Annotated in this window: 112 protein-coding genes (1 of these 112 running past the window's edge); 51 read left to right on the top strand and 61 right to left on the bottom strand. The window is 60.0% G+C overall.

Features of this window, described 5'->3' with window-relative positions; all coding sequences use genetic code 11:
- Together glyS and glyQ are read right to left on the bottom strand one after the other, a co-directional pair.
- Positions 1–1,552, bottom strand: partial view of a glycine--tRNA ligase subunit beta gene (gene glyS / locus AACY19_RS23205; RefSeq protein ID WP_339453936.1) — the 5' portion only. The gene continues 503 nt to the left of window position 1, outside the view; 1,552 of the gene's 2,055 nt are visible here — the first part of the coding sequence; the start codon lies at positions 1,550–1,552; its stop codon lies beyond the left edge, outside the window.
- Positions 1,549–2,502, bottom strand: coding sequence for a glycine--tRNA ligase subunit alpha (gene glyQ, locus AACY19_RS23200; protein WP_003187265.1), 954 nt, complete (start codon positions 2,500–2,502; stop codon positions 1,549–1,551). The genes glyS and glyQ overlap by 4 nt, the downstream gene beginning before the upstream one ends.
- 81 nt (positions 2,503–2,583) lie before the next feature.
- Between glyQ and AACY19_RS23195 the strand changes: the two genes are divergently transcribed.
- The 3 genes from AACY19_RS23195 to AACY19_RS23185 all read left to right on the top strand — a co-directional run bounded on the left by AACY19_RS23195 (position 2,584) and on the right by AACY19_RS23185 (position 4,382).
- Positions 2,584–3,141, top strand: coding sequence for a DNA-3-methyladenine glycosylase I (locus AACY19_RS23195; protein WP_339453935.1), 558 nt, complete (start codon positions 2,584–2,586; stop codon positions 3,139–3,141).
- A 40-nt stretch (positions 3,142–3,181) separates the two neighbouring features.
- Positions 3,182–4,069, top strand: coding sequence for a lysophospholipid acyltransferase (locus AACY19_RS23190; RefSeq protein ID WP_339453934.1), 888 nt, complete (start codon positions 3,182–3,184; stop codon positions 4,067–4,069).
- A 73-nt stretch (positions 4,070–4,142) separates the two neighbouring features.
- A complete protein-coding gene (locus tag AACY19_RS23185) occupies positions 4,143–4,382 on the top strand; it encodes a PilZ domain-containing protein (RefSeq protein ID WP_105704752.1) in 240 nt (79 codons plus the stop codon).
- Between the two features lies 1 nt (position 4,383).
- Here AACY19_RS23185 and AACY19_RS23180 read toward each other — a convergent pair whose 3' ends face one another.
- From AACY19_RS23180 to def, 5 genes are all read right to left on the bottom strand, one after another.
- A complete protein-coding gene (locus AACY19_RS23180; RefSeq protein WP_339453933.1) occupies positions 4,384–4,698 on the bottom strand; it encodes a tetratricopeptide repeat protein in 315 nt (104 codons plus the stop codon).
- A gap of 151 nt (positions 4,699–4,849) precedes the next feature.
- Positions 4,850–6,226, bottom strand: coding sequence for a Trk system potassium transporter TrkA (trkA, locus tag AACY19_RS23175; RefSeq protein ID WP_339453932.1), 1,377 nt, complete (start codon positions 6,224–6,226; stop codon positions 4,850–4,852).
- A 22-nt stretch (positions 6,227–6,248) separates the two neighbouring features.
- Positions 6,249–7,559 carry a 16S rRNA (cytosine(967)-C(5))-methyltransferase RsmB gene (rsmB, locus tag AACY19_RS23170; RefSeq protein WP_339453931.1) on the bottom strand — a complete coding sequence of 437 codons (1,311 nt, stop codon included), beginning with the start codon at positions 7,557–7,559 and terminating at the stop codon, positions 6,249–6,251.
- Positions 7,556–8,515 carry a methionyl-tRNA formyltransferase gene (gene fmt / locus AACY19_RS23165; RefSeq protein WP_339453930.1) on the bottom strand — a complete coding sequence of 320 codons (960 nt, stop codon included), beginning with the start codon at positions 8,513–8,515 and terminating at the stop codon, positions 7,556–7,558. The genes rsmB and fmt overlap by 4 nt, the downstream gene beginning before the upstream one ends.
- A gap of 57 nt (positions 8,516–8,572) precedes the next feature.
- Positions 8,573–9,079, bottom strand: a complete 507-nt coding sequence (gene def, locus AACY19_RS23160; protein WP_122855361.1) for a peptide deformylase — start codon at positions 9,077–9,079, stop codon at positions 8,573–8,575.
- 160 nt (positions 9,080–9,239) lie between these two features.
- On the opposite strand from def, the gene AACY19_RS23155 reads away from it, so the two are divergent.
- The 3 genes from AACY19_RS23155 to AACY19_RS23145 all read left to right on the top strand — a co-directional run bounded on the left by AACY19_RS23155 (position 9,240) and on the right by AACY19_RS23145 (position 12,075).
- Positions 9,240–10,265, top strand: coding sequence for a LysM peptidoglycan-binding domain-containing protein (locus tag AACY19_RS23155; protein WP_339453929.1), 1,026 nt, complete (start codon positions 9,240–9,242; stop codon positions 10,263–10,265).
- An 80-nt stretch (positions 10,266–10,345) separates the two neighbouring features.
- Positions 10,346–11,446: a DNA-processing protein DprA gene (gene dprA / locus AACY19_RS23150; RefSeq protein WP_339453928.1), complete on the top strand. Its 1,101-nt coding sequence runs from the start codon at positions 10,346–10,348 to the stop codon at positions 11,444–11,446.
- A 71-nt stretch (positions 11,447–11,517) separates the two neighbouring features.
- A complete protein-coding gene (locus AACY19_RS23145) occupies positions 11,518–12,075 on the top strand; it encodes an L-threonylcarbamoyladenylate synthase (protein ID WP_339453927.1) in 558 nt (185 codons plus the stop codon).
- 112 nt (positions 12,076–12,187) lie between these two features.
- Here AACY19_RS23145 and AACY19_RS23140 read toward each other — a convergent pair whose 3' ends face one another.
- Positions 12,188–13,165 (bottom strand): quinone oxidoreductase family protein, encoded by a 978-nt coding sequence (locus AACY19_RS23140; protein ID WP_339453926.1) that lies wholly within the window; start codon positions 13,163–13,165, stop codon positions 12,188–12,190.
- Positions 13,166–13,314: 149 nt separating this feature from the next.
- Between AACY19_RS23140 and hemF the strand changes: the two genes are divergently transcribed.
- A complete protein-coding gene (gene hemF, locus AACY19_RS23135; RefSeq protein WP_339453925.1) occupies positions 13,315–14,229 on the top strand; it encodes an oxygen-dependent coproporphyrinogen oxidase in 915 nt (304 codons plus the stop codon).
- 9 nt (positions 14,230–14,238) lie between these two features.
- Positions 14,239–15,060, top strand: coding sequence for a shikimate dehydrogenase (aroE, locus tag AACY19_RS23130; RefSeq protein WP_339453924.1), 822 nt, complete (start codon positions 14,239–14,241; stop codon positions 15,058–15,060).
- Positions 15,061–15,176: 116 nt separating this feature from the next.
- Here aroE and AACY19_RS23125 read toward each other — a convergent pair whose 3' ends face one another.
- From AACY19_RS23125 to betC, 3 genes are all read right to left on the bottom strand, one after another.
- Positions 15,177–16,745, bottom strand: a complete 1,569-nt coding sequence (locus AACY19_RS23125) for a SulP family inorganic anion transporter (protein ID WP_339453923.1) — start codon at positions 16,743–16,745, stop codon at positions 15,177–15,179.
- A 170-nt stretch (positions 16,746–16,915) separates the two neighbouring features.
- A complete protein-coding gene (choX, locus tag AACY19_RS23120) occupies positions 16,916–17,836 on the bottom strand; it encodes a choline ABC transporter substrate-binding protein (RefSeq protein ID WP_339453922.1) in 921 nt (306 codons plus the stop codon).
- Between the two features lie 16 nt (positions 17,837–17,852).
- Positions 17,853–19,367 (bottom strand): choline-sulfatase, encoded by a 1,515-nt coding sequence (gene betC / locus AACY19_RS23115; protein ID WP_339453921.1) that lies wholly within the window; start codon positions 19,365–19,367, stop codon positions 17,853–17,855.
- Between the two features lie 114 nt (positions 19,368–19,481).
- Between betC and AACY19_RS23110 the strand changes: the two genes are divergently transcribed.
- A complete protein-coding gene (locus AACY19_RS23110; RefSeq protein WP_339453920.1) occupies positions 19,482–20,432 on the top strand; it encodes a choline sulfate utilization transcriptional regulator in 951 nt (316 codons plus the stop codon).
- A gap of 5 nt (positions 20,433–20,437) precedes the next feature.
- Here the strand turns inward: AACY19_RS23110 and AACY19_RS23105 are convergent, their stop codons facing one another.
- Positions 20,438–21,103, bottom strand: coding sequence for an NAD(P)-dependent oxidoreductase (locus tag AACY19_RS23105; RefSeq protein ID WP_339453919.1), 666 nt, complete (start codon positions 21,101–21,103; stop codon positions 20,438–20,440).
- Positions 21,104–21,185: 82 nt separating this feature from the next.
- Between AACY19_RS23105 and AACY19_RS23100 the strand changes: the two genes are divergently transcribed.
- The 3 genes from AACY19_RS23100 (at position 21,186) to AACY19_RS23090 (ending at position 23,990) form a co-directional block, all read left to right on the top strand.
- Complete coding sequence (locus tag AACY19_RS23100) at positions 21,186–21,512, top strand: DOPA 4,5-dioxygenase family protein (protein ID WP_339453918.1); 327 nt, start codon at positions 21,186–21,188, stop codon at positions 21,510–21,512.
- Positions 21,513–21,829: 317 nt separating this feature from the next.
- On the top strand, positions 21,830–23,137 hold the full coding sequence (locus AACY19_RS23095) for a CitMHS family transporter (RefSeq protein ID WP_339453917.1): 1,308 nt from the start codon (positions 21,830–21,832) through the stop codon (positions 23,135–23,137).
- Between the two features lie 85 nt (positions 23,138–23,222).
- Positions 23,223–23,990 carry a TerC family protein gene (locus AACY19_RS23090; protein WP_339453916.1) on the top strand — a complete coding sequence of 256 codons (768 nt, stop codon included), beginning with the start codon at positions 23,223–23,225 and terminating at the stop codon, positions 23,988–23,990.
- Positions 23,991–24,122: 132 nt separating this feature from the next.
- On the opposite strand, the gene AACY19_RS23085 is transcribed toward AACY19_RS23090, so the two are convergent.
- Positions 24,123–24,488 (bottom strand): DUF6124 family protein, encoded by a 366-nt coding sequence (locus tag AACY19_RS23085; protein WP_339453915.1) that lies wholly within the window; start codon positions 24,486–24,488, stop codon positions 24,123–24,125.
- 577 nt (positions 24,489–25,065) lie between these two features.
- Between AACY19_RS23085 and AACY19_RS23080 the strand changes: the two genes are divergently transcribed.
- From AACY19_RS23080 to AACY19_RS23020, 13 genes are all read left to right on the top strand, one after another.
- Positions 25,066–25,563 (top strand): PAAR domain-containing protein, encoded by a 498-nt coding sequence (locus AACY19_RS23080; protein ID WP_339453914.1) that lies wholly within the window; start codon positions 25,066–25,068, stop codon positions 25,561–25,563.
- A 16-nt stretch (positions 25,564–25,579) separates the two neighbouring features.
- The gene (locus tag AACY19_RS23075; RefSeq protein ID WP_339453913.1) at positions 25,580–26,737 is read left to right on the top strand and encodes a DUF2515 family protein; all 1,158 of its coding nucleotides are present in this window, start codon (positions 25,580–25,582) and stop codon (positions 26,735–26,737) included.
- A complete protein-coding gene (locus AACY19_RS23070) occupies positions 26,737–27,369 on the top strand; it encodes a hypothetical protein (protein ID WP_339453912.1) in 633 nt (210 codons plus the stop codon). Before AACY19_RS23075 ends, AACY19_RS23070 begins: the two co-directional genes overlap by 1 nt.
- On the top strand, positions 27,366–28,007 hold the full coding sequence (locus AACY19_RS23065; protein WP_339453911.1) for a hypothetical protein: 642 nt from the start codon (positions 27,366–27,368) through the stop codon (positions 28,005–28,007). Before AACY19_RS23070 ends, AACY19_RS23065 begins: the two co-directional genes overlap by 4 nt.
- Entirely contained in the window at positions 27,985–28,686 is a 702-nt protein-coding gene (locus AACY19_RS23060) for a hypothetical protein (protein WP_339453910.1), read from the top strand. The genes AACY19_RS23065 and AACY19_RS23060 overlap by 23 nt, the downstream gene beginning before the upstream one ends.
- Complete coding sequence (locus tag AACY19_RS23055) at positions 28,683–29,324, top strand: hypothetical protein (RefSeq protein ID WP_339453909.1); 642 nt, start codon at positions 28,683–28,685, stop codon at positions 29,322–29,324. The genes AACY19_RS23060 and AACY19_RS23055 overlap by 4 nt, the downstream gene beginning before the upstream one ends.
- A 302-nt stretch (positions 29,325–29,626) precedes the next feature.
- Positions 29,627–31,285: a Na/Pi cotransporter family protein gene (locus AACY19_RS23050; RefSeq protein ID WP_339453908.1), complete on the top strand. Its 1,659-nt coding sequence runs from the start codon at positions 29,627–29,629 to the stop codon at positions 31,283–31,285.
- A 171-nt stretch (positions 31,286–31,456) separates the two neighbouring features.
- Entirely contained in the window at positions 31,457–32,848 is a 1,392-nt protein-coding gene (locus AACY19_RS23045; RefSeq protein ID WP_339453907.1) for a M16 family metallopeptidase, read from the top strand.
- A 104-nt stretch (positions 32,849–32,952) separates the two neighbouring features.
- Complete coding sequence (locus AACY19_RS23040; RefSeq protein WP_339453906.1) at positions 32,953–33,981, top strand: DUF5924 family protein; 1,029 nt, start codon at positions 32,953–32,955, stop codon at positions 33,979–33,981.
- 54 nt (positions 33,982–34,035) lie between these two features.
- Positions 34,036–35,184: an ABC transporter permease gene (locus AACY19_RS23035; protein WP_339453905.1), complete on the top strand. Its 1,149-nt coding sequence runs from the start codon at positions 34,036–34,038 to the stop codon at positions 35,182–35,184.
- Entirely contained in the window at positions 35,181–35,984 is an 804-nt protein-coding gene (locus tag AACY19_RS23030; RefSeq protein ID WP_038364958.1) for an ABC transporter ATP-binding protein, read from the top strand. Before AACY19_RS23035 ends, AACY19_RS23030 begins: the two co-directional genes overlap by 4 nt.
- 1 nt (position 35,985) lies before the next feature.
- Entirely contained in the window at positions 35,986–36,924 is a 939-nt protein-coding gene (locus AACY19_RS23025; protein WP_339453904.1) for an MlaD family protein, read from the top strand.
- Positions 36,921–37,544 carry an ABC-type transport auxiliary lipoprotein family protein gene (locus tag AACY19_RS23020; protein ID WP_339453903.1) on the top strand — a complete coding sequence of 208 codons (624 nt, stop codon included), beginning with the start codon at positions 36,921–36,923 and terminating at the stop codon, positions 37,542–37,544. Before AACY19_RS23025 ends, AACY19_RS23020 begins: the two co-directional genes overlap by 4 nt.
- Before the next feature lie 57 nt (positions 37,545–37,601).
- Here AACY19_RS23020 and AACY19_RS23015 read toward each other — a convergent pair whose 3' ends face one another.
- The 5 genes from AACY19_RS23015 to AACY19_RS22995 all read right to left on the bottom strand — a co-directional run bounded on the left by AACY19_RS23015 (position 37,602) and on the right by AACY19_RS22995 (position 42,071).
- Positions 37,602–38,831, bottom strand: a complete 1,230-nt coding sequence (locus tag AACY19_RS23015) for a nucleoside recognition domain-containing protein (RefSeq protein ID WP_339453902.1) — start codon at positions 38,829–38,831, stop codon at positions 37,602–37,604.
- 216 nt (positions 38,832–39,047) lie between these two features.
- Positions 39,048–40,379: a glutamate/aspartate:proton symporter GltP gene (gene gltP / locus AACY19_RS23010; RefSeq protein WP_339453901.1), complete on the bottom strand. Its 1,332-nt coding sequence runs from the start codon at positions 40,377–40,379 to the stop codon at positions 39,048–39,050.
- 702 nt (positions 40,380–41,081) lie between these two features.
- Positions 41,082–41,546, bottom strand: coding sequence for an inhibitor of vertebrate lysozyme family protein (locus AACY19_RS23005; RefSeq protein ID WP_339453900.1), 465 nt, complete (start codon positions 41,544–41,546; stop codon positions 41,082–41,084).
- 2 nt (positions 41,547–41,548) lie between these two features.
- Positions 41,549–41,713 (bottom strand): DUF1328 domain-containing protein, encoded by a 165-nt coding sequence (locus tag AACY19_RS23000; RefSeq protein WP_003177151.1) that lies wholly within the window; start codon positions 41,711–41,713, stop codon positions 41,549–41,551.
- A gap of 73 nt (positions 41,714–41,786) precedes the next feature.
- Complete coding sequence (locus AACY19_RS22995; protein WP_339453899.1) at positions 41,787–42,071, bottom strand: hypothetical protein; 285 nt, start codon at positions 42,069–42,071, stop codon at positions 41,787–41,789.
- A gap of 432 nt (positions 42,072–42,503) precedes the next feature.
- Here AACY19_RS22995 and algB point away from each other — a divergent pair, with 432 nt between their 5' ends.
- Together algB and AACY19_RS22985 are read left to right on the top strand one after the other, a co-directional pair.
- Positions 42,504–43,850: a sigma-54-dependent response regulator transcription factor AlgB gene (gene algB, locus AACY19_RS22990; RefSeq protein ID WP_025112294.1), complete on the top strand. Its 1,347-nt coding sequence runs from the start codon at positions 42,504–42,506 to the stop codon at positions 43,848–43,850.
- A gap of 10 nt (positions 43,851–43,860) precedes the next feature.
- Positions 43,861–45,651, top strand: a complete 1,791-nt coding sequence (locus AACY19_RS22985) for an ATP-binding protein (RefSeq protein WP_339453898.1) — start codon at positions 43,861–43,863, stop codon at positions 45,649–45,651.
- Here AACY19_RS22985 and AACY19_RS22980 read toward each other — a convergent pair.
- The 7 genes from AACY19_RS22980 to AACY19_RS22950 all read right to left on the bottom strand — a co-directional run bounded on the left by AACY19_RS22980 (position 45,648) and on the right by AACY19_RS22950 (position 52,957).
- Positions 45,648–47,264, bottom strand: a complete 1,617-nt coding sequence (locus tag AACY19_RS22980) for an EAL domain-containing protein (RefSeq protein ID WP_339453897.1) — start codon at positions 47,262–47,264, stop codon at positions 45,648–45,650. The genes AACY19_RS22985 and AACY19_RS22980 overlap by 4 nt on opposite strands.
- Positions 47,265–47,337: 73 nt before the next feature.
- On the bottom strand, positions 47,338–48,120 hold the full coding sequence (locus AACY19_RS22975; RefSeq protein ID WP_339453896.1) for an N-acetylmuramoyl-L-alanine amidase: 783 nt from the start codon (positions 48,118–48,120) through the stop codon (positions 47,338–47,340).
- A 101-nt stretch (positions 48,121–48,221) separates the two neighbouring features.
- The gene (locus AACY19_RS22970; RefSeq protein ID WP_339453895.1) at positions 48,222–50,291 is read right to left on the bottom strand and encodes a GGDEF domain-containing protein; all 2,070 of its coding nucleotides are present in this window, start codon (positions 50,289–50,291) and stop codon (positions 48,222–48,224) included.
- The gene (locus AACY19_RS22965; RefSeq protein WP_339453894.1) at positions 50,288–51,166 is read right to left on the bottom strand and encodes an endonuclease/exonuclease/phosphatase family protein; all 879 of its coding nucleotides are present in this window, start codon (positions 51,164–51,166) and stop codon (positions 50,288–50,290) included. Before AACY19_RS22965 ends, AACY19_RS22970 begins: the two co-directional genes overlap by 4 nt.
- Positions 51,167–51,180: 14 nt before the next feature.
- The gene (locus AACY19_RS22960) at positions 51,181–51,822 is read right to left on the bottom strand and encodes a thiol:disulfide interchange protein DsbA/DsbL (RefSeq protein WP_339453893.1); all 642 of its coding nucleotides are present in this window, start codon (positions 51,820–51,822) and stop codon (positions 51,181–51,183) included.
- Between the two features lie 189 nt (positions 51,823–52,011).
- Positions 52,012–52,623 carry a c-type cytochrome gene (locus AACY19_RS22955; RefSeq protein ID WP_339453892.1) on the bottom strand — a complete coding sequence of 204 codons (612 nt, stop codon included), beginning with the start codon at positions 52,621–52,623 and terminating at the stop codon, positions 52,012–52,014.
- Positions 52,624–52,666: 43 nt separating this feature from the next.
- Positions 52,667–52,957, bottom strand: coding sequence for a c-type cytochrome (locus AACY19_RS22950; protein ID WP_339453891.1), 291 nt, complete (start codon positions 52,955–52,957; stop codon positions 52,667–52,669).
- Between the two features lie 191 nt (positions 52,958–53,148).
- On the opposite strand from AACY19_RS22950, the gene yihA reads away from it, so the two are divergent.
- A complete protein-coding gene (gene yihA / locus AACY19_RS22945) occupies positions 53,149–53,790 on the top strand; it encodes a ribosome biogenesis GTP-binding protein YihA/YsxC (RefSeq protein ID WP_339453890.1) in 642 nt (213 codons plus the stop codon).
- A 420-nt stretch (positions 53,791–54,210) separates the two neighbouring features.
- Here the strand turns inward: yihA and polA are convergent, their stop codons facing one another.
- Positions 54,211–57,015, bottom strand: coding sequence for a DNA polymerase I (gene polA / locus AACY19_RS22940; RefSeq protein WP_339453889.1), 2,805 nt, complete (start codon positions 57,013–57,015; stop codon positions 54,211–54,213).
- A gap of 74 nt (positions 57,016–57,089) precedes the next feature.
- Between polA and AACY19_RS22935 the strand changes: the two genes are divergently transcribed.
- Entirely contained in the window at positions 57,090–57,380 is a 291-nt protein-coding gene (locus AACY19_RS22935) for a DUF2782 domain-containing protein (RefSeq protein ID WP_339453888.1), read from the top strand.
- A gap of 54 nt (positions 57,381–57,434) precedes the next feature.
- Complete coding sequence (locus tag AACY19_RS22930) at positions 57,435–58,388, top strand: homoserine kinase (RefSeq protein WP_339453887.1); 954 nt, start codon at positions 57,435–57,437, stop codon at positions 58,386–58,388.
- Positions 58,389–58,479: 91 nt separating this feature from the next.
- Here the strand turns inward: AACY19_RS22930 and znuA are convergent, their stop codons facing one another.
- The gene (gene znuA / locus AACY19_RS22925) at positions 58,480–59,400 is read right to left on the bottom strand and encodes a zinc ABC transporter substrate-binding protein ZnuA (protein WP_339453886.1); all 921 of its coding nucleotides are present in this window, start codon (positions 59,398–59,400) and stop codon (positions 58,480–58,482) included.
- A gap of 66 nt (positions 59,401–59,466) precedes the next feature.
- Here znuA and AACY19_RS22920 point away from each other — a divergent pair, with 66 nt between their 5' ends.
- Genes AACY19_RS22920 through AACY19_RS22905 form a run of 4 tightly spaced genes read left to right on the top strand, consistent with a single transcriptional unit; the run spans position 59,467 to position 62,266 of the window.
- Positions 59,467–59,949 carry a Fur family transcriptional regulator gene (locus tag AACY19_RS22920; RefSeq protein WP_007911760.1) on the top strand — a complete coding sequence of 161 codons (483 nt, stop codon included), beginning with the start codon at positions 59,467–59,469 and terminating at the stop codon, positions 59,947–59,949.
- Entirely contained in the window at positions 59,949–60,734 is a 786-nt protein-coding gene (gene znuC / locus AACY19_RS22915) for a zinc ABC transporter ATP-binding protein ZnuC (RefSeq protein ID WP_339453885.1), read from the top strand. The genes AACY19_RS22920 and znuC overlap by 1 nt, the downstream gene beginning before the upstream one ends.
- Positions 60,727–61,515, top strand: a complete 789-nt coding sequence (gene znuB / locus AACY19_RS22910; protein ID WP_339453884.1) for a zinc ABC transporter permease subunit ZnuB — start codon at positions 60,727–60,729, stop codon at positions 61,513–61,515. Before znuC ends, znuB begins: the two co-directional genes overlap by 8 nt.
- A gap of 37 nt (positions 61,516–61,552) precedes the next feature.
- Positions 61,553–62,266 (top strand): PA5502 family lipoprotein, encoded by a 714-nt coding sequence (locus tag AACY19_RS22905; RefSeq protein WP_339453883.1) that lies wholly within the window; start codon positions 61,553–61,555, stop codon positions 62,264–62,266.
- A gap of 104 nt (positions 62,267–62,370) precedes the next feature.
- Here the strand turns inward: AACY19_RS22905 and katE are convergent, their stop codons facing one another.
- Positions 62,371–64,512 (bottom strand): catalase HPII, encoded by a 2,142-nt coding sequence (katE, locus tag AACY19_RS22900; protein WP_339453959.1) that lies wholly within the window; start codon positions 64,510–64,512, stop codon positions 62,371–62,373.
- 260 nt (positions 64,513–64,772) lie between these two features.
- Here katE and AACY19_RS22895 point away from each other — a divergent pair, with 260 nt between their 5' ends.
- The 3 genes from AACY19_RS22895 (at position 64,773) to AACY19_RS22885 (ending at position 67,304) form a co-directional block, all read left to right on the top strand.
- The gene (locus AACY19_RS22895; RefSeq protein ID WP_339453882.1) at positions 64,773–65,780 is read left to right on the top strand and encodes a methionine ABC transporter ATP-binding protein; all 1,008 of its coding nucleotides are present in this window, start codon (positions 64,773–64,775) and stop codon (positions 65,778–65,780) included.
- Entirely contained in the window at positions 65,780–66,454 is a 675-nt protein-coding gene (locus AACY19_RS22890; RefSeq protein ID WP_339453881.1) for a methionine ABC transporter permease, read from the top strand. Before AACY19_RS22895 ends, AACY19_RS22890 begins: the two co-directional genes overlap by 1 nt.
- A 79-nt stretch (positions 66,455–66,533) precedes the next feature.
- The gene (locus AACY19_RS22885; RefSeq protein ID WP_339453880.1) at positions 66,534–67,304 is read left to right on the top strand and encodes a MetQ/NlpA family ABC transporter substrate-binding protein; all 771 of its coding nucleotides are present in this window, start codon (positions 66,534–66,536) and stop codon (positions 67,302–67,304) included.
- Between the two features lie 265 nt (positions 67,305–67,569).
- Here the strand turns inward: AACY19_RS22885 and AACY19_RS22880 are convergent, their stop codons facing one another.
- The 5 genes from AACY19_RS22880 to AACY19_RS22860 are packed head-to-tail and all read right to left on the bottom strand — an operon-like array spanning position 67,570 to position 71,478.
- The gene (locus tag AACY19_RS22880) at positions 67,570–68,205 is read right to left on the bottom strand and encodes an SCO family protein (protein WP_339453879.1); all 636 of its coding nucleotides are present in this window, start codon (positions 68,203–68,205) and stop codon (positions 67,570–67,572) included.
- Positions 68,202–69,101, bottom strand: a complete 900-nt coding sequence (gene cyoE, locus AACY19_RS22875) for a heme o synthase (RefSeq protein ID WP_339453878.1) — start codon at positions 69,099–69,101, stop codon at positions 68,202–68,204. The genes AACY19_RS22880 and cyoE overlap by 4 nt, the downstream gene beginning before the upstream one ends.
- Positions 69,089–70,168 (bottom strand): COX15/CtaA family protein, encoded by a 1,080-nt coding sequence (locus AACY19_RS22870; protein ID WP_339453877.1) that lies wholly within the window; start codon positions 70,166–70,168, stop codon positions 69,089–69,091. Before AACY19_RS22870 ends, cyoE begins: the two co-directional genes overlap by 13 nt.
- 10 nt (positions 70,169–70,178) lie before the next feature.
- Positions 70,179–70,772, bottom strand: coding sequence for a hypothetical protein (locus tag AACY19_RS22865; RefSeq protein WP_339453876.1), 594 nt, complete (start codon positions 70,770–70,772; stop codon positions 70,179–70,181).
- A complete protein-coding gene (locus AACY19_RS22860; protein ID WP_339453875.1) occupies positions 70,738–71,478 on the bottom strand; it encodes an SURF1 family protein in 741 nt (246 codons plus the stop codon). Before AACY19_RS22860 ends, AACY19_RS22865 begins: the two co-directional genes overlap by 35 nt.
- Before the next feature lie 70 nt (positions 71,479–71,548).
- Between AACY19_RS22860 and AACY19_RS22855 the strand changes: the two genes are divergently transcribed.
- Complete coding sequence (locus AACY19_RS22855; RefSeq protein WP_339453874.1) at positions 71,549–71,752, top strand: twin transmembrane helix small protein; 204 nt, start codon at positions 71,549–71,551, stop codon at positions 71,750–71,752.
- Positions 71,753–71,793: 41 nt separating this feature from the next.
- Here AACY19_RS22855 and AACY19_RS22850 read toward each other — a convergent pair whose 3' ends face one another.
- The 4 genes from AACY19_RS22850 to coxB form a co-directional block, all read right to left on the bottom strand.
- The gene (locus AACY19_RS22850) at positions 71,794–72,681 is read right to left on the bottom strand and encodes a cytochrome c oxidase subunit 3 (RefSeq protein ID WP_339453873.1); all 888 of its coding nucleotides are present in this window, start codon (positions 72,679–72,681) and stop codon (positions 71,794–71,796) included.
- Between the two features lie 25 nt (positions 72,682–72,706).
- On the bottom strand, positions 72,707–73,258 hold the full coding sequence (locus tag AACY19_RS22845) for a cytochrome c oxidase assembly protein (protein ID WP_339453872.1): 552 nt from the start codon (positions 73,256–73,258) through the stop codon (positions 72,707–72,709).
- A 126-nt stretch (positions 73,259–73,384) separates the two neighbouring features.
- Positions 73,385–74,971 carry a cytochrome c oxidase subunit I gene (gene ctaD, locus AACY19_RS22840; protein ID WP_339453871.1) on the bottom strand — a complete coding sequence of 529 codons (1,587 nt, stop codon included), beginning with the start codon at positions 74,969–74,971 and terminating at the stop codon, positions 73,385–73,387.
- An 82-nt stretch (positions 74,972–75,053) separates the two neighbouring features.
- On the bottom strand, positions 75,054–76,181 hold the full coding sequence (coxB, locus tag AACY19_RS22835; protein ID WP_339453870.1) for a cytochrome c oxidase subunit II: 1,128 nt from the start codon (positions 76,179–76,181) through the stop codon (positions 75,054–75,056).
- A gap of 369 nt (positions 76,182–76,550) precedes the next feature.
- Here coxB and AACY19_RS22830 point away from each other — a divergent pair, with 369 nt between their 5' ends.
- Positions 76,551–77,201 carry a hypothetical protein gene (locus AACY19_RS22830; RefSeq protein WP_339453869.1) on the top strand — a complete coding sequence of 217 codons (651 nt, stop codon included), beginning with the start codon at positions 76,551–76,553 and terminating at the stop codon, positions 77,199–77,201.
- A 135-nt stretch (positions 77,202–77,336) separates the two neighbouring features.
- Here AACY19_RS22830 and AACY19_RS22825 read toward each other — a convergent pair whose 3' ends face one another.
- The 6 genes from AACY19_RS22825 to AACY19_RS22800 form a co-directional block, all read right to left on the bottom strand.
- Complete coding sequence (locus AACY19_RS22825) at positions 77,337–78,863, bottom strand: SulP family inorganic anion transporter (RefSeq protein WP_339453868.1); 1,527 nt, start codon at positions 78,861–78,863, stop codon at positions 77,337–77,339.
- A gap of 90 nt (positions 78,864–78,953) precedes the next feature.
- Positions 78,954–79,682: a carbonic anhydrase gene (locus AACY19_RS22820; protein WP_103306457.1), complete on the bottom strand. Its 729-nt coding sequence runs from the start codon at positions 79,680–79,682 to the stop codon at positions 78,954–78,956.
- A gap of 238 nt (positions 79,683–79,920) precedes the next feature.
- Entirely contained in the window at positions 79,921–80,979 is a 1,059-nt protein-coding gene (locus tag AACY19_RS22815) for a PA0069 family radical SAM protein (protein WP_339453867.1), read from the bottom strand.
- Positions 80,980–81,053: 74 nt separating this feature from the next.
- Positions 81,054–82,355 carry a c-type cytochrome gene (locus AACY19_RS22810; RefSeq protein WP_339453866.1) on the bottom strand — a complete coding sequence of 434 codons (1,302 nt, stop codon included), beginning with the start codon at positions 82,353–82,355 and terminating at the stop codon, positions 81,054–81,056.
- Between the two features lie 12 nt (positions 82,356–82,367).
- Positions 82,368–84,152, bottom strand: coding sequence for a GMC family oxidoreductase (locus AACY19_RS22805; RefSeq protein WP_339453865.1), 1,785 nt, complete (start codon positions 84,150–84,152; stop codon positions 82,368–82,370).
- 2 nt (positions 84,153–84,154) lie between these two features.
- Complete coding sequence (locus tag AACY19_RS22800) at positions 84,155–84,901, bottom strand: gluconate 2-dehydrogenase subunit 3 family protein (protein ID WP_339453864.1); 747 nt, start codon at positions 84,899–84,901, stop codon at positions 84,155–84,157.
- A 308-nt stretch (positions 84,902–85,209) separates the two neighbouring features.
- Between AACY19_RS22800 and AACY19_RS22795 the strand changes: the two genes are divergently transcribed.
- Positions 85,210–85,854 (top strand): dual specificity protein phosphatase family protein, encoded by a 645-nt coding sequence (locus AACY19_RS22795; RefSeq protein WP_339453863.1) that lies wholly within the window; start codon positions 85,210–85,212, stop codon positions 85,852–85,854.
- Between the two features lie 45 nt (positions 85,855–85,899).
- Here AACY19_RS22795 and AACY19_RS22790 read toward each other — a convergent pair whose 3' ends face one another.
- Together AACY19_RS22790 and prlC are read right to left on the bottom strand one after the other, a co-directional pair.
- Positions 85,900–86,187, bottom strand: a complete 288-nt coding sequence (locus AACY19_RS22790; protein WP_077575217.1) for a YheV family putative zinc ribbon protein — start codon at positions 86,185–86,187, stop codon at positions 85,900–85,902.
- Positions 86,184–88,235 carry an oligopeptidase A gene (prlC, locus tag AACY19_RS22785; RefSeq protein ID WP_339453862.1) on the bottom strand — a complete coding sequence of 684 codons (2,052 nt, stop codon included), beginning with the start codon at positions 88,233–88,235 and terminating at the stop codon, positions 86,184–86,186. Before prlC ends, AACY19_RS22790 begins: the two co-directional genes overlap by 4 nt.
- An 88-nt stretch (positions 88,236–88,323) precedes the next feature.
- On the opposite strand from prlC, the gene AACY19_RS22780 reads away from it, so the two are divergent.
- Both AACY19_RS22780 and AACY19_RS22775 read left to right on the top strand, forming a co-directional pair.
- Complete coding sequence (locus AACY19_RS22780) at positions 88,324–88,869, top strand: gamma carbonic anhydrase family protein (protein ID WP_339453861.1); 546 nt, start codon at positions 88,324–88,326, stop codon at positions 88,867–88,869.
- Between the two features lie 29 nt (positions 88,870–88,898).
- Positions 88,899–89,549 (top strand): HAD family hydrolase, encoded by a 651-nt coding sequence (locus AACY19_RS22775; protein ID WP_339453860.1) that lies wholly within the window; start codon positions 88,899–88,901, stop codon positions 89,547–89,549.
- A 110-nt stretch (positions 89,550–89,659) separates the two neighbouring features.
- Here the strand turns inward: AACY19_RS22775 and AACY19_RS22770 are convergent, their stop codons facing one another.
- The gene (locus AACY19_RS22770; RefSeq protein ID WP_339453859.1) at positions 89,660–90,736 is read right to left on the bottom strand and encodes an aminopeptidase; all 1,077 of its coding nucleotides are present in this window, start codon (positions 90,734–90,736) and stop codon (positions 89,660–89,662) included.
- Between the two features lie 60 nt (positions 90,737–90,796).
- Here AACY19_RS22770 and AACY19_RS22765 point away from each other — a divergent pair, with 60 nt between their 5' ends.
- Together AACY19_RS22765 and AACY19_RS22760 are read left to right on the top strand one after the other, a co-directional pair.
- Positions 90,797–91,219: a PA0061/PA0062 family lipoprotein gene (locus tag AACY19_RS22765; RefSeq protein ID WP_339453858.1), complete on the top strand. Its 423-nt coding sequence runs from the start codon at positions 90,797–90,799 to the stop codon at positions 91,217–91,219.
- 40 nt (positions 91,220–91,259) lie between these two features.
- Positions 91,260–91,679 (top strand): PA0061/PA0062 family lipoprotein, encoded by a 420-nt coding sequence (locus AACY19_RS22760; protein ID WP_339453857.1) that lies wholly within the window; start codon positions 91,260–91,262, stop codon positions 91,677–91,679.
- Positions 91,680–91,685: 6 nt separating this feature from the next.
- Here AACY19_RS22760 and AACY19_RS22755 read toward each other — a convergent pair whose 3' ends face one another.
- Both AACY19_RS22755 and AACY19_RS22750 read right to left on the bottom strand, forming a co-directional pair.
- On the bottom strand, positions 91,686–91,925 hold the full coding sequence (locus AACY19_RS22755) for a DUF1161 domain-containing protein (protein WP_339453856.1): 240 nt from the start codon (positions 91,923–91,925) through the stop codon (positions 91,686–91,688).
- Positions 91,926–92,147: 222 nt separating this feature from the next.
- Complete coding sequence (locus tag AACY19_RS22750) at positions 92,148–92,579, bottom strand: OsmC family protein (protein ID WP_034152273.1); 432 nt, start codon at positions 92,577–92,579, stop codon at positions 92,148–92,150.
- 241 nt (positions 92,580–92,820) lie between these two features.
- Here AACY19_RS22750 and AACY19_RS22745 point away from each other — a divergent pair, with 241 nt between their 5' ends.
- Positions 92,821–93,822, top strand: coding sequence for an LLM class flavin-dependent oxidoreductase (locus AACY19_RS22745; RefSeq protein ID WP_339453855.1), 1,002 nt, complete (start codon positions 92,821–92,823; stop codon positions 93,820–93,822).
- Positions 93,823–93,894: 72 nt separating this feature from the next.
- Here AACY19_RS22745 and AACY19_RS22740 read toward each other — a convergent pair whose 3' ends face one another.
- Both AACY19_RS22740 and AACY19_RS22735 read right to left on the bottom strand, forming a co-directional pair.
- Positions 93,895–94,116 (bottom strand): DUF1161 domain-containing protein, encoded by a 222-nt coding sequence (locus tag AACY19_RS22740; protein WP_339453854.1) that lies wholly within the window; start codon positions 94,114–94,116, stop codon positions 93,895–93,897.
- Between the two features lie 128 nt (positions 94,117–94,244).
- The gene (locus AACY19_RS22735) at positions 94,245–94,460 is read right to left on the bottom strand and encodes a dodecin (RefSeq protein WP_016985551.1); all 216 of its coding nucleotides are present in this window, start codon (positions 94,458–94,460) and stop codon (positions 94,245–94,247) included.
- 157 nt (positions 94,461–94,617) lie between these two features.
- Between AACY19_RS22735 and AACY19_RS22730 the strand changes: the two genes are divergently transcribed.
- Positions 94,618–94,944: a DUF883 family protein gene (locus AACY19_RS22730; protein WP_007911686.1), complete on the top strand. Its 327-nt coding sequence runs from the start codon at positions 94,618–94,620 to the stop codon at positions 94,942–94,944.
- Here AACY19_RS22730 and AACY19_RS22725 read toward each other — a convergent pair.
- On the bottom strand, positions 94,917–95,834 hold the full coding sequence (locus AACY19_RS22725; protein ID WP_339453853.1) for a LysR family transcriptional regulator: 918 nt from the start codon (positions 95,832–95,834) through the stop codon (positions 94,917–94,919). The two genes, AACY19_RS22730 and AACY19_RS22725, sit on opposite strands and share 28 nt — an antisense overlap.
- 122 nt (positions 95,835–95,956) lie before the next feature.
- Between AACY19_RS22725 and trpB the strand changes: the two genes are divergently transcribed.
- The 3 genes from trpB (at position 95,957) to AACY19_RS22710 (ending at position 98,579) form a co-directional block, all read left to right on the top strand.
- Positions 95,957–97,189 (top strand): tryptophan synthase subunit beta, encoded by a 1,233-nt coding sequence (gene trpB / locus AACY19_RS22720; protein ID WP_339453852.1) that lies wholly within the window; start codon positions 95,957–95,959, stop codon positions 97,187–97,189.
- Positions 97,189–98,001 (top strand): tryptophan synthase subunit alpha, encoded by an 813-nt coding sequence (gene trpA / locus AACY19_RS22715; protein ID WP_339453851.1) that lies wholly within the window; start codon positions 97,189–97,191, stop codon positions 97,999–98,001. The genes trpB and trpA overlap by 1 nt, the downstream gene beginning before the upstream one ends.
- A 122-nt stretch (positions 98,002–98,123) precedes the next feature.
- Positions 98,124–98,579: an anti-virulence regulator CigR family protein gene (locus tag AACY19_RS22710; RefSeq protein WP_339453850.1), complete on the top strand. Its 456-nt coding sequence runs from the start codon at positions 98,124–98,126 to the stop codon at positions 98,577–98,579.
- Between the two features lie 47 nt (positions 98,580–98,626).
- On the opposite strand, the gene AACY19_RS22705 is transcribed toward AACY19_RS22710, so the two are convergent.
- The 10 genes from AACY19_RS22705 to AACY19_RS22660 form a co-directional block, all read right to left on the bottom strand.
- Positions 98,627–100,588 (bottom strand): DUF7844 domain-containing protein, encoded by a 1,962-nt coding sequence (locus AACY19_RS22705; RefSeq protein WP_339453849.1) that lies wholly within the window; start codon positions 100,586–100,588, stop codon positions 98,627–98,629.
- Complete coding sequence (locus tag AACY19_RS22700) at positions 100,585–100,905, bottom strand: DUF2388 domain-containing protein (RefSeq protein ID WP_339453848.1); 321 nt, start codon at positions 100,903–100,905, stop codon at positions 100,585–100,587. The genes AACY19_RS22705 and AACY19_RS22700 overlap by 4 nt, the downstream gene beginning before the upstream one ends.
- Before the next feature lie 27 nt (positions 100,906–100,932).
- A complete protein-coding gene (locus tag AACY19_RS22695) occupies positions 100,933–101,241 on the bottom strand; it encodes a DUF2388 domain-containing protein (protein ID WP_339453847.1) in 309 nt (102 codons plus the stop codon).
- Positions 101,242–101,348: 107 nt separating this feature from the next.
- Entirely contained in the window at positions 101,349–101,666 is a 318-nt protein-coding gene (locus AACY19_RS22690; RefSeq protein ID WP_007911658.1) for a DUF2388 domain-containing protein, read from the bottom strand.
- Between the two features lie 365 nt (positions 101,667–102,031).
- Positions 102,032–102,247 (bottom strand): DUF1127 domain-containing protein, encoded by a 216-nt coding sequence (locus tag AACY19_RS22685; protein ID WP_007911656.1) that lies wholly within the window; start codon positions 102,245–102,247, stop codon positions 102,032–102,034.
- Positions 102,248–102,558: 311 nt separating this feature from the next.
- Positions 102,559–104,052 (bottom strand): acetyl-CoA hydrolase/transferase family protein, encoded by a 1,494-nt coding sequence (locus AACY19_RS22680; RefSeq protein WP_339453846.1) that lies wholly within the window; start codon positions 104,050–104,052, stop codon positions 102,559–102,561.
- Positions 104,053–104,266: 214 nt separating this feature from the next.
- On the bottom strand, positions 104,267–105,700 hold the full coding sequence (locus AACY19_RS22675) for an NAD(P)(+) transhydrogenase (Re/Si-specific) subunit beta (RefSeq protein WP_339453845.1): 1,434 nt from the start codon (positions 105,698–105,700) through the stop codon (positions 104,267–104,269).
- On the bottom strand, positions 105,700–106,020 hold the full coding sequence (locus tag AACY19_RS22670) for an NAD(P) transhydrogenase subunit alpha (protein WP_003187417.1): 321 nt from the start codon (positions 106,018–106,020) through the stop codon (positions 105,700–105,702). Before AACY19_RS22670 ends, AACY19_RS22675 begins: the two co-directional genes overlap by 1 nt.
- Positions 106,021–106,035: 15 nt before the next feature.
- Entirely contained in the window at positions 106,036–107,157 is a 1,122-nt protein-coding gene (locus AACY19_RS22665; protein WP_339453844.1) for a Re/Si-specific NAD(P)(+) transhydrogenase subunit alpha, read from the bottom strand.
- Positions 107,158–107,591: 434 nt separating this feature from the next.
- Complete coding sequence (locus AACY19_RS22660; protein ID WP_339453843.1) at positions 107,592–108,491, bottom strand: LysR family transcriptional regulator; 900 nt, start codon at positions 108,489–108,491, stop codon at positions 107,592–107,594.
- Positions 108,492–108,649: 158 nt separating this feature from the next.
- On the opposite strand from AACY19_RS22660, the gene AACY19_RS22655 reads away from it, so the two are divergent.
- Positions 108,650–109,831, top strand: coding sequence for an acyl-CoA dehydrogenase (locus tag AACY19_RS22655; protein WP_039757058.1), 1,182 nt, complete (start codon positions 108,650–108,652; stop codon positions 109,829–109,831).
- Between the two features lie 13 nt (positions 109,832–109,844).
- Complete coding sequence (locus tag AACY19_RS22650; RefSeq protein ID WP_339453842.1) at positions 109,845–111,065, top strand: CaiB/BaiF CoA transferase family protein; 1,221 nt, start codon at positions 109,845–109,847, stop codon at positions 111,063–111,065.
- Positions 111,066–111,377 lie beyond the last annotated feature (312 nt).

Here is a 111,377-nt window from a genome sequence, read left to right as displayed (position 1 = left end):
CTTCGTTGAGCCCGGCAGCCTTGACCTTGGCACCGAATGCACTCACCGCGAAGGCGACGGCGTCGTTCAGGTCGAGGTCGAGCTTCTTCTCGATCAGGATACGCAGCACGCCCAGGGCGGCACGGCGCAGGGCATACGGGTCTTTGCTGCCGGTTGGCAGCATGCCGATACCGAAAATACCGACCAGGGTGTCGAGCTTGTCAGCGATCGCAACGGCTGCACCGGTCAGGGTCGCCGGCAGTTCAGCACCGGCGCCGCGTGGCATGTACTGCTCGTTCAGCGCCAGCGCGACGTCTTCCGGCTCGCCGTCATTGAGGGCGTAGTAGTAACCGGCGACACCTTGCATCTCCGGGAACTCGCCGACCATTTCGGTGGCCAGGTCGCACTTCGACAGCAGGCCTGCGCGAGCGGCCCACGAGGCATTGCCGCCAATGCGCGCGGCGATGTACGCAGCCAGCTTCGATACGCGCTCGGCCTTGTCGTAGACGCTGCCGAGTTTTTCCTGGAACACCACGTTCTGCAGGCGCAGGTTGAAGTCTTCGAGCTTCTGCTTCTTGTCTTGCTTGAAGAAGAACTCGGCGTCGGTCAGGCGTGGGCGAACCACTTTCTCGTTACCGGCGATGATCTGCTGCGGATCTTTGCTTTCGATGTTCGCCACGGTGATGAAACGTGGCAACAACTTGCCGTCGGCATCCAGCAGGCAGAAGTACTTCTGGTTGTCCTGCATGGTGGTGATCAGAGCTTCTTGCGGTACATCAAGGAAGCGTTCCTCGAACGAGCACACCAGCGGCACCGGCCATTCGACCAGCGCGGTCACTTCGTCAAGCAGTGCCGGCGGAACGATTGCCGTGCCTTCCTGACGGGTAGCCAGCTCTTCGGTGCGCTTGCTGATGATTTCGCGACGCTCGTTGGCATCGGCCAGCACGTAAGCGGCACGCAGGTCAGCCAGATAGCTCGACGGCGAACCGATGCGCACGCTTTCCGGGTGGTGGAAACGGTGACCTCGGGAGTCGCGGCCAGCCTTCTGCGCGAGGATGGTGCAGTCGATGACCTGATCACCGAGCAGCATCACCAGCCATTGGGTCGGACGCACGAACTCTTCCTTGCGCGCACCCCAACGCATGCGTTTCGGGATGGGCAGGTCGTTCAGCGAGTCTTCGACGATGGTCGGCAGCAGGCTCGCGGTCGGCTTGCCGGCGATGTTCTGGCTGTAACGCAGTTTCGGGCCGCTCTGATCGATTTCGCTCAGATCGACGCCGCACTTCTTGGCGAAGCCCAGTGCTGCTTGCGTTGGATTGCCTTCAGCATCGAACGCCGCCTGACGTGGCGGGCCGTCGAGGTTGATGCTGCGATCCGGCTGCTGGGTTGCCAGCGCGGTGATCAGCACAGCCAGGCGACGCGGCGCGGCGTAGACGGTTTTGGTTTCGTAGCTCAGGCCAGCGGCTTGCAGGCCTTTGTCGATACCGGCGAGGAACGCTTCAGCCAAGGTGTTCAGGGCTTTGGGTGGCAGTTCTTCGGTGCCCAGTTCAACCAGAAAATCTTGCGCACTCATTGTGCAGCCTCCAGCTTGGCCAGTACTTCGTCACGCAGGTCCGGGGTCGCCATCGGGAAGCCCAGCTTGGCGCGTGCCAGCAGATAGGCTTGCGCAACGGAACGCGCCAGGGTGCGCACGCGCAGAATGTATTGCTGACGCGCGGTCACCGAGATCGCACGGCGCGCATCCAGCAGGTTGAAGGTGTGCGAAGCCTTCAGGACCATTTCGTAGCTCGGCAACGGCAGCGGCTGGTCGAGTTCGATCAGGCGCTTGGCTTCGCTTTCATAGAAGTCGAACAGTTCGAACAGTTTGTCGACGTTGGCGTGTTCGAAGTTGTAAGTGGACTGCTCCACTTCGTTCTGGTGGAACACGTCGCCGTAGGTCACTTTGCCGAACGGGCCGTCAGCCCAGACCAGGTCGTAGACCGAATCCACGCCTTGCAGGTACATGGCCAGACGCTCGAGACCGTAAGTGATCTCGCCGGTCACCGGGTAGCACTCGATGCCGCCCGCCTGCTGGAAGTAAGTGAACTGGGTCACTTCCATGCCGTTCAGCCAGACTTCCCAGCCCAGACCCCAGGCGCCGAGGGTCGGCGATTCCCAGTTGTCTTCGACGAAACGAATGTCGTGGACCAGCGGGTCCAGGCCGACATGCTTGAGGGAGCCCAGGTACAGTTCCTGGAAGTTGTCCGGGTTCGGCTTCAGGACGACCTGGAACTGATAGTAGTGCTGCAGACGGTTCGGGTTTTCGCCGTAACGGCCGTCAGTCGGGCGGCGGCTTGGCTGCACGTAGGCGGCGTTCCAGGTTTCCGGGCCGATGGCGCGCAGGAAGGTCGCGGTGTGGAAAGTGCCGGCGCCTACTTCCATATCGTAGGGCTGAAGTACCACACAACCTTGCTCGGCCCAGTATTGCTGGAGCGCGAGGATCAAGTCTTGGAAGGTACGCACGGCTGGCGTAGGCTGGCTCACGAAATTCACCTGTTTCTTGGGCTGCGATTTAAAGAGCGGGAGTATACCCGATTCATTGCTGCGCACGCCCCCTGGAGCCTTATGCCACGCTGCTTTTGGTGTACCGAAGATCCGCTGTACATGGCTTATCACGACCAGGAGTGGGGCACGCCGCTACGCGATGCGCAGGGTTTGTTCGAGTTGCTTTTGCTCGAAGGGTTCCAGGCCGGGCTTTCCTGGATCACCGTGCTGCGCAAACGCGAGCGTTATCGCGAGGTGCTGTTCGGCTTTGACGTACAGCGCGTGGCGCAGATGAGTGACGCCGAAATCGACGAACTGATGCTCGATCCGGGAATCATCCGCAACCGCCTCAAACTCAACGCCGCCCGCCGTAATGCCCAGGCCTGGCTGGCGCTGGAGGACCCGGTGGCGTTCCTCTGGTCGTTCGTCGGTGATCAACCGGTCATCAATCATTTCAAAGATCGCAGCGAAGTCCCGGCGATCACCCCCGAAGCCGTGGCGATGAGCAAAGGTCTGAAAAAGGCCGGGTTCACGTTCGTCGGCCCGACCATTTGCTACGCATTGATGCAGGCCTCGGGCATGGTCATGGATCACACTCAGGACTGCGACCGCTACGCGCAGCTCGCCAACGGCGGTTAGAATGGCCGCCCCGCGCACCGCACAAGATCAGGAGTGACCTGTGGAAAAGTTTAAAGGCGCCTTGCTGGTAGGCGCTCTGCGGCTGTTTGCCCTGCTGCCATGGCGGGCCGTGCAGGCCGCAGGTTCGGCGATTGGCTGGATCATGTGGAAAACCCCCAACCGTTCCCGCGACGTGGTGCGGATCAACCTTGCCAAATGTTTTCCACAGATGGACCCGGCCGAGCGCGAGCGTCTGGTTGGCCAGAGCCTCAAAGACATCGGCAAGTCGCTGACCGAAAGCGCCTGCGCGTGGATCTGGCCGGCGCAGCGTTCCATCGATCTGGTGCGCGAAGTCGAAGGCCTCGACATCCTCAAGGATGCGCTGGCCTCAGGCAAAGGCGTGGTCGGCATCACCAGCCACCTGGGCAACTGGGAAGTGCTCAACCACTTCTATTGCAGCCAGTGCAAACCGATCATTTTCTACCGTCCGCCGAAGCTCAAGGCTGTGGACGAATTGCTGCGCAAACAGCGTGTGCAACTGGGCAACAAAGTCGCCGCGTCGACCAAGGAAGGTATCCTCAGCGTCATCAAGGAAGTGCGCAAAGGTGGTGCAGTGGGGATTCCCGCTGACCCGGAACCGGCCGAATCCGCCGGGATCTTCGTGCCGTTCTTCGCCACTCAGGCACTGACCAGCAAATTCGTGCCGAACATGCTCGCCGGTGGCAAAGCCGTCGGTGTGTTCCTGCATGCCCTGCGCCTGCCCGACGGTTCCGGCTACAAAGTGATTCTCGAAGCGGCACCGCAAGCCATGTACAGCACCGATACCGAAGAATCCTGCGCAGCGATGAGCAAGGTTGTCGAACGCTACGTCGCGGCCTATCCGAGCCAATACATGTGGAGCATGAAGCGCTTCAAGAAACGTCCGCCAGGCGAAGAGCGCTGGTATTGAGCTGATTGGCATGATCTGTGGATAACTTCCCTGGCGAGGTTATCCACAACCGTTCATCAAAGGGCGCAACAAGATGTCCGAACAACGTAAATCCTTCCGTATCAAGATCACCCACGACAGCTTTGGCGAATGCCTCGGGCAGACGCGCAACCTGTCGCCTACCGGGGTTTTTGTGCAGCATCCGGTTTTGGCTTCCTTGCCCAAAGGCGCAGTGGTTTATGGCCAGGTGCAGGGTTTACCCACAGGCGCGCCACGGGTGCGCATGGAAGTGGTGACAGTGGATGCCGACGGTATTGGTCTTCGTTACCTTTGATTCACTGCGCCTGACGATCAAGTTTCTTCAGAAACACCGTCATTTCCTTCTCGGCCTGTTTATCGCCATGGGCGCGGGCGGCTTCCAGACCTTGTTCCCACGCCTGACGCGCGGCGGCGTTATCGCCCAGCGCCAGATGCGCCTTGCCCAATAGTTTCCATGCCGCCGAATATTTCGGATCAAAACCGACGCAGCGCTGGAAATGCTCAGCAGCCTTGGCGTTTTCGCCCAGATCCAGATAACCCTTGCCCAGGCCGAAGCGCAGCAGGGAGTTATCCACACCCTTGCCGAGCATTTTTTCCAAGGATTCGAGCATGGGTGGATTCCTTTCGTGGGAGTGTCAGGTGTTGATGGGGTTTAGTGAGGCCGTCTTCGCGAGCAAGCCCGCTCCCACAGGAGGAATGCATTCCAAATGTGGGAGCGGGCTTGCTCGCGAAGAGGCCATCTCAAACAACGCAGATTCAGGATTAAAAGAAGCTCAACCCCACATGAAACAGCTTCTCCACATCGCGAATATGCTTTTTATCCACAAGGAACAGAATCACATGGTCGCCCGCTTCAATCACCGTGTCGTCGTGGGCAATGATCACTTGCTCATTGCGGATCACCGCGCCAATCGTGGTACCCGGCGGCAGGCCGATCTTCTCGATGGGCTTGCCGATGACCTTGCTCGACTTCGCATCACCGTGGGCAATCGCCTCGATGGCTTCCGCCGCACCGCGCCGCAGTGAGTGCACGCTGACGATATCGCCACGGCGCACATGGGCCAGCAGCGTGCCGATGGTCGCCAGTTGCGGGCTGATGGCGATATCGATGTCGCCACCCTGGATCAGATCAACGTAGGCCGGGTTGTTGATGATCGTCATGACCTTCTTCGCCCCCAGCCGTTTGGCCAGCAGCGAGGACATGATGTTGGCTTCGTCGTCGTTGGTCAGCGCGAGGAAAATGTCGGCATCGGCGATGTTCTCTTCCAGCAGCAGGTCGCGGTCGGAGGCGCTGCCCTGCAGCACCACGGTGCTGTCGAGGGTGTCGGAGAGATAGCGGCAACGCGCCGGACTCATCTCGATGATCTTCACCTGATAACGGCTTTCGATGGCCTCGGCCAGACGCTCGCCAATCTGCCCGCCACCAGCGATGACGATGCGTTTGTAGGTTTCGTCGAGACGGCGCATTTCGCTCATCACCGCGCGAATATCCTCACGGGCGGCGATGAAGAAGACTTCGTCGTCGGCCTCGATCACGGTATCGCCCTGGGGCAGGATCGGCCGGTCGCGACGGAAAATCGCGGCCACACGGGTTTCGACGTTCGGCATATGTTCGCGCAACTGGCGCAGTTGCTGACCCACCAGCGGCCCGCCGTAATAAGCGCGCACCGCCACCAGTTGCGCCGCGCCTTCGGCGAAGTCGATGACCTGCAAGGCGCCCGGATGCTGGATCAGGCGCTTGATGTAGTTGGTCACCACTTGCTCGGGGCTGATCAGCACGTCGACCGGAATCGCTTCGTTCTGGAACAACTGCTCTTCGCGGTTGAGGTAGGACGCCTCGCGCACCCGGGCGATCTTGGTCGGGGTGTGGAACAGCGTGTGGGCGACCTGACAGGCGACCATGTTGGTCTCGTCGCTGTTGGTCACCGCCACCAGCATGTCGGCGTCGTCGGCGCCGGCCTGACGCAGCACCGACGGCAGCGAACCCCGGCCCTGCACGGTACGAATGTCGAGGCGGTCGCCGAGGTCACGCAGGCGCTCGCTGTCGGTGTCGACCACCGTGATGTCGTTGGCCTCGCTGGCCAAATGCTCGGCCAGCGAACCGCCGACCTGTCCTGCACCGAGGATGATGATTTTCATCCAGTCACTCCGTTGAATCCGTTTAGCCGCGCGCGGCAGCGATCTTGATCAGTTTGGCGTAGTAGAACCCGTCATGCCCGCCCTGCCGGGCCAGCAATTGGCGGCCATGGGGCTGTTTGATCCCGGCGCTGGTGGCCAGATCCAGCTCGCGGGCGCCCGGCGTGCGTTCGAGGAACGCGGCGATGACTTCGGTGTTCTCCGTCGGCAGCGTCGAGCAGGTGGCGTACAGCAGGATGCCGCCGACTTCGAGGGTTTTCCACATGGCGTCGAGCAACTCGCCTTGCAGTTGCGCGAGGGCGACGATGTCGTCCGGCTGACGGGTCAGCTTGATGTCCGGATGGCGGCGGATCACGCCAGTGGCCGAGCACGGCGCGTCGAGCAGGATGCGTTGAAACGGTTTGCCGTCCCACCACTTTTCGGTATCGCGACCGTCGGCGGCGATCAGTTCGGCGCTCAGGCCGAGGCGTTCTAGGTTTTCCTTGACGCGCACCAGACGCTTGGCTTCCAGATCCACTGCCACTACACCGGCCAGCGCCGGTTCGGCTTCGAGGATGTGGCAGGTCTTGCCGCCGGGCGCGCAACAGGCATCGAGCACCCGTTGCCCCGGCGCCAGATCGAGCAGATCGGCAGCCAGTTGCGCGGCTTCGTCCTGCACGCTGATCCAGCCTTCAGCGAAACCCGGCAGGCTGCGCACGTCGGCAGCAGCTTGGAGAATGATGCCGTCGCGACTGTAAACGCATGGCATCGCCGCAATGCCGGCTTCAGTCAGCAAGCCGAGATAAGCGTCGCGGCCATGATGGCGGCGGTTGACCCGCAGGATCATCGGCGGATGCGCGTTGTTTGCTTCGCAGATGGCTTCCCACTGTTCAGGCCAGAACGCTTTCAGGGACTTTTGCAGCCAGCGCGGGTGGGCGGTGCGCACCACAGGATCGCGCTCCAGTTCGGCGAAAATCGTTTCGCTTTCGCGCTGAGCGTTACGCAACACGGCGTTGAGCAGCCCTTTGGCCCACGGCTTTTTCAGCTTGTCGGCGCAACCCACGGTTTCGCCAATGGCTGCGTGAGCCGGCACGCGGGTGTAGAGCAATTGGTAGAGACCGACCAGCAGCAGCGCTTCGACATCGGCGTCGGCAGCCTTGAACGGTTTCTGCAGGAGTTTTTCCGCCAGTGCCGACAGGCGTGGCTGCCAACGGGCGGTGCCGAACGCCAGATCCTGAGTGAAACCGCGATCACGGTCTTCGACCTTGTCCAGTTGGGTTGGCAGGGAGCTGTTCAGCGAGGCTTTGCCGCTGAGGACGGCGGCGAGAGCCTTGGCGGCGGCCAGACGCGGATTCATTGCGCGTCCACCGTTGCGCCGAGCACGGTGCCGATGGCGAATTTCTCGCGGCGGCTGTTGAACAGGTCGCTGAAGTTCAGTGCCTTGCCGCCGGGCAATTGCAGACGGGTCAGGCACAAGGCCTGTTCACCGCAGGCGACGATCAGGCCGTCCTTGCTGGCGCTGAGGATTTCACCCGGTGCGCCGTGACCGTTGGCGAGTGTGGCCGCCAGCACCTTCAGCGCTTCACCGTTGAGGGTGCTGTGGGTGATCGGCCATGGGTTGAAGGCGCGCACCAGTCGCTCCAGCTCAACGGCCGGACGGCTCCAGTCGATGCGTGCTTCGTCCTTGTTCAGCTTGTGTGCGTAAGTGGCGAGTTCGTCGTTCTGCACTTCGCCTTCGAGGGTGCCGGCAGCCAGGCCGGCAATCGCCTGCACCACGGCCGGCGGACCCATTTCGGCGAGGCGGTCGTGCAGGCTGCCACCGGTATCTTCGCCGGTGATCGGGGTGACGACCTTGAGCAGCATCGGCCCGGTGTCGAGGCCGGCCTCCATGCGCATCACGGTTACGCCGCTTTCGGCATCACCGTGCTCCACGGCGCGCTGGATCGGCGCTGCACCGCGCCAGCGTGGCAACAAGGACGCGTGACTGTTGATGCAGCCCAGACGCGGAATATCCAGCACCACTTGCGGCAGGATCAGGCCGTAGGCGACCACCACCAGCAAGTCCGGCTTCAGCGCAGCCAACTCTGCCTGAGCCTCAGGGTTGCGCAAAGTGGGCGGCTGCAACACCTGGATATTATTTTCCAACGCTAACTGTTTAACCGGGCTCGGCATCAGTTTTTGCCCGCGACCGGCCGGACGATCCGGTTGGGTGTAGACCGCAACGATCTCGTAAGGGCTGCTCAGCAGGGCCTTGAGATGTTCGGCGGCGAATTCCGGAGTGCCGGCAAAAACGATGCGCAGTGGCTCAGTCATGAAGGGAGTCTCATAAAAAGAAAAAGGCTTGCCGCAGCAAGCCTTTGAAGAGGGGCATCAAGCGTTCTGGCGGTGCTGCTTTTCCAGTTTCTTCTTGATCCGGTCGCGTTTGAGCGTGGACAGGTAATCGACGAACAATTTGCCGTTGAGGTGGTCGCATTCGTGCTGGATGCACACGGCGAGCAGGCCTTCGGCGATCAGTTCATAGGGCTTGCCGTCGCGGTCCAGCGCCTTGATCCTGACCTTCTGTGGGCGATCGACGTTTTCGTAGAAACCCGGTACCGACAGGCAGCCTTCCTGGTATTGCTCCATTTCTTCGGTCAGCGATTCGAACTCGGGGTTGATGAACACCCGGGGTTCGGTGCGGTCTTCGGAAAGGTCCATCACGACGATACGTTTGTGCACGTTGACCTGGGTCGCGGCGAGGCCGATGCCCGGCGCTTCATACATTGTTTCAAACATGTCATCGACCAACTGACGCACTTCGTCGTCCACTACAGCCACAGGCTTGGCGATAGTGCGCAGACGCGGGTCCGGGAATTCGAGGATGTTTAAAATGGCCATAGGCTTTGATTGCTGCACACGTTGAGTAAAGTCGGGCGATGGCCTGGCAGGTCCGAAGATGCAGGCTACCGTTGTGAAGCGTAGCTTGTGCAGTTTGCACGAGCGAGCCACGGGGGCTCTGACGGTTCACGCGAATGCACATGATAAAGGGATTCACTGCATGAGGAAAACACTACTCGCCCTGCTGCTGTTGGCCTCGGCTGGCGTGGTGCAAGGGCAAGTGCAGCTCAGGGAAGGTTTTCCACAGCAATACACGGTGGTTTCGGGGGACACACTCTGGGACATTTCCGGCAAATACCTGCGCGAGCCCTGGCAGTGGCCACAGCTGTGGCGGGCCAATCGGCAAATCGAAAACCCCAACCTGATCTATCCGGGCGACACGCTGACCCTCAGCTATGTCAACGGCCAGCCACAACTGATGCTCAATCGCGGCGAGTCGCGGGGAACCATCAAATTGTCACCGCGTATTCGCACCAGCCCGGTGGCCGAGGCGATTCCGAGCATTCCGCTGAAATCGATCAACAGCTTTCTGCTGAGCAACCGCATCGTCGACAAGGCCGAAGATTTCGACAAGGCGCCGTACATCGTTGCCGGCGATGCCGAACGCGTCCTCAGTGGCACTGGCGACCGCATCTTTGCGCGCGGCCATTTCGACCCGAATCAACCGGTCTACGGCATCTTCCGTCAGGGCAAGGTCTACACCGATCCTGAGACCAAGGAGTTTCTCGGGATCAACGCCGATGACATTGGCGGCGGTGAAATTGTTGCCACTGAAGGCGACGTCGCCACCCTCGCCCTGCAACGTACCACCCAGGAAGTGCGCCTCGGCGACCGTTTGTTCAGCGGCGAAGAGCGTTCGATCAACTCGACCTTCATGCCCAGTGCACCGACCAGCAAGATCAACGGAGTGATCATCGACGTGCCGCGCGGCGTTACGCAGATCGGCGTGATGGACGTAGTGACCCTGAACAAGGGCAAGCGCGATGGTCTCGCCGAAGGCAATGTGCTGGTGGTGATGAAAACCGGCGAAACCGTGCGCGACCGCATCACTGGCCAGCCGCTGAAAATTCCCGATGAACGCGCCGGGTTGCTGATGGTGTTCCGCACCTACGACAAACTCAGCTATGGCCTTGTTCTCAACGCATCGCGCTCGCTCGCGGTACTCGACAAGGTACGAAATCCGTAAGCAAGCTTCACAAGTTACCAACAGAGTTATCCACAGCTTGTTCCGAATGGTTCGGGGCTCGTAATGATCAAGGATGATCCATGATGATGTCTGCCTGCACGCCGGTTTCTCCGGCGGAACTGGAAGCGCGCCTGCGCCTGCACCGCTTGCCGGAAATCGGCCCCAAGCGTTTTACCAAATTGCTCGAAGCCTTCGGCTCGGCCTCGAAAGCCATCAGCGCCCCGGCCAGCGCCTGGCGCTCGCTGGGTATACCGGTGTCGAGTGCCGACGCGCGGCGCTGCCCCGAAGTGCGCGACGGTGCAAGCCACGCCATGCGCTGGCTAGAGCGCTCGGATCATCATTTGTTGATGTGGGATCAGCCGGATTACCCGGCGCTGCTGGCGCAGATTCCCGATCCGCCGCCGTTGCTGTTTGTCGCTGGCGATCCACTGATTCTGGAAAATCCGCAACTGGCGATGGTGGGCAGTCGCCGCGCCTCGCGTCCGGGTATGGACACGGCCGCGGCGTTTTCCCGCAGCCTCGCCGGGGCCGGTTTTGTCATCACCAGCGGCCTGGCGCTGGGCATTGATGCCGCTGCGCATCAAGCAGCGCTGGATGTCGGCGGGCTCACCGTTGGCGTGCTCGGCACGGGCCTGGAAAATTTTTATCCACAGCGCAATCGGCGACTCGCCGAGGCAATGATTGCGTCCGGCAGCACGGTGCTTTCCGAGTTTCCACTGGACGCCGGGCCGACCGCGAGCAACTTCCCGAGGCGCAACCGCATCATCAGCGGTTTGTCCCTCGGAGTGTTGGTGGTCGAAGCCAGTGTCGCCAGCGGTTCGTTGATCACCGCACGGCTGGCGGCGGAACAGGGGCGTGAGGTCTATGCGATTCCCGGCTCCATCCATCACCCCGGCGCGCGCGGCTGTCACCAGTTGATTCGCGATGGCGCGGTCCTGGTGGAAACCATCGAGCACATCCTCGAAGCGCTGCGCGGCTGGCAGCATCTGCCGTTATCCACAGACGCGGTGAAAGACGAGCATCCGTTGCTCAGCCTGCTCCACGCCGCGCCGCATACCAGCGAAGGCTTGGCCAGCAGCAGCGGCTGGACGCTGTCCAAAGTGCTGGCGGCGCTGACCGAGCTGGAAATGGATGGCCGCGCGGTGAGTGAAAATGGCCGCTGGTTTGCGCGGGTGAACTAACGTTTCTACAGGCTGGGTTTTACAAGGAAGATCGGTAAACTGCGCGAAACCTGTTTGCGGAGAGTTTTTTCATGGTCAACAGTTGGCGTGTGCAACAAGCCGCGCGAGAGATTCGTGCCGGGGCGGTGATTGCCTATCCAACCGAAGCCGTCTGGGGGCTGGGTTGCGACCCGTGGAACGAAGAGGCGGTGGATCGACTGCTGGCGATCAAGAATCGCTCGGTGGACAAGGGTCTGATTCTGGTGGCCGACAACATTCGTCAGTTCGACTTCCTGTTCGAAGATTTCCCGCAAGAATGGATCGACCGCATGGCCAGCACCTGGCCGGGCCCCAACACCTGGCTGGTGCCGCACCAGAACCTGCTGCCGGAGTGGGTCACGGGGGTGCACGACACGGTGGCGCTACGGGTCAGCGATCATCCGCAGGTGCGAGATCTGTGCTCGATGGTCGGGCCGCTGATCTCCACCTCGGCCAACCCGCAAGGGCGCCCGGCCGCGCGCACGCGGTTGCGTGTCGAGCAGTATTTCCGGGGGCAGATTGATCTGGTGCTGGGCGGGGCATTGGGTGGGCGCAAGAACCCGAGCCTGATTCGCGACCTGGCCACGGGCAATATCGTGCGCCCGGCTTAGAACCGAGTTGCTCCCATCGCTGGCAAGCCAGCTCCCACAGGCTGGGCGTTGTACATGAAATCTATGTCCAGCGAAGATTCTTGTGGAAGCTGGCTTGCCAGCGATGGCGTCCTCAAGGCAACAGAATGGTTGAACCGGTGGTACGGCGCGCCGACAACTCAGTCTGCGCTTTAGCCGCCTCAGCCAACGAATAGCGCTGGCTGATATCCACCTTCAACTTGCCGCTGAGGATCATCTCGAACAGCTCATCGGCCATGCGCTGCAGGTTTTCGGCATTGTTGGCGTAAGTCGCCAGGGTTGGGCGGGTCACGTACAGCGAGCCTTTCGCCGCGAGAATCCCCAGGTTCACCCCGTCCACCGCGCCGGACGCATTACCAAAACTCACCACCAGTCCACGCGGCGAAACGCTGTCCAGCGACGTCAGCCAGGTGTCCTTGCCGACACCGTCGTAAACCACCGGGACTTTCTTGCCATCGGTCAGCGCCAGCACGCGCTCGGCAACGTTCTCGTGGCTGTAATCGATGGTCGCCCAAGCGCCGTTGGCCTTGGCCAGATCGGCTTTCTCTTGCGAACTGACGGTGCCGATGAGTTTCACGCCCAGCGCCTTGGCCCATTGGCAGGCCAGCGAACCGACGCCACCGGCAGCGGCGTGGAACAGGATGGTTTCGCCGCCCTTCAGCTCGTAGGTCTGGCGCAGCAGGTACTGCACGGTCAGGCCCTTGAGCATCACCCCGGCCGCGGTTTCGAAACTGATTGCATCCGGCAGGTGCACCAGATTGTCCTGAGGCAACACGTGCAACTCGCTGTAAGCGCCCAACGGGCCGCTGCCGTAAGCCACGCGATCACCGACCTTGAAGCGGGTCACGCCGCTGCCGACCGCCTCTACCACGCCAGCACCTTCGGCACCGAGGCCGGACGGCAAGGCGGGCGGCGCGTACAGGCCGCTACGGTAGTAGGTGTCGATGAAGTTCAGGCCAATCGCCTTGTTGGCCACACGCACCTGATTCGGGCCAGGCGCGGCGGGTTCGTCGTCAACATATTCGAGCACTTCGGGGCCGCCGTGGGCGCGGAACTGGATACGCTTTGCCATCTGCCTGCTCTCCTTGGGTCTTTCGTGAGCCCCCTATCCAACTCCCATGCTTGATCTTCGTCAACTGCGGCGGGCCAGTCTGCGGTGTTATGCTACGCGCCCATTTGCGTCGCCCGCCTGCGGGGCGCCGCCCGATTCAAGGTGAAGCCATGACGACCCGCACCGACGCCGTAAAGGCCTATCTGCTCGACCTGCAAGACCGCATCTGCGCCGCACTCGAAACCGAGGACGGTGGCACGCGCTTCGTCGAAGACGCCTGGACCCGGCCTGCTGGCGGTGGCGGTCGCACCCGCGTGATCGAGAACGGCACGCTGATCGAAAAGGGCGGCGTCAACTTTTCCCACGTCTTTGGCAGTGGTCTGCCACCGTCGGCCAGTGCCCACCGCCCTGAACTGGCCGGTCGCGGTTTTGAAGCCCTCGGCGTGTCGCTGGTGATTCACCCGCACAACCCGCATGTGCCGACGTCCCACGCCAATGTGCGATTTTTCATTGCCGAGAAAGAAGGTGAAGAGCCGGTCTGGTGGTTCGGTGGCGGCTTCGACCTGACTCCGTATTACGGCAACGAAGCAGACTGCATCCACTGGCACCGCGTCGCCGAACAGGCCTGCGCGCCGTTCGGAGCGGACGTCTACCCGCGCTACAAAGCCTGGTGCGACACCTACTTCCACATCAAGCATCGCCACGAACCGCGCGGCATCGGTGGCTTGTTCTTCGATGACCTGAACGAGTGGGACTTCGACACCAGTTTCGCCTTCATGCGCGCCATCGGCGACGCGTACATCGACGCCTATCTGCCCATCGTGCAACGGCGCAAAAACGATGCGTTCACCGCTCAACAGCGTGAGTTTCAGGAATTCCGTCGTGGCCGCTACGTCGAGTTCAACCTGGTTTACGACCGTGGCACGCTGTTCGGCCTGCAATCGGGCGGCCGTACCGAGTCGATCCTGATGTCGTTGCCGCCGCAAGTGCGCTGGGGCTATGACTGGAAGGCCACGCCTGGCAGCGCAGAAGCGCGCCTCACCGAGTACTTCCTGCAGGACCGCGACTGGCTGGCCGAGGCCTGAGGATATCTGATGGATCGTTACGTCGTTTTCGGTAACCCGATCGGCCACAGCAAATCGCCGATGATTCACAAGCTGTTCGCCGAGCAGACCGGCCAGCACCTCGACTACAGCACGCTGTTGGCGCCGCTCGACGATTTTTCCGCCTGCGCCACGGCATTTTTCCAGGAAGGGCGCGGCGCCAACGTCACCGTGCCGTTCAAGGAAGACGCCTATCGCCTGGCCAACAGCCTGACCGCGCGCGCGCAACGCGCCGGCGCGGTGAACACACTGAGCAAACTGGCGGACGGCTCACTGCTGGGCGACAACACCGACGGCGCCGGGCTGGTGCGTGACCTGACGGTGAACGCCGGGTTCAGCCTGACCGGCAAACGTATCCTGCTGCTCGGCGCCGGTGGTGCGGTGCGTGGCGCGCTGGAGCCGTTGCTGGCGGAGCAACCGGCGTCGGTGATCATCGCCAATCGCACGGTGGACAAGGCTGAGTTGCTGGCCGAATTGTTTTGCGATCTCGGACCGGTGTCGGCCAGTGGCTTCGACTGGTTGCGTGAGCCAGTGGATGTGATCATCAACGCCACGTCGGCCAGCCTCACCGGTGATGTCCCGCCAATCGCACCGAGCCTGATCGAACCGGGCAAGACCCTGTGCTACGACATGATGTACGGCAAGGAACCGACGGCGTTCTGCCGCTGGGCCAGCGAGCATGGCGCGGCGGTATCGATGGACGGTTTGGGGATGCTGGCTGAGCAAGCGGCTGAGGCGTTCTTTTTGTGGCGTGGCGTGCGCCCGGACACCGCACCCGTGCTCGCCGAACTGCGCCGACAGCTGGCCCAATAAAAAGCGATGTGGGAGCGAGCCTGCTCGCGAAAGTGGTCTGTCTGACACATCAATGCTGGATGTGCCGCAGTCTTCGCGAGCAGGCTCGCTCCCACAAGGTACGTGGTGATTTCAAGTCAATCCTCAAACCGGATCGGACATTTCTCCGGCCCTTCAAGCTTCCTCAGTTCCTCCACCACCTGCAGCCGCGCCCGGCGCAAGGTCAGACTGCGATCCTGGCGTAACAAACGCCGAGCCTCCTGGTGCAGCATCTCCACCCCTGAATAATCGATGAAATTGATCTGCTGCGCCTCGATCACCACCCGCGCGCCGTGCATTCGCTGCAAACGCATTTGCAGGTAGTGGCTGGCGCCAAAAAAGATCGAGCCGCCGACCCGCAGGACATCGTCCTCACCGTCGCGCCAATGCTGCACGCTAGGTTGCGAGGTGCGCTTGAGGTAGAAGAACAGCGACGCCAGCACGCCCGCATAGATTGCGGTCTGCAACTCCAGTAGTAATGTCGCGAGGCACGTCAGCGCCATCACCACAAATTCCGCCCGGCTGACCCGCAGCAACGCACGGATTGCGCGATGATCGACCAAACCCCAGGCGATCAGCAGAATGCTGCCGGCCATGGCGGGAATCGGAATATGTGAAATCAGTCCAGCGCCGAAAATCGCAAACAATGCCACCCAGATCGCCGAAAAAACCCCCGCCAGTGGTGAGCAGGCGCCCGCCTCGTAACTCAAACCGGAACGGGTAAACGAACCGGCTGACAGCGAGCCGGAAAAGAACGCCCCGGCAATGTTGGACAAGCCCTGTGCACGGACTTCCTGATTGGCGTCGAGCAACTGCTGCGACCGCGCCGAAATCGAGCGCGCGATCGACAGGCTGGTGACCAGCCCCAGCATGCCCACCGCCACGGCGCTCGGCAGCAGACGCAGGATCAAGTCCAGATCCAGCGGCAACGCACTGAACGGCGGTAATTGGCCGACGAACGCGCTGACCAGATGCACATGGCCGAACATCGCTGGCCACAGCCACACCAGCAAACTGGCGAGTACCAGGGTTATCAACAGCGTCGGCCAGCGCGGCAGCAGTTGTTTCAACCCTACACCCACGATCACTGTCGCCACACCGAGCAGCAGCGAAGGTTTATCCACAGCCCGCAGGTGTTGCAGCAGATCCATCAGACTCGCCAGTGCCGTAGCCTTGGCCGGCAGATCCAGCCCCAGCAGGTTCGGCAATTGCCCGATGGCAATCACCACCGCTGCGCCGAGGGTGAAGCCGAGCACCACCGAGTGCGAAACGAAATTCACCAGCGCGCCGAAGCGCAGCAAACCGAGCAGCCACTGGAAAATTCCGGCGAGCAAGGTCAGCAACAAGATCAGGGTGATGTAGTCCTCTGATGCCGGAACCGCTAAAGGACTGACGCTGGCGTACAGCACAATCGAGATGGCCGCTGTCGGGCCGCAGATCAGGTGCCACGAGGAGCCCCACAGACAAGCGATCAACACCGGGATGATCGCCGCGTAGAGACCGTATTCAGGTGGGAGACCGGCGATCAATGCGTAGGCAATCGACTGGGGCAAGGCGAGAATTGCGCCGCTGAGGCCGACGATCAGATCCCGTCCGACGCTGGCGCGGGTCTGTCGCGGTAGCCAGGTGAGAAAGGGGAGCAGAGAGTGACGGCTGGGGAAGGCCATGGGTCCTCGCGGTTAAAGGAAGACGGAAGAGTAACAGGGAAAAACGTGTGGGAGCGGGCTTGCTCGCGAATACGGTATATCAGTCAGCAATGATGTTGAATGGCACACCGAATTCGCGAGCAAGCCCGCTCCCACAGGGCAGGCGTGTGAAGCCGTCACTCGCTTGTGAATCAGAGCTTGGCTTTAACCGCTGGCAGTGCATCCTTGCCATCCGCCGTCTTCACGCCGTCCAGCCACTTGTCCAGTACCGCCGGATTGGCCTTGATCCACGCCTTGGCTGCCTCGGCATTGCTGATCTTCTTGTTCACCACCTCGGCCATGATGCTGTTCTCCATCTCCTGAGTGAACGAAAGATTGGTCAGCAATTTACCCACATTCGGACAGGCCTCGGCATAACCCTTGCGGGTCAGCGTGAACACGCTGCCGGTGTCACCGAAGTATTTCTCGCCACCCTTCAGGTAATGCATCTTCAGCTGCACGTTCATCGGGTGCGGGGTCCAGCCGAGGAAGGTGACGAACTTCTGCTTCTTCACCGCCCGCGACACTTCAGCCAGCATCGCTTGTTCGCTGGACTCGATCAGTTTCCACTGACCCATGTCGAAATCGTTTTTCTTGATGATTTCCTGCAGCGAGATATTCGCCGGCGCGCCGGAGCCGATGCCGTAGATCTTCTTGTCGAACTTGTCCGCGTATTTGTTCAGGTCGGCAAAGTCATGCACACCCGCGTCCCACACGTAGTCCGGTACGGCCAAGGTGAACTCGGTGCCCTCGAGGTTTTTCGCCAGTTGCGTCACGTCACCGGTGGCGACGAACTTGTCGTAGAAGCCCTGCTGCGCCGGCATCCAGTTGCCGAGGAACACATCCACCTGGCCGTCCTTCAAACCGCCAAAGATGATCGGCACCGCGAGGGTGTCGACCTTGGCCTTGTAGCCCATGCCGTCCAGCAGAAACCCGGTGATGGCATTGGTCGCGGCAATGTCGCTCCAGCCCGGATCGGCCATTTTCACCGTGTCGCAGCTCTGCTCGGCGAAGGCCGAAGCGCTGCTCAACGCGATCAGGCCAACCGTCACTACTGTGGATAACTTACGCATGGACTTCCCCTTAACGTTATTGGTTTTGGCAGGGTTGTGGATAACGTGCTTTGCGTTCCAGATCATCGAGGTCGATGTGGTTGCGCATGTACTGCTGACTGGCATCCACCAGCGGCTGGTGATCCCAGCTCTTCAGCTTGCCGATGGTTAACGCGTCGGCAACGAATCGGCGGCGACGCTGGCTGGCCAGGACTTGCCGGTGAATTGCCGGAATGTCCCACTTGGCCCGCGCCTCGGTGAGAAAATCGTCGAAAATCTGACGATGCTGCGGCGATTGGCTGAGTTCTTCCAGTTCGCGCGGATCGTTGTCTACATCGAAGAGCAGGCAAGGGTCGCTTTCACTGTAGATAAATTTGTAGGCGCCGCGACGGATCATCATCAACGGGCTGACGGTGCCTTCGGCCATGTATTCGCCGAACACTTCGTCATGACCGCCCTGCCCTTGCAGATGCGTGACCAGCGAGCGGCCATCCAGCGGCAAGCCTGGTTCCAGCGTGCCGCCGGCCAGCTCGACGAAGGTCGGCAACAAGTCGGCGGTCGACACGGCAGCGCTGACCCGGCCTGACTCGAACTGTCCCGGTGCACTGATCAACAGCGGCACGCGGGCGGCCATTTCGTACCAGTGCATTTTGTACCAGAGACCCTTCTCGCCGAGCATGTCGCCGTGGTCACCGGAGAACACGATGATGGTGTCATCGATCAGCCCGGTTTGTTCGAGGGTTTGCAGAAGTTTGCCGACGTTGGCGTCGATATAGCTGCAAGCACCGAAGTACGCCCGACGCGCATCGCGAATTTTATCCACAGGCAGCGGCTTGTCCCACAGGTCGTAGACCTTGAGCAGGCGCTGGGAGTGTGGATCGAGTTCGTGTTGAGCCGGTGTTGTAGGCAACGGGATATCGGCATCGTCGTATAAATCCCAGAACGCCTTGGGAATCGTGTATGGATCGTGTGGGTGAGTCATCGATACGGTCAGGCAGAACGGCTGGTCACCGTCCTCACGGATGTGATCGAACAGATATTGCTGAGCCTTGAACACCACCTCTTCATCGAAATCGAGTTGGTTGGTGCGCACGCATGGCCCGGCCTGCAACACCGAAGACATGTTGTGATACCAGGTCGGCCGTACATCCGGCTCATCCCAGTTCACTGCCCAACCGTAGTCGGCGGGATAGATGTCGCTGGTCAGGCGTTCTTCATAGCCGTGCAGCTGATCGGGGCCGCAGAAATGCATCTTGCCCGACAGCGCGGTGCGGTAGCCGAGACGGCGCAGGTAGTGTGCGTAAGTCGGGACATCGGCAGGGAAATCGGCGGCGTTGTCATAGGCGCCGATCTTGCTCGGCAACTGGCCGCTGACCAGAGTAAACCGCGACGGTGCGCACAACGGGCTGTTGCAATAAGCGGCGTCGAACACCACGCCTTGGGCGGCGAGGCGGGAAAGGTTCGGCAGTTTGATCGGCGAAGGTCCGTAGAACGGCAACATTGGCGCGGCCATCTGATCGGCCATGATGAAAAGAATATTCTTGCGCTTCATGTGATCGCGGCATTCCATAGTGAATATTTATGCGACATTGCTGCGACCGAGCATGGAGCCCATGCTGTATCGGGTAAAGCCTGCTACGGACAATGACTAGGATAAGCACAGCTTATGTATGAAGCCCTTGGCGACTTGTCACTCGACCTGCTGCGCGCCTTCGAAGCGGCGGCACGCCATTGCAGTTTCACGGCGGCTGCGGTTGAGCTCGGCACCACGCAACCCGCGATCAGTCAGCAGATCAAACGGCTCGAAGAACAGTTGGGCACGCGACTGTTTGATCGGATCTACCGCGGCATCGGATTGACCGAGGTCGGCTCGATACTTTTTCAACAAGTTACCCTCGGTTTGCAGAATATCGACGCCGGATTGAGCGCAATCAGCGCACAGCAGCAACATGAAGTGCTGCAAGTCGCCACCGATTTCGCCTTCGCTGCGTACTGGCTGATGCCGCGTTTGCATCGTTTCCACGAAGCCAATCCCCACGTCGACGTCAGCCTGGTCACCAGCGAACGCAACCACAACATGCTGCGCACCGATATCGACGTGGCGATCCTGTTTGGCGACGGGCGTTTTAAACAGGGTGAAAGCCATTGGCTGTTCAGCGAAGAGGTGTTTCCCGTGTGCAGCCCGCAGTTGCTCAAGGATCGTCCGGCGCCCCTGCCCGCTCAGGCCCTGCTGGATTTGCCCCTGCTGCATCTGCGCGGGGAAAACAGCAGCAACTGGTTCGACTGGAGCGGTCTGTTCCGCGAATTGGGCATCACCACCCCGCCAGCACCGGGGCAATTGCGTTTCGACAATTACACGTTGCTGATTCAAGCAGCGATTGGCGGTCAAGGCGTGGCGATTGGCTGGCGGCACCTTGTGGATAACTTGCTGACGCAAGGGTTGCTCTGCCGGCCGATTGCCGAAACGACCCTGTCGCGGTTGGGTTATTACGTGGTGTTGCCACAACGAAAGCGCCGGGGAGCGCTGATTCAACTGTTCGTTGATTGGTTGATGGCGGAACAGGCGAGCAGCGCCGAATCCCTGAACGGGCTGGCGCTGCCTTCCATAGCGGTTTGAAGATTTTACGAGTCTGAAGCCACGACAAAATTTACATGTTCACCCACGTGCAAATTCAACCGCAGCTCATCGGCAATCCCCACCGCCACCCGATTCAAGCGCTCCAGGGGTTCGGCCAGACCTGGCTCCAGATTGCCGCCGACCTGGCTGAAATGCTCAATCGTCAGCCCCGCTACCCCGTGCGGTGCGTTGACCAGCGTCCACTGCAGCGGACTGCTTTGCAACGCTTCGCGGATTTCCTCGGCCGCGTGACGTTGCAGGCGATCTTCCAGATCCGGCTCATCGAGCACGGCAAAATCACCCACCAGAAACAGCCGCGATACATTGGCCAGTTGCAGGCCGTCGACCAGCGCATCAACCGCCAGCACCTGTTCGACCGGCCCGAGCACGATGGCCCGCTCCACGTGATCGCTGCTGAACGGCAAACCCGGCGCATCCAGCAGGCAAATCACCGCCGAACTTCCCGCTACGCTTTGATTGATCCGCTCGACATCGAACAGATCACCACTTTTGGTGCGCAAACCCGGGCGCGGCGCGAGAGCGGTCAGGTCGTCGAGAATGGCAATGACTTCGTGCTGGCGGCGCAGCAATTCAGCCATCAACGCACCGCCCAGGCTGGCCATGGCACCATAGAGCACCACTTTCACCGTCGGGGTTTCGGCATTTTTCATGGCTGTTTTCCTTGTTTTTGTCCTATATGGCGTGTGACGGTGGAAAACGCCGAGGGTTCGATCCGATTTCAGAGGGTTTCAGATGCAAGCGATCAAGGGCTACCACGCCCACGTCTATTTCGACGTCAACACCATCGACCAGGCCCGGGCCTTGTGCGAGCTGGCTGCGCAGTCGTTCCCGTTGAAGATGGGCCGCGTCCACGAACGTCCGGTCGGGCCACACCCGGACTGGAGCTGCCAATTGGCCTTCGGCCCGGATTTGATCGGCGAGGTACTGCCGTGGCTGGCGCTCAATCGCAAAGGTCTGGTGGTGTTTCTGCACCCGGACACCGGTGATGATGTGCTCGACCACACCGAGCACGCGATCTGGATGGGCGCGATTCGGCCGCTGAATTTGTCTGTTTTTTGATCAAGGCATCTCTTCGCCTTCGCTCGGCGAAGGCTCCCGACGGTCGGTTGACCGTTCATTCAAAGCTTTCTGCAGCGAAAGGTAGCTGAAAGCTTCCCCGATTAGGATCGCCCCCACTGCCGGCAACAGACCGGTTGGCCAATGCGTGTGATGCCTCGCACGAACGGCCCAATTAACAACAACAATGGTGATTCTGATGTCCTCTGTAGCCCGCCTCCTCGCTCTGACTCCACCTGTACGCCTCGTGCTTCCCGTTCTGCGCTGATCCCGCCCGATCCGCTCACTTCACTCGCCGCGCTACGCCTGGAGTATTCCCCATGCTGACTTTCCTTGGCTTTGCCATGGTCATCACGTTCATGTTCCTGATCATGACCAAGCGCCTGTCCGCGCTGATCGCTCTGATCATCATCCCGATTGTCTTCGCCCTGTTTGGTGGTTTTGCGCCGAAGATCGGTCCGATGATGCTCGAAGGCATCACCAAACTGGCGCCGACCGGCGTGATGCTGATGTTCGCCATTCTCTATTTCGCCCTGATGATCGACTCCGGCCTGTTCGACCCGGCCGTGCGCAAGATCCTCAAACTGGTCAAGGGCGACCCGCTGAAGGTTTCGGTCGGCACCGCCGTACTGGCGCTCGTCGTTTCCCTCGATGGTGACGGCGCGACCACTTACATGATCTGCGTGGCCGCGATGCTGCCGCTGTACAGCCGCATCGGCATGAGCCCACGGATCATGGCCGGCCTGATCATCCTTGCCGGTGGCGTGATGAACATGACTCCATGGGGCGGCCCGACCGCCCGTGCCGCGAGTGCGCTGCATGTCGATCCTTCGGACATTTTCGTGCCGATGATCCCGGCGATGTCGGCGGGGGTTCTGGCAATCCTGGTCATCGCCTACTTTTACGGTAAGCGTGAGCGGGCGCGTCTGGGTGAGCTGCATCTGGTTGGCGATGATATCGATCACAGCGAAATCAGCGTCTCGCAGTTCCCGGATGCCCGTCGTCCGAAACTGATCTGGTTCAACGGCGCGTTGACCTTTGGCCTGATGTGCACCCTGATCGCCGGTCTGCTGCCGTTGCCGGTGCTGTTCATGGTGGCGTTCAGTATCGCGATGATCGTCAACTACCCTTGCCTGCAGATGCAGAAGGATCGCGTTGCGGCTCACTCCGGCAGTGTGCTGGCAGTGGTCGGGCTGATCTTTGCGGCGGGTATCTTCACCGGTATCCTGTCGGGCACCGGCATGGTCGATGCGATGTCGAAGAGCCTGTTGGCAGTGATTCCGGATTTCCTCGGCCCGTACCTGGCCGTGATCACGGCGCTGGTGAGCATGCCGTTCACCTTCTTCATGTCCAACGATGCGTTCTACTATGGCGTGTTGCCGGTGTTGGCCGAAGCCGCCAGCCACTATGGGATCACCGCAGTGGAAATGGCTCGTGCCTCAATTGTCGGTCAGCCCGTCCACTTGCTGAGCCCGTTGGTGCCATCGACCTATCTGTTGGTGGCCCTGGCCGGCATCGATTTCGGTGACCACCAGCGTTTCACCCTGAAATGGGCGATCCTGGTTTGTATCTGCATCCTGATTGCTGCACTGCTGTTGGGGACTTTCCCGATGTTCAGCACTCTATAAGCCCAAGACTCACCGTTTCGGGTCCTGGCTTCGCGGTTTGAAGCCCGGACCTTTTTCGGTTTAACAATCGCTCAAAGGAATACACATGGAATGGCTGACCAACCCCGAAATCTGGGTTGCCTTCTTCACCCTGACCGCCCTGGAAATCGTCCTCGGCATCGATAACATCATCATGATTTCGATCCTGGTCAGCCGCATGCCCAAACACATGCAGCAGCGCACCCGGATCTTCGGCCTTGGCCTGGCCATGGTCACCCGCATCCTGTTGCTGCTGTCGATCACCTGGGTCATGCGCCTCACCGCCGACCTGTTCGAAGTGTTCGGCCAGGGCATTTCCGGTCGCGACCTGATCCTGTTCTTCGGTGGTCTGTTCCTGCTGTGGAAGAGCTCGCAAGAGATGTACCACGCACTGGAAGGCGAAGACGAAAGCGACGACACCCCCGGCGGCAAGGGCGGCAACTTCCTCTACACCATCATCCAGATCGCGATCATCGATATCGTGTTCTCGCTGGACTCGGTGATCACCGCTGTCGGCATGGTTTCCCACGTGCCGGTGATGGTCGCGGCGATTGTCGTGGCAGTGCTGGTGATGATGCTGGCGTCGGGCAAGATCAGCGAATTCATCGACAAGCACCCGTCGCTGAAAATGCTCGCGCTGTCGTTCCTGCTGGTGGTCGGTACCGTGCTGATTGCCGAGTCGTTCGACGTGCATGTGCCGAAAGGCTACGTCTACTTCGCCATGGCGTTCTCGCTGGCGGTTGAGGCGATCAACATCAAACTGCGCGGCGCGATGGCCCGCAAGAAGAAACAGCAAGACCCGGTGAAACTGCGCAAGGACGTACCGGGCCAATAATCCGGTAGTCCTGCATAACGCAACACCTCTGTGGGAGCGGGCTTGCTCGCGAATACGGTAGCTCAGCCAACAACAGTGTTGGCTGGCCCACCGCTTTCGCGAGCAGGCTCGCTCCCACAGTTGTTTCTGTGTTCAGGCGGGAGGAACGAGGTTGTCGAGAACGCGGCTGACGGCCAGCTCACCCAACATGATGACTTGCTGTATCCCCAACAGTGAACTGCGCTGCGGCCCGTCAATAAACCCCGCCAGATCGCTGGCCATGATGCTCGCCGAGGCGAGGGATTCGCAGGCGTGCACCAACAGGGTTTCGTTATCCACAGCCGGATCGACGAGGAAAATGGTGCTGGGCTTGCGCGCGGCGGCGGGGTCTTGTTTGAGGCCGGGGCGGAGGTAGAAATCGAGGGCGCGGTCGGCGGCTTCTTTCATGCGTTGGGCTTCGACGGCGGGGTCGTGCGGTGCTGGATCGGTGTCCGGGGGATCTGGTGTGATCTTTGTCATTGGCTCTAACCTCTTTGAAGAGTGAGGCTGCAAACCGCTCGCGACTAAACGAATGGGAGGCAGCTGTACGCAGGTTAGTCGACCGATGAGCCACGAAATCGGCGCGCCCGAAAGCGCCCTGCGCACAGCCACCATCAAGTGCAGGATTAGATAACCTGATTGACAGAGATTTGTACGTCGTGGAACAGACGGGCGACTAAACCCGACCACTGATAAGCAGTGGCCAGCCAACGATAGAGCCCCGCCCCAAGGCGCACAAGCCGGCGGATTCTGGCGTAGCCGTAGGCAACGGCGCAAGGTTTTGTAGCCTTCCGGACGTAACACGGCGTGTGCATAAACAACCCGCAAAATCCGCGTTTAACCTCTTCAAGATCAGCCACAAACCCTGTGGGAGCGAGCTTGCTCGCGAAGGCGTCATCCCAGTGGAAAAAGAGTCCGGCTGACCCAACGCATTCGCGAGCAAGCTCGCTCCCACAGTGGCACATCGCAACCCTTTGAAACGGGATTCCAAGGTTGACGCCCCCCGCTCCGCTCGTTAGCTTCCCCGCTCGCCTCAAATGACAAACAAGGAGTGTTCATGTCTGGAAAACCCGCCGCGCGCGTCACCGACCCGACCACCTGCCCCATTCCCGGTCACGGCACCAACCCGATTGCCAGCGGCTCCGGCGACGTCTTCTTCAACGGCCTCGCCGCCGCCCGCCTCGGCGACACCTGCTCCTGCGGCCAAGCCCTCAATGGCGCGTTCTCCGCGACGGTGTTCATCAACGGTAAAAACGCCATGACCCTCGACAGCACCGCCAGCCATGGCGGCGTTGTGGTCGGCGGCTCTGGTGACGTCATCATCGGCAGCTCGCACACGCCCGCGCCGTTCATTCCGCCGCTGCCGATCGCTGGCCAGCCGCTGATCGAATTCAAAGCCGTCAGCGCCGGCAACGGCGAACCTATCGCCGAACAAGGCTACGAAATCGAAACCGCCGAAGGCCGCATCGTCAAAGGCCAGACCAACGAAAAAGGCATGACCCAAAGCGTCGCCACGCGCCAGCCGGACCTGGCCATCGTGCGCTGGACAGCCTGACTTTCAAGGAAGAACCATGACCGGACAATGCATCGCTCCAGACGACCTGGACATGAAAAAACTCTGGGACAGCACCTGCGAGCTGCCCACCTGCAAGCGCGAAACCAACACCGCCGGCCCCAACCCGAAAACCCGCGTCGAAGTCCCGCTGCTGACCTGCAACTGCCTGTGGCGCCGCTTCCAGAAAGAAGCCGAAGACTGGGTCGCCCCCGGCGGCGTCCTCATCGCCGACCCCCAGGCCCGCAACCGCAAAATCAATGCCGCGTACGCGCAGCTGTGGCTGGCGGATAATCGGTTTCAGTGGGCGGGGCTGGCAGCGTTTGCTTCGAAGCAGGTGGGGTGTGGGCTCGTGCATGCGGCCACTCTGGACCAACGAATCGAAGCGGAAAAGAAGGCTTACCGAACCCTTAAAGACAGCCAACCCAAGGATTTGTATGAGCGCATAGTGGTGAACAGATTGCGCTCTGACCCTGAGCTGTGGCGGCAGTGGGATGAGGCCAAGCAACAGAACCCGGTTCCTTTGGCGAGTGATCCTTTGTCTGGCGATGCGATTGCTTTACTTCAAGAAGAATTGCAATACGTTCACGAAATGCTGGCGCTTGGGAACACGGCTCTTTTTCTAGATGTTTATCCTTTGCACCGATTTTTTATGGTGCGCGGCCAGCAGGAGCTGGAAAGGTGCCTTGCTGATAGAAACAGCTTAAAAAATGAAGTGCTTTGGCCGATTGCGGATAAAGTCGAATTCGGGATGTACCGCACTGAAGTTTCCGAAACGTTCAAGGCAATCGAAGCTGGGGATATTGCTGCAAGCGTGGAGCTCATGGCTGCTCATGAGCAACTGAATATCTTGCAGCCCGCAATGTATGACGTGACTCATTTTGCGCTACTGATGCAGGGCACCCAAGCAGGTGACGTTGTATCCGTGGTGACCGGATTATTCACCGGTATTTCTGAACAGATTCAGCTAACTCTCGCTAGCCAATGCAAAGCACCAGGTAATCAGCAGATAACGTTTGGGCGCAACCCGCTAGCTAACCTTGCGGACAAAGATCAACGTATGGCGTTTGTGCTTCGAGCCGCGACGCAATTTAATCTTTTGCTTAAAGACCCGGCTACTCGGTCCCAGCTCGAGCAATCAATTAAAGAGATTTCACTCGGTGGCGGTGTCAAATAATGACTTTCAAAAAGTACATCTTGGCCCTACTGGTAGGCGTCATCGCGGTAACTGCTTACGCCGTCAATTTGAATAGAAGCATGGATGTGCTCAGCGTCTATGTAGGCAAGCCATACGAGCAGGTCGTAGAAGATTCAACTTTTGCCGTCGACTCGAAGACAGCGATTTATCCGGGCCCTCCCCCGCACCCTAGTTCGACCTGGATTAGCGATCCCGTCGTCGTTCAATTTGACGATCCTAGTCATGGCTTCACCTTGCCACCTACCAAGTTCGGTGCAGTGACATACCGGAAAAGCAAAGTAGCAACCGTGACTACTTCACCGATGCTTGAAACCATACCGTTTGCCGAGCTGGTGCCTCTTTTGGAGAAGCTTCAGCTCATGCTGAAAGCAGCAGGATGGGCGCCCCGAGATGTCGATAAACATGCTTGGGTGGAAGTACCGAGTGATGTCGAAAAAAGTGCGCTGCAAAGAAAGCTGTTCGATCAGGTCGTCATCGTGCTGCTACAGATCCCTTACAAATACACCCTGGCGCTGAACGTCAAATGCTATGTCCGCTGCGACGAGCGCGATCCAGACACCGCAAGGTATTTGATCGATGTCAGTATTGGTTCGGATAACTACAACAGATGATTTCTCGCATCACGGAATGGCGCTGCTATGGGCGCTGGCCGGCACTTTTCCTGCTGTACGTAACCCTGACGTCTTTCCACTATCCGATGGATTTTCTGGTCGTTCACATCGGCAAGCATTACGAAAGCGTTGTGCAAGATTCGACGTTTCCTGTGACATGGAAAACAGCTGTTTACCCAAGTGACCCACCTCACCCAAGTTCGACTTGGATCAGTAGCCCAGTGATCATCACGTTCGATGACGAACAACATGGGTTCACGTTGCCTGCCACAAAATTCGGTGCGATTGGCTGGTCTGACTTCAAAGCCATCACACTTTCTACGTCACCAATGCTGGAGACGTTGCCGTTCGAGCAAGCAGTGAATCTGCTGGGAGAGCTGCAGCAGATGTTCAAAAAGTCAGGTTGGTCGCCCGAAGCTGTTGAAGGGAATGATTGGCTCAAGACTGAAACCCAAGAGGACAAGGTGCGTCTTCAGACCAAGCTTTTTGATCAAATGGACGGTGTCATTCTGTTGATCCCACATAAGTACAGCCTGTTCCTCCACATCAAGTGCTATGCACCGTGCGATGAGCGGAATCCGGAGACGGCGAAATATTTGATTGATGTAGGTTTTGGTGAAGATCATTTCAGTGATTGATCGTTTTAAACCGTCTCGGAGGAAATCAACGACCTTGGCAGGTAAGCATTGGGTGTCGATGGGCGCCGCTACGATTTTGCTGGCTGGTGTTATGGCGTGGCCATTGGGCGCCAAGACCCTATCCGCTCATATCGGAAAACCCTACGAACTGGTCATTAAGGATTCAACTTTCCCGGTCGAAGATAAAACGGCGATCTATCCTGGCGATCCTAATGACCCTAAAGATCCCGCGCGTCCAGGCTCTACATGGATTAGCAGCCCGACCATCATTGAGTTTGATGATCCTGTTTATGGCTTCAAACTGCCCCCGACTGTATTCGGCGCTGTAACGTACGCAAGCCAGAAAGTCTCGACACTGACGACCTCGCCGATGATGGAAACTTTGCCGTTCGCAGAAGCTCTGGATCGATTGCTTGCTACGCAAAACACACTCAAATCGAGAGGGTGGAAGCTTGAACCTTTGGAAAATAACGACTGGTTCAATGCCGACTCTGGTCCGGAACGTGAGCGGCTAAAGAACAAACTCTTTGATCAAGCTGTTGGCATTGATTTGTACGTACCGGAAAAGTACAGCTTGCTGCTGTTGATCAAGTGCCATGCAAGCTGTGACAAGCAAGATCCGACGACGGCGAAATATTTGATCAATATCAGTGTGGGTCGGGATCGAAGCGGAGCATGAGTAATCGGTACAAGTGGCGCAGTCGATACTGGCGCAGAGCAGCGTTTTTCATGCTGTTTGTATGCCTGACGTCTTTCCACTATCCGATGGATGTTCTGGTCGTTCGCATCGGCAAGCCATATGCCGAAGTCGTCAAAGACTCCAGTTTTCCTGTTGAGGGGAAAACAGCCATGTACCCAAGTGACCCGCCCAAGGTCGACTCGACCTGGATTAGCAGCCCGGTCGTGATCACTTTTGATGACCCTGAACATGGCTTCACTTTGCCCAAAACCATCTACGGGGCGGTGGGCTACACCAAAGGGAAAGTAGACGGCATAACAACGTCTCCAATGGTTGAAACACTTCCCTTCGATCAGACGGTGAAGCTTTTGAATGATCTGCAATTGATGTTCAGGGATGCCCTCTGGATTCCTGAACCCGTTGAGGGCAATGATTGGATCAAAGTGCAAAGCGATGATGAAAAGCGACAGCTACAAGCGAAGCTTTTTGATCAGGCGGATGGGGTCATTCTTCTGGTTCCGCACAAGTACAGCCTGTTGATGCACATCAAGTGCTATGCGCGTTGTGACGCGCGGGATGCAGAAACAGCCAGATATCTGATCGACATTGGGCTAAGTAGAGATCATTTCAGCGATTGATTCAGCCGCACCCGCAAACCCTGTGGGAGCTGGCTTGCCAGCGATAGCGGAATATCAGCCAACATCAATGTCGACAGTGCCGCCGTCATCGCTGGCAAGCCAGCTCCCCCAGGGATTTGTGGTGATTGTGGAAGGGGGTGGATGACGTGCTTTTCATGACACTTTTGTTTCAATCCACTCTTTAGCTGTGCAATGCTGGCGCCCAGTCCGTTAGCCAACTACAGCTTAAGTATCAAAAACGTAGAAACCGCGCGGTACCGTCAACTTGCCCCTCTGGGGCGCTGCTATTACAGGGGGTCGGCATGCTCACCCTGCTCAATCTGCTTTCCGCCGTGGCCTTGCTGATCTGGGGCACGCACATCGTTCGAACCGGCATCCTGCGGGTTTATGGCACCAATCTGCGACATGTGATCGGCCAGAACATGTCGAAGAAATGGCTGGCGTTCATCGCCGGTATTCTCGTCACCGCGATGGTGCAGAGCAGCAACGCCACGGCGATGCTGGTCACCTCATTTGTCGGCCAGGGCCTGATGGCGCTGACCCCGGCGCTGGCGACCATGCTCGGCGCCGATGTGGGTACGGCGTTGATGGCGCGGGTGCTGACGTTTGACTTGTCGTGGCTGTCGCCGCTGCTGATCTTTCTCGGGGTGATTTTCTTCCTGTCACGCAAACAGACGCGGCTCGGGCAAATGGGCCGGGTGTCGATAGGGCTCGGGCTGATCATTCTCGCGCTGCAATTGATCGTCGAAGCCGCCGCGCCGATCACTCATGCGCAAGGGGTGAAGGTGATTTTCGCCTCGCTGACCGGCGACATCCTTCTCGATGCCTTGGTCGGCGCGTTGTTCGCGATGATTTCCTACTCCAGCCTCGCCGCCGTGCTGCTCACCGCAACGCTGGCCGGCGCCAGTGTGATCAGCCTGCCAGTGGCGATTGGTCTGGTGATCGGCGCCAACATCGGCAGCGGTATTCTCGCGTTCATGAGCACCAGCATGCAGAACGCTGCTGGCCGGCAAGTGGCGCTGGGCAGTCTGTTGTACAAACTGATCGGCCTGCTGCTGATCATTCCGGTGCTGGACCCGCTGGTGCACTGGATCGACAGCCTCGATTTCAGTCCGCAGGAAATGGTCATCGGCTTTCACCTGCTTTACAACACCGCGCGCTGCCTGATCCTGCTGCCCAGCGTCGGACCGATGGCGCGGCTGTGCGCGTGGCTGCTGCCGGAGCGGCCGGAGGTCAACGGCACCGCCAAGCCGCGCCATCTCGACGCCACCGCATTGGTCACGCCGAGTCTGGCACTGGCCAACGCCGCGCGGGAAACCCTGCGCATGGGCGACCTGCTCGACAACATGCTCGACGCCACCCTCGACGTGCTGCACGGCAAGCAGACCGCCGTCACCCAGGAGATGCGTCGGCTGACCGACGACGTCGAAGCACTGTACAGCGCGATCAAGCTGTATCTGGCGCAGATGCCCCGCGAAGATCTTGGCGAACAGGACAGTCGGCGCTGGGCCGAGATCATCGAACTGGCGATCAACCTGAAACTGGCCGCTGACCTGATCGAACGCATGCTGCGCAAGATTCAGCAGCAGAAGACTTCGCAGCGTCGCTCGTTTTCCGAGGAAGGGTTGGAGGACCTGGCTGGACTGCAGCAGCAACTGATCGCCAACTTGCGTCTGGGCCTGTCGGTATTTCTCAGCAGCGACCGGGAAAGCGCCCGGCAGTTGCTGCGTGAAAAGCGTCGTTTTCGCGCACAGGAACGGCGTCTGGCCCATGCCCATGTCAGCCGTTTGCAACGTAAGATCGTGCAGAGTATGGAAACCAGTTCGCTGCACCTGGAGTTGATTGCCGACATGAAGCGCTTGAATTCGCTGTTCTGCGGCAGTGCGTATGTGGTGCTGGAAACGGCGGACACCGGGGCGCTGGCGGCGGATGATATTGCCGACATCACGCATTCGCCTTGAACGTCTGTGGTCAGTGTTAGTCAGTAACTCAGAGTTCAGCCTCAAGCACGCCTTCGCGAGCAAGCCCGCTCCCACATTTGGAATGCATTCCCCGCTGTGGGAGCGGGCTTGCTCGCGAAGGCCATTTGACTGACGACACGGATCTCCAAATCAGCCGTATGGAAGCCTGTTATGCGTTGTTTGTTGTTCGCCTGTCTATTGCTCGGTTCTCTGCCCGCCTTTGCCCTGGATCGCTTTCAGGTCGAGGGCTATGCGTTGCCCAACGGTTTGCAGTTGCTGCTCAAGCCCGGCACCGAGCGTGGGCATGTGGCGATCCGCTTGGTGGTCGGCGTTGGCCTCGACGATTTCGATTGCGCTGACAAAGAGCTGCCGCACCTGCTCGAACATCTGCTGTTCAGCGGTATCGACGCCACTGGCGAAGGTGGTTTAGAGGAGCGCATGCAAGCGCTGGGCGGTGACTGGAATGCCTTCACCAGCAACGCCGACACCACGTTCGTCATCGAAGCCCCGGCGAAGAACCAGCGCAAGGTGCTCGACCTGCTGCTCGATCTGCTCACGCAAACGCGCATCGACGGCAATGCGATCAACGCCGCCAAGCGCGTGGTCGAACGCGAGGACGGCGGCCATTACACCCGCCTGCAACGCTTCCTTGATCGCCAGGACCTCGGTCACACCGCGAGCAATCAGCTCGCCGTTGAACTGGGTCTGAAATGCCCGCAACGCGCCGAGGTCGGCCACCTGACCCAAGAGCAACTGGAGACGGTGCGCAAGGCGTGGTACGCGCCGAACAACATGACGCTGATCGTCGTCGGTGAACTCGACAAACTGCTGCCGGCCTATCTGGAGCGCACCTGGGGCGCGCTCGAAGCGGTCGAGCCGAGCGAGCATCGGCCACTGCCGGACATCCGCACCAGCGCCGCCCACGAACGCACCCTCACCCGTGGCTTCATCGGCGACAGCGCCAAGCTGCACTGGCTGGTGCCGGAGCCGGTGCTCGACGATCAGTACGACGAAACCTTCGATATCCTCAAGGATTACCTCGACTGGGCGCTGTATCGGCAGATTCGCCTCAATCACGGTTTGTCCTACGGGCCGTGGGCCGAGCGCGAAGTATTTGGTGGCGTCGGCTTCATGAGCCTGAACGCCGATCTGGATCGCGATGACGTCGACGAAGCGATCCAGGTGCTCGATGACCTCAAGGCGGACTTGCTGAAAAACGGCCTCAATGCCGACACCTTTGCCCGCATCAAACAGGCCGCCATCGCCCACCAGGCCTGGGCGGTGCAGGGCAATAGCGCCCTGGCGGATTACTATTGGAGTGCGCTCGGCGATTACCAGGACGGCCGCTTCGCCAACCCGGCGCGGGAGCTGCAAGGGGTGACGCTGGAAGCGGCGAACAAGGCCATGCGCGAGTTGCTGTTGCAGCCGGGGTATTTGCGGATCGAGAAGCCGTTGATCAGTGATGATCAGGTGTTGTGGCTGATTGGCGGCGGTTTGGGCGTGTTGTTGCTGATCCTGATCGGCTGGCGCCTGCATCACCGCCGAAAACCGGCCGAACACTAACCCTGTGGGAACGCGTTGTTTTTAAGTGACCGGCAGCCTCGCCACATCGCCCGGCGGACGCTACTCTGTCGAGGTTTTTTCCTATCCAGTTGTGAACCGCCCAAATGCCGAAAATACAGCTCCTGATCCAGCGACTTCTCGAACTGATGAAGCGCTATCCCGGGGTCATTGCGCTTGGCGGGTTCATCTCTGGGGTCGGCAGTTTCATCATGGTCGACCGTCAGCAAGGGCTGGCGAGCTGGATCACGGTGATCATGCTGCTCAGCTGGATCTGGCTGATGCTGGAAAACACCCTCACCGGCCTCTTCACCCGCGTGTTCAAACGCGAGATTCCCCAGCCGCTGCTGCGTTACGCGACGCAGATGATCCACCAGGAAAGCCTGTTTTTCGTTCTGCCGTTCTTTTTCATCACCACGACGTGGAACAGCGGCCAGTTGTTCTTCACCGGCCTGCTCAGCGTCGCGGCACTGATTTCCATCGTCGATCCGCTCTATTACAAATGGCTGGCGCCCCGGCGCTGGGCGTTTCTCGCGTTGCACACCCTGACCCTGTTCGCCGCCCTGCTCACCGCGTTGCCGGTGATCATGCACCTGACCACCGCGCAGAGCTTCAAATGGGCGCTGGGCATTGCCGTGCTGTTGTCGTTTCCGAGCCTGGCGTCGATCTTCCCGATCCGCACGGTGCGCAACGCCTTGGCGATTTTGTGCATTACCGTAGGCATTGGCGGCGTTGGCTGGGCGCTGCGCTCGTGGGTGCCGCCGGCGACGCTGTGGATGACCGACGTGGCGATCAGCACGCAAATGCAGGATCGCACCCCCGGCGCCAGCCTCGACACGGTCAGCGCCGAGCAGATTCGTGGCGATGGCCTCTACGCCTACACCGCAATCAACGCGCCGCGCGGGCTCGATGAGCGGATTTATCATGTCTGGCAGTTCAACGGCAAAGAAGTCGACCGCATCCCGCTCGACATCCATGGTGGGCGCAAGGAAGGCTACCGCGCCTGGACACACAAGCAGAACTTCCCCGGCAACCCGGCGGGTAAATGGCAGGTGCGGGTGCTGACCGAGGATGGGCAGGTGATCGGCGTGCTGCGCTTCAAGATCACTGACAGCACAGCGATCAAAGAAAAGTAATCCGGTTCGTGCTATTACGTTAGTTCGCTTAGCAGACGAACAAGCACGGAGCTTATGACCAGCAGCTCGATCAGCGGTAATGCCCAACTGGACACGTCGATCAGCCCTGCCCGCTTGCGGGTCAGCGGGGACTGGACGCTTGCCCATTACGCAGAGCTCAAGACCCTGAGCGAAAAGCTCCACGGCCAGTACGACGCCAACACCCCGATAGATCTGAACAGCCTCGGCGCCCTCGACACCGCTGGCGCATCGCTGCTGGTGGAACTGCTCGGTTCCGAGCGCCTTGGCAAGTCCGCCGAACACCCTGACTGCACCCTCTCCACCGCCGACCGCGCGCTGCTGCAAACCGTGTATTGCTCGATGACCGATTTTTGCGTGCCGATCAAGGAGCCGGAAATCAGCGTCAGCGTGCAGTTGCTGACGCGGATCGGCCGCGCCGTCGATACGGTCTGGCAAGACACCCTGCAATTGCTCGGCTTCGTTGGCCTGATTCTGGAAACCCTCGCACGCGGCCTGTTCCGGCCCAGGCGCTGGCGCATCACGCCGATGATTGCCCACATCGAACAGACCGGCCTCGACGCCGCGCCCATCGTGGCGCTGCTGACTTTTCTGGTCGGCGCGGTGGTGGCGTTTCTCGGTGCGACGGTGCTGGCCAGTTTCGGTGCGACGATTTTTACCGTGGACCTGGTGGGCTTCTCGTTTTTGCGTGAGTTCGGCGTGCTGCTCACGGCGATCCTGATGGCCGGGCGCACCGCCAGTGCCTTCACCGCGCAGATTGGTTCGATGAAGGCCAACGAAGAAATCGATGCCATCCGCACCCTCGGCCTCGACCCGATGGAATTGCTGGTGGTGCCGCGTGTGCTGGCGATGCTGGTGGCGCTGCCGATGCTGACGTTTCTGGCGATGCTCTGCGGGATCATTGGTGGCGGCGTGGTCTGCGCGGTATCGCTGGATATCTCGCCGGCGATGTTCCTGACGCTGTTGCAGTCGGACATCGGCGTGCAGCACTTTCTGGTGGGCTTGGTCAAAGCGCCAATCTTCGCCTTCATCATCGCCGCGATTGGTTGCCTGGAAGGCTTCAAGGTCAGTGGCAGCGCCGAGTCGGTCGGCGCGCACACCACGTCTGCGGTGGTGCAATCGATTTTCGTGGTGATCGTGCTCGACGCGGTGGCTGCACTGTTCTTCATGGAGATGGGCTGGTGAGTCGTCTACCCCGCGCGCCCTCGGAGGCGGTGATCGAAGTCCGTGGTCTGTGCAATCGCTTCGGCAGTCAGAGCGTGCACGAAAACCTCGACCTGGATTTGTACAAAGGCGAAATCCTCGCCGTGGTTGGCGGCTCAGGCAGCGGCAAATCGGTGCTGTTGCGCAGCATTGTCGGTTTGCGTCGGCCCAGCGAGGGCATGGTCAAAGTGTTCGGCAAGAACCTACCGAGCTTGTCCGAACATGAGCGCTCGCTGGTCGAGCGGCGCTTCGGCGTGCTGTTCCAGAAAGGCGCGCTGTTTTCCTCGCTGACCGTCACCGAGAACGTCGCCCTGCCGCTCATCGAACATGCCGGCCTGAGCCGCAGTGACGCCGAACACCTGGCCGCCGTGAAGCTGGCGCTGGCCGGGCTGCCACTGTCAGCGGCGGACAAGTACCCGGCGTCGCTGTCCGGTGGCATGATCAAGCGCGCCGCACTGGCCCGCGCCCTGGCGCTGGACCCGGACATCCTGTTTCTCGACGAACCCACCGCCGGCCTCGACCCGATTGGCGCGGCGCAATTCGATCAATTGATCCTGACCCTGCGTGATGCGCTGGGCCTCAGCGTGTTTCTGGTGACCCACGACCTCGACACGCTCTACACCATCACCGACCGCGTGGCGGTGCTGGCGCAGAAAAAGGTCTTGGTCGCCGGCCCGATTGACGTCGTCTCGGAAACCGATGACGCGTGGATTCACGAATACTTCCACGGCCCGCGCGGCCGCTCGGCGCTGGACGCCGCCAAATTGCTCAACGAGGTCTGACATGGAAACCCGAGCGCATCATGTGTTGATCGGCCTGTTCACTGTGATTGTGGTGGCAGGCGCCCTGCTCTTCGGTCTTTTCCTGGCCAAGTCCAGCGTCGACACCGAGTTCAAGGACTACGAAGTCGTCTTCAACGAGGCCGTCAGCGGTCTGTCCAAGGGCAGTTCGGTGCAGTACAGCGGGATCAAGGTCGGCGACGTGATCAGCCTGCGCCTCGACCCGCAGGACCCACGGCGGGTACTGGCGCGGATTCGGCTGGCGGGTGACACGCCGGTCAAGGAAGACACCCAGGCGAAACTGGCGCTGGCCGGGATCACCGGCACGTCGATCATCCAGCTCAGCGGTGGCACGCCGCAGAGCCCGAAGCTGCGCGGGCATGACGGTCATCTGCCCTTGATCGTGGCATCGCCCTCGCCTATTTCGCGCTTGCTCAACGACAGCAACGATTTGATGACGGGCATCACCGCGTTGCTGCACAACGCCAATCAGATGTTCTCCGCCGAGAACGTTGAGCGCGTGAGCAAGACGCTCGCCCATCTGGAGCAAACCACGGGCACCATCAACGACCAGCGCGGCGACATCAAACAAGCCATGCAGCAATTGGCGACGGTCGGCAAACAGGCCGGCAGCATGCTCGAACAGACGTCGCTGCTGATGCGCAACGCCAACGGCTTGATCAACGATCAGGGCAAACAGGCACTGGGCAGCGCCGAGCAGGCCATGCAGTCGCTGGAGCAAACCACCGCGACGATCAGCACCTTGCTCAACAAGAACGAAAACGCCCTCGACAACGGCATGCAGGGTCTGAACGGCCTGGCCCCGGCGATCCGCGAATTGCGCGAGACGCTGACCTCGCTGCGCGCCATTTCCCAACGCCTTGAGGCCAACCCCAGCGGCTACCTGCTGGGCCGCGACAAGAACAAGGAATTCACGCCATGAAGCTGACTCGACTCGCCCTCCTCGCTGGCTTCACACTGATCAGCGCCTGCTCGATTCTGCCCCAGTCCGAGCCTTCGGACGTGTATCGCCTGCCGACCGCACAGGTGCCCGCCTCGACCGGTTCGGCGGCGACTCAGCATTGGTCGCTGCGGTTGAACAAGTTGCAGTCCAGCGAAGCGTTGAACCGGCCGACGATTGCGGTGATTCCACAGGGCGATGTGATCAGCAGCTACAAGGGGTCGCGCTGGAGCGATCCGGCGCCGGTGCTGGTGCGCAATCGCTTGTTGGACGGGTTTCAGCGCGATGGCCGGGTGACGTTGCTCAGTACCGATGACAGCAACTTTGCGGCGGACCTGGAATTGGGCGGCAGTTTGCAGGCGTTTCAGACGGAGTATCAAGGCACGCAGGCCAGCGTCGTGGTGCGGATCGATGCGTTGCTGGTGCGCGGTTATGACCAGCGGATTCTGGCCAGTCGCCGCTTTGAAGAGCGTCAGCCTCTGAACGATGTGCAGGTGCCGGCGGTGGTTGCGGGGTTTGGACAGGCCAGTGATCGCCTCACCGCTAAAGTCGTGGCCTGGGCCGTCGACCAAGGCCAGAAACTCGCCCCAACCAAACCCTGATCCCAACACAGAACCCCTGTGGGAGCGGGCTTGCTCGATCCCACTTTTGATCTTTGTTCAGCCGAAGAACCAGTAGCACACGAAAATGGCGCCAACCACGCCGGCAAACTCCGCCAGCAATGCGCAACCAACGGCATGCCGCGCCCGCTGAATCCCCACCGCGCCGAAATACACCGCCAGCACATAGAACGTCGTTTCAGTGCTGCCCTGCACCGTCGCCGCCACCAGCGCCGGGAAGCTGTCGACGCCTGAGGTCTGCATCGTCTCGATCAACATCGCCCGCGCCGCACTGCCGGAGAACGGTTTGACCATGGCTGTCGGTAGCGCATCGACAAATCGCGTGTCCCAACCGGCCCATTCGACCAGATGACGAATACCGTCGAGACCGAAGTCCAGCGCACCGGATGCGCGTAGAACGCCCACCGCGCAGAGCATCGCCACCAGATACGGCAGCAGGTTTTTGGCGACGTCGAAACCTTCTTTGGCACCTTCGACGAACGCTTCGTAAACCTTCACTTTCTTTAAGGCACCGATCAGCAGGAACAGCATGATCAGCCCGAACAGCGTCAGATTGCCGAGGATCGACGACAGTCCCGCCAGAGCCGTGGCTGACAGCGTACCGAGCAGCGCCATGAAGCCGCCAAGCATCAGCGCGGCGGGAATCAGGTAGGCCAGCACCACCGGGTCCCAGATGCGCAGCCGTTGCATGAAGGCCACCGAAAGGAACCCGACGATGGTCGAGCAACTGGTCGCCAGCAGAATCGGCAGGAACACCAGCGTCGGGTCCGGCGCGCCTTGCTGGGCGCGGTACATGAAGATCGTCACCGGCAGCAGGGTCAGGGACGAAGCGTTGAGTACCAGGAAAAGGATTTGCGCGTTACTGGCGATGGTGGCACTGGGATTGAGTTCCTGCAGCGCCTTCATGGCCTTCAGGCCGATAGGCGTGGCCGCGTTGTCGAGGCCCAGACCGTTGGCGGCGAAGTTCAGGGTGATCAGGCCGAGAGCAGGGTGACCGGGCGGGACTTCCGGCATCAGCCTCAGAAACAGGGGGCCGAGGACTTTCGCCAGCCATTCGACAATGCCGGCCTTCTCGGCAATGCGCAGAAAACCCAGCCACAGCGTGAGGGTACCGAACAGCAGCACCATGACTTCCACCGACAACTTGGCCATGGCAAAAATGCTTTCAACCATCGCCGCGAAAATGCCGGCGTTGCCGCCGATCAGCCACTGCGCCATTGCCGACACGGCTGCCACGATGAAGAAGCCAAGCCACAGGCCATTAAGCATCAGTCAAATCCCCCGAAGAATGCCGCGAATGATAGCGGGGTCACCAGAAACGACAAACCCCGGATTTCTCCGGGGTTCGTATGGCTGACGCGGTCCACTGTAGGAGTGAGCCTGCTCGCGAAAGCGTCCTGCCAGTCACTTCAATGCTTAATGACACTCCGCCTTCGCGAGCAGGCTCGCTCCCACAGAAAAGCCAATCTCCACAGGGTTCAGCAATCAGTTCTTGGAAATCTCGCCTGCAGGCAGTTTTTCCTTGCTGCGCCAGTGCGGCAGGGAGTTCCAGTAGCGCTGGCCCTTGGCGTCGTCGTACATGCCTTCCCAACGCGCGATAACCAGTACGGCCAAGGCGTTGCCGATCACGTTCAGCGCGGTACGGGCCATGTCCATGACGCGGTCGACACCCGCAATGAACGCCAGACCTTCCAGCGGAATACCCACACTGCCCAGGGTGGCCAGCAGTACCACGAAGGACACACCCGGTACGCCGGCGATGCCTTTGGAGGTGACCATCAGGGTCAGCACCAGCAACAGTTGCTGGCTGATCGACAGGTCGATGCCGTACAGCTGTGCAATGAAGATGGCGGCGATCGACTGATACAGGGTCGAACCGTCAAGGTTGAACGAGTAACCGGTCGGCACCACGAAGCTGCAGATGGCTTTCGGCGCGCCGTAGGCTTCCATCTTCTCGATCACGCGTGGCAGCACGGTTTCCGATGACGCGGTGGAGTAGGCCAGCACCAGCTCATCCTTGAAGATGCGCATCAGCTTGAACACCGAAAAACCGAACATTTTGGCGATCAGGCCCAGCACCACAAAGGCGAAGAAGGCGATGGCGAAGTAAACCAGGATCACCAGTTTCGCCAGCGGCAGCAGGGAAGCGAAACCGAAGTTGGCCACGGTCACCGCGATCAGAGCGAATACGCCGATAGGGGCGTAGTTCATGATCATGTGGGTGACTTTGAACATGCTTTCCGAAACGCCCTGGAACATCTTCACCAGCGGCTCGCGCAGGTCCGACTGCAGGCTCGACAGGCCCAGGCCGAACAGCACGGAGAAGAAGATGATCGGCAGCATTTCGCCGCGGGCCATGGCCGCGAAGATGTTCGACGGAATCAGGTTGAGGATGGTCTCGATGAACGCGTGTTCATGTTGGACTTCGGCAGCGGTGGCCTGGTACTTGGAGATGTCCACGGTGCCCAGCGTGCTCATGTCGATGCCGGCGCCCGGGTGGAACACGTTCGCCAACACCAGTCCGACGAGGATCGCGATGGTAGTGACGATTTCGAAATAGATGATTGTCTTCAGGCCGATCCGCCCAAGCTTCTTGGCGTCGCCGACGCCAGCGATGCCGACGATCAGGGAAGAGATGACAATCGGGATCACGATCATCTTGATCAGACGGATAAAGATATCGCCTGCCGGTTGCAGGACGTTGCTGATCCACCAGGCCTTCTCGGCACTGAAATGGTTGAGCAACGCACCAATTGCAATCCCCAATACCAGACCGATGAGGATCTGCCAGGCGAGGCTAAGCTTTGCCTTCTTCATTATCTTTACCCTTACTTGCGTTTGACTCAGGCACATGCAGGAACTGGAACGCTCTTTAGCGGAAAAGTCTGTGCATGTGCCTCCGTATAAGGTGCCCCGAAGCGCGTATTTACGGCTCTCCGGCAGGCGAAAAAAGGCGCAACTATTCCGATGCAAGGTTGCGCCGTCTAATGCCGTAAACGCCTACCCTATGCCGAATCGGCATGAGTTTTTTTAAATGAAACTGGCGTCCCAACCGGTTCGATTACGACATTTCAGCCGGCATAAGTGCCGTGAACCGGCCGTTTCAGCGTAGGTTGGCTGTTTTTTAAGCGATAAAAATCGACAAAAAATTTAGGAAAAAGCCCACGAAGCAGGACTAGAAGTCCTCTTGTTCAACAGGTCTCTTTCTCGATATACGGTCGCCAGGAAACACCGCGTAATGTTTTTGCGCGCAGTGTCAGCGAAAAAAAGGATGAGCTGGCCGCTCTGGATCAATGCTTTGCTCGATTGAAAGCCCAGCGCAAGTCCGTCGAACCATGCCGGATCGGCGAACCTGCGACGCAGCTTTTACCCTGACCCGGCCCTCGCGCAGGCACTCCCTGTACCCGTAGGTCACTCCGACCCTGTAACAGTCAGAACGTCCCGGCCCCTTGGTCATGCGCCTGCCTTCCTCAGGTGGGCGCAATGGAAGGCAGCAGGGCTGCTGCCTTCGTGTTCAGATCAGTACCACTTGGGATCTTTCTTCAGGGTTTCCATCAAAAGATTCTTCATGCCCTCATCGGGTTCGCCGAGGAAGCGGTATGTGGCATGTCGCGTCGGCGACTTGTCGGCCGGCAGTCCTTCGGGCACATCAACGAGCATGGCGTAGGCGTCTTTCTTGTCGAAACTGAAGGCGACGATCAGGCGGTGGTTCAAGCACTTGTCTGCAGACTCGCAGAGCGGCCCAACCAGATACTGATCGCCGTCTTCAGTCACGGCATTCATCTGCTGTTCAGGCGTCCCGGACAGGTTCATCACCCATTCCGGCAGGCGCTCTTCCTTCTTCACCACGCCTTCCCAGGTTTCCCGATATTGCGGGTCTGAACTCAGGAGTTCGTTGACCCGCGTCTGGCCGTCATTGGCCGCCATCGCCATGGCACTACCGCCTAGAAGCAGGGCGGCTGCCAGTGTCTTTAGAACAGTCATCGTTAACCTCGGCCGCGACGGCCAAAGAAGAAGGAAGCGATGAACATCACCAGGAACACGACAAAGAGAATCTTGGCGATACCCGTGGCGGTGCCCGCGATACCACCGAAGCCCAGTACTGCAGCGATGATGGCAATGATCAAGAATGTAATTGCCCAGCTCAACATGGTGATTCTCCTTACTTCTCTATTTAGGGATATTGCATGTCCTGGCGCTGCGCGCCCGAATTCATTCAATCAGTCAGAAAACCCAGCGCTCTTCGCGTGGCAGTTGATCCAGCGGTTGCGCCTGGTCGACATCCATCATGCGCATCGACGCGCTTTCGGCCTGACTGCTGCTGACGGCGCTGAAGTGCACTTGTGGCGCGTGCTGTACCGAAATCAGCGGTTCCGGGCGCTGGCTGTTTTCCCAGCTCATGTACTGCTGGCAAGCAATCAGGGTGACGAGCAACGCAAACACGCCAAACAGACCTTGCTGAATGTGCAGTGGCGAGATACGCACTTGGGCGGCACGTTGACGAGTCATCCTGGGTTCCTCACTTGTTATTCGGTGGGGGCAGTGCATCTCTGTCTGCCCGGGCTGAATCTTCTATTGCAGCCTGCATGCCAGTTTTTTCGTTGAAAAATATTCAATAAAATCAATAAGTTATGATGTTGTAGAAAATGAGTCTGGACGCATCCTGCACGATGCGACTTTCGTCGTCGTGCGGAATGCACGATTTTTTCGTAGGAGATTTCATTCTTACGGAATTGAGAGCAGGGCTCAGGTGTCAGAAAAGGACGCAGGGAACGTCCTGCAAACTGACGGATGTTTAAAAAATTAACAAAATCAATCGATTAGCTGTAAAGGCCGGAGAGAGCTACCCTCCTATGGCCGGCATCGTTCAGAATGAACCATGCAACTTGCCCGATTTTTCCGGGACTAACCCAAGACCAATCACTATGGAGCGTAGGAAAAATGGAATCTGCCACTGAGCATCAAGGCCGCATTCTGCTGGTGGACGACGAATCCGCCATCCTGCGCACCTTCCGTTATTGCCTCGAAGATGAAGGCTATACGGTCGCCACAGCCAACAGCGCGGCACAGGCCGACGCCCTGTTGCAACGCCAGGTCTTCGACCTGTGCTTCCTCGATCTGCGCCTCGGTGAGGACAACGGCCTTGATGTGCTGGCGCAGATGCGCATTCAGGCTCCGTGGATGCGCGTGGTGATCGTCACTGCGCATTCGGCCGTCGATACCGCGGTGGATGCGATCCAGGCTGGCGCCGCCGATTATCTGGTCAAACCGTGCAGTCCTGACCAGTTGCGTCTGGCCACCGCCAAGCAGTTGGAAGTGCGTCAATTGTCGGCGCGTCTGGAGGCCCTCGAAGGCGAGATACGCAAGCCGAAGGATGGTCTCGACTCCCACAGCCCGGCAATGAAAGTGGTGCTGGAAACGGCGCGGCAAGTGGCAAGCACTGACGCCAACATTCTCATTCTGGGTGAGTCGGGTACTGGTAAGGGCGAATTGGCCCGCGCCATTCATGGCTGGAGCAAGCGCGAGAAGAAATCCTGCGTGACCATCAACTGCCCGTCGCTGACTGCTGAACTGATGGAAAGCGAGCTGTTCGGTCACAGTCGCGGTGCATTCACCGGCGCCAGTGAAAGTACCTTGGGCCGGGTCAATCAAGCCGACGGCGGCACGCTGTTTCTCGACGAGATCGGCGACTTTCCGCTGACGTTGCAACCCAAATTGCTGCGCTTTATTCAGGACAAGGAATACGAGCGAGTAGGCGACCCGGTTACTCGTCGCGCTGACGTGCGGATTCTGGCGGCGACCAACCTCAATCTCGAAGACATGGTGCGCGATGGCCGTTTCCGTGAAGACTTGCTCTACCGCCTGAACGTCATCACTCTGCACTTGCCTCCGCTGCGCGAGCGCGCTGAAGATATCCTGACCCTGGCTGATCGCTTCCTCGCCCGTTTCGTCAAAGAGTACGCACGGCCGGCGCGGGGGTTCAGTGACGAGGCACGCGAAGCGCTGCTCGGCTACCGCTGGCCGGGCAACATTCGTGAGCTGCGCAACGTGGTCGAACGCGCGAGCATCATCTGCCCGCAGGAGCGCGTCGAAATCAGCCACCTCGGCATGGCCGAGCAACCGGCCAACAACGCGCCACGGGTCGGTGCGGCGCTGAGTCTGGATGAGCTGGAGAAAGCCCACATCGGCGCCGTCCTCGCCACTGCCGGGACACTGGACCAGGCGGCGAAAACTCTGGGCATCGACGCCTCGACCCTCTATCGCAAGCGCAAGCAGTACAACCTGTGAGCGCTCGACGATGAAACTGGCGATGAAGTTGCGCACGCGGTTGTTCCTGAGCATTTCCGCATTGATCACCGTGGCGCTGCTCGGGCTGTTGCTCGGGCTGGTCAGCGTGATGCAAATGGCCAGCAGTCAGGAGGCGCTGTTGCGCAGCAACTTCATCACCCTCGATCTGGGTCTCAAACTGCGGCAAACCCTCGGTGATCAACTGATCATCATGCTCGCGGAGAAGCGCGATCCGGTCGCTTTCGAAGCATCGAAACAGCATTACTTCCAACTCCTCGACGAAGGCATCGCCCAAGAGCAGGAGGGCGCAGGTCGCCCTTATGGCTTCAGTCGGGCCAAAGCCGATTACCTGAGTTTCCTTGAGGCGTTTGATCTGTCCCGTGACCCATCCAGCGCCATGAGCAGCAACGCGGATTTCCGCGAGCGCTTCAACACCTTGCGCAACGGGCTGATCACCGAACACAAGCATGCCCTGGACACGATCAACGCCGTGCAGCACAAGTCCCGGGATCGCGCGTTATTGATCGCCGGGCTGCTTGGGCTGGTCGGCCTGGCGGTGCTGATCATCGGCTTTGTCACGGCGCATGCCATTTCTCGCCGCTTCGGTGCGCCCATCGAGGCGCTGGCGCGGGCGGCGGATAATATCGGCAAAGGCAATTTCGAAGTGACGCTGCCGATCTCGTCGGCCATGGAAATGAATCAGCTGACCAAGCGCTTCGGGCTCATGGCCGAAGCGTTGCGTGAGCATCAGGCGACCAACGTCGATGAGCTGTTGGCCGGCCAGCAACGGTTGCAAGCCGTGCTCGACAGCATCGACGACGGCTTGCTGATGATTGATCGCCAGGGCCATCTGGAGCACCTCAACCCGGTGGCCCAGCGCCAGTTGGGTTGGGAGGATAACCGTCTCGGCCAGGGGCTGGGCGCTGCACTGGAACGACCGGAACTCGACGAGCAACTGCAATTGGTGCTGCGCGGCGGTACGTTGGAGCGGGCGCCGGAAGATCTGAGTATCGAGGTTGATGGCGAATCGCGTTTGCTGACGTTCAGCCTGACGCCGGTCAGCCACACCCAAGGCCATATCCTCGGCGCGGTCATGGTGTTGCACGATGTCACCGAGCAACGCGCGTTCGAGCGGGTGCGCAGTGAGTTCGTCCTGCGTGCGTCCCATGAGCTGCGCACGCCAGTCACGGGCATGCACATGGCATTCGGCCTGTTCCGCGAGCGGGCGAAATTTCCTGTGGAGTCCCGCGAAGCCGACTTGCTCGACACCGTGAACGAAGAAATGCAGCGGCTGATGCAGTTGATCAACGACCTGCTGAACTTCTCGCGCTACCAGAACGGCTTGCAGAAACTGACGCTGGCACCGTGCTCCATCGAGGATTTGCTGGAGCAGGCGCAACTGCGTTTTGCCGATGCGGCGGCGCAGAAGGGCATCGCTTTGTATGTGGAAGTGCAGGGACCGTTGCCGCGCTTGCAGGCCGATCAGATACAACTGGATCGAGTGCTCGACAACCTGATCGACAACGCCCTGCGCCATACCGCCCGCGAAGGGCAGATTCGTCTGCAGGCTCGCCGGCATGGCGAGCGGGTGATCATCAGCGTCGAAGACAACGGCGAAGGCATTGCCTACGGCCAGCAGGGGCGGATTTTCGAGCCGTTCGTACAGGTCGGACGCAAGAAGGGCGGCGCCGGGCTTGGCCTGGCGCTGTGCAAGGAAATCGTCCAGCTGCACGGCGGACGCATGGGCGTTTATTCAAGGCCGGGGCAGGGCACGCAGTTCTACATGGCGCTGGCGGTCTAGGCTTCGTCATCCAGGCGTCTGCCGGCCAGGCGTCGGCCGCGCGTGATCAGTTCAATGAACTGCACAGCGCTCAATGCATGGGCGAACAGCCAGCCCTGACCAAATTTCACCCCTTCGCTGCTGAGCAATTCGGCTTGTGATTCCAGCTCGATGCCTTCGGCAATCACCTTCAAATCCAGTGCCTGCGCCATGTGAATGATGTGCGGTGCGACGCCGCTGCTGGCTGCATCGTGGCCGAGTGCATCGATAAAGGCCTTGTCGATTTTCAAGCAGTCCACCGGCAGGGTTTGCAGATAGGCGAGGCTGCAATAGCCGGTGCCAAAGTCATCGATCAGCACCTGATGGCCGACATCGCGCAGGGCTTGCAGGTTTTCCCGTGCCACCACCACATCGATCAAGCCGCGCTCGGTGACCTCGAAGGCGATTTGCCGGGCGGCGACCCGGTGCAACGTCAGCAGCCGCGCCATCACCTGGCCGATGCGCGGCACCATCACGTCGCACGCGGCGAGGTTTACCGAGATATACAGTTGCGGATTGGCCCGAAGCAACTGGCCCAACTGCTCCAGCAGGCGCTGGAGGACGAAGTCGGTCATCTGGCGAATCTGTCCGGTGTTCTCCGCCAACGGGATGAACAGGTCGGGACTGGTCAGCGTGCCGTCGGGGCGGCGCCAGCGCAGCAGGGCTTCGGCGCCGACGCAGTTGCGGCTGTCGAGGTCGAAGATCGGCTGATAAAGCACCTGCAACTCGCCACGGCGGATTGCGCCGTGCAATTCGGCATCCAGAGACTGACGCTGACGAACCAGCAAAAACACCAGAAACCCGACAATGGCACCGGCCATCAGGCAGACCGGAATCATCCACCACCAGACGGCGGGGATGTGCATGCCGGTGCGCGGTGTGATCAGCACGAGTTGGTATTCGGGGTTATTGGTGGGCATGCGATAGATCAGCCGCGTTTGTGTGACCTGCAAGGCATCGTGGCTTTTCGGCGGCCAATGTTCGGTGGGCGGCCAGGCCTGTTCTGTACCCAGCACAGGAATGGCTCGGGTGCCACGGTCCAGCACCACCAACAGACTGCTGCCGGGCGACAGATCGACCATATCGGTCAGGTGCCCGCGGGAGGTGGCGACGCGGAAGTTACCGCGCCCCAACATCAAAGCGGCGCGGTTTTCATCGGGTTCGGTGGTGGTGTTCAGCCAATAGCTGTAGGTCGGCCCCTTGATATCCGGTGCGCGGACGACCGACAAGCCATCCTGGCGCGGACGGTTGGAGCAGATCCGCGAGTTATCCATGTAGGCGGCTTCATAGACGAAGCGATAGTTGAAGGTGACTTGCTGCAGGGTGGCGATCATTTCGTCGTCGCAACTGCGTAATGGCTGGGCTTCGAGATCGTCGAGACTTTCGCGCAGTTGTCCGAACAATTGTTCGAGGCGGGCGAGAAAACGCTCGCCCTGGGCGTTCATTTCCTGACTCTCGCTTTGCTCGATCTGACGCATCGCTACGACCATGCCGCCGGCGATCAGCAGGCAGGCACTGAGGACAGCCGCGATCATCGCCAAAAACCAGGGGCGATAGAACCAGCTACGCAGTGCCTCTCGGGTAGCAACCATCATGGAATATCCGAAGAATTACCAATGAGTTATAGCTGCTGAATGCAATTTCGCCCTGACCGTCGGGCGGGCGTCATTATTTTGTCTGATTAAGTACCAGCAGCAGTGCTGCGGTTTGCGCGTCCGGCGTGCCGTCGAAGCGCGAAGGGCGGAAGTGCATCTGGAAGGCAGCGAGGACGTGGCGTGTCGCTACATCGAGTTCGCCGGTCTGCGGCGTGTCGTAGCCCAGGTGCGCCAGTTGCGCCTGGAACCAGCCGATGCTCGGCAGTTCACCGCGGTTGAACAGCATCTGCTGGCGCGCGACCGCCGCTTCGTTTGGCCACACGCCCAAGCCTTCAGCGGCGAGGCGCTTCCATGGGAACAAGGGCCCAGGATCGAGTTTGCGCAGTGGGGCGATGTCGCTGTGACCAATGATGTGGCGCGGGCTGATGCCGTTGCGCTTGCTGATGTCCTTGAGCAGGACGATCAGCGATTGAATCTGCGCTTCGCTGTACGGGTACCACAGGCGCCCGGTTGGCGTGTCCTTGAAGCCCGGGTTGACGATTTCGATGCCGATCGAACTGGAGTTGAGCCAGGTGCGGCCCTGCCATTGGCTTTCGCCGGCATGCCAGGCGCGCTGGTTTTCATCCATCAGTTTGTAGACCGTGCCGCCCTTGTCGTCGCCGATCAGGTAGTGGCTGCTGACTTCGCCATGGGTCAGCAGTTGCAACGACCGCTCCAGCGAAGCCGAGGTGTAATGCACGATCACGAACTGGATGCGGCTGTCGTAATTGGCCGAAGGATGGCTGGTGTCGTAACGCGGGCCGCTGGCACAACCGGCCAGAACGAGCAGCGACGCGAGCAGGGCAAAGAATTTCATGGCAGAAGACAGTACACACAAGACAATAATGCAACAGTGTAACGTACTGACTGGTGTACTGACGGTCAGCAGACGGATTTAAACAAAATGGCACAATTTCCTCAGCCAAGCTCGATCCGGTTGCGCCCGGCGTTTTTCGCTCGATACAGCGCCTGATCGGCTCTTTTCAACACCAGATCGCTGTGTTCTCCGGCACGGAATGTTGCCAGTCCCATGGAAATGGTAATGGTCACTCGCTCGCCTTTGAAGTGGAACGGGCAGGCTTCGATAGCGGCGCGCAGGCCTTCGAGCAGTTTTGCGCCGATCGCTGGCGGGGTGGCGGGCATCAGCAGAACAAACTCCTCGCCGCCGAAACGGGCGATGAAGTCCGTGCCGCGCAGACGCCTGCGCAACACGGTGGCGATGATTTTCAAGACCTTGTCACCGGCGAGATGGCCGTAATTGTCGTTGATTCGCTTGAAATGATCGAGGTCGAGCATCGCCAGGCTCAAGGTGTTGCCGTGTTGCTGCCATTGCTGGATTTCATGCTCGAGGCGTTCGCTCCACGCGGCGCGATTGGGCAGGCCGGTGAGCGGATCGATCAGGGCTTTCTGCCGCTGTTCTTCCAGATGCTCGCGGAAGCCCTGGGCTTCCTGCTCCATGTGTGCCACCCGTTCGGACAGGCCCTTGAGCCGTGCCGCCACTTCCTGCTCGCGGGCATCGCGCTGTTTCTGATGATGATCCATGGTGCCCAGCAGGCCTTCGAGATGGTTCTCCAGCACCTGCTTGAGGTCATCCAGATCCGCCGCTTCCTGAACGCTGGTCTGCAAGCCGTCGACCTGCTCACGAATCTGCGTATCCATCGCCCGCGCCGCCGAGCGGTTGTCGGCGTGACCTTCACTGGCGGCCTGCAGATTGCTCTGGAACGCTTCGAGGCGTTCGTTGAGCTGTTGCAGATAGGCCTCGAATTCGTGCTGACCGCTGTCGGTGATCGCTAGCATCAACGTAGCGAGATCGTCGAGGATCGGGATCAGTTCGTACCAGTTCAAACCATGCTTGAGCCGCTCGCGCATGGCTTCGGCCTGCGGGCGGTGGCGTTCGGGCAGGGTCAGGTCGTCGAGCAGACCAATGAGGGTGTCTTCGATGTGCTTGGCCACGGAGCTGTAGGACGGCTCCGGGGAATCCGGCAGGGCGAACAGGATGTCGTGCTCGGATTGTTCCGGATCGATGGCGGCCAGCGCCTGCGCGATGGGTTCGGGCAGGGGCAGGCTGTCGAGGATCAACGGCGCTGCTTCACCGGGGAGAATCAGTTCGTCGGGGTTGAACGCAGCGGGTGTGAGGGGCGCCGCTGGTGGTGTCGGCCCTTGACTCAACACGGGTTCGGCCTGGAATGGTTCTGACTCTGGCTCCATTGGCGCGCTGGCGACTTCGCTGACGACCGTGGGCGGAACGAAGGCGACCACCTCCGGCTCTGCCTGGAACTGCGCCGCAGGCGTCGGGGTTTCGGTCTCTGGCGCAGGTGCGGGGACAGCGGGGGCGGCCGCCGCCACCGTTTCACTGGCGACTTGTACCGGAGCGGCTTCAGTCAGCGGCGCGGCTGCCGCTGGTTGCACAATGGGCGCGGGTTGCACGGGCGCATCAGTTGTCGGCGCAGTGGCTTCTTCACTGTCGCGACTGCCGAACAGACGCTGCAATAATCCCGGACGACCGGGCTCTGCGGGTGTTTCCAGCAGGCTCAGTGCCTTGCCCTGCAAGCCGCTCAGCTCACTCAGCAGCAGCGGCATTTCCCGCGCCTGACCGACGCGGCCATCCAGTTGCTTGGCAAACTTCTTCAGCGGTTGCGCGACGTCTCGCGGTAACGGCAACGATTGCAGTTGGGTGACCAGCGCTGTCAGCGCGGTGCTGACCTGATCGATGCGGGTTTCACGGCGCTGCTCGGAGTCGAGCACGGCTTTTTCCAGGCGCGGCAGCAGCGCGGCAAGGCCTGCGTCCATGTCGTCGGTGCGGACGACATCGCGCATCTCTTTCATGCACTGATCAACGACCTTGTCGGTGCCCTCAGCCGCCAGCGTGCTGCGCACCAGACCACGTCGAAGCAAGTCGAGCCTGGCGGCCCAGCGGCGTTCGAGTTTGTCCTGCTGTTCGATGCTTTTAAGGTACTTCTCTTTCCAGCGCTGGGCTTCGTCGCTCATTCAGGGGTTCCGCGAGGGGCAGGACTCAACGCGGGCAATGCATCGGCCGTGAGCGAACCCGGCAGACGAATCTCTACCGCGACCGGCAGGTGATCGGAAATGGGTTGTGCCAGCACTTCGACCTTTTCCAGGGTCAGGGTCGGGCTGAGCAAAATATGATCAAGGCAACGCTGTGGACGCCAGCTGGGGAAGGTCGCTTCCACCTGCGGAGCCAGCAAACCGAGATCGCGTAACGGTGACTGTTGTAGCAGATCGCTGGCGTGGGTGTTCATGTCACCCATCAATATTTGATGTTTATAGCCACCGATCAACTCACGAATGTAGCCCAGTTGCAGGCTGCGTGTGCGTGCACCAAGGGCCAGGTGCATCATCACCACCACCAGCGCTTCCGGGCCTTCGCCGAAACGCAGGAGGATCGCGCCACGCCCTTTCGGGCCGGGCAGCGGATGGTCTTCAATCGCCCACGGTTTCAGGCGACTGAGCACGCCATTGCTGTGCTGGGCCAGCCGGCCCAGGTTGCGATTGAGTTGTTGATACCAGTAGGGGAAAGCGCCGAGATGCGCCAGGTGCTCGACCTGATTGACGTAGCCTGAACGCAGGCTACCGCCATCAGCTTCCTGCAGGGCGACGAGATCGAAGTCGCCGAGCAGATCGCCGATCTTTTGCAGATTGCCTGAGCGCCCGGTGTGCGGCAGCAGATGCTGCCAGCTGCGGGTCAGGTAATGCCGATAGCGCTCGGTGCTGATGCCGACCTGGATGTTGAAACTGAGCAAGCGCAGACGCTGGTCTGCGGGCAGGCCCGTTGACGCCAGGTGATGCTCGTTGACCTGCGGATCATGCAGGCCAACGATGCGTTCGGACTTCCAGCGGCGCATGGCGGTTGCCGCGCTTAGTTGGCGGCTGCCTTGGTGGCCGCTCGCTCTTTGGCGACCAGTTGGTCGGCCAGTTGCAGCGCTTGCTCGGCACCACCGGCAGAGCCGATGTCGAAGCGGTATTTGCCGTTGACGATCATGGTTGGAACGCCAGTGATTTCATACTTCTTGGCCAGTTCGCGAGCCTTTACGATCTGACCTTTGATCGCGAACGAGTCGAAGGTGGCAAGGAACTTGTCCTTGTCCACGCCTTGAGTGGCGAGGAAGTCAGCCATGTCGTTCTTGTCGGTCAGCTTCTTGTGTTCTTTCTGGATCGCATTGAATACGGCGGCGTGAACCTTGTGCTCGACACCCATGGCTTCGAGGGTCAGGAACATTTGACCGTGAGCGTCCCACGGGCCGCCGAACATGGCCGGGATACGCACGAAGTTGACGTCGGATGGCAGCTTCTCAACCCACGGGTTGATCACTGGCTCGAAGGCGTAGCAGTGCGGGCAGCCGTACCAGAACAGCTCGACCACTTCGATCTTGCCAGGCTCTGCAACCGGTACCGGGTTGGCCAGCTCGACGTAAGGGGCGGCTGGTGTTTCGGCGGCTTGAGCAGTCACGCCGAACAGGCTGGCAGCGACGAGGGCGGCGCTGATGATCAGATTACGCATGCTTTACTCCTGGACAATTTTGGTCGCCTCGCGCGACCTGTTTTCAGACAGGTCATGGCGGGCATGAGTTCTGTAGTGTAACGGCAGCGGCCACAAAAAAGGGCGGCCCAAGCCACCCTTTTTATAGTTGCTGCGACGGATTAATCGAGCGTTAACGTTGCGCGAGATCCATCGCTGGCAATTGCAGTCTTAGTGCAGGCCTTGAATGTAGCTGGCGACTGCGGCGATGTCTTCGTCGCTAAGCTTGCGCGCGATGGTGCGCATGGTCATGGCATCGCCGTCATTGGCGCGACCGCCTTCTTCCTTGCGGAAATCGGTCAGTTGTTTGGCGATGTACTGAGCGTGTTGGCCACCCAGGTGCGGGAAGCCGGCGGCGGCGTTGCCAGCGCCATTCGGCGAGTGGCAACCGGTGCAGGCTGGCAGGCCTTTTTCCAGGTTACCGCCACGGAACAGGGCTTCACCGCGAGCGACAATCTTCGGATCGGCAGCGCCGACACTGCCTTTCTGGCTGGCGAAATAGGCAGCGATGTCGGCCAGGTCCTGATCGTTCAGGTTGGTCAGCAGGCCGGTCATTTCCAGAACCTGGCGCTTGCCCGACTTGATGTCGTGCAATTGCTTGTCGAGGTAGCGTTCACCTTGACCCGCCAGTTTCGGGAAGTTTGGCGCCATGCTGTTCCCGTCAGGGCCATGGCAGGCTCCACATACGGCGGCTTTCGCCTGGCCTGCTGCGGCATCACCGGCAGCATGGGCGAAGCCTGAGATTCCCACGGTCAACAGCAGACTCACGATCAATTTGTTCATCAGCTAATCCAACTACGGCTAAGGGTTAAGTTATGGACCGGGCTTACTCGCTCATCCAAAGGATGATGGCTTGGTAATCCTCGGCACTGCAGTCCATGCACAAACCACGCGGCGGCATCGCCTTGAAACCCTGGGTCACGTGTTGCACCAGCGTCTCCATACCTTTCGCCAACCTCGGCGTCCAAGCTTCCTGATCGCCTCTTTTGGGCGCCATGGGTAGTTGGCCGGAATGACAGGCACCACAAACACGGTTGTACACGGCTTCCGGTTCCTGTGTAGCCTGTGCGCTGTAAAGCGGCACCAAGATCCCGGCAGCCAGCAGCCATTTCGTCATAAAACGACCTTTTCAGGGTTGAGAGCGTTCTGCGTTCTAGTGCGCAATCAAGGTCTGTCGCTCTCATGAACTTCGTCCTTCGCTGGGACAAAGCACACACAAAATCTGCGGCATTATATACTGGCGTCACTGAAACGGAAGCGACACCGCGTTCCGCGCCCAATCCCGGCGCCGCCCACATCGGAAATCTCATGCAACTCAAGAATCCCATCCTCGGTCTGTGCCAACAGTCCACGTTCATGCTCAGTGCCGCCAAAGTCGATCAATGCCCTGACGACGAAGGCTTCGAAGTGGCTTTCGCCGGTCGTTCCAACGCCGGCAAGTCCAGCGCACTGAACACCCTGACTCACGCCAGCCTGGCGCGCACCTCGAAAACTCCGGGCCGCACACAGCTGTTGAACTTCTTCAAGCTAGACGATGATCGGCGTCTGGTCGACCTGCCAGGCTACGGTTACGCAAAAGTACCGATCCCGCTCAAGCAACACTGGCAGCGTCACCTCGAGGCTTATCTCGGTGGCCGGGAGAGTTTGAAAGGTTTGATTCTGATGATGGACATCCGTCATCCAATGACCGACTTCGACCTGTTGATGCTCGACTGGGCCGTTGCGGCCGGTATGCCGATGCACATCCTGCTGACCAAGGCCGACAAACTGACCTACGGCGCAGCCAAGAACACTTTGCTGAAAGTGCAGGCGGAAATTCGCAAGGGTTGGGGTGACCTGGTGACGATCCAGTTGTTCTCGGCGCCAAAACGCATGGGCCTGGAAGAGGCCTACACTGTATTGGCCGGCTGGATGGAACTCGCGGACAAAGGCGTCGAGGCGACTGAGTAACAGGGGATGTGGAAATTGGCTGTGGTGCGCGCAGGCAGGGCAGCATCGCAGCTAAAAATGGCGGGGATCGCGCTCGACTTTAGGGGCTGAAATGAGCATTGAGCTGTGTTTTCAACGCAGCACGAGCGCGCTACAGACAAATTCCGGGCAAAAAAAGCCCCGGATTTCATTGGGGAGGGAGAAATTCCGGGGTTTAAGTTCCGAACCGCTAGGGCGGGGTTCAGATATCTGCCAACACTTAACACAACATAGGAGCATCGAAGGGCTTCACCAGCCATTCAGTATCTCTGAGTAGTGTCTTTCCAGATTAGTTCAGATTTTTTTCAAAAAGCTTTGGAATAATCTTCCGCACTTTTCGAAATAAGCAGGTTTCTCCGGGGTTGCCGCGACGTTGTGTCGCGGCAAGACGGCCGCAACGGCTCAGTGAGCCTCATCCCAATTGTTGCCCACCCCGACTTCGACCAGCAGCGGCACATCCAGTCTTGCCGCTTCGCTCATGTGCACGCGAATCTCGGCGCTGACCTGCTCGACCAGATCCTCACGGACCTCCAGCACCAATTCATCGTGCACCTGCAGGATGACTCTGGCATCCAGACCGGACGTCGCCAGCCAGTTGTCCACCGCCACCATGGCCTTCTTGATGATATCGGCAGCCGTGCCCTGCATCGGCGCGTTGATTGCCGTGCGTTCTGCAGCGGCGCGCTCCTGCGGCTTGTTCGAATTGATCTCCGGCAGGTACAGACGACGACCGAAGAATGTCTCGACATAGCCCTGATCCGCCGCCTGCGCGCGGGTACGATCCATGTATTCGCGAACCCCCGGATAGCGGGCGAAGTACGTGTCGATGTAGGCCTTGGCGGTCTTGGTGTCGACGCCGATGTCCTTGCCGAGCTTCTGTGCCCCCATGCCGTAGATCAGGCCGAAGTTGATCGCCTTGGCGCCACGGCGCTGATCGGAGGTCACTTCGTTGAGTTCAACCTTGAACACTTCGGCAGCGGTCGCCGTGTGTACGTCCAGATTGTTGCGGAAGGCATTCATCAGCCCTTCGTCCTTGGACAAGTGCGCCATGATCCGCAGTTCAATCTGCGAATAGTCAGCCGCCAGCAGCTTGTAGCCCTTTGGTGCCACGAATGCCTGACGAATGCGCCGGCCTTCAGCGGTACGCACCGGGATGTTCTGCAGGTTCGGATCGCTGGAGGACAAACGCCCGGTCGACGCCACAGCCTGATGATAGGAGGTGTGGATGCGCCCGGTGCGCGGGTTGATCTGCTCCGGCAGACGATCAGTGTAGGTGCTCTTCAGCTTGCTCATCGAACGATGCTCCATCAGCACCTTGGGCAAGCGGTGATCGTCCTCGGCCAGTTTCGCCAGCACTTCTTCAGCGGTGGACGGCTGGCCTTTGGCGGTTTTCTTCAATACCGGCAGGCCAAGTTTCTCGTAGAGAATCACGCCCAGTTGCTTCGGCGAGCCGAGGTTGAATTCTTCCCCGGCGATTTCGAAGGCTTCGCGTTCCAGAGCGACCATTTTGTTGCCCAACTCGATGCTCTGGATGCCGAGCAGCTCTGCGTCGACGAACGCCCCCTGGCGTTCGATACGCGCCAGCACCGGCACCAGCGGCATCTCGATGTCGGTCAGTACGCTGGCGAGGCTCGGGATGGCGCTGAGTTTTGCGAACAGGGTCTGGTGCAGACGCAGGGTGATGTCGGCGTCTTCGGCGGCGTATGGCCCGGCCTGTTCCAGGGCGATCTGGTCGAAGGTCAGCTGCTTGGCGCCTTTGCCGGCGATGTCCTGGAAGCTCACGGTGGTGTGATCCAGATACTTCTGCGCGAGGCTGTCCATGTCGTGGCGGGTCGCGGTGGAGTTGAGCACGTAGGACTCGAGCATCGTGTCGAACGCGATGCCGCGCACGTTGATGCCTTGGTTCTGATCGCCGCCGATGGCGCAGTTGGCCAGGATATTCATGTCGAACTTGGCGTGCTGGCCGACCTTGAGCTTGCTGGGGTCTTCCAGAATCGGTTTGAGCGCGCGCAATACGGTGTCGCGATCCAGTTGCTCCGGCACGCCGATGTAAGAGTGGGTCAGCGGGATGTACGCGGCTTCGTTCGCCTGCACAGCGAACGACAGACCGACCAGTTGCGCCTGCTGTGCATCGATGCCGGTGGTTTCGGTATCGAAGGCGAACAGCTTGGCGTTGTTGAGTTTTTCCAGCCAGACGTCGAAGCGCGCCTGATCGAGGATGGTTTCGTAAGCGGCCTCAGCGGATGCGACTGGTGCTTCTTGCACTGGCGCGCTGAACAGATCGTCGGCCGGCGCAGGCTCGGCGGCCGTGCTCAGTTCCAGGCGTTTGGCGTCGCGATCCAGATCGTTGATCCAGCTTTTGAATTCCAAAAGGGTGTACAGCTCGTAGAGCTTGGCCGGGTCTTCCGCGCCCATCTGCAGATCGTCGAGTTCGACGTCCAGCGCCACGTCGACCTTGATGGTCGCCAGTTGATAGGAGAGGAACGCCATCTCCTTGTGCGCTTCAAGCTTGGCCGGCAGGGTTTTCGCGCCGCGAATCGGCAGCGTCGGGACGATGTCGAGATTGGCGTACAACTCGTTGAGGCCCCCGTTGACGCCCACCAGCAGGCCGGACGCAGTCTTCGGGCCGATGCCCGGAACACCCGGAATGTTGTCGGACGAATCGCCCATCAGCGCCAGATAATCGATGATCTGCTCTGGAGCGACGCCGAATTTCTCCTTAACGCCCTCAACGTCCATCGAACTACCGGACATGGTGTTGACCAAGGTAATGTGGCCGTCGACCAGTTGCGCCATGTCCTTGTCGCCGGTGGAGATGATCACCGGGCGATCTGCCGCCGCGCTGCTGCGGGCGAGGGTGCCGATCACGTCGTCGGCCTCCACGCCTTCCACGCACAGCAGCGGGAAGCCGAGGGCGATCACGCTCTGATGCAGCGGCTCGATCTGCACGCGCATGTCGTCGGGCATGCTGGGGCGGTTGGCCTTGTATTCGGCGTACATCTCATCGCGAAATGTCCCGCCCTTGGCGTCGAACACCACGGCGAACGGGCTGTCCGGGTACTGCTTGCGCAGACTCTTGAGCATGTTCAGCACGCCTTTGACCGCACCGGTCGGCAGGCCTTTGGAGGTGGTCAGTGGTGGCAGCGCGTGAAAGGCGCGGTAAAGGTAAGACGAACCGTCCACCAGGACGAGGGGGGCTTGGCTCATGAGCAGGATCAACCTTTTCGGCGGGTCCGGCGCTAGAATAGCGGGACCGTTGACGACAAAGGGACAAGGTTATCATGCGCACGTTAAATCGCTTGCTGCTGGTCGGTCTGATTGCTGCCTCACCTTTGGCCGCGATAGCGGCGGATGATGCGCCGTCGGGAGATCCTGAAGTCACCATTCGCACGGAGGGCGACAAGACGATTCAGGAGTACCGTCAAAACGGGTTCCTGTACGCGATCAAAGTCACGCCGAAGGGTGCACCACCTTACTTTCTGGTGCGTGCAGACGGGACGGATGCAAATTTCATCCGCTCGGATGAGCCGGATATGCTGATTCCGGCGTGGAAAATTTTCGAATGGAAGTAGATTTTTAATTCACCTGGCGCCGCAATGGGCGGCGCCCGTACTGGCAGTTAAAACATGTCTGTGTTCACTCCCCTGGCTCGGCCCGAGCTGGAAACCTTTCTCGCCCCTTACGGGCTCGGCCGTCTGCTTGATTTCCAGGGGATCGCCGCCGGCAGCGAAAACACCAATTTCTTCATCAGCCTGGAGCAGGGCGAGTTCGTCCTGACCCTGGTCGAGCGCGGCCCGGTGCAGGAAATGCCGTTTTTCATCGACCTGCTCGACGTGCTCCACGAAGCCGACCTGCCGGTGCCGTATGCACTGCGCACCACCGACGGCGTGGCGTTGCGTGAGCTGAAAGGCAAGCCGGCACTGCTGCAACCGCGCCTGTCCGGCAAGCACATCAAGGCTGCCAATGCCCAGCATTGCGCGCAGGTCGGCGAATTGCAGGCGCATCTGCACCTGGCGACCCAGGGCGAGCGCATGATCAAGCGCAAGACCGATCGTGGCCTGGACTGGATGCTGGAGGAGGGCAGCGATTTTATCTCGCACCTGAGCGATGCGCCGCGTGCCTTGCTGCAAAAGGCGCTGGACGAAATTACCGAGCGCAAAGACAAGATCCTCGCGCTGCCTCGGGCGAATATTCATGCCGACCTGTTCCGCGATAACGCGATGTTCGAAGGCACGCACCTGACCGGGTTGATCGATTTCTACAACGCCTGCTCGGGGCCGATGCTGTACGACGTGGCGATTGCCTTGAACGACTGGTGCTCGGACGAGGACGGCTTGATTGATGGCCCGCGTGCCCGGGCATTGCTTGGCGCTTATGCGGCGTTGCGCCCGTTCACGGCGGCGGAGGCTGAGTTGTGGCCGACGATGCTGCGTGTGGCGTGTGTGCGGTTTTGGCTGTCGCGCTTGATCGCGGCGGAGCAGTTCGCGGGGCAGGATGTGTTGATTCACGATCCAAAAGAGTTCGAGCAGCGTCTGGCGCAGCGGCAGCAGGTCAATACACCACTACCGTTCGCCCTCTAAAAGCTTCACGAGCAGGCTCGCTCCCACAGGGTTTCGGTGATCCTGTGGGAGCGGGCTTGCTCGCGAATGGGGGCAACACCAATGTCGGGGGTTACAGCGATTCCAGGCACGCGGCTAAATCATTACCCAACTTCTCCAGCAACTGCTCATAACCCTGAGCCGTCGCCTTGGTGTATCCGCCCAACGCATCCAGCTCCGCCAGTTTCACTGGCAGACCCGCCACCAGCGTCTGCGCCAAACGCGGACGCAACGGCGGCTCACTGAACACACAAGTCTTGCCGACTTCCTGCAAGCGCTTGCGCATCGCCGCGACATGCTGCGCCCCGGGCTGCACTTCGGTGGCCACGCTGAACACACCGGTGTGCTTCAGGCCATAAGCAGCCTCGAAGTAATCGAATGCTTCGTGAAAGACGAAGTAGGGTTTGCCTTCAACACTGGCCAGGCGCTTCTTCAAACGCAGATCCAGCGCATCCAGCCGCTCGTCAAATGCCTTGGCATTGCTCTGATAGCGCTCGGCATTCGCTGGATCGGCAGCGCTGAGATCAGCGGCCATCTTGTCAGCGATCACCCGCGCATTGACCGGCGAAAGCCACAAGTGCGCATCCAGGGTGCCCGGACGATGATCGTGATCATGCTCGTCGGCGTCCTCGGCGTGGGAATGGCTATCTTCAGCAAAGCGACGCAGTTTCATCCCCGGCAGATCTTGCACGGCGACGCTCGGCAGCTTACGACCGTTCAGCACGCGCGGCAGGAAACCTTCCATGTCCGGGCCGATCCAGTAGAGCAGATCCACCGATTGCACCTTCCTTACGTCGGATGGGCGCAGGGCGTAATTGTGCGGTGAGGCGCCCGGCGGCAGCAGCACCTCAGGAGTCGCCACGCCGTCCTGCACCGCCGCTGCAATCAGCTGCAAAGGTTTGATGCTGGTGAGGACTTTGACCTCGGCCTGAGCCGAACCGATCAGCAGAAAACTGGCGACAAACGCCACAAAAACAGAAAAAAGTCGGGACACGATGACCACTCAAGGAGGCGAGAACGGGTAACATAATAACGTCTCTATCAAAACTCGTCGCCGCCCATGCCTATTACACCGATTGCCAGCCGTCCCCACGACCACTCACATTGCGTGCACAGCGCTTTGTCCGAGGCCGATACCCTGTGCGCCCAGAAAGGCTTGCGCCTGACCGCGTTGCGCCGCCGGGTGCTGGAATTGGTATGGCAGAGCCACAAGCCGCTGGGTGCCTACGACATTCTCGCCGTGCTGAGCGAGCAGGACGGCCGCCGCGCCGCGCCACCGACCGTCTACCGCGCGCTGGATTTCCTTCTGGAAAACGGCCTGGTGCACCGCATCTCCTCGCTCAACGCCTTCGTCGGCTGCGTACACCCGGAACACGCGCATCAGGGCCAGTTCCTGATCTGCCGCGATTGCCACGCTGCCATCGAGCTTGAGCAAAAAGTGATCAGCGACGCGATCATCAACAGCGCCAAAGACGTTGGCTTCATCGTCGAGGCACAGACCGTCGAAGTCGTCGGCCTGTGCTCCGGTTGTCAGGGGGCTTGATGAGCAACGCGCTGATCCGTCTGGAGCAGGTCGCCGTCACGTTTGCCGGGCAGGCTGTGCTGGACAACATCGAGCTGAGCGTCGAGCCGGGGCAGATCGTCACCCTGATCGGCCCCAACGGCGCCGGCAAGACCACGCTGGTGCGCGCCGTGCTCGGGCTGTTGAAACCCGACAGCGGCAGCGTCTGGCGCAAGCCGAAGCTGCGTGTCGGTTACATGCCGCAAAAACTTCACGTCGATCCGACCTTGCCGCTGTCGGTGCTGCGCTTTCTAAGGCTGGTGCCGGGCGTTGATCGTCCGCGTGTGTTGGCGGCGTTGAAAGAGGTCGGCGCCGAACACGTTATCGACAGCCCGGTGCAAAGCGTTTCCGGCGGTGAAATGCAACGTGTGCTGCTGGCGCGGGCATTGCTGCGCGAGCCGGAATTGTTGGTGCTGGATGAGCCGGTGCAAGGCGTCGATGTCGCCGGGCAGGCCGAGCTGTACAGCCTGATCACCCGCCTGCGCGACCGCCACGGTTGCGGCGTGCTGATGGTGTCCCACGATCTGCATCTGGTGATGAGCACCACCGATCAGGTGGTCTGCCTGAACCGTCACGTCTGCTGCTCCGGGCATCCCGAGCAGGTCAGCGGCGACCCTGCATTCGTCGAGTTGTTCGGCAAGAACGCGCAAAGCCTCGCTGTCTATCACCACCATCACGATCACGCCCACGACCTGCACGGTTCGGTGGTCAAAGGGCCGGTTATTGGCCAACCCCACGTTCACGGAGACAACTGCAAGCATGGCTGATTTTCTGTTGTATGCCCTGCTTGCAGGTCTGGCGCTGGCGATTGTTGCAGGGCCATTGGGCTCTTTCGTGGTCTGGCGGCGCATGGCCTATTTCGGCGACACCCTGTCTCACGCCGCCTTGCTCGGCGTGGCGCTGGGCTTTCTGCTGGATGTCAGCCCGACCGTCGCTGTCACGGTCGGTTGCCTGCTGCTGGCGGTGCTGCTGGTCACGCTGCAACAGCGTCAACCGCTGGCGTCCGACACGCTTTTGGGAATTCTCGCACCGAGTACCCTCTCTCTTGGTCTGGTGGTACTAAGCTTCATGCATGAAGTGCGGATAGACCTGATGGCCTATCTGTTCGGCGACCTGCTGGCGATCAGCCCGACTGATCTTTCGTGGATACTCGGCGGCAGTGCAGCGGTGATGGTGTTGCTGGTGACATTGTGGCGGCCATTGCTGGCGATTACCGTGCACGAAGAGCTGGCCAGGGTTGAAGGCCTGCCGGTTGCCGGTCTGCGCATGGCGCTGATGCTGTTGATTGCGGTGGTGATCGCGGTGGCGATGAAAATCGTCGGTGTGTTGCTGATCACGTCGCTGTTGATCATCCCGGCGGCTGCGGCACAGCGTCACGCCCGCTCGCCGGAGCAGATGGCGCTGGGTGCGAGCCTGCTGGGCATGCTCGCCGTGTGTGGCGGGCTGGCGCTGTCGTGGTTCAAGGACACCCCCGCCGGGCCGTCAATCGTTGTGACGGCGGCCGCACTGTTTCTGTTGAGTTTTGTTCTGCCCCGTCGTGGGGTGTAGACTTGGCCGCTTTTTGCGCAAATAGAGAGTCGCAGGAATGAAGCCGTTCGCCTCCCGTTATCTGCTCCTTGTCGCATTTTCAGTGCTGCTGGGCGCCTGCCAAAGCACGCCGCCGGTGGCTGAAGTCCCCGATGCGCGGGCTACGGCCATCGCACAGCTGGAGCAAAGCCTGGCCAGCAGTGAACTGGCCACTGCCGAAGACCAGTTGGCCGCTTTGCAGAAAGACACACCAAACGATCAGTCCCTTGAGCAATACCAGCGGCAGCTTGCCGAAGCGTATCTGCGTCGCAGCCAGATTGTGCTGCAGAAGGGGGATGTGAATGCGGCCGCCACAGCGTTGAGCCGTGCCCGCGCGTTGATGCCCAAAGCCCCGGCGCTGACCGGTGGTGTCAACGGCGCAATTACCGAAGCGCGCAAGGCTGAGCTGGAAAAAGCTGAAGCGGCGTTGTTGGCCGCCGAAGCCAAGCCCAAAGCCAAGGTGATCGATCCGACCGCCGAAAGCACCACGGTTGCGCTGAACATCACCGATAGCCACAAACTTCGTCGGCAACTGGATGCGATCGCCGCCGATGTGGTCAATTATGAGTGTGCGGTGACCATTCAGGCGCCACGGACGAATGACTATCCATGGTTGGCGACATTGCTGACCAAGCGGGTGAAGAAGTTGAACCCGGATTTTGATCTGCACATTGAAAAGCAGATCGTGCGCACCGTGCCGGCGCAGATGGTCTTGAGTCCGCGTAAACCCTAAAAGCTTCGCGAGCAAGCCCGCTCCCACATTGGATTCGTGTACGACACAGAACCAATGTGGGAGCGAGCCTGCTCGCGAAAGCGTCCTTTCAGCCAATAAAGATCTTAAGCTGGAATGGCCTTGGCCTTAGGCTCGCGTTCCCAAACCCGATGCTGCCCGATTGCAGCAAAAAACGGCTTGGTCAACGCCGGCACATCCTTGCCTTGCAGCAACCCCGCATCCGCTTCCAGTTTCAGCAGATCCTGCAGCTGTTTGGCATCACCGTGCAGCGCGATTGCCTTCAAATGCTTGTACGCTTCCAGCAGGTAATGCAACGCCACGCCGTCGCCGCTCAAGGCCTTGATTGACGCCGCGCCACCCGGCACGAACACCGCATCGAAGATCACTGATGGCATGCCCTCCATAGAAGCATCCACCGCCAGGGATTTGCCGTCCGCCGTTTTCACTGGCGCCGAAGTCGGGCCGAGCAGCTTGGCGTGGGCCCCCTCAGCCGACAATGCCTTCTTCATCGCATCAATCGCTGCACCATCAACACCGTTCGCAGCAAGAATCGCCACTTTTCGGGTTTTGATGTTCTCTGGCAGCAAATTCGCCTGACTCAGCGACGGTGAGTGATCGAACGACACCTTGCGCACATCCACCGTGCCTTTGCTCGGCGCCGGCAGTCCCAGGTTGGCCGCGACACGTTTGGCCAGTTCCAGGTCGATGTTGGCGAGAATCTCGTTCACCTCACGCGCACGAATGTGCTCGCGCTCAACCTTGCCCAATTCAAAGCTGTAGGCCGAAATGATGTGCTCTTTCTCGTGGTCGCTCATGCTGTTGAAGAACAAGGTCGCCTGAGAAAAGTGATCGCTGAACGACTCGCTGCGCTGGCGAATCTTGTTGGCGTCAATGCGCTCTGCATAGCTCTCGAAACCGCCATCCTGCGCAGCCGGCGGCGTTTCTTTCGGCCAGCCACCGTCAATCGAATTCGGCTCGTAGGAGGCACGCCCCTTGTCGATCACGGTGCGGTGCTGGGCATCGCGCTGGCCGTTATGGAACGGCGCCACCGGGCGGTTGATTGGCAACTCATGAAAATTCGGCCCGCCGAGCCGGCTGATTTGCGTATCGGTGTAGGAAAACAGCCGGCCTTGCAGCAGTGGATCGTTGGAGAAGTCGATACCCGGCACGATATGGCCTGGGCAAAACGCGACCTGCTCGGTCTCGGCGAAGAAGTTGTCCGGGTTGCGATTCAGGGTCATTTTGCCCAGTGGCGTGATCGGCACGATTTCTTCAGGAATGAGCTTGGTCGGGTCGAGAATATCGAAATCGAAGTCGTGCTCGTTTTCTTCTTCGATGACCTGCACGCCCAGTTCCCATTCCGGGTAATCGCCCATCTCGATGGCTTCCCAGAGGTCGCGGCGGTGGTAGTCGGTGTCTTTACCGGCGAGCTTCTGCGCCTCGTCCCACACCAGTGAGCAAGTGCCAGCGGTAGGACGCCAGTGGAATTTGACGAAGCGCGATTTGCCCTCGGCGTTGATCAGCCGGAAGGTGTGTACACCGAAGCCCTGCATGCTGCGCAGGCTTTTCGGGATCGCCCGGTCAGACATCGCCCAGATGACCATGTGCGCGGATTCCGGCACCAGTGAGACGAAGTCCCAGAAGGTATCGTGCGCCGAACCGCCAGTGGGGATTTCATTGTGTGGCTCGGGTTTTACCGCGTGAACGAAGTCGGGAAACTTGATCGCGTCCTGAATGAAAAACACCGGCATGTTGTTGCCGACCAGGTCGAAGTTGCCTTCGTCGGTGAAGAACTTCACCGCGAAGCCGCGCACGTCGCGCACGGTATCGCCGGAGCCACGCGGCCCTTGCACCGTGGAAAAGCGCACGAATACAGGGGTTTTTTTCGCCGGATCTTGTAGGAAGCCGGCCTTGGTCAGGGTCGAATGGTTCTCGTAAGCCTGAAAGAAACCATGCGCCCCAGTGCCCCGGGCATGGACAATACGTTCCGGAATCCGCTCATGGTCAAAATGCGTGATCTTTTCCCGCATGATGAAGTCTTCAAGCAGCGACGGCCCGCGCGGTCCGGCCTTGAGGGTGTTCTGGTTGTCGGCGATCTTCACACCTTGGTTGGTACGCAGCGCCTGGCCGGTGGCGTCGGAGCGAAACTTCTCCAGGCTGTCGAGTTTGGCGTTGGTATTGGCGCGATCCGGAGTATCGGTTCCGGCCATCTGGCTTTTGTCGGACGTAGGCTTCTTGCTCATCAGTCGTAAACTCCTCGGTTGACCCCGATGCTGGCCGGGGACTCTTGAGTGGTTCCCAGGCACGGCACCCAGGGTTTTCAAGTCGCTTACCTAGTGACTGATGAGGTGCTTGGAGCGTTCCTTTTTTATGACCTTTGATCTTGTTATTGCCAAATCGAAGGTTGATTGCGAAATAAATGCTAAGAACCTCTATACGGACAGGCTAAAATGCGCGCCCGGCTAACCGCTGATCCCTTTCTAACGCGCCCCACAAGGTTCGCTACGTGATCGAGTTTCAAAACGTCCACAAGACTTACCGCGTCGCCGGTAAGGACATTCCCGCGCTGCACCCGACCAGTCTCTCCATCGAGAACGGGCAGGTGTTCGGCCTGATCGGCCATTCCGGCGCGGGCAAAAGTACGCTGCTGCGCCTGATCAATCGCCTGGAAGACTCCAGTGGCGGCAAGATCATCGTCGACGGCGAAGAAGTCACCGCGCTGAACGCCAACGGCCTGCGCCGTTTCCGTCAACAAGTCGGAATGATCTTCCAGCACTTCAACCTGCTCGCCTCCAAGACGGTGGCCGACAACGTTGCGTTGCCGCTGACCCTGGCCGGCGAACTGTCGGGCAGCGAGATCGACAAACGTGTTGCCGAGTTGCTGGCGCGGGTCGGCTTGTCCGACCACGCCAAGAAATATCCGGCGCAATTGTCCGGTGGCCAGAAGCAGCGCGTCGGCATCGCCCGCGCCCTGGCGACCAAGCCGAAGATTCTGCTGTGCGACGAAGCCACCAGTGCCCTGGACCCGCAGACCACCGCGTCGGTCCTGCAACTGCTGGCCGAGATCAACCGCGAACTGAAACTGACCATCGTCCTGATTACCCACGAGATGGATGTGATTCGTCGCGTTTGCGATCAAGTGGCAGTGATGGACGCCGGTGTGATCGTCGAGCAAGGTTCGGTGGCCGATGTGTTCCTGCATCCAAAGCACCCGACCACCAAGCGCTTTGTCCAGGAAAGCGAGCAGATCGACGAAAGTGAACAGCGCGATGACTTCGCTCACGTGCCGGGGCGCATCGTGCGTCTGACCTTCCAGGGCGAGGCGACCTACGCGCCGTTGCTCGGTACTGTCGCCCGGGAAACCGGGGTCGACTACAGCATCCTCGCCGGTCGCATCGACCGCATCAAAGACATTCCTTATGGGCAATTGACCCTCGCCGTCACCGGTGGCGACATGGAAGCGGCGTTCGCCCGCTTCACCGCCGCTGACGTTCACATGGAGGTATTGCGCTAATGGAAGACCTGATCAGTTTCTTCACCAATATCGACTGGTACGAAATCTGGCTGGCCACCGGCGACACGATGCTGATGCTCGGCGGTTCGCTGCTGTTCACCGTGCTGCTGGGCCTGCCGCTGGGCGTGTTGCTGTTCCTCTGCAGCCCGCGTCAGTTGCTGGAAAACCGTGGCCTCTACGCGTTCATGTCGCTGGCAGTGAACATCCTGCGCTCGCTGCCGTTCATTATTCTGTTGATCGTGATGATCCCGTTTACCGTGATGATCACTGGCACGTCGCTGGGCGTGGCCGGTGCGATTCCGCCACTGGTGGTCGGTGCGACCCCGTTCTTCGCGCGTCTGGTGGAAACCGCGCTGCGTGAAGTTGATCGCGGCATCATCGAAGCGACCCAGTCGATGGGCGCGACTACACGGCAGATCATCATGAATGCCTTGCTGCCGGAGGCCCGTCCGGGCATCTTCGCGGCGATTACGGTGACGGCGATTACACTGGTGTCCTACACGGCGATGGCGGGTGTGGTTGGCGCCGGTGGTCTGGGTGACCTGGCCATTCGTTTCGGCTACCAGCGTTTCCAGACGGACGTGATGATCGTCACCGTGGTGTTGCTGCTGATTCTGGTGCAAGTGCTGCAGATGGTGGGCGACCGTCTGGTCGTGCATTTCTCGCGCAAATAATAAGCAGTTTTGTAATGAACAGATGAGCCGGCCATTCGCTGGCAGGCGCCAGACGGGCGCCTCATAAGGAGTTAGCTGAATGAAAAAACTGATCGCTGCTTTCGCTGCCGTTGCGGCATTCTCGGCCCACGCCGAAACCCTGACCGTTGCCGCCACTCCAGTGCCGCACGCAGAAATCCTCGAGTTCGTGAAGCCGGCGCTGGCCAAAGAAGGTGTGGATCTGAAGGTCAAGGTCTTCACCGACTACATTCAGCCGAACGTACAGGTCGCCGAAAAGCGCCTGGACGCCAACTTCTTCCAGCACCAGCCGTACCTCGATGAGTTCAACAAGGCCAAGGGCACCGACCTTGTGGCCGTGACCGGTGTGCATCTGGAACCGCTGGGCGCCTACTCGAGCAAGCTCAAGGATCTGAAGGATCTGCCAAGCGGCGCCAACGTAGTGATCCCGAACGACGCCACCAACGGCGGTCGTGCGCTGTTGTTGCTGGCCAAGGCGGGCGTGATCACCTTGAAGGAGCCGACCAACATCCTGTCGACCGTCAAAGACATCGCGCAGAACCCCAAAGACCTGAAGATCCGTGAACTGGAAGCCGCGACCATCCCGCGCGTGCTGACCCAGGTTGACCTGGCGCTGATCAACACCAACTATGCGCTGGAAGCCAAGCTTGATCCGTCCAAGGACGCGTTGGTGATCGAAGGCAACGACTCGCCATACGTGAACATCCTTGTGTCGCGCCCGGACAACAAGGACAGCGATGCGATGAAGAAACTGGCTGCAGCCCTGCACAGCCCGGAAGTGAAGAAATTCATTACCGAGAAGTACAAAGGCGCGGTATTGCCGGCGTTCTGATTCTGGTGCTGTAACGAAAAGGGGACGCCATGTGCGTCCCCTTTTTGGTGTTTGATGTTTGGCTTTGGAGCTGCTGTGAAGCTTCCCCTCACCCCAGCCCTCTCCCGAGGGAGAGGGGGCCGACCGGTGTGTCTGGGGTTATGCATCGACCTGAAAGATCCTCGCGATTATGGATTCAATGCGGACGTTCAATTCGGTGTAGCTCGCCAATATTCCCCGATCAGTCCCCTCTCCCTTTGGGAGAGGGGCTTTTGCGTTTAAAAGATTACTTGCGGCTAAGCATCACCGGCAGTTGCGCAACCAGTTTGGCGTTGTTCAACGGTGCCCGAATAAACCCGCGCTGGGTGCCGTCCGGGCCGATCACCGCGAGGTTGCCGCTATGGTCGACGGTGTAATTCGGCTTGCTGGTATCCGCCGGAATAAACGGAATGCTCACCGCATTCGCGACCTTCTGCAGCTCCTCAATCGAGGTCGGCGTCAGGCCGATGAACTGCGGATCGAAATAGCCCAGGTATTGCTTCAACTGCTTCGGGTTATCGCGGTTCGGGTCAACGCTGACCAGCACGATCTGCAACTTGTCCACAGCGTCTTTGGGCAGCTCGCTCTTGATCTGCCGCAGCTGCGCCAGCGTGGTTGGGCAGATGTCCGGGCAGAAGGTATAACCGAAAAACAGCAGGCTCCACTTGCCTTTCAAATCGTTGATCGCCACCGGTTTGCCGTCCTGATCGGTCATCGTCACATCCGGCAGGGTGCGGCTTTGCGGCAGCAGGATGATGCCGGCGTCAATCAGTGCGGTGGGGTCGCCCTGGCCCTTGCCGCTCAGCACTTTGTTGACGGTAAGTCCCAGGATCAGCGCGATCACGGCGACGAGAATGAAGACGGTTTTCTGGGTTCGAGTCATAGGTTCAACAGTAAGTAGTGGTCTACGAGCAGGGCGATGAACAACAGGAACAGGTACCAGATAGAGTACTTGAAGGTGTTGATCGCCGCGTGCGGCCGAGTGCCACGGTACAGCACCACGGCCCATTGCAGAAACCTTGCGCCGAGGACGAGGGCGCAAATCAGGTAGAGCATGCCGCTCATGTGAATCACGTAGGGCAGCAGACTCACCGCCAGCAGCGCGAAGGTGTACAGCAGAATGTGCACCTTGGTGTAGTGCTCGCCGTGAGTGACCGGCAGCATCGGGATGTCGGCCTTGGCGTATTCCTCTTTGCGATGAATCGCCAGCGCCCAGAAGTGCGGCGGGGTCCAGGCGAAGATGATCAGCACCAGTAACAGCGGTTCGGCGCTGACATGGCCGGTGGCAGCGGTCCAGCCGAGCAGCGGCGGGGCGGCGCCGGCGAGGCCTCCGATGACGATGTTCTGCGGCGTCGCGCGTTTGAGGAAACCGGTGTAGATCACCGCATAACCGAGCAGCGAAGCCAGGGTCAGCCAAGCGGTCAGCGGATTGGTGAACGTCAGCAACAAGGCCTGACCAAGCAGCGCTAGCACCAGCGCAAAGGTCAGCGCCGCCGCCGGTGAAACCCGGCCTTCAGCCAGCGGCCGTTTGTGCGTGCGCGCCATCACCGCATCGATGCGCCGATCCACCACATGGTTGACCGCCGCCGCGCCGCCGGCACACAGGGCAATCCCCAGATTGCCAAACACCAGCACCGTCCACGGCACGCCGGCGCGGGTCGCGAGGAACATGCCGACCAGCGAGGTGATCAGCATCAGCACCACGACTTTCGGTTTGGTCAGCTCCAGATAATCACGCCACAGCGCTTGAGCGGGACGTTCGCCAATCAGAATCGCCACGGCGTTTCTCCTTTTATTGTGATGGGCGCGGCGGCGTGCTTGCGCGGACTCAGGCGCCAGCGCGCAAGCACCGGTTGTTTGACCCGGACCAGACTGGTGCGCGCGTGGTAGTTGACCAGCACCATGGTCAGCAGCAGCGCCGCACCGCCGGCGTTATGCGCGACCGCCACCGGCAGCGGCAGATGGAACAGCACGTTGCTGATGCCGAGGGTGATCTGCGCCGCGAGGGCAATCAGCACCAGACCGGCCAGCCGCGTCATGCCGACCACTTTCAATTGCCACGCCAGACCGAGCAGCACCAACGTCACCAGCAGCGCGCCGATGCGGTGGGTCAGGTGAATCGCCGTGCGTGCATCGCTGTCGAGTTGTCCGCCGAGATAATTCGGGCCGATGTGTTGAGTCAGGTGAAAACCGTTGGCGAAATCCGCCGGCGGCAGCCATTGCCCGTGGCAGGTCGGGAAGTCGATACACGCCACCGCCGCGTAGTTGGAGCTGACCCAGCCACCGAGCGCAATCTGGCCGATCACCACTAACAGTCCTGCCGTCGCCCAATGCTGCAGACGCTTGGGCACGGTGAGCGCCGGCAGCACGCCGGACAATCGCAAGGTCAGCAGAAATAACAGGCTCAACGTCGCGAAACCGCCGAGCAAATGCCCGGTGACCACCTGCGGCCAGAGCTTGAGCGTCACCGTCCACATGCCAAACGCCGCTTGCGCCAGCACCACCGCCAGCAGAAACAGTGGCAGCTTCAACGGCTGACCCGGATGACGGCGGTTGACCCACGCCCGCCCGGCCAGAATCGAAATCAGCAGGCCGAGGGTGCCGGCGAAGTAGCGGTGGATCATCTCGTTCCACCCTTTGTGCGCCTCCACCGGTGAGTCGGGGTAATGCAGTTCGGCATGGGCCAGTTGGGCTTCGCTTTTCGGCACGCTGATAAAGCCGTAGCACCCCGGCCAGTCCGGACAACCGAGGCCGGCGTGGGTCAGGCGAGTGTAGGCGCCGAGCAGCACCACAATCAGTGCCAGCAGAGTGGCAAACAGCGCGAGGCGAAATCCAGGTTTGGCCATGACGTTGCCCTTATCCGATGTTCGACAGTTTCAGCAGGTGACGCAGATCGTTGAGCAGTTCCTTGCCTTTCACGTTCGGGTCGTAGCGCAGCACGAGGTTGCCGTGCGGGTCGATGATCCACAGTTGCGGCGTGGCTTTGTCGCCGGTGGTCTTGCTGAAAACCCCGGCATCCAGTGGATAGCGTTGCAGTTGTGGATATTCGCGAGTGAGCTTGGCCTCGTAATCAGCATTCACCGGTTGCGCCACGGCGAGGGCATGGCTGGCGCGGCCGGCGTCACGACCGAGACCGATCTGGATCTGCCGCGCCAGATATACCAGTTGCTGGCAATCCACCGCGCAATCCTTCGGCGCCGTGACCAGCATCTGCCAACGCTCTTCATCGGCCTGCACACCAAGGTCGGCGCGGGTCTGGCCGTTGCCGATCAGTTCACCGTGATAGCTGCGGCCCTCCGGGACCCAGAACTGCAATTTGTACATGCCGGTGGCGAGCAGCATCGGCCCGACCACGCCGAGCACAATCAGCAGCAATTGAATGCGTCCGCGTCGGCGGCTGGTGGCCGGTTTCGCCTCAGACATGCTGGGTGGATTCATGGCCGTTCCCATGGTGTTTCTCCTTTGCGTTGTGCAAGCCCAAATAGACGTAAAGGCCGAGCAGAGCGGTGGCCATGGCGAACCACTGCACGGCGTAACCGAGGTGTTTTTCCGGGCCCATGGCGACTACCGGCCAATCGGCCTCGTAGCTGGCCGGGCCGGGTTCGGCGCGTAATTCGTAAGCGAAGCCGTCGCGCTCCAGGGTTTGCCACAGTTTGGCCGGCTCGACGGCGGTGACGGTTTGCGGCCAGCGGTTACTGACCGGATCGGCGTGTAACTGGAAAGTCGCGCCGGGGGCGACGTAGACCCAGGCATCGACATTCAGCGCATCAGCAGGCGTGGTGAATTGCGGCGGCACGCGGCGATCCGGCCACGGCAACCAGCCGCGATTGACCAGCAGCCACAGGCCGGTGCGTTGATCCTGAAACGGTTGCAGAAGCTCGACGCCGACCTTGCCGTTGCGCTGGCGGTTATCCAGCAACAGACTGTGCGCGGCATCGAAGTGGCCGTGCAAATGTACACGGCGATAGGCCGGGTCGGCGCTGAGCGGCAACTCGCTGCTGGCCATCGGTTGGGCCGCGCGGCGTTCGGCGTAACTGGCGAGCAGGACGGTTTTCTCGGCGCCACGGCCCAGTTGCCAGAAGCCCAGCGACACCAGCAGCGGCAGCAGCATAGCCACCACCACGGTCGGTATCACGCCCGGACGAAAGCGCTTCATGGCTGCGCCACAAAGCCAGTCGTCGTGATCGCTATACTCAACTGCATCGCCTGTCCCCCGGAGTCTTCCCATGCTCAAAGCAGCTATCGTGGTGATGCTGATTGCCACGGTGATCACCCTGTTCAGCGGCCTGTTTTTCCTGGTCAAGGACGACAGCAGTTCCAATCGCCTGGTCATCGCCTTGAGTGTTCGGGTGGCCCTGGCCGCTGCCACCGTCGGCTTGATCGCCTGGGGCTTTTACAGCGGCCAACTGGTGTCCCACGTTACGTGGTAGCTGCCAGCTTGGAGCTTGAAGCTCGTGGCTTGCCGCGGTTGTTAGAGCACATAGACGAAGATGAACAAGCCGATCCACACCACATCGACGAAGTGCCAATACCAGCTCGCCGCTTCAAAGCCGAACTGGTGCTCGTTGTCGAAGTGGCCCTTCATGATGCGCATCAGCATCACGAACAGAATGATCGTGCCGATGGTCACGTGGGCGCCGTGGAACCCGGTGAGCATGAAGAACGTCGCGCCGTAGATGCCCGAGCCGAGGGTCAGCCCCAGCTCCTTGTAAGCGTGGATGTATTCCTCCGCCTGGAAGCCAAGGAACGCACAGCCCAGCAGCACGGTGATCGCCAGCCAGATTTTCAGCGCGCCGCGATGACCTTTCTTCAGAGCATGGTGGGCGATGGTGATGGTCACGCTGGAGCTGACCAGCAGGATCGTGTTGATCAGCGGCAGGCCCCAAGGGCTAATGACGTCCTTGGGCGGCGGGAACAGTTTCGGGTCTGGCGTGTGCAGCAGCGGCCAGGTGAACTGAAAGTTCGGCCAGAGCATGTGCGCGACGCCTTTCGGGCCTTCACCGCCGAGAGCCGGACCCGAGATGTGCCGCACGTAAAACAGCGCACCGAAGAAGGCGACGAAGAACATCACCTCGGAGAAGATGAACCAGCTCATGCCCCAGCGGAACGAGCGATCCAGCTGCGCACTGTAGAGTCCCGCGCGGCTTTCCTTGATCACCGCCCCGAACCAGCCGAACAGCATGTACGCCACCAACAGACCTCCAACGAAAAAGATCAGCGGGCCGTGGGACTCCGGGCGCGCTGCCTTCAGATCGTTGAACCAGACGGCCAGGCCGTACACGGTGACCAGCATCCCGAGGGTGGCGATGATCGGCCATTTGCTCTGGGCCGGAACGTAATAATGCTCATGAGTTGCCATTTATTGTTCTCCTTATCGGGCACGCTCAACCGCCAGTGTTTACAGCTACCGGCGGATGTCGGGCGGTGATATCGAACAGCGTGTAGGACAGCGTCAGGTGCTTCACATCCTTGGGCATGTCGCGGTCAACAATGAAGCGCACCGGCATTTCGATCTGCTGACCGGGCTGCAGCACCTGCTGGGTAAAGCAAAAGCATTCGGTCTTGTGGAAATACGCCGCCGCACTGCTCGGCGCGATGCTTGGCACGGCTTGTGCGCTCATCGGTTTGTCGGTGGGATTGCGCGCGATAAAGATCATCTCGTTGACCGCGCCGGGGTTGGCCGTCAGCTCGTCGTGCTTGGGATAGAAGTCCCACGGCATATCGACGTTGTTGGTCGACAGAAACTGCACGCGCACCTGGCGTGACGTGTCGACCACTTGCTCGCCGTCGTACTGCCCACCGGTCTTGCCGTTGATGCCGAAGGCCTTGCACATCACGTCGTAGATCGGCACCAGGGCAAAACCGAAAACGAACATCGCCACCACTACGCCGAGCAGGCGGGTGACGAGTTTTTTCGTCGAGATCGAGTCAGCCATGGTTCATGCCTCTCATCAGATCCCTTGTGGGAGCGAGCCTGCTCGCGAAGCAGATAACTCGGTGCATCAGATGAACCGCGTCATCGTTCTTCGCGAGCAGGCTCGCTCCCACAGGGAAATCTCTGCTCATTTCACTTCCGGTGGCGTAGTGAAGGTGTGATACGGCGCCGGTGACGGCACGCTCCACTCCAGCCCTTCGGCGCCATCCCATGGTTTGGCCGGTGCTGGCGGGCCGCCGCGAATGGTCTTGATCACGATGAACAGGAAGAAAATCTGCGTGGCGCCGAACATGAACGCGCCTATCGACGAAACCATGTTGAAATCGGCGAATTGCAGGTTGTAGTCCGGAATCCGTCGCGGCATCCCTGCCAGCCCCACGAAGTGCATCGGGAAGAAGGTCAGGTTCATGCCGACGAACGACAGCCAGAAGTGCAGCTTGCCGAGGGTTTCGTCGTACATGTGCCCGGTCCACTTCGGCAGCCAGTAATAGGCCGAGGCGAAGATCCCGAAGATCGCCCCCGGCACCAGCACATAGTGGAAGTGCGCGACCACGAAGTAGGTGTCCTGGTACTGGAAGTCTGCCGGGGCGATGGCCAGCATCAGCCCGGAGAAACCACCGATGGAGAACAGGATGACGAACGCCACGGCAAACAGCATCGGTGTCTCGAAGGTCATCGAGCCCTGCCACATGGTGCTGGCCCAGTTGAACACTTTCACCCCGGTCGGCACCGCGATGAGCATCGTCGCGTACATGAAGAACAACTCGCCCACCAACGGAATGCCGACCACGAACATGTGGTGTGCCCAGACGATGAACGACAGGAACGCGATGCTCGCCGTGGCGTAGACCATCGAGGTGTAGCCGAACAGCGGCTTGCGTGCGAAGGTCGGGATGATCTGGCTGACCGCACCGAACGCCGGCAGGATCATGATGTACACCTCAGGGTGCCCGAAGAACCAGAACACATGCTGGAACAGCACCGGATCACCGCCACCGGCGGCACTGAAGAAACTGGTGCCGAAGTGAATGTCCATCAGCATCATCGTCACGCACCCGGCCAGCACCGGCATCACCGCGATCAGCAGAAACGCAGTGATCAGCCAGGTCCAGACGAACAGCGGCATTTTCATCAGCGTCATGCCGGGGGCGCGCAGGTTGAGGATGGTGGCGACCACGTTGATCGCGCCCATGATCGAACTGATGCCCATCAAGTGGATGGCGAAGATGAAGAAGGTCACGCTTTCCGGCGCATAGGTCGTCGACAACGGTGCGTAGAACGTCCAGCCGAAATTCGGCCCGCCACCGGGGGTGAACAGGGTCGACACCAGCAGCAGGAACGCCGCCGGCAGCAGCCAGAAACTGAAGTTGTTCATCCTTGGCAGCGCCATGTCCGGCGCGCCGACCATCAACGGGATCATCCAGTTGGCGAGGCCGACGAATGCCGGCATTACCGCGCCGAAGACCATCACCAGGCCGTGCATGGTGGTCATCTGGTTGAAGAACGCGGGCTCGACGATCTGCAGACCGGGCTGGAACAGCTCGGCGCGGATCACCATGGCGAACGAGCCGCCAAGCAGGAACATCAGGAACGCAAACCACAGGTACAGCGTGCCGATGTCTTTGTGGTTGGTGGTCAGCACCCAGCGCATCAGGCCTTTGGCGGGGCCGTGGGCGTGATCGGCGTGACCGTGGTCATCGATGACAGCGCTCATGGCCGGTCTCCTTTACGTGAGTGGATGGGGCGGGCCGGGGCGCGATGCCCCGACCGGTTCACGAAGTACGCAATAGACCGGCTCATTGGCTTTCCGCCTGTTTCAGCTCCAGCACTTCTTTTGGCGTGACCATGTCGCCCTTGTTGTTGCCCCAGGCGTTACGTTCGTAAGTCACGACCGCCGCGATATCGACTTCCGAGAGCTGCTTGCCGAACGCCGCCATGGCGGTGCCGGGCTTGCCGTGGAAAACGATGCTCAGGTGATCCTTGATCGGGCCGGTGGCGATTTTCGAGCCTTTGAGCGCCGGGAACATGGGCGGCAGCCCCTGACCTTCGGCCTGGTGACAGGCAACACAGGTGGTGTGATACACCTTGTCGCCGCGCTCCTTGAGCTCGTCGAGGGTCCATTCCTTGCTGGTCAGCTCTTTAAGCTGCGCGGCCTCGGCTTTGCGCTCGGCGAGCCACTTGTCGTAATCGGCCTTGTCCTTGACCTCGACCACGATCGGCATGAAGCCGTGATCCTTGCCGCAGAGTTCGGCGCACTGGCCACGGTAGAGGCCAGGCTTGTCGACACGCGTCCAGGCTTCGTTGACGAACCCCGGGATCGCATCGCGCTTGACCGCGAAGGCCGGCACCCACCAGGAATGGATAACGTCGGCGGAGGTCACGAGGAAGCGCACCTTGGCGCCGGTCGGCAGCACCAGTGGCTTGTCGACCTCGAGCAGGTAGTGCTCGCCCTTGGCTTCCTTGTTGTGGATCTGCTCGGCTGGCGTGGCCAGGTTGCTGAAGAACTCGACGTCCTGGCCCAGGTATTTGTAATGCCACTTCCACTGATAGCCGGTGATCTGGATATCGATATCCGGCTCACTGGTGTCGTACATCTTGATCAGGGTGGCGGTCGCCGGCACGGCCATCGCCACCAGAATCAGCAGCGGCACGACGGTCCACATGATTTCGACGCCGGTGCTTTCGTGGAATTTTGCGGCGACCTGCCCGGTAGAACGGCGGTGCACCATCATCGACCAGAACATGGCGCCGAAGACGATGACCCCGATCACCACACAGATCCAGAAAATGGTCATGTGCAGGTCGAATACTGCGTGACTGATTTCAGTCGCTCCAGGCGCCATATTCACAGTCCAGGCAGCGTGTGCCGGACTGAAAATCGACCACAACAGGAGGCCCATCCAGACGTGTGGATGTCGCATCATTGCGGGTTCCCCTTATCGTTCTTGTTATCCCGCCGGCTTTCGCCTGCGGCAAGGGAGCGGCTGCATCAGACTACGAACTTGAATCGCCGGGCCTTGCTGCGGGTGCAGTCGGGCGTCATCAGCTAACTCCATTCAATGGCGAGTATAGACAGCGTCGGAGAATTGCAATGTGCGCGCGTAAATCATCTGAAACAGCCGAAGCTTGCGTTCAAGGGCACGAATGGAGAAGGATGCAGACGAGTGGTGGCCAATCGATATAACGCAGGCGCATCAAGGATGAAATAATTATGACAAATGCGTCTTAGCATTTTTCGTAAGCCAGCTAACTTATGTTCTCCCTATTTCATTGCCTTGTTCCCTGGAGTTTTCATGAACACCGCCGCATTGCGCGAGCAGATCCAAAAAGCCCAACAACACGAAAAAGACACCGGCCTGCTGACCCGTCAGCTGGAAAGCAAGCTGCCGCATTTACACCCGGCGATCCAGTTGCCGGAAGCCGACGCCCAAGGCGCGCTGACGCGTTTTGTCGCCGCCTACATCGATGAAGTGCCAGATCTGCTGGATGCAGCCAATGAAGTCGCCAGGGAAGCGGGAATCGAATCGCAGATCAAACCGGTGCTGAAAATCGCCGAGCAGTATTTCCTCCAGCCGCCGGCGATCATGGCCGGGCATGTGGGTCTGGACAGCCTGCTCGACGAAGCCTATCTGGCGCACCGCTTTGTCGAAGAGGTCAACGACCTGTACATCAAGCATTTCTGCCAGCCACTGATCCCCTTGGACATGACGGTCGCCAACCTGATTGCTCACCAATTGATCGGTGAGGAATTTGCCAACCAACTGGACGAAGCGGTGCATCACGCCATCGACGAGATGCTCAACGACGAGAGTTTCGCGCTGGAATCGGTAGAAGCCTACCGCGACAAACTCAGCAGCCCGGACACCGGCGCCGCGTGGAAACGCTGGCCGTGCATGGGCCGTCGACTGGGTGTGGGCCTGGAACTCGATCAGCCTGCCGCGTAAGCCTCATACGCCATAGATCCAATGTGGGAGCGAGCCTGCTCGCGAATGCGCTTGATCATTCAACATCTCTGTTGACTGATACACCGCTTTCGCGAGCAGGCTCGCGCCCACAAGGTTTATCGCAACAGGGCGTTTTTAGCCGGCCGCGCCGATCCCCGTGTTAGTCCGAACCCGCCCCTCAAGCCTGCGCTTCAACCCCCGCGACTCGATCAACAGCTTCGACCCCTTCGCCGCATTCGCCCGGCCCCATTCCTCCAGCAACTCCAGACACGAATGGTCGATGTAGCTCAGGTTATTGAGCGGCACATGCACCGTCGCGCCTTGCGGAATCGTATTCAGCACCTGGGTCAGCGCCGGCACTTTCAGGAACGTTGCCGCGCCCACCAGACGTAACTCCATCTCACCGTCCTGCGGCAAGTCGATCAGGCTGATCTTCAACCGAGAAGCCTTGAACGCCAGTTTCAACAGGGTCAGACCGAAACCGATCAGCACACCGGTCAGCAGGTCGGTGAAGATGATCGCCAACGCCGTCGCCGCGTAGGTGAACATCGGCATGCGTCCATAACGGCTCAGACCACGGAAGGCTTTCAGATCGACCAGTTTGAAACCGGTATAGACCAGCACCCCCGCCAGACTCGCCACCGGAATGCTTTGCAGCACGCTCGACAACAACAGCACGAACGCCAGCAGCCACAGGCCATGGAGGATCGTCGAATAACGCGTGGTCGCCCCGGCCTGAACGTTGGCCGAACTGCGCACGATCACCCCGGTCATCGGCAGCGCGCCGACCAGACCGCAGAGCATGTTGCCGACACCTTGCGCCGAGAGTTCACGGTCGAAGTCCGAACGCACGCCGCTGTGCATGCGATCTACCGCTGCGGCAGACAACAGCGTTTCAGCGCTGGCGATGAATGCCACGGCAAACGCCGCGATCAGCAGCGTCGGATCGGCCAGACTGAGCAGATCCGCCGGCTTCAGCCAATCAATGGCTTCGGCGAGATTCGCCGGCACTTCGACACGTTTCACTTGCAACGCCAGCAGCAGACTTGCGCCGGTCGCCAGGCCTACGCCAAGCAACGCACCGGGTACGAAGCGCAACGAATGCGGACGAAACTTCTCCCACAGCCACATCACCGCAATGGTCGAGAGCCCGAGCAGGCCGGCCTGCCAGCCAAACGACGGCAAGGCCTGCGCCACCGCAGCCGGGAACGCCGTGAGATTATCCAGGCCAGAGGGCTTCGGTGACGCATCGAGCATCACATGCACCTGCGACAGCACGATCAACACGCCAATCCCGGCCAGCATGCCGTAGACCACCGCAGGCGCCGTCACCCGAAACCAGCAACCGAGCTTCAAGCGCCCGGCGATCAGTTGCAACAAACCGGCGAGCAGCAGAATCGGCCCGAGCATTTCGATGCCGTGCTGGCGCACCAGTTCGAACACCAGCACCGCCAGCCCCGCCGCCGGCCCGCTGACCTGCAATGGCGAGCCCGCCAGCCAGCCGACCACCAGACCACCGATGATCCCGGTGATCAGACCCTTGGCCGGCGGCAACCCTGAGGCAATCGCAATACCCATGCACAACGGCAGGGCGACCAGAAACACAACCACTGAAGCAAGCAACTCCCGTGGCAATACCGCTTTCAATTGAGCCGCACGCATGGCGATTCTCCCGAAGTTTTCTTCAGGCATGGCGAGGCCGGGTCGCTGAATCAGCGACCGGCGTCAAACCACACAGATGTTTAGGAGGATTTAGAAGCGCGCTTTGGGCGTCGCCACCGGAATCGGATGGCTGCCGTCGAGCGGCAGGAAACATCCCTGATCCGCGTCGTAAGCTTTGATTTCACTGGTTTCGATGTTGTAGACCCAGCCATGGATGAACAGATGACCGTTCGCCATGCGCGAGGCTACCGAAGGATGGGTACGCAAGTGCTGCAATTGGGCGATGACGTTTTCCTCGGTGAGGATCGGCATGCTTTCTTTTTCGTCGGCGCAGTGACAGTTGTCATGCACCATGGTTTTCGCGACTTCGGCGTGGCGCAGCCAGGCTTTGACTGTCGGCATTTTTTCCAGGCTGTCCGGGTTGAGCACCGCACGCATGGCGCCGCAATCGGAGTGACCGCAGATGATGATGTGCTGCACGCCCAGGGCCAACACCGCGTATTCGATCGCGGTGGATACGCCGCCGTTCATCTGGCCGTAAGGCGGGACGACGTTGCCGACGTTGCGGGTTACGAACAGGTCGCCCGGTGAGCTCTGGGTGATCAGCTCGGGAACGATGCGCGAGTCGGCGCAGGTAATGAACATCGCTTTGGGCGCTTGGGCCGTCGCGAGTTTCTTGAAGAGTTCTTCCTGCTGCGGGAAGACCTCATGATGAAAATGCAAAAAGCCGTCTACGATCTGTCGCAGCGCTGCATCGGCGGATTCCGCTTCAGGGGTTTGCGCCGACGCAGCCAACGGCTGTTTATCCTTGTCACTCATGATTCATCCTCTTTGGCGGATTCGGGGAGTCGTTCCCATGTATTCCGGTATGAAGCCAGTGGCTGTTTAAAACATCCGGGTCATCCCGACCCGTCAGTCACTCGATGAACAAGGTAGCCGCCGAAACTTAACTCAAACTGAATCAACCGCTCTAGAACGTGTGTTCCAGGTCACAAAAAACGTGACTGGCGTGTTTCGGTGGAAGGATTCCAACCCATCAACCCTAGGTCAATTGTCGCTAAATCAACGACATCTGGCGACCCGGCGGACAGAAGGCAGTGCAGTCGAGGTTGTAGCCTTCACGGTGATTTAAACCAAGACGTTTAATGGTTTTGCCAAACCGCTGCGCAAGCAGGTCGGCAAACGGCCCTTCACCACGCATGCGTGCGCCGAAACGGCTGTCGTAAAGTTCGCCGCCGCGACTCTGGCGGATCAGGCTCAACACATGGGCGGCACGTTGTGGATAGTGCGCCTGCAGCCATTGCTCGAACAACGGCGCGACCTCCAGCGGCAGGCGCAGCATCATGTACGCCGCACTTTGCGCACCGGCGGCGTGGGCTTCGGTGAGCAGGCTTTCGATCTCGCTGTCGTTGATCATCGGAATCATCGGTGAACACAGCACACCCACCGCAATCCCCGCCTCGCGCATCACCCGAATGGCACGCAACCGCGCTTTGGGTGCAGCGGCACGCGGTTCGAGGATGCGTTTGAGTTCGTCGTCCAGCGTGGTCAGGCTGATCATCACCGCCACCAGCCGCTGCTGCGCCAGTTCGGTGAGCAGGTCGAGATCGCGCAGGATCAGCGAACCCTTGGTGATGATGGTCACCGGGTGCCGGTAGCGCAGCAGCACTTCGAGGGTCTGGCGGGTGATCTTGTGTTCGCGCTCGATCGGCTGATACGGGTCGGTATTGGAGCCCAGGTTGATCGGCGCGCATTGATAGCCTTTTTTCCCGAGTTGTTCTTCCAGCACCTGAGCGGCGTTGGTCTTGGCGATCAGCCGGGTTTCGAAATCCAGCCCCGGCGACATGTCCCAATAGGCGTGGCTGGGGCGCGCGTAACAATAGATGCAGCCATGTTCGCAGCCACGATAGGGATTGATCGAACGATCGAAGGGCAAATCAGGCGAAGTGTTGCGGGTGATGATGGTTTTCGCAGTTTCGATCATCACCTCGGTGTTCTGCGTCTCGGGCACTTCCTGATACCAGCCGTCATCCTCCGCCACCGAGCGATTCGGCGCGAAGCGGTTGTGTGGGTTGGTCGCGGTGCCGCGACCGCGAGGTGGCATTGGAGTAGACATGAAAACGCCCCGATACTGTTTGCATGTACAGTATCGGGGCGCTACGCATCTGGCTAGTGCCATCGGGCGAGTGGTCAGTTGTGTTGAGTGAGTTGCCCGAGGTCGTCACCGGAGGTATGGCGCATATCCTCCGTGCGCAACTCGGCAACATCGGCGGCTTTCACCGGCGCACCCTTGTTGCCCCAGCTGCCGCGAATAAAGCTCACCACATCCGCCACTTCCTGATCCGACAGGCGCCAGGCGAAACCGGGCATGGTGAAGGTCGATGGCGCGGTGTGCGTTGCCGGCAAGGTTCCGCCCTTCAGCACGATGTGGATCAGAGAGGTCGGATCGTCGGTTTGCAGCACCGGATTGCCCGCCAGCGCCGGGAACACCCGGGTGTAGCCATGGCCATCGGTCCGGTGGCAGGCCGCGCAGTTGTCGATGTAGACCGACGCGCCGCGTTGGCTGTCGTCACCGTTCCACAGCGCTTTGGCCACTTTCTCGTCGTACTGATGCGGTTGATCCGCCGGGTCATTGGCCGGCAACGACTTGAGATAGCGGGCCATTGCGGTGAGGTCGGCATCGCTCATGTACTGCATGCTGTGGGTGACCACATCGCTCATGCCGCCGAACACTGCGCTGCGATCACTGCGCCCGGTCTTGAGGAACTGCACCAGTTGTTCTTCACTCCAGCTGCCGAGGCCATCCTTGTGGTCGCCGCGCAGGCTCTTGGCGATCCAGCCTTCCAGCGGTGCACTGCCGGCGAGGAAATCGCTGCCGTCCGCCGCGCTCAGGGATTTTTCCTGCATGGTCAGCGCGCGTGGCGTGTGGCAGGCGCCGCAGTGTCCGAGACCTTCAACCAGGTAGGCCCCGCGATCAATCACCGGATCGTCCGACGTAGCCGTGTAATCCTCGACCTTCGGCGCGAACAGCCAGCGCCAGCCCATCAGCGGCCAGCGCATGCTCAGCGGCCACGGAATGTCGCTGGCCTTGTTCTCCTGCGCCACCGGTTCGACGCCGTGCATGAAATAGGCATACAGCGCTTGCATATCGGCCTGGTTGACCCGCGCGTAGGACGGATAAGGCATGGCCGGGTACAAGGTACTGCCGTTTTTGGCGACGCCATGGCGCACGGCCTGATCGAAGTCCTCGAAGCTGTAGTCGCCCAGGCCTGTTTTATCCGGGGTGATGTTGGTCGAGTAGATCGTGCCGATCGGCGTTTCCATCGGCAGGCCGCCGGCGAACGGCTTGCCGCCCTTGGCCGTGTGGCAGGCCACGCAGTCACCGGCGCGGGCGAGGTATTCGCCTTGTTTGATCAACGCTTGATCAACTTCAGCCGCATGGGTAGCGGCGCTGCCAAGCAGCGCCAGGGTCGCGATAACGAGAGTTTTCATGGTCATCGCTCCTTAAGCCTGAACCAGCGGGCCGGGGTTTTTCAGGTATTGCTCGCGGATCGCTTTCGCCGACCAGTAGGTCAGTGCGGCGACCAGCCCGGTCGGGTTGTAACCCAGGCCCTGCGGGAACGCCGAAGCGCCGGGAACGAAGACGTTGTGCACGTCCCAGCTCTGCAAGTAGCGGTTCAGCGCGCTCTTCTTCGGATCAGTGCCCATGATCGCGCCACCGTTGAGGTGGGTGGTCTGGTACGAGGCGGTGTTGAAGTGGTCGCCGACTTTCTTGCCGATCACCGCGATGGCTTTCGGGCCCATGGCTTCGGCGATCTTGCCCATTTTCTCGACCATGAAACGGTTCATCTTGATGTCGTTTTCCTGCCAGTCGAAGGTCATCCGCAGCAGTGGCAGACCGTAGGCGTCGCGGTACACCGGGTCGAGGTCGAGGTAGTTGCCACGGTAGGACTGATGCGCGCCGTGGGCGTCCATCGATACCTGATGGGTGTAGTAATCGGCGGTCGCGCGTTTCCAGGCGCTGCCCCAGGCCGGAGTGCCCGGCGGGTTTGACGTGCCGGCAATCGGCCGGCTGCCGGCCTGGTTGACCCACATCGGCGAGCCGCCGACGAAGCCGTGGGGGCCATGGTCGAAGTTGTCGGCGTTGAAATCATCCACCGCCACGCCGTTGCCGCCAGCGCCGATGAAGTTGTTGGTGTGGGTGTCCTTGTCGAAGAACGCTTTGATGGTCGCCATGTTCTGGTAGGCAAAGTTACGCCCGACCACGCCTTCGCCGGTGATCGGGTCGTAGGGCTTGCCGATCCCGGAAAGCAGCATCAGGCGCACGTTGTGCAACTGGAAGGCGCCGAGAATGACCAGATCCGCCGGTTGCTCGATCTCGCGACCCTGGGCGTCGATGTAGGTCACGCCGGTGGCTTTGCTCTTGGTGCTGTCGAGGTTGATCCGCAGTACGTGGGCGTTGGCGCGCAGCTCGAAATTCGGCAGCGGCTTGAGCGCCGGCAGAATGTTCACGTTCGGCGAGGCCTTGGAATACATGTAGCAGACGTAACCGCTGCAGAAACCGCAGAAGTTGCACGGACCCATCTGCGCGCCGTAAGGATTGGTGTACGGCCCGGAGGTGTTCGCCGAAGGCAGGTTGTAGGGTTTGTAACCAACGTCTGTAGCCGCTTTGCCAAACAGCTGAGCGGAAACGGTGTTCTTCTGCGCTTCCAGCGGGAACGGGTTGGAGCGATCCGGCGCGTAGGGGTTGCCGCCCTTGCCCTGACCGACCAGTTGGCCCTTCACGGTCCAGGCCTGGCCCGAAGTGCCGAAGACCTTTTCGGCGAAATCGAAGAACGGCTCCAGCTCTTCATAGCTGACGCCGAAGTCCTGGATGGTCATGTCCTTGGGGATAAAACTTTTGCCGTAGCGCTCTTCGTAGTGGCTGCGCATGCGCAGCTCAATCGGATCGACCCGGAAGTGCACGCCTGACCAGTGCAGGCCGGCACCACCAACACCGTTACCCGGCAGGAACGCGCCCAACTGGCGGTTCGGCAGGGCGATGTCGTTGACGCTGTGGCGAATGGTGACGGTCTCTTTGGAGATGTCCTGAAAGAGTTTTTTCCGCACGCTGTAGGTGAGTTCGTCGATCACCTGCGGATAGTTGCCGTCGGGGTAAGTGTCCTGCATCGGCCCGCGTTCCAGCGCCAGTACGTTGAGACCCGCCTCGGTCAGCTCCTTGGCCATGATTGCGCCCGTCCAGCCGAAACCGACGATCACCGCATCTACTTTCTTCAATACCGTTGCCATGCTTACGCCCTCTCGCCGCGAATCGACACTGCCGGGAAGGGGTATTGCTCGTTGCGTTCCACCCAATCCATGAAATCGGCGCGGGCGCCGGGGAAACCGATCATGGTCCAGCCGACCATGCCTTTGTTGCCGCCATGGATCGGGTCGCAGAAGAACCCTTCCTTGGTGTTTTGCAGCAGCAGATTGAAGAAAATTTTCGCCGGAACCGTATCGAACTGTGGTTTTCCGGCTTCAAGTTGCTTGAGCAAATCGTCTCGGGTAGCGCTGTCTTGCTCGGCAAATACTTTACCGTTGAGGGATTTTGCCCACTGATCCGTGGCGGCGATGCCGAGGCGATAGATCTCTTTGGGTACCAGTTTGCTCTGCCAGCCCATTTCCGGCGCGGCGTCGGCGTTGAACGGGCCTTGCATGTACCACAGGGCTCCGGCGGCGTAGGGCGTGTTCATCTGCCGGTCGATGTATTCCGGCACGCCGGCTTCGAGTGCACCCGGGCCTTGGGCATCGCTGGGGATCAACTGCGCGACGGCGGCATTGATAAACGCCCATTCTTCAGCGGTGAAATAGTTTGGCTGGTACACCCCCGCGTCGGCGCGAGCGGGTGGCGCGGTCGGCGTCGCAGGGGCGGCTTCAGGGGCGGCTTGCAGCACGCTGCTGCCCAGACCTGTGCCGGCCAGGGTGACCACGGGAATCAGGGTCAGGGATTTGCGCAAAAACTCACGCCGCGGGTTGTCTCGATCTTCATCAGACATGGGGGGGGCACCTCATCAGGCATTAGGAGACAGCCGCTTCTGCGAGCGGCTTGAGGATTTTTCGCTGCGACGTGGCCGTGGGAGTGACCCCGAAAGGGCGGACGCGCCTGCAACAAGATGTGACAAATGGTAGCAGGCTAAGCATCAAGATGAATCGATTCAGTGGAAAAAAACACCGGTTTTCGTCATGACGGGTGATCAATCAGCGGTGATTCACAATCCTTTGACAACCGGCTCACAGGGCTTTGACCGCCTGAGCGTGAAGCTGCGGTTCCTTTCATTGATGAATACCGAAACGGTCGGCCCAGATGTCCCGAGTGCGCTTGTTATCTGCTTTGTGTTGTTCGCTTCTGGCGCTTGTGCAATTGATGCCGGCGGAGGCTATTGCTGCGACGACGGTCCGCCCAAGCGATTGGGCGCAGCCGGTCGAGGTGCAATACAACCTGTTCCAAATGTCGCCGACGCTCTATCGCAGCGCATTACCCGACGATGGCGCGGTGCCGCTGCTGAAGAATCTCAAAGTCGCCACGGTCATCAACTTTCTGCCCGAGGCTGACAACAATTGGTTGGCCGCCACCGGCATCGACCAGGTGCAATTGCCGTATCGCACCAATCACGTTGACGACAGCGATGTGCTCAAGGCCTTGCGCGCCATTCAGTCTGCACAGGCCAAGGGCCCGGTGTTGATGCACTGCAAACACGGTTCCGACCGCACCGGCCTGATCGCGGCGATGTATCGCGTGGTGGTGCAAGGCTGGAGCAAAGAAGATGCCTTGAGCGAAATGACCCAGGGCGGTTTTGGCGAAAGCGGGCATTTTCGCGACAGCGTGCGCTACGTCATGCAGGCCGATGCCGACAAGCTGCGCAGCGCACTGGCGAATGGCGATTGCAGCACCAGCGCGTTCGCCACCTGCTCGATGAAGAGCTGGTTTCAGTCAGTCAACCTGAAGTGAAGCGAGTCCTCCACGACATTGCACCGTGGAGGGTGAACCGGCGAATCAGTCTTCGGACTTTTTCTTCAACTTCGGATTGGGAAAGAACTGTACTGCCTGCACCGTCTTGTCTGGCGCAGGCTTGTTCAGCGCGCTGGTGTTGACCCGCGTGCCCAGCTCTTTCGGTACCGAAAGGCCCTGCTCGTTGAGCGTGTCGGAGTAACCGCAGGCGACGCACTCGCGATGCGGCACGCTGTCCTCGTTCCACATCATCAACTTGTCCGGCTCGCTGCACGCCGGGCAGACCGCCCCGGCGATAAAGCGTTTTTTGGTAATCACAGGCCCCTCACTCATGCTGCCGCGTCCTCACTCAGGCCGCTGTGGCGCAACAGTGCGTCAATCGACGGCTCACGGCCACGGAAGTCGACGAACAGCACCATCGGCGCCTGCGAACCGCCGCGTGCCAGAATCGCTTCACGGAAGGCGCGACCGGTTTCAGCATTGAGTACGCCGTCCTCTTCAAACCTGGAGAACGCATCCGCCGACAGCACTTCAGCCCACTTGTAGCTGTAGTAACCCGCCGCGTAACCGCCAGCGAAGATGTGCGCGAAGCTGTTCGGGAAGCGGTTGTAGGCTGGCGGACGCATTACCGACACCTCGTCACGCACGCCTTCGAGCACTTGCAGCACGCTGCGGCCATCGCCGTGCGTGGCGTGCAGTTCGAAGTCGAACAGCGAGAATTCCAGTTGACGCACCATCATCAGACCGGACTGGAAGTTTTTCGCCGCGAGCATTTTCTCCAGCAGGTCCTGCGGCAGCGATTCGCCGCTTTCGTAATGACCGGAAATCAGCGCGAGGCCTTCCGGCTCCCAGCACCAGTTTTCCATGAACTGGCTTGGCAGCTCGACCGCGTCCCAGGCCACGCCGTTGATACCGGAAACACCGGCGTGATCCACGCGGGTCAGCAGGTGATGCAGGCCATGGCCGAATTCGTGGAACAGCGTGGTCACTTCATCGTGGGTCAGCAGCGCCGGTTTGCCGCTGTCGGCCGGGGTGAAGTTGCACACCAGATTGGCCACCGGGCTTTGCAGTACGCCATCGACGGTGCGACGACGATCACGGGCTCCGTCCATCCAGGCACCGCCACGCTTGTTGGCGCGAGCATAGAGATCGAAGAAGAAGCGGCCGACGTGCTGGCCGTTTTCCTTGATTTCGAACAGGCGCACGTTCGGGTGCCAGGTGTCGAAGCCTTTCAGTTCGGCGATTTCGATGCCGTACAGACGCCGAACGATGGCAAACAAACCGCCCAGCACTTTATCGATGGGGAAGTAGGCGCGCAGGGTTTCCTGCGCGACGCTGTAGCGTTGTTCACGGAGTTTTTCGCCGTAGAAACCGCTGTCCCAGCTTTGCAGATCGGCGCAGCCCTGTTCGGCGGCGTAGGCGCGCAGCTGTTGCAGATCCTGCTCAGCGAACGGCTTGCTGCGCTGGGCCAGGTCGCGCAGGAAGCTCAGCACCTGATCACTGGACTCGGCCATTTTGGTCGCCAGGCTCAGTTCGGAGAAGCTGGCGAAGCCCAGCAGTTTGGCCAGTTCCTGACGCAGGTCGAGGATCTCTTCCATCACCGGGCCGTTGTCGTTCTGGCCGGCGTTCGGGCCTTGATCCGAGGCGCGGGTGCAGTAGGCGGCGTAGACTTCTTCACGCAGCGCGCGGTCTTGCGCGTAGGTCATCACCGCGTAGTAGCTCGGGAATTCCAGGGTGATCAGCCAGCCGTCGAGGCCTTTGGCCTGTGCGGCGGCAGCCATTTGCGCCTTGGCCGAATCGGTCAGGCCGGCGAGGGCGGCTTCGTCGGTGACGTGCTTGGTCCACGCCTGCGTGGCGTCGAGCAGTTGGTTGGAGAAGCGGCTGCCCAGTTCGGACAGTTTGCTCTGCACTTCGGCATAACGTTTCTGTTCGGCTTCCGGCAGGTCGATACCCGACAGACGGAAGTCACGCAGGGCGTGTTCCAGAATAGTCTTTTGCGCCACGTCGAAACCGGCGGCTTCCGGGCTGTTGGCAAGCGCTTCATAGGCCTGGAACAGTTCGCGGTTCTGGCCCATTTCGGTGGAGTAGGCGCTCAGGGCCGGCAGGCACGATTCGTAGGCTTCACGCAGTTCGGCGCTGTTGCACACGGCATTGAGGTGGCTGACCGGGCTCCAGGCGGCGCCGAGGCGATCATTGAGTTCGTCCATCGCCAACACCAGGCCGGCCCAGGTCGGGTTCTGGCCTTGGGTTTTGAGAATGTCGGCGATGGCCGCGCGGTTGTCGGCCAGGATGGTTTCGATGGCTGGCAGGACGTGTTCGGCACGGATCGTGGAGAACGGTGGCAGGTCATAGGACTGCAGCAGAGGGTTGTTCACGCTCACGGTTGGCACCTTGGCTGGGGAAACATGCAACCATCTTAATTACAATCGGCATTCACCGCAGCTATCGGCGACAGAGAGAGAAATTATCGTGTCCCTTCGCAAGTACCAGAATCACACCCCGCAGTTGAGCAAAGGCGCATTTGTCGACGGCTCGGCGGTGGTGATCGGCGACGTCGAAATCGGTGAAGACAGCTCCGTCTGGCCGCTGACCGTGATCCGTGGCGACATGCACCGCATCCGCATCGGTGCGCGCACCAGCGTGCAGGATGGCTGTGTGTTGCACATCACCCACGCCGGCCCGTTCAACCCGGACGGCTTTCCGTTGCTGATCGGCGATGACGTGACCATCGCCCACAAAGTCATGCTGCACGGCTGCACCCTCGGCAGTCGGGTGCTGGTCGGCATGGGTAGCATTGTCATGGACGGCGCGGTGGTCGAAGACGATGTGATCATCGGCGCCGGCAGCCTGGTGCCGCCGGGCAAGCGTCTGCAAAGTGGCTTCCTGTATGTCGGGAGCCCGGTGAAACAAGTGCGAGAACTCACCGACAAGGAACAAGCCTTCTTCACCTACAGCGCGGCGAACTACGTGAAGCTCAAGGACCTGCATCTGGCCGAAGGCTACGACACACTCTGAATCGAAATCGCCACCGCCCAGGAATTTTCATGCATTACCAGACCGTACTGTTCGACCTCGATGGCACCCTGACTGACCCGCGTGAGGGCATCACCCGTTCCATTCAATTTGCCTTGGCCAGACTCGGCATCGATGAACCGGACCTGAGCAAACTCGAACACTTCATCGGCCCGCCGCTGTTGCAGGCGTTCATGCAGTTCTACGAGTTTGACGAGGCCAAGGCGTGGCAGGCGGTTAACTTCTATCGCGAGCGCTTCAAGGTCACCGGCCTGTACGAAAATCGCGTCTTCGATGGCGTCACGCCGCTGCTGGAAACCCTCAGTGGACAGGGACGGACGCTGTACATCGCGACGTCCAAACCCTGGGAATTCGCCCGCGAGATCGCCCGGCACTTCGACTTTGCCCGGCACTTCAAGGTGATTTACGGCAGTGAACTGGACGGCACGCGAACCAATAAGGTCGAGCTTATTGCCCACTTGATGGCGGAAGAAGGGCTGGACCCGGCAAACACGCTGATGATCGGCGACCGTAAGCATGACCTGATCGGCGCGCGCAGCAACGGCGTGGATGCGGCGGCAGTGGGTTACGGGTTTGGCAGTTTTGAAGAGTTGAATGCCGAAGCACCGGCTTATCACTTTGAAACGCTGGACGAGTTGCATCAGGCCTTTCTGCGGCGCTGATAAGTCCGCTTTCGCGAGCAAGCCCGCTCCCACAGGGGCTTTTTGTTACTCCCCGATCCAATGTGGGAGCGAGCCTGCTCGCGAAGGGGCCGCTTGCGCCCCCGAGATTATCAGGATTGTGCCAATGCTTTCAGCGCCGCCTTACGCTCAGCCACCGGCAACCCACCCAACTGCTCCACCTCCGCATAAAACCTCCCCCAATCCCCCCCGACCTGTTTGAACAACGCCGCAAACGCCGGCACCCACTGGTCATAGAGTCCAAACGGCAACAACCGCGCATTGTTCAGCGGCGTATTCACCCAAGCGTCATAACGTTTGTCTCCGGCCCACTGACTGTCCCTCATCCGCCGATACTCCCGGCGAAATTGCTCGAACTCGGCCGCTTTGCGTTCGCGCATCTGCTCTGTCGGCAATGGCTGCGCATACAACGTCTCCAGCCTGGAACGGGTATCAAGCACTAACCCGATGAACTGATCCCGCTGCTTCAACCGTGAGTCAGTGTCCGCGGGCAGCCCGCGAAACGCCCGCCACTGCCGCGTGCCTTCCTGTTCGACAAACGTGGCGAAAGACTCATTGAACTCGGTGTCGTCCTTCACATAAAAGCGCTGGTGCGCCAGCTCATGAAAGATCAGTGTGGCCAGGCGCTCATCGCCCCAGCCCATCATTGAGTTGAGAATCGGGTCGTTGAACCAGCCCAGCGTCGAGTACGCCTCGACGCCGCCAATCGACACGTCCATGCCTTGCTGGCGCTGGAGCGCAGCTTCGCCCCGCGCTGCGCTCTGGCTGTAGTAGCCGCGGTAGGCGACGCAACCGGCAATCGGGAAGCAATGATTCTGCGGCGTCAGGGAAAACTCGGCGGTGGCGAATACGTTCCACACCACGAAGGGCCGGCCAATGTCGGCGTACAGGCGATAGCTCTGGTTGTCAGGCAGGTGCAGGTGTTCGCTGGCGAACGCGCGAGCCTTTTGTGACTGGGCCAGATGCGCGCGCAATGTCGCGTCGCGGTCCGGATCGGCAATCACCTTTGTCACCGGCTCCCGCGCGCGCAGCAGTTGCAACTGACCGCTGGCCAATTGGCTGTAGTAGCTGACGCTGGCGCAACCGTTGAGCAACAAAAACAACACACCCGGAAACAAAATCCGAAAAACGCGATCAAGTAACCCGTGGCTTGGAAACAGCCTGCTCAAAATAAGAAATCCCCCCGGAGAGTCTGCCCGCAAGACTATCCCGCCTTAAGGAGCACCGCTATGCGCATGTTGATGCTGACAGGGGGCCTGCTGACGCTGGCCGGTTGTGCCGGATTCGGAATGCCCGACCCTGATCCTTCCCAGGCCTGGATCGATCTTGATGCCCGGCAACAGGACACGGCGCTGCAGGCGCTGCAAGTCGATGCCACGAAAGCAGTGGATAAACGTTATTTCGAAGTCGAGCCCGGCAGCCATGAACTGAAGGTGCGCTATCAGTTTCCGGTCGAGGCCACCAACATCGGCCCGGATGCCCAACCGCTGTGGCGCGATTGCCAGTTGAGCGTGAAATTCAAGGACTTCAACGCAGGCCAGCGTTACCAGTTGCAGGCTGGCAGTATTGGTTTCCGGCCTTGGGCCAAGCTCTATGACGCGCAGCGCAAAGTGGTCGGCCAAGGCACACCGGCGGGCTGTCAGAGTACCTGATCGGCGCTATGCTGGATGTTCAGAACTGGGGATATCCATCATGCGCAAGTTGCTGCTGTTGCTCGTTGTCAGCCTCATGGCCGGATGTCAGACGCCTTTGCCCCCGGTTGATCCACAAATGGCGTGGGTCGACTTCTCGACGCCCACTCCCGGCGGCAAATTGCTCATGGCCGAGCGACTGGACAATCAACGTCTGAACGACGGGCGTTATTTCCAGGTGACACCCGGTAGCCATGAACTTCGCGTGCGTTTCGACTTTGAAGTGTTCGGTGGCGGCGGCGGTTTGCTGAACGGCCCTGTCGACCGTCTCTGCTACCTTTACATCCGCTACGATCATTTCGAGGCCGGGCAGCGTTATGTGCTGGAAGGCCGCTCGCTGGCGTTCACGCCAAGCGCCCGACTCTACAACGCGAAACGCGAAATCGTCGCCGAGGATCGCGCCTACAACTGCATTATTTGAGGCGACTCAGCTGTCGTTCTTTTGATAGATGATGGCTTTGGTGCCGTTCTCACATGAACCGACCACCATGGCGATGTCATGTTTTGCGGCTTCTTCCTTGCTGACGATCTCCAGCGTATAGGACGGCACTGCTTTCGCCTGAATCTTGATTTCGATCTCTTTCCTGAGCTCTTCGCAGTCTTTGGGGGCGGCAAAAACCGAGGTGGCCAGTGCACTGCAGAGAATCGCCAAGCCGATACGTTTCATGAGTGAAGCTCCCTGAAGCAGCGCGCACGGGCGTGCGCTGAAGCTGCTGTCATTGATTCGACCATAGTTTTGCAGCGCGGGTTCTGACTTCGCTCACAACTTCAGGTTTGATCTTCAAACAGCCTTCGCGAGCAGGCTCGCTCCCACAGGGATTTGTGTGGCACACAGTTCCAAGGTGGGAGCGAGCCTGCTCGCGAAGGCGTCAGATCAGCCAGCGCCGGATCAGCTGACCAGCGAAGCCTCAAGGGTAATCTTCGCATTCAGCACTTTCGAGACCGGGCACCCTTCCTTGGCCTTGTTGCTCAGTTCCTCGAACTGCGCCTGCGTCGCCCCGGGGATTTTTGCCTTGAGGATCAGTTTCACTGCGGTGATCGCGAAGCCGCCATCGACCTGATCCAGCGTTACTTCAGCCTGAGTATCAATGCTGTCGGCCTTCAGGCCCGCATCGCCCAAAATCATCGAAAACGCCATGGAAAAACAACCGGCATGCGCTGCGCCGATCAGTTCTTCCGGGTTGGTGCCCTTGCCGCCTTCGAAGCGCGCCTTGAAACCGTATGGGGCTTCTCTGAGTACGCCGGTTTCCGTGGAAATCGAGCCGATACCGGTTTTCAGATCACCTGCCCAATGTGCCGATGCTTTCTTCACGATAGCCATGTCTTCCTCCTCGTCTCTGGCGCGGAAACGCCGCGTCGTCGTGGTTTTTGCTTGCAAGGCTTCTGAGGATAGACGCCGGAACAAAGTTCAGCCCGGTTGAATCGTTGACTTTTTTAGTAGGAAATTTCGACTCAGCTATTGAAACTCGGGTATATGCCCTCATTGCATAAAACACGCTTATGAATTCGGCAGGTTTTCGTTCGTATCAACAACCTGCCTCCCGACTCGGAGACGCAGGTTTATGAAGCAACTGTCCGACGTAAAATTTTCCACCCTCGATCTGGTGCCGGTACGCGAAAACGGCAGCCCGGCGCAGTCGCTGCGCAACTCGCTGGACCTGGTCCGGCACGTCGAGAAGTTTGGCTACACACGGTTCTGGGTCGCTGAACACCACAACATGGACGGCATCGCCAGTTCCGCCACCTCGGTACTGCTGGGGTATCTGGCGGGGGGGACGTCGACCATTCGTGTCGGTTCCGGTGGCGTGATGCTGCCCAACCATGCGCCGCTGGTGATCGCCGAGCAGTTCGGTACCCTGGAAAGTCTGTACCCGGGACGCATCGATCTGGGCCTGGGCCGTGCGCCCGGTTCTGACCAGATGACCGCCCGCGCCTTGCGCCGCGAGCGTTCCGGCAGCGCCGATGATTTCCCCGAAGATGTTGCCGAACTGGCGCGTTTCCTCGGCCCGCGCACCGCGGATCAGCGCGTGATCGCCATGCCGGGCACCGGCACCAACGTGCCGATCTGGCTGCTCGGCTCCAGCCTGTTCAGCGCACAACTGGCCGGTGAGCGCGGTTTGCCTTACGCCTTTGCCTCGCATTTCGCCCCGCGTTTCATGCATGAGGCGATTCGCGTCTACCGCAATCACTTCAAGCCTTCGGCGTTGCTCGACAAGCCTTACGTGATGCTCGGCGTGCCACTGGTGGCGGCGGATACCGATGAACAAGCCGATTATCTGGCGACTTCGGTGTACCAGCGCATTCTCGCGCTGATGCGTGGGCAGAGCCTGGTGCAGCGTCCGCCGGTGAAAACCATGGACGGCTTGTGGCTGCCACACGAACGGGAAGCGGTGGGGGATTTCCTCGGTCTGGCGATGGTCGGCAGCCCGCAGAAGATCCGCGCGAAGCTGGAGGTGCTGGTTGAGCAGACCCAGGCCGATGAGCTGATCTTTACCAGCGACTTGTACGAACACGCTGATCGCGTGCATTCCTATGAGCTGCTGGCGCAGGTCATGAAGGGCTGAAAAGCGCCCTCATCCTAACCTGGACACAAAAAAGCCGACGTATTCGCGTCGGCTTTTGTATTTCAGGCGCGATCAACCGCGGGTGTAGACGATGTCCTTGGTGCCGCCTTCGCAGCTGCCGACGACTTTGCCGCCTGTGGCGCCCTTGTCGACAATCTCCAGCGAATACCCGGAAACGCCCTTGGCATCCAGCTTCGCTGCAATCTCGGCCTTCAACTCTTCACATGGCTTGCCGGCAGCAAACGCACCACCGGCAAGGCTCAACAAACCTACAGCCAACATGAACTTCTTCATCGGTCGCACTCCCTGGTCGGATTAAAAGAGGCGGGCGTCGAGTCGTTCACTCGATGCACCTACCCTGTAGCGCTTTGCCATTCCTATGGCACTCGGCCAGCGCGCAAGTTCAGAAGACTAGACCAAACTCAGCTGCTGGCAATCTTGAAGCCCACTTTCAATGTCACCTGAAAGTGCGCTGCCTTGCCGTCCTTGATGTGGCCACGGGTTTCGGTCACTTCAAACCATTCCAGGTTGCGAATGGTCTTGTTCGCTTCAGCGATTGCGTTGTTGATGGCATCTTCGATGCTGCTGGTGGACGAACCGACCAGCTCGACTTTCTTGTACGTGTGATGGTCACTCATGGCGATCTCCTTGGCGTGTGGATTTGAGACTAGCAGTGAATCTGCTCTGTTGATTTCGGTGGCTCTGCGCGCGTGAAGTTCAGATTTTCTGCACTTTCTCAAACCGCTGAAGTCCCAACCAACACACGCCACTCATCACCAATGCAGGAGAGCCACCATGGCCAACACCTCTTTACGTAAAGCCTCGTTGCAAAGCATGGAAGCCGAGATCGAGAGTCTGCTCAAGTCGTTGGAAAGCCTCAAGGACGACGCTTCGGACGAGTCGCGCAAGACCCTCAAGGCGCTGAAAAGCAACGCCGAAAGCGCGCTCAAACATTCCCGTCACCTGCTCAGCGACGCCTACGAAGAAGTCAAAGTGAAAACCCGCGAAACCGGGATCGCCACCCGTGATTACGCGCAGGAACATCCGTGGACGACGGCCGGCGTGGCGGTCGGTGCAATCGGTCTGCTTGCCGCTTACTTGCTGTTCAAGCGCGGCGAGTGATCGCCTTGGCGCAGCTCGTTCTTGAGCCATTGCGCCAGTTGCCGGGCGCGTCCGTCTGCGGCGCGTTTGGGTAGCCACAACGCCAGTTGCGCCGGGGTTTCACAGAAGCCCCAGGGCGCAACCAGGCGACCGGCCTTCAAGTCTTCGATCACTAGCGGTTCGGGCGCGATGGCTACGCCGAGACCGGCCATTGCGGCCTCCAGCAAATAATACAAATGCTCGAAACCTTGTCCCAGCCTCAAGGCCTTGGCGTCGAGGTGGCGTTGTTGTGCCCAGCTCGGCCACGCCTGTGGACGAGACGTCGTATGCAGCAGCGGTTCATCGAGCAGCGCTGACGCGGGCGCGTTCTGCAGCCGTTGATAGCCATTGAACAGCGGGCTCATCACCGGGCCGATGCGTTCTGCGGCCAATTCGTAAACCTGCATATCCGCAGGCCAGGGTGGTTCGGCGAACAGCAGCAAGGCGTCCAGACCCGGGCGGCGAGGATCGAGATCGCCTTCACCCGCCGACAGGTGCAGGCGCAAGTCTGGCAGCTCAGCATTCAGCCGCCCCAGGCGCGGGATAAACCAGCGTGCCAGCAAGCTCCCCGAGCAACCGAGCACGAACGGTGCATCGGCAGTGCTTTGGGTCAATTCCGCACACACAATGCGCAAGCGATCAAATGCCTCACCGCTGACATCGCGTAACCGCACGCCGGCATCTGTGAGTTTCAAGCCGCGCCCGTCCTTGACGAAAAGACTCACACCAAGGTGTTCCTCCAGCGCTTTCAATTGTCGACTGACCGCCCCATGGGTGACGTGCAGCTGTTCGGCAGCCTGGCTGACGCTGTTCAAGCGGGCAGTGGCCTCGAAGGCACGCAAGGCGTTCAGCGGAGGAAGGTCATGGCTCATGGTATGTGTGAGTTTTCCTGACAGGTTGCGGCGATCTTATCGGTTTTCAGCATAGAAGGTCAGGGGTAGAGTGGTCGTCATTGTCTTCTTTCGTCATTTCGTACATTCAGCTGGAGCAACCCATGACCCAGACGTCGAACACCTCTGATCTGCGTAACGGCCCTGACGCCAACGGCCTGTTCGGCTCGTTCGGTGGCCGCTATGTGGCGGAAACCCTGATGCCGTTGATCCTCGACCTGGCCCGCGAATACGAAGCGGCCAAGGAAGATCCTGCATTCAAAGAAGAATTGGCCTACTTCCAGCGTGACTATGTCGGACGTCCGAGCCCGCTGTATTTCGCCGAACGCCTGACCGAGTTCTGCGGTGGCGCAAAGATCTACCTCAAGCGCGAAGAGCTGAACCACACCGGCGCGCACAAGATCAACAACTGCATCGGCCAGATCCTGCTGGCGCGGCGCATGGGCAAGAAGCGCATCATTGCCGAGACTGGCGCCGGCATGCACGGTGTGGCGACTGCTACTGTCGCTGCGCGCTTCGGTCTGGATTGCGTGATCTACATGGGCACCACTGACATCGAACGTCAGCAAGCCAACGTCTTCCGCATGAAGCTGCTGGGCGCTGAGGTGATTCCGGTGGTGGCCGGCACCGGCACTCTGAAAGACGCGATGAACGAAGCCCTGCGCGACTGGGTGACCAACGTCGACAGCACGTTCTACCTGATCGGCACCGTGGCCGGCCCGCATCCTTATCCTGCGATGGTCCGTGACTTCCAGGCGGTGATCGGCAAGGAAACCCGCGATCAGTTGCAGGCTCAGGAAGGTCGTCTGCCGGACAGTCTGGTGGCGTGCATCGGTGGCGGTTCCAACGCCATGGGCCTGTTCCACCCGTTCCTTGACGACAAGAGCGTCGAGATCATCGGCGTTGAAGCGGCCGGTTACGGCATCGAAACCGGCAAGCACGCGGCGAGCCTGAACGGCGGCGTTCCAGGTGTGTTGCACGGCAACCGTACTTTCCTGCTGCAGGACGACGATGGCCAGATCATCGACGCCCACTCGATTTCCGCCGGCCTCGACTACCCAGGCATCGGCCCGGAGCACGCGTGGTTGCATGACATCGGTCGCGTTCAGTACACCTCGGTGACCGACGACGAAGCCCTCGATGCGTTCCACAAATGCTGCCGCCTGGAAGGAATCATTCCAGCGCTGGAAAGCGCTCACGCTTTGGCTGAAGTGTTCAAACGCGCACCGAAGCTGCCGAAGGATCACCTGATGGTGGTCAACCTGTCGGGCCGTGGCGACAAAGACATGCAGACCGTCATGCACCATATGGAACAGTCCCAGCAGGAGAAACACTGATGAGCCGCCTGCAAACCCGTTTTGCCGACCTCAAGGAACAAAACCGCGCCGCGCTGGTGACCTTCGTTACCGCCGGTGATCCGGACTACGACACCTCACTGGCGATCCTTAAAGGCTTGCCGGGTGCTGGCGCCGACGTGATCGAACTGGGCATGCCGTTCACCGACCCGATGGCCGACGGCCCGGCGATCCAGTTGGCGAACATCCGTGCCTTGGGCGCCAGGCAGAACCTGGTGAAAACCCTGCAAATGGTTCGCGAATTCCGCGAAGGTAACAGCGACACGCCGCTGGTGCTGATGGGTTACTACAACCCGATCCACATGTATGGCGTTGAGCGCTTCATTGCTGACGCGAAAGAGGCTGGCGTCGATGGTCTGATCGTGGTCGACATGCCACCCGAGCATAACGCCGAGCTGTGTGATCCGGCGCAGGCTGCCGGTCTGGACTTTATCCGCCTGACCACGCCAACCACCGACGATGCGCGTTTGCCGAAAGTGCTCAACGGCAGCTCCGGTTTCGTTTATTACGTGTCGGTGGCCGGTGTGACCGGCGCTGGCGCTGCAACACTGGAGCACGTCGAAGAGGCGGTCACCCGTCTGCGCCGTCATACCGATCTGCCGATCAGCATCGGTTTCGGTATCCGCACGCCTGAGCAAGCGGCATCCATCGCGCGCTTGGCCGACGGTGTTGTGGTGGGCTCGGCACTGATCGATCACATCGCCAACGCAACGACGCCAGCCCAAGCCATCGACGGTGTGTTGAGCCTGTGCTCGGCCCTCTCCGAAGGGGTGCGTAAGGCCCGCGTCAGTTGAAGGTAAAGTTCCTGATACAGAGGAATTAGCGCCTCGCGCGACAGACTAAATGAGCAAGACCGAGGGCTTCAGAACATCGTTCTGAAGCCCTTTTTGCTGTTTGTGCCGTGAGGAAATACCCGATGAAAATGCCGAAACGTCTGATGGCCGGACTGGGTGTGCTGGTGATCAGCGCGACCCCGCTGCTGGCCAGCGCCGACCCGCGCGATGATCACGACCACGGCGGCCCGCAGCAGGGCCATTACGACAACCATGGGAATGACCACCGCGACGATCATCGTGGCCCGCAGAACGATCACCGTGCTGGCCCGCCGCCGCACGACTTCGGGCCGGTGCGCCAGACCATTCGCGATAACCATGGCTACTTCGTCCGCGGTGCACCGCCGCCCCCGGGGATTCATCTGGAGCGTGGTCGACCGTTGCCGCACGGCTATTACGGTGAGCGCCTGGATAATCGTGCGTTGGGCCGCTTGCCGGTTTATCCGGGTTACGAGTGGCGCCGGGCCGGGGGCGATATCGTGTTGATCGCGGTGGGCTCCGGGATCGTTTATGAAATTCTGGATGGAGTTTTGTATTGATCAGCAGGCAATAAAAAAGATCGCAGCCAATGGCTGCGATCTTCTTTTCAGGGCAGTTCCAACCCGCCCGAAGCCTTGTGCAATTTGCGCAAATGCGCGCCAATCTGCTTCACGTTTTCCTCGCTGGCGGCTATTTCGGCCGCCCGCTTGGGCTCAAGTAATTTGCGCACTTCCGCGTCCAGATCGCCAGACAGCACCAGCAACTTCTTCTGTCGCTGACTGCTCTCATCTTCCAGCCGTTTGAACTCGCTCGGCTGTGGTAATCCGTAACCGCGACTATCGAGCAACTCCGCCGGGCGACTGAGGAAGCCGCTGTTGGCGAGGATTTCCTGCAGGGTCGCGTTGGCCTTGTCCATGCCACCGTTTTCCAGCTCGCGGGCGCCAAGGTAACGCTGTTTGACTTCATCCTGCGCCAGCAGCAACTGGCGGCGATAACTGGCTTGCTCCAGCAACAACAGCGCGGCGCTGGTGCGCAAATCCGCTCGCTCGAACCACTCGCGACGCTGTTCGGCGGAGAGTGACAACCATTCTTCGACGGTGGTTTGTTTGATCGGCAGTTGCTTCTTAAGTACATCGAACATGGCTTGATAGCGATCGCGGAACGAGTCGAAGCGGTAACCGAGGCGCAGTGCTTCTTTGGGATCATCCAGCACGCTGGTGTCAGCCAGGCCGCGACCTTTCATTACTTCGAGCAGGCCGTTGGGCATGATGCTGTCCAGACCCACGAACCGCGAGTTGTTGCTGCCGCTGCGCAGCAGCTTCAAACCTTCCACCGCACAGTTGTTGGAAAGGAAGAAGTAGTTGCCGTCGTAGCTCCAGTGCATTTCGGCGGCGTGTTCGACCACGCCTTCGATTTCTTCGCGCGACAGGTTGATCGGCACCGAGGCTAGGCTGCGCAGTTCGGTTTTGGTGTATTCGTCGATGACTTGCGCTAAGGGCAGGACGAACAACCGTGACGGGTATTTGCCGACCAGACCGTCCCAGCTCGACAACTGCACATCACCCACAAAGGCGCGATACGACAGCACCAGATGCTGATCGAGATCGAGCCGGCAATCCGGGCCACGCGGCCGGCCCGGTGCGCAGATCACCAGACGCAACATGCTGTGGCCCCAGCGGCTGACCCAGTTCTGATTGGCCTCGGCCAGCAGATAATCGACGGCGTAGACCCTTTCCGGATCGACTTGCCCTAACGGTTGTTTGGCAAAGTCGTTACCCGCGTTCAAAAACGCGAAGGTCTTGCTGCAAGTGTCTTTGGCCGGTGGCGCCCAGCCGAAGTGCTGCTGGTAATAGCGATACAGCGCCGGGCGGCGGCAGGCATAGCTCGGGTCGAGAAGGAAATACTCCATGTTGACCGCGACGAACTCTTTCGGACTGGAGATTTCGTAGAGATCCGGGCTGCGGGCGATCTGCCGGTTGTGTTGCTCGCGTTCGCCGCGACGGCCGACGTATTGTTGCCAGCCGGCGAGGTCGAGCAGGCGTGGGTCATCGCTGAGGGTGAAGCGACGGCCGTTCTGTCCACGGCATTCGTCCGGGATGCCGATCAGCCCGGCGCTGTTGAAACGCCGGGTGCAGCGTTGGATCAGCGTGCGTTCGGCATCCGGCCACAAGCGGGCGCGGTCATAGATATGGGTGATTTCGTGCAGCACCGTGGCGAGCAGTTCCTGGCGCACAGTGCCGTGGGGGCGATTGGTTTTTTCTTTGGCCGCGCTGCCGTCGGTGAGGCCGGCGAGCAGTTTGCGATTCAGATCGAGCTCGGAAACCAGCGTGGCCTGGCCGTAGGCGTTGCCGGGCATGTCGTCGGTCCAGCCGACATCGATGCGCCGATCCAGCCGCTCGATGAAGCTCGGCGGCAGTTTTTGCATCGCCTCATCGATCAGCGCCTGGCTGGCCTGTTGTTGGGCGGGGCTCAGACCGTCGGTCTTGAGCCGCAATTGCAGGCTGGCGTGGGCGCTGTTGCCGAGCAGCAACAACGCCCCGGCCAGCAGCCAGGTGCCAATTGACTTCACAGTGCGAGGATGGCTTCGGCGAGTACCTGATCGCTGGCATCGCGCGCTTCCGGCACGCGCGTGCGCAAGGTGTTGAACGCGGCTTCCAGATGCGCGCCACGGATATCACCGTTGGTGGCGACGAAACTGGCGGCGTCGTCGTGGGCTTCGCGGATGATTTTCGAATCACGGATCGACGTGGTGGTATCGGAAGTGAAATCGATGGTGCGCTGCGAGGCACGAACGATGATGTTACTGGTGGCTACCAGGGTGTGTGCCTGGGCCACGTCGGCCAACAAAAACAGGCCAAGGGCGGCAGCAATCAGCGGGCTACGCATGGAACGACTCCGAAAGGACAGGGATAGCTATTGGACGAGAATTGCCTCTGCCAGTTCAAGGTCGCTGACATGAAGTTTTGGCCGCGTTTTGCGCAAGTAATGCAATGCGGATTCCAGTCGAGCGCCTCGCCATTCACCGTCACTGGCTACGAACACTGCTGCATCATCGTGGGCAGCGAGCAACAGTTTACGGTCGAAAGGTGCGGAAGACACCATGCCGGTTGCCCAGACGCTCACCACCGTATTTTGGGTGGAGACATCAAAGGCGTTGGCCGGGGTCACCCAGCAGGCGGTTAACAATACGGAAGGGACAAGCAGTTTTTGAAGAAAATGCATAAGGCTCGGTAACCGTTGGCGAGGCTCAAGGCTAGCGTAATGCCCGGGTCAGAGCCAGCGCCGAAACATCGGGACACGCCAAGCGTGTCCCGCAACGCCGCTGTCGCTTAGATCGTCAGAATGGCCTGAGCCAGCTGTGCATCGGTGGCTTGCAGCTGTGGCGCCTGATGGCGGATGTGATCCAGCGCACTCTCCAGTTTCACACCACGAATTTCGCCTTCGCTGGCGACGAAGCTGGCGGCGTCGTCACGGGCGGCGAGGACGATCTTGTCGTCACGGAAGGACGAAGTGACGTCGGAGGTGGCGTCGGAGGAGGATTTCAGTGCACCAACCACCGCGTCGGTGGTGACGATGAAGCTGGTGGCGCTGGCATTGGCAGCCACGGCCAGCAGGGCGGCAGCGCTGAGCAGACGAAGACGGGACATAGGGTAACTCCTGTGGATAAACCGTATTGAGAGGTGGCTCGGTATCTGAGGAGTCAGACGCCAGTCGCGCATCGTTCGCCACGTTCTGTGTGGATATTAGGCGCAGATCCTTTCGCCAGACCAGCATCCAGACGAAAAACCCGTAAAAGCTGCTGAAGATTGCGATCTTTTGCTTGATCAAAAGATCGCAATCTTCAGCAGCTTGAAAAATTGTACTGGTAGTAATTAGTGATTTAGGAACTGTACTGGTTTGGTTTTTTCAGACGTTAAAACGACAAAACCCGTCGTGGTTTCCCACGACGGGTTTTGTTTGTTCGATTCGGGTTGCTGGCGGTGGGTCTAACGACCAGAGCCAGCGACGCTACTTAGCGCCAGAACGGCTTGCTCAGCTCTTCGTAGCGTTGTGCTTCGCTGATACCGGCGTCAGCCAGCAGGCGCGAATCCAGACGAGCCAGTTGGTGGCGGCTGGAGATGCGGCGCTGCCACAACATCAGGTTGGCGATAACGCGCAGAGGCAGGGAAGCCTGGGTGTTTACAGCTTTGTCTTCGAAGAACAGTTCGGAACTGAGTGTACGTTCCATGGTTGACATCCTTCCGCTTGTGGCGGGATCAGGTAGTGGTTTGACTGGTGACCATGATCCTCTCGTTTGCCTAGTCTCTCTAGATACAGTTCAACTGTATTGTGAGTGACCAGTTAACTGTTTATAGGGGGTGTATGGGTCGAAATCGAGCAAACTGTACCTGTCTGCACTTAAGTGGTGCATTTTCACTCAATTTGGTCGGCTAGGTAAGTAATTGCTGTAGGAAAAGACCGGTACAGAAGTACAGTTTTTGCAAGGCTGGGCGACCGCTGACGCAAACTGTGTTTGCGTCAGCGATTTATCGACGTGGCTTACACTGCCAGCATGCGCCCGGTTTCTTCCAGATTCATGTGCCAGCTCAAGGCTTCACGAAGAATGTGCGGGGTGTGTCCACCGATTGCGCAGGCTGCGCTGAAGTAGTCATTCAGCGCTTGGCGGAAATCGGGGTGTACACAGTTGTCGATGATCACCCGGGCACGCTCCCGTGGTGCCAGGCCACGCAAGTCGGCCAGACCCACTTCAGTCACCAGAATGTCGACGTCATGTTCGGTATGGTCAACGTGACTGACCATCGGGACCACGCTGGAAATCGCGCCGCCCTTGGCAATCGACTTGGTCACGAATACCGCCAGATGCGCGTTGCGCGCGAAGTCCCCGGAGCCGCCGATGCCGTTCATCATCCGCGTACCGCAAACGTGGGTGGAGTTGACGTTGCCGTAGATGTCGAATTCCAGCGCCGTGTTGATGCCGATGATGCCCAGCCGACGCACCACTTCCGGGTGGTTGGAAATCTCCTGCGGGCGCAGTACCAGTTTGTCCTTGTACTTCTCCAGATTGCCGAACACGTCGCTGTTGCGTCGTTCCGACAAAGTGATCGAGCTGCCCGAGGCAAAGCTCAGCTTGCCGGCGTCGATCAGGTCGAAGGTCGAGTCCTGCAACACTTCGGAATACATGGTCAGGTCTTCGAACGGCGAATCGATCAGGCCGCACATTACCGCGTTGGCAATGTTGCCGATCCCGGCCTGCAGCGGGCCGAGCTTGTTGGTCATGCGTCCGGCGTCGACTTCCTGCTTGAAGAAGGTGATCAGGTGATCGGCGATGGCATTGGTGTCGACGTCTGGCGACGATACGGTGGACGGCGAATCTGGCTGCTGGGTGATGACGATGGCGACAATCTTCTCCGGCGGAATCGGAATCGCGGTGCTGCCGATGCGGTCGTCGACTTTTACCAGCGGGATCGGCGTGCGCGTCGGGCGGTATGTCGGGATATAGATGTCGTGCAGGCCTTCGAGATTGGCGTTGTGCGCCAGGTTGATCTCGACGATGACCTGTTTGGCGAAAATCGCGAAGCTGGCCGAGTTGCCCACAGACGTCGTCGGCACGATGTGGCCCTGTTCGGTGATGGCCACGGCTTCGATGACGGCGATGTCCGGCAGCTTCAGTTGCTGGTTGCGCAGTTGCTCGACGGTTTCCGACAGGTGCTGGTCGATGAACATCACCTGGCCGGCGTTGATTGCCTTGCGCAAGGTGCTGTCGACCTGGAATGGCATGCGTCGCGACAGCACACCGGCCTCGGTCAGTTGCTTGTCGAGGTCGTTGCCCAGGCTGGCGCCGGTCATCAGGCTGATCTGCAGCGGCGTGACCTTGGCGCGCTCCGCCAGTGCGTGAGGAACAGCCTTGGCTTCGCCGGCACGGGTGAACCCGCTCATGCCGACGGTCATGCCGTCCTCAATCAGAGCGGCGGCGTCGGCAGCGCTCATCACTTTATCCAACAACGAAGGCAGGCGAATACGGTCACGGTACATGGATTATTATCTCGGGAAGCGAGTAGCAGGATGCGCAGTCTAGTGAATTTGACGGGCGCCTGTCCCGCTACCAAGGTCGCAAACGAGGCGTCTATTCAGCGGGTTTCAAGTAAAACACCGTTACCCGATCTGCAACAACGCGGCAAATTGTCCGACGTTTTGCGCAAACAAAAACGCCCCGACAAGTCGGGGCGTTCGGTGTTGCAGCGGCGTGTTACTCGACCGCTTTGACCATGTCTTCGATGACTTTCTTGGCGTCGCCGAACACCATCATGGTCTTGTCCAGGTAGAACAATTCGTTGTCCAGGCCGGCATAGCCGCTGGCCATCGAACGCTTGTTGACGATGATCGTCTTGGCCTTGAACGCTTCGAGAATCGGCATGCCGGCAATCGGCGACTTCGGATCATTCTTCGCGGCCGGGTTGACCACGTCGTTCGCGCCGAGCACCAGCACCACGTCGGCCTGGCCGAACTCGGAGTTGATGTCTTCCATCTCGAACACCTGGTCGTAAGGCACTTCGGCCTCGGCGAGCAGTACGTTCATGTGCCCTGGCATACGACCGGCAACCGGGTGGATCGCATATTTCACGGTCACGCCACGGTGGGTCAGCTTCTCGGTCAGCTCCTTCAGCGCATGCTGTGCACGTGCCACTGCCAGGCCGTAACCCGGCACGATGATCACGGTGTCGGCGTTGGTCAGCAGGAAGGTCGCGTCATCAGCCGAACCGGATTTCACCGGGCGTGCTTCTTTCGCGCCGGCCGGGCCAGCCTCGGCCGTATTGCCGAAACCGCCCAGCAGTACATTAAAGAAGGAACGGTTCATCGCCTTGCACATGATGTACGAGAGGATTGCACCGCTCGAACCCACCAGCGAGCCGGCAATGATCAGCATCGAGTTGTTCAGCGAAAAGCCGATACCGGCGGCCGCCCAGCCCGAATAGCTGTTGAGCATCGACACCACCACCGGCATGTCGGCGCCGCCGATCGGGATGATGATCAACACGCCCATCACGAACGCCAGCGCAAGCATCAGCGCAAATGCAGTGAGGTTGCCGGTGAACATGAAGGTCAGACCGAGAACCAGTGTCGCCAGGCCCAGCACAGCGTTCAGTTTGTGCTGGCCGGAAAACTGTACTGGTGCGCCCTGGAACAAGCGGAACTTGTACTTGCCCGACAGCTTGCCGAACGCAATCACCGAACCGGAGAAGGTGATTGCACCGATGGCGGCGCCGAGGAACAGCTCCAGACGGTTACCCGCAGGGATCGAATCGCCCAGCTGTTTAACGATACCCAGCGACTGCGGCTCAACCACCGCAGCGATGGCAATGAACACCGCTGCCAGGCCGATCATGCTGTGCATGAAGGCGACCAGTTCCGGCATCTTGGTCATTTCAACGCGCTTGGCCATGATCGAGCCGGCGGTGCCACCGATCAGCAGCCCAACGATGACGTACCCGATACCGGCAGTCGCGAGCTCCGCGCCCAACTTATAGATGAGACCGACGGTGGTCAGGATCGCCAACGCCATGCCGAGCATGCCGAACAGGTTGCCGCGGCGCGAAGTGGTCGGGTGCGACAGGCCTTTGAGGGCCTGGATAAAGCAGATCGACGCGATCAGGTAAAGCGTCGTGACGAGATTCATGCTCATTACTTCGGCGCCTCTTCTTTTACTTTCGGGGCTTTCTTCTTGAACATCTCAAGCATGCGGCGGGTGACCAGGAAGCCACCGAAGACGTTGACCGCTGCCAGTGCGACCGCGAGGGTGCCCATCGTTTTGCCCAGCGGCGTGACGGTGAGTGCGGCCGCGAGCATCGCGCCGACGATCACGATTGCCGAGATGGCGTTGGTTACCGCCATCAAGGGCGTGTGCAGCGCAGGCGTAACGTTCCAGACCACGTGGTAACCGACATAAATCGCCAGCACGAAGATGATCAGGTTGTAGATACCGGGGGAGATAAGTTCTTCCATCGTCTGAATCCCTGCTTAGGCGTTTTTGCGGATGACTTGGCCGTCGCGGCACATCAGGCACGCGGCGACGATGTCGTCTTCGAGGTTGACGTCGAACTGGCCTTCTTTGGTGAAGACCAGCTTGAGGAAGTCCAGCAGGTTGCGCGCGTACAGTGCCGAAGCGTCTGCAGCGACTTCGCCGGCCAGATTGGTTGGGCCGCAAATGGTCACGCCATTTTCGACCACGACCTGATCCGCCACGGTCAGCGGGCAGTTGCCGCCCTGAGCCGCCGCGAGGTCAATGACCACCGAGCCCGGCTTCATCTGCGCCACGGTTTCCGCACTCAACAGCGTCGGTGCCTTGCGGCCCGGAATCAGCGCGGTGGTGATGACAATGTCAGCCTGCTTGGCGCGTTCGTGCACGGCCTGGGCCTGACGTTGCATCCAGCTTGCCGGCATTGGCCGTGCGTAACCACCGACACCGACGGCGCATTCGCGCTCTTCATCGGTCTCGTAAGGAACATCGACGAACTTGGCGCCGAGGGATTCGATCTGCTCTTTTACCGCCGGACGCACGTCAGACGCTTCGATCACTGCACCCAGACGTTTCGCCGTGGCGATCGCCTGCAACCCGGCCACGCCCGCGCCAAGGACTAGCACGCGCGCCGCTTTCACGGTGCCCGCCGCCGTCATCAGCATTGGCATGAAGCGCGGATAGTGGTGAGCGGCCAGCAGCACAGCCTTATAGCCGGCAATGTTCGCCTGGGACGACAACACATCGAGACTCTGCGCGCGCGAGGTGCGCGGCGCCGCTTCGAGGGCGAACGCGGTAATGCCGCACTCGGCCATCTTCGCAAGGGTTTCGTTGTTGAACGGATTGAGCATGCCCACCAGCACCGTACCGCGCTTGATCAGCGTCAGTTCGGCATCGCTCGGGGCGACCACTTTGAGAATCAGCTCGGCGCCAAACGCATCGTTGGCACTGCCAATGGTTGCGCCTGCCGCTTCATAGGCACTGTCGACAACGCTGGCGTTAACGCCGGCGCCGGTTTGCACAGTGACCTTATGACCTTGGCTGATCAGCTTTTTAATGGTTTCCGGGGTTGCAGCAACCCGTGTTTCACCGGTCTGGGTTTCGAGAGGAACACCAATGTGCACGTCAAATCTCCTGCGTGATCTTATTGAGTAAACCCATGCACTACGGATGGTGCGACTGGGGCGGCCGATCAGCACGATCCCGCCAAATCAGGGCGGGGCGCGGCATTTTGCAGGCGAACTTTATGCCCTTCAAGGGATTATGACGGGTGACGGAAAATTAACTACAAGTCATGCCGTGACCGAATGTCGCAGATGACCGGTTGAATCCCTTGCAGGCCGTGGCTTGCAAGGATTCTGGCTGATTATGAAAAAATTTCTCATCGGTGGCGTGAATAGGCAGCAATACGTCGCCCATAAAGGCTCAAAGCCACGTTTTCAGGCGCTTGTGGGACGTCTGTACGACTTTCGGATACAGTCTGTTGAATTACGACAAATACTTATATCTGTAGGGCTTTGTATTTCCTGACTACGAGGTTAGTAATCGCTGCAGGCCTTTATCCTTCTAGGCTGTAGCTCTGTGCCTGGTTTACCAGCCAGTCACGAAATGCCTTTAATGACGCTGATTCGACCTTCCGCTCTGGAATCATCAGGTAATAGGCCTTGATGCTCGAAAGGGCATGAGGGCTGGCAATCACCAGGCGTTTCTCGGCCAGTTCACGCTGGATCAGGAACGGTGGAATCAGCGCAATGCCCATGTCGTGCATGGCGGCCTGGGCGAGCATGGAGAATAGCTCGTAGCGCGGACCTGTCATGTCTCGGGGGATATTCAGGTTCTGAGAGTTGAACCACTGGCGCCAAGCGTAGGGGCGGGTGGTTTGCTGCAGTAATGGAAGCTCGGCGATGGCTTCAGCCGTCAGATGAGTCTCGGTGCCGAGTAGGGCAGGGCTGCAAACCGGCATCGGATTCTCGCCCATCAATCTGTGGGATTCAGTACCGGACCAGTCGGCATCGCCGAAATAGATCGCGGCATCGAATTCGGTATCGGCAAACAGGAAGGGCCGGGTGCGGTTGGTCAGGTTAACCGTGACTTCCGGGTGCTTTAACTGGAAATCCTTGAGGCGTGGTAGCAGCCATTGCGTGCCAAACGTCGGCACCACCGCCAGTTCGATCACATTCGTGCCTTGCTGGCCCATCACCGAAAGCGTGTCCCGTTCGACCGCGTCGAGTTGAGCTGCTACGCGGCGACTGTAGGAAAGCCCCGCTTCGGTCAGTTTCACTCCGCGTCGCGAGCGTCGGAACAGTTCCACGCTGAGGAAGTCCTCAAGACTGGCAATCTGTCGGCAAATGGCGCCTTGGGTGAGGGAAAGTTCTTCGGCGGCGCGGGTGAAACTCTCATGGCGCGCGGCAGCTTCGAAGCTGATCAGCGCGGTAGTGCTGGGGATCTTTCTGCGCATGTACGTCAACCTCACTAATGGGTCGCATAAAAGGCTTTGCGGGGCGTTTCGGAGTGAGAAATTAGCACAACAGAATGCGAAATCCTCGTTTGCCGCGACGGCTAACCACGCCTAGGATCAATGCCACGTTAATTCACCCGATTTGCGAGGACACACTCATGGGCGGTAAAGCTAGCTTCAACTGGATCGATCCCCTGCTGCTGGATCAACAGCTCACCGAAGAAGAGCGCATGATCCGCGACACCGCAGAGCAATTCGCTCAACAGAGCCTCGCACCGCGTGTCCTCGAAGCCTTCCGCCATGAAAAGACTGACCCGGCGATCTTCCGGGAAATGGGCGAAGTCGGCCTGTTGGGCGCAACCATTCCCGAACAGTACGGCGGCAGTGGCCTTAACTATGTCAGCTACGGTCTGATCGCTCGCGAAGTCGAGCGAGTCGACTCCGGTTACCGCTCGATGATGAGCGTGCAGTCCTCGTTGGTGATGGTGCCGATCAACGAGTTCGGCACTGAAGCGCAGAAGCAGAAGTACCTGCCGAAACTGGCTTCCGGTGAATGGATCGGCTGCTTCGGCCTGACCGAGCCAAACCATGGTTCCGATCCGGGCGCGATGATTACCCGCGCACGCAAAGTCGACGGCGGCTACAGCCTGACCGGCGCGAAGATGTGGATCACCAACAGCCCGATTGCTGATGTGTTCGTGGTTTGGGCCAAGGACGATGCTGGCGACATCCGCGGCTTCGTACTGGAGAAGGGTTGGAAAGGCCTGAGTGCGCCGGCGATACACGGCAAGGTAGGCCTGCGAGCGTCGATCACCGGTGAAATCGTCATGGACAATGTGTTCGTGCCGGAAGAGAACATCTTCCCTGATGTACGCGGTCTGAAGGGGCCGTTCACTTGCCTCAACTCTGCGCGTTACGGCATTTCCTGGGGTGCGCTGGGTGCTGCCGAGTTCTGCTGGCACACCGCGCGCCAGTACACCCTGGATCGTCAGCAGTTCGGTCGCCCATTGGCCGCTACTCAGTTGGTCCAGAAGAAACTGGCCGACATGCAGACCGAAATCACCCTGGCCCTGCAAGGCTGCCTGCGTCTGGGGCGGATGAAGGATGAAGGTACTGCGGCGGTCGAAATCACTTCGATCATGAAGCGCAATTCCTGCGGCAAGTCACTGGACATCGCTCGTATGGCGCGCGACATGTTGGGTGGCAACGGTATCTCCGATGAATTTGGCGTGGCCCGTCATCTGGTCAACCTGGAAGTGGTGAATACCTACGAAGGCACTCACGACGTTCACGCGCTGATCCTCGGGCGTGCGCAAACCGGTCTGCAGGCGTTCTATTAACAGGAGAGCGACCATGGGCGCGCTGTCGCATCTGCGGGTACTGGATTTATCGCGCGTGTTGGCCGGGCCGTGGGCCGGGCAGATCCTCGCCGACCTTGGCGCTGAGGTGATCAAGGTCGAGCGTCCGGGCAATGGTGACGACACACGCGCCTGGGGGCCGCCCTTCCTTAAAGACGCGTATGGCGCGAACACGTCGGAGGCTGCTTACTACCTGTCGGCCAACCGCAACAAACAATCGGTGACCATCGATTTCACCCGTCCTGAAGGGCAGAACCTGGTGCGAGAGTTGGCGGCCAAGTCCGACATCCTGATCGAGAACTTCAAGGTCGGTGGGCTCGCGGCCTATGGGCTGGACTATGAGTCGCTGAAAGCGATCAATCCGAATCTGATCTATTGCTCAATCACCGGCTTCGGCCAGACCGGGCCATACGCCAAGCGCGCTGGTTACGACTTCATGATTCAGGGGTTGGGTGGGCTGATGAGCCTGACGGGCCGGCCTGAGGGTGATGATGGGGCCGGGCCGGTGAAGGTCGGCGTGGCATTGACCGATATTCTCACCGGGCTGTATTCGACGGTGGCGATCCTTGCGGCGCTTGCGCATCGCGATCATGACGGCGGTGGTCAGCACATTGATATGGCGTTGCTTGATGTGCAGGTGGCATGTCTGGCCAATCAGGCGATGAACTACCTCACCACGGGCAATGCACCCAAGCGTCTCGGCAACGCTCATCCGAACATCGTGCCTTATCAGGACTTTCCTACGGCTGACGGCGACTTCATTCTTACAGTCGGTAATGACGGGCAGTTCCGCAAGTTTGCTGAAGTGGCGGGGCAGCCGCACTGGGCGGATGATCCGCGATTTGTTACCAACAAGCTCCGGGTGGCCAATCGGGCGGTGTTGATTCCCTTGATTCGGCAGGCGACGGTCTTCAAGACAACTGCCGAGTGGGTGGCTCAACTGGAACAGGCGGGCGTGCCTTGCGGGCCGATCAACGATCTGTCGCAGGTATTCGAGGACCCGCAAGTGAAGGCGCGCGGGTTGGCGATTGAACTACCTCATGCGTTGGCAGGGATGGTGCCTCAGGTGGCTAGCCCTATACGGTTGTCGCAGACGCCGGTCGAGTATCGGCATGCGCCTCCTCTATTGGGCGAACATACGCTTGAGGTGCTGCAGCGGGTGTTGGGGCTTGGCGCGGGAACCGTCGATGCGCTGAAGGTGGATGGAGTGCTCTGATGGGGTTTCTATATAGAAGGAGTGTTTTCTTCATCTATATAGAGAATTGGGGGTTTTTCAGGTTATCTGTAAGTCATTGAAAGAAAACTGAAATTAACGGTTGACGGCAGATTTCAGATGTCTATAATTCGCCCCACTTCCGGCGCAGTCGAAACGGAAAACTCCTTGAGATTCAATGAGTTATGTAGGTTTCGGCAGCAGGTTGCTTCAGTTCATCGAAGTCGAAAGGAAGTTGAAAAAGAGGTGTTGACAGCAGCGTGTAACGCTGTAGAATTCGCCTCCCGCTGACGAGAGATCGGAAGCGCAAGTGGT

Origin of the sequence: Pseudomonas sp. EA_5y_Pfl2_R50, from assembly GCF_963970475.1 — a bacterium.
In the GTDB taxonomy this organism is placed as follows: Bacteria; Pseudomonadota; Gammaproteobacteria; order Pseudomonadales; family Pseudomonadaceae; genus Aquipseudomonas.
The sequence above is the reverse complement of the archived record's forward strand: the minus strand, read 5'-3'. Positions and strand labels throughout refer to the sequence as shown.

What these genes read in the sequence shown, in the direction of transcription:
- AACY19_RS23090 (WP_339453916.1), top strand. Translation starts at nt 23,223, where the DNA reads ATGGAATGGCTGACCAACCCCGAAATCTGGGTTGCCTTCTTCACCCTG.
- gltP (WP_339453901.1), bottom strand. Translation starts at nt 40,379, where the DNA reads ATGAAGAAGGCAAAGCTTAGCCTCGCCTGGCAGATCCTCATCGGTCTG.
- AACY19_RS22970 (WP_339453895.1), bottom strand. Translation starts at nt 50,291, where the DNA reads ATGAGCGACGAAGCCCAGCGCTGGAAAGAGAAGTACCTTAAAAGCATC.
- AACY19_RS22920 (WP_007911760.1), top strand. Translation starts at nt 59,467, where the DNA reads ATGCCTATTACACCGATTGCCAGCCGTCCCCACGACCACTCACATTGC.
- dprA (WP_339453928.1), top strand. Translation starts at nt 10,346, where the DNA reads ATGATGATGTCTGCCTGCACGCCGGTTTCTCCGGCGGAACTGGAAGCG.
- AACY19_RS23105 (WP_339453919.1), bottom strand. Translation starts at nt 21,103, where the DNA reads ATGAAAAATGCCGAAACCCCGACGGTGAAAGTGGTGCTCTATGGTGCC.
- AACY19_RS22860 (WP_339453875.1), bottom strand. Translation starts at nt 71,478, where the DNA reads ATGAAGCGCTTTCGTCCGGGCGTGATACCGACCGTGGTGGTGGCTATG.
- AACY19_RS22825 (WP_339453868.1), bottom strand. Translation starts at nt 78,863, where the DNA reads ATGCGTGCGGCTCAATTGAAAGCGGTATTGCCACGGGAGTTGCTTGCT.
- AACY19_RS22660 (WP_339453843.1), bottom strand. Translation starts at nt 108,491, where the DNA reads ATGCGCAGAAAGATCCCCAGCACTACCGCGCTGATCAGCTTCGAAGCT.
- AACY19_RS22765 (WP_339453858.1), top strand. Translation starts at nt 90,797, where the DNA reads ATGCGCATGTTGATGCTGACAGGGGGCCTGCTGACGCTGGCCGGTTGT.
- AACY19_RS22730 (WP_007911686.1), top strand. Translation starts at nt 94,618, where the DNA reads ATGGCCAACACCTCTTTACGTAAAGCCTCGTTGCAAAGCATGGAAGCC.
- AACY19_RS22760 (WP_339453857.1), top strand. Translation starts at nt 91,260, where the DNA reads ATGCGCAAGTTGCTGCTGTTGCTCGTTGTCAGCCTCATGGCCGGATGT.
- AACY19_RS22680 (WP_339453846.1), bottom strand. Translation starts at nt 104,052, where the DNA reads ATGTACCGTGACCGTATTCGCCTGCCTTCGTTGTTGGATAAAGTGATG.
- AACY19_RS22935 (WP_339453888.1), top strand. Translation starts at nt 57,090, where the DNA reads ATGCGCACGTTAAATCGCTTGCTGCTGGTCGGTCTGATTGCTGCCTCA.
- AACY19_RS23110 (WP_339453920.1), top strand. Translation starts at nt 19,482, where the DNA reads ATGTATGAAGCCCTTGGCGACTTGTCACTCGACCTGCTGCGCGCCTTC.
- AACY19_RS23155 (WP_339453929.1), top strand. Translation starts at nt 9,240, where the DNA reads ATGAGGAAAACACTACTCGCCCTGCTGCTGTTGGCCTCGGCTGGCGTG.
- AACY19_RS23035 (WP_339453905.1), top strand. Translation starts at nt 34,036, where the DNA reads ATGACCAGCAGCTCGATCAGCGGTAATGCCCAACTGGACACGTCGATC.
- trkA (WP_339453932.1), bottom strand. Translation starts at nt 6,226, where the DNA reads ATGAAAATCATCATCCTCGGTGCAGGACAGGTCGGCGGTTCGCTGGCC.
- AACY19_RS23075 (WP_339453913.1), top strand. Translation starts at nt 25,580, where the DNA reads ATGACCGGACAATGCATCGCTCCAGACGACCTGGACATGAAAAAACTC.
- fmt (WP_339453930.1), bottom strand. Translation starts at nt 8,515, where the DNA reads ATGACTGAGCCACTGCGCATCGTTTTTGCCGGCACTCCGGAATTCGCC.
- AACY19_RS22815 (WP_339453867.1), bottom strand. Translation starts at nt 80,979, where the DNA reads ATGTCTACTCCAATGCCACCTCGCGGTCGCGGCACCGCGACCAACCCA.
- AACY19_RS22805 (WP_339453865.1), bottom strand. Translation starts at nt 84,152, where the DNA reads ATGGCAACGGTATTGAAGAAAGTAGATGCGGTGATCGTCGGTTTCGGC.
- AACY19_RS22965 (WP_339453894.1), bottom strand. Translation starts at nt 51,166, where the DNA reads ATGCGCCGCTGGAAGTCCGAACGCATCGTTGGCCTGCATGATCCGCAG.
- AACY19_RS22955 (WP_339453892.1), bottom strand. Translation starts at nt 52,623, where the DNA reads ATGAACAAATTGATCGTGAGTCTGCTGTTGACCGTGGGAATCTCAGGC.
- AACY19_RS22820 (WP_103306457.1), bottom strand. Translation starts at nt 79,682, where the DNA reads ATGAGTGACAAGGATAAACAGCCGTTGGCTGCGTCGGCGCAAACCCCT.
- AACY19_RS23015 (WP_339453902.1), bottom strand. Translation starts at nt 38,831, where the DNA reads ATGCTTAATGGCCTGTGGCTTGGCTTCTTCATCGTGGCAGCCGTGTCG.
- AACY19_RS22870 (WP_339453877.1), bottom strand. Translation starts at nt 70,168, where the DNA reads ATGGCCAAACCTGGATTTCGCCTCGCGCTGTTTGCCACTCTGCTGGCA.
- AACY19_RS23000 (WP_003177151.1), bottom strand. Translation starts at nt 41,713, where the DNA reads ATGTTGAGCTGGGCAATTACATTCTTGATCATTGCCATCATCGCTGCA.
- AACY19_RS23070 (WP_339453912.1), top strand. Translation starts at nt 26,737, where the DNA reads ATGACTTTCAAAAAGTACATCTTGGCCCTACTGGTAGGCGTCATCGCG.
- AACY19_RS23095 (WP_339453917.1), top strand. Translation starts at nt 21,830, where the DNA reads ATGCTGACTTTCCTTGGCTTTGCCATGGTCATCACGTTCATGTTCCTG.
- rsmB (WP_339453931.1), bottom strand. Translation starts at nt 7,559, where the DNA reads ATGAATCCGCGTCTGGCCGCCGCCAAGGCTCTCGCCGCCGTCCTCAGC.
- AACY19_RS23180 (WP_339453933.1), bottom strand. Translation starts at nt 4,698, where the DNA reads ATGCTCGAATCCTTGGAAAAAATGCTCGGCAAGGGTGTGGATAACTCC.
- AACY19_RS23125 (WP_339453923.1), bottom strand. Translation starts at nt 16,745, where the DNA reads ATGGCCTTCCCCAGCCGTCACTCTCTGCTCCCCTTTCTCACCTGGCTA.
- AACY19_RS22830 (WP_339453869.1), top strand. Translation starts at nt 76,551, where the DNA reads ATGAACACCGCCGCATTGCGCGAGCAGATCCAAAAAGCCCAACAACAC.
- AACY19_RS22995 (WP_339453899.1), bottom strand. Translation starts at nt 42,071, where the DNA reads ATGACTCGTCAACGTGCCGCCCAAGTGCGTATCTCGCCACTGCACATT.
- AACY19_RS22950 (WP_339453891.1), bottom strand. Translation starts at nt 52,957, where the DNA reads ATGACGAAATGGCTGCTGGCTGCCGGGATCTTGGTGCCGCTTTACAGC.
- AACY19_RS22695 (WP_339453847.1), bottom strand. Translation starts at nt 101,241, where the DNA reads ATGCATTTTCTTCAAAAACTGCTTGTCCCTTCCGTATTGTTAACCGCC.
- aroE (WP_339453924.1), top strand. Translation starts at nt 14,239, where the DNA reads ATGGATCGTTACGTCGTTTTCGGTAACCCGATCGGCCACAGCAAATCG.
- AACY19_RS22960 (WP_339453893.1), bottom strand. Translation starts at nt 51,822, where the DNA reads ATGCGTAATCTGATCATCAGCGCCGCCCTCGTCGCTGCCAGCCTGTTC.
- AACY19_RS23145 (WP_339453927.1), top strand. Translation starts at nt 11,518, where the DNA reads ATGGTCAACAGTTGGCGTGTGCAACAAGCCGCGCGAGAGATTCGTGCC.
- AACY19_RS22710 (WP_339453850.1), top strand. Translation starts at nt 98,124, where the DNA reads ATGAAAATGCCGAAACGTCTGATGGCCGGACTGGGTGTGCTGGTGATC.
- AACY19_RS23055 (WP_339453909.1), top strand. Translation starts at nt 28,683, where the DNA reads ATGAGTAATCGGTACAAGTGGCGCAGTCGATACTGGCGCAGAGCAGCG.
- ctaD (WP_339453871.1), bottom strand. Translation starts at nt 74,971, where the DNA reads ATGAGCGCTGTCATCGATGACCACGGTCACGCCGATCACGCCCACGGC.
- AACY19_RS22865 (WP_339453876.1), bottom strand. Translation starts at nt 70,772, where the DNA reads ATGGGAACGGCCATGAATCCACCCAGCATGTCTGAGGCGAAACCGGCC.
- AACY19_RS23195 (WP_339453935.1), top strand. Translation starts at nt 2,584, where the DNA reads ATGCCACGCTGCTTTTGGTGTACCGAAGATCCGCTGTACATGGCTTAT.
- AACY19_RS23025 (WP_339453904.1), top strand. Translation starts at nt 35,986, where the DNA reads ATGGAAACCCGAGCGCATCATGTGTTGATCGGCCTGTTCACTGTGATT.
- AACY19_RS23100 (WP_339453918.1), top strand. Translation starts at nt 21,186, where the DNA reads ATGCAAGCGATCAAGGGCTACCACGCCCACGTCTATTTCGACGTCAAC.
- AACY19_RS23185 (WP_105704752.1), top strand. Translation starts at nt 4,143, where the DNA reads ATGTCCGAACAACGTAAATCCTTCCGTATCAAGATCACCCACGACAGC.
- algB (WP_025112294.1), top strand. Translation starts at nt 42,504, where the DNA reads ATGGAATCTGCCACTGAGCATCAAGGCCGCATTCTGCTGGTGGACGAC.
- coxB (WP_339453870.1), bottom strand. Translation starts at nt 76,181, where the DNA reads ATGATGCGACATCCACACGTCTGGATGGGCCTCCTGTTGTGGTCGATT.
- AACY19_RS22775 (WP_339453860.1), top strand. Translation starts at nt 88,899, where the DNA reads ATGCATTACCAGACCGTACTGTTCGACCTCGATGGCACCCTGACTGAC.
- AACY19_RS22650 (WP_339453842.1), top strand. Translation starts at nt 109,845, where the DNA reads ATGGGCGCGCTGTCGCATCTGCGGGTACTGGATTTATCGCGCGTGTTG.
- AACY19_RS22800 (WP_339453864.1), bottom strand. Translation starts at nt 84,901, where the DNA reads ATGTCTGATGAAGATCGAGACAACCCGCGGCGTGAGTTTTTGCGCAAA.
- AACY19_RS22685 (WP_007911656.1), bottom strand. Translation starts at nt 102,247, where the DNA reads ATGGAACGTACACTCAGTTCCGAACTGTTCTTCGAAGACAAAGCTGTA.
- AACY19_RS22725 (WP_339453853.1), bottom strand. Translation starts at nt 95,834, where the DNA reads ATGAGCCATGACCTTCCTCCGCTGAACGCCTTGCGTGCCTTCGAGGCC.
- AACY19_RS22855 (WP_339453874.1), top strand. Translation starts at nt 71,549, where the DNA reads ATGCTCAAAGCAGCTATCGTGGTGATGCTGATTGCCACGGTGATCACC.
- polA (WP_339453889.1), bottom strand. Translation starts at nt 57,015, where the DNA reads ATGAGCCAAGCCCCCCTCGTCCTGGTGGACGGTTCGTCTTACCTTTAC.
- AACY19_RS22790 (WP_077575217.1), bottom strand. Translation starts at nt 86,187, where the DNA reads ATGAGTGAGGGGCCTGTGATTACCAAAAAACGCTTTATCGCCGGGGCG.
- AACY19_RS22885 (WP_339453880.1), top strand. Translation starts at nt 66,534, where the DNA reads ATGAAAAAACTGATCGCTGCTTTCGCTGCCGTTGCGGCATTCTCGGCC.
- AACY19_RS23050 (WP_339453908.1), top strand. Translation starts at nt 29,627, where the DNA reads ATGCTCACCCTGCTCAATCTGCTTTCCGCCGTGGCCTTGCTGATCTGG.
- choX (WP_339453922.1), bottom strand. Translation starts at nt 17,836, where the DNA reads ATGCGTAAGTTATCCACAGTAGTGACGGTTGGCCTGATCGCGTTGAGC.
- AACY19_RS22670 (WP_003187417.1), bottom strand. Translation starts at nt 106,020, where the DNA reads ATGGAAGAACTTATCTCCCCCGGTATCTACAACCTGATCATCTTCGTG.
- yihA (WP_339453890.1), top strand. Translation starts at nt 53,149, where the DNA reads ATGCAACTCAAGAATCCCATCCTCGGTCTGTGCCAACAGTCCACGTTC.
- AACY19_RS22810 (WP_339453866.1), bottom strand. Translation starts at nt 82,355, where the DNA reads ATGAAAACTCTCGTTATCGCGACCCTGGCGCTGCTTGGCAGCGCCGCT.
- betC (WP_339453921.1), bottom strand. Translation starts at nt 19,367, where the DNA reads ATGAAGCGCAAGAATATTCTTTTCATCATGGCCGATCAGATGGCCGCG.
- AACY19_RS22905 (WP_339453883.1), top strand. Translation starts at nt 61,553, where the DNA reads ATGAAGCCGTTCGCCTCCCGTTATCTGCTCCTTGTCGCATTTTCAGTG.
- AACY19_RS23065 (WP_339453911.1), top strand. Translation starts at nt 27,366, where the DNA reads ATGATTTCTCGCATCACGGAATGGCGCTGCTATGGGCGCTGGCCGGCA.
- AACY19_RS23045 (WP_339453907.1), top strand. Translation starts at nt 31,457, where the DNA reads ATGCGTTGTTTGTTGTTCGCCTGTCTATTGCTCGGTTCTCTGCCCGCC.
- AACY19_RS22745 (WP_339453855.1), top strand. Translation starts at nt 92,821, where the DNA reads ATGAAGCAACTGTCCGACGTAAAATTTTCCACCCTCGATCTGGTGCCG.
- AACY19_RS22740 (WP_339453854.1), bottom strand. Translation starts at nt 94,116, where the DNA reads ATGAAGAAGTTCATGTTGGCTGTAGGTTTGTTGAGCCTTGCCGGTGGT.
- AACY19_RS22675 (WP_339453845.1), bottom strand. Translation starts at nt 105,700, where the DNA reads ATGAGCATGAATCTCGTCACGACGCTTTACCTGATCGCGTCGATCTGC.
- AACY19_RS22795 (WP_339453863.1), top strand. Translation starts at nt 85,210, where the DNA reads ATGTCCCGAGTGCGCTTGTTATCTGCTTTGTGTTGTTCGCTTCTGGCG.
- hemF (WP_339453925.1), top strand. Translation starts at nt 13,315, where the DNA reads ATGACGACCCGCACCGACGCCGTAAAGGCCTATCTGCTCGACCTGCAA.
- AACY19_RS23140 (WP_339453926.1), bottom strand. Translation starts at nt 13,165, where the DNA reads ATGGCAAAGCGTATCCAGTTCCGCGCCCACGGCGGCCCCGAAGTGCTC.
- trpA (WP_339453851.1), top strand. Translation starts at nt 97,189, where the DNA reads ATGAGCCGCCTGCAAACCCGTTTTGCCGACCTCAAGGAACAAAACCGC.
- AACY19_RS22700 (WP_339453848.1), bottom strand. Translation starts at nt 100,905, where the DNA reads ATGCGTAGCCCGCTGATTGCTGCCGCCCTTGGCCTGTTTTTGTTGGCC.
- AACY19_RS22750 (WP_034152273.1), bottom strand. Translation starts at nt 92,579, where the DNA reads ATGGCTATCGTGAAGAAAGCATCGGCACATTGGGCAGGTGATCTGAAA.
- AACY19_RS22690 (WP_007911658.1), bottom strand. Translation starts at nt 101,666, where the DNA reads ATGTCCCGTCTTCGTCTGCTCAGCGCTGCCGCCCTGCTGGCCGTGGCT.
- AACY19_RS22880 (WP_339453879.1), bottom strand. Translation starts at nt 68,205, where the DNA reads ATGACTCGAACCCAGAAAACCGTCTTCATTCTCGTCGCCGTGATCGCG.
- AACY19_RS22755 (WP_339453856.1), bottom strand. Translation starts at nt 91,925, where the DNA reads ATGAAACGTATCGGCTTGGCGATTCTCTGCAGTGCACTGGCCACCTCG.
- znuB (WP_339453884.1), top strand. Translation starts at nt 60,727, where the DNA reads ATGGCTGATTTTCTGTTGTATGCCCTGCTTGCAGGTCTGGCGCTGGCG.
- AACY19_RS22975 (WP_339453896.1), bottom strand. Translation starts at nt 48,120, where the DNA reads ATGAAATTCTTTGCCCTGCTCGCGTCGCTGCTCGTTCTGGCCGGTTGT.
- AACY19_RS22735 (WP_016985551.1), bottom strand. Translation starts at nt 94,460, where the DNA reads ATGAGTGACCATCACACGTACAAGAAAGTCGAGCTGGTCGGTTCGTCC.
- AACY19_RS22930 (WP_339453887.1), top strand. Translation starts at nt 57,435, where the DNA reads ATGTCTGTGTTCACTCCCCTGGCTCGGCCCGAGCTGGAAACCTTTCTC.
- AACY19_RS22845 (WP_339453872.1), bottom strand. Translation starts at nt 73,258, where the DNA reads ATGGCTGACTCGATCTCGACGAAAAAACTCGTCACCCGCCTGCTCGGC.
- AACY19_RS23040 (WP_339453906.1), top strand. Translation starts at nt 32,953, where the DNA reads ATGCCGAAAATACAGCTCCTGATCCAGCGACTTCTCGAACTGATGAAG.
- AACY19_RS22890 (WP_339453881.1), top strand. Translation starts at nt 65,780, where the DNA reads ATGGAAGACCTGATCAGTTTCTTCACCAATATCGACTGGTACGAAATC.
- AACY19_RS22980 (WP_339453897.1), bottom strand. Translation starts at nt 47,264, where the DNA reads ATGATGGTTGCTACCCGAGAGGCACTGCGTAGCTGGTTCTATCGCCCC.
- AACY19_RS23020 (WP_339453903.1), top strand. Translation starts at nt 36,921, where the DNA reads ATGAAGCTGACTCGACTCGCCCTCCTCGCTGGCTTCACACTGATCAGC.
- def (WP_122855361.1), bottom strand. Translation starts at nt 9,079, where the DNA reads ATGGCCATTTTAAACATCCTCGAATTCCCGGACCCGCGTCTGCGCACT.
- znuC (WP_339453885.1), top strand. Translation starts at nt 59,949, where the DNA reads ATGAGCAACGCGCTGATCCGTCTGGAGCAGGTCGCCGTCACGTTTGCC.
- AACY19_RS22985 (WP_339453898.1), top strand. Translation starts at nt 43,861, where the DNA reads ATGAAACTGGCGATGAAGTTGCGCACGCGGTTGTTCCTGAGCATTTCC.
- AACY19_RS22850 (WP_339453873.1), bottom strand. Translation starts at nt 72,681, where the DNA reads ATGGCAACTCATGAGCATTATTACGTTCCGGCCCAGAGCAAATGGCCG.
- AACY19_RS23005 (WP_339453900.1), bottom strand. Translation starts at nt 41,546, where the DNA reads ATGACTGTTCTAAAGACACTGGCAGCCGCCCTGCTTCTAGGCGGTAGT.
- AACY19_RS22655 (WP_039757058.1), top strand. Translation starts at nt 108,650, where the DNA reads ATGGGCGGTAAAGCTAGCTTCAACTGGATCGATCCCCTGCTGCTGGAT.
- trpB (WP_339453852.1), top strand. Translation starts at nt 95,957, where the DNA reads ATGACCCAGACGTCGAACACCTCTGATCTGCGTAACGGCCCTGACGCC.
- AACY19_RS23085 (WP_339453915.1), bottom strand. Translation starts at nt 24,488, where the DNA reads ATGACAAAGATCACACCAGATCCCCCGGACACCGATCCAGCACCGCAC.
- AACY19_RS23080 (WP_339453914.1), top strand. Translation starts at nt 25,066, where the DNA reads ATGTCTGGAAAACCCGCCGCGCGCGTCACCGACCCGACCACCTGCCCC.